A 97,927-nucleotide genomic window follows, 5' to 3' on the forward strand; every position below is an offset into this window, starting at 1 on the left:
CATTCATGGGCTTATAGGCCATTGGCGCCTCATCTAAGGTTTCCTCTGAAACAGACGTCGTCCAGACGCCCTCCATGGTTTTATGAAAATCATCCATATTGAGAGTTTTCATCGCCTTTGTCCGGCTCAAAACGCGGCCTGCTCCATGCGGTGCCGAGCAATTCCAGTCATCATTCCCTTTACCAACTGCCAAAATCGACCCGTCTCTCATATTAATTGGAATGATAAGCCGCTCCCCTTTTTGTGCAGAAACCGCCCCTTTTCGTAAAATTAGGTTCTCGGTGTCAATATAATTGTGCACGGTATCGAAACGGTCCTGTTCCTCAAATCCCATGTTCTCCGTAATCGCTCTCGCAATCTCTTCGCGGTTTGCTTTTGCAAAAGCCTGAGCTAGCTTCATGTCATGTATATAGTTATGAAAATCCTCACCTTCCAAATACGCTAAATCATTTGGAATAACTGGATTCTTTTCTTTATAACCCTGGATCATGGCTTGGATTTCTTTTTGACGTCCTTCCGCCTTTAATTGGTCAATAAGTCCTGAAAGATCCTGTTGACGAAGTTTTGAGATAGCTACCTTTTGATAGTAGGTGGCTATCTTCGATCCTACATAACGGCTTCCAGTATGAATCGTTAAATAGTGGTATCGATCGGCATCAACAGAAACTTCTATAAAATGATTGCCGCCCCCTAGTGTCCCTAAGCTATAACGGCTTCGATTTTCACTTAAGATATGCTCTGCACGGAATTCTTGAATGGCGGGAAAACTCGTGTTAATAAACCCGACAGTTTCATCTGAATGAATCTCCTGTCCACTTGGGACAAAGGTGCGGATTACTTGATCTAGTCTATTAAAATCCATCTTTTTATCCTGAAGCTTGACGGTTAATACGCCGCAGCCGACATCCACACCAACTAGATTAGGAACAACCTTATCCTTTAGTTGAATGGTCGTTCCAATGACACAGCCTTTTCCCGCATGATAATCTGGCATGATACTAATCTTTGTATCCTTTAAAAATGCTTGATTACAAAGTTCTTGGATTTGCTCTAGGGCTGTTTCTTGGGGATAGTTTGAAAATACCTTTGCTTCTGTTTGTGTACCGGTTACCTTAATCACTTATTTTCCCTCCTTTAAAGCAGATTACAAATAGGCTACCATCTAATGGGCGTTCGGGCAACCGATATTCGTACGACATTTTTTTCTATATAAATAAAGGAAGATGCCCTTTGACATCTTCCTTCTTTAAATTATTAATAAACAGTTTGCATGCCTTTTCCGGCAACGGTCATCCACTCAAACTGACGCAATCTAACCTCAAACAGGGTTAATGGATCACGGAACATCTCTGGGTTGGCATTCATATTCGAAAGCATTTCTTGGTTCGCCTGTATTCCAGCTTGCGCCTCTTCTGCTGATTGACTTAACAACTGCATTGGACTCTTGAAAAACAGTGTTACATCGCGCTCAAGTGACTTTTCAAACAGTTCAAATTGCTGGAAAAACTGTTGATTCACTGCAGAGATAGCTTCACCATAATCTTCATTTTCCACAAATGCTTTGTACTTATTAAAAAGCAGCGCTTTATTTTGTGATATCGCCCCAAATAATTTCCCAGCGCTTTTCAGTATAAATTGCGATGGGGTTCTGCGCAGCAGGATGTTAACAGTTTCCAACTGAAAGCGGCTTGTCATCCGGTCGGTGTCTCGGTGCCAATCGTCAATTACCTTAAAATCACAATCAAGCACGAGACGGTCTTCTCCATACATACGATTAAAACTTTCGCCAATTTCATTTAGAAAATCCTGACTCTGCACAAACTCCTCTTTGCACTCATCAATCCATTCTTGCAATAAGCGGTAATATTTAGGCAGCACTGTCTGGTCTAAATACTCTTCTAGTTTTTTGTTCATCACTTCATTAAGCTCGATATGAATCTTGCTAAAATTACTATCTTCTTTGATGAAGGCAGAACACTCTTGAAGCATTTTAGGAACCGCCTCTGAAATGTCTTTTGCAACCGTATTTTTGATGGCACGGTAAGACTGTACCACAGCTTTTGATTTTTGAACTTCTGTATCCTTCAGTTGATTGATTGCACCCGTTAATTTCTGGAGCATTTCTTCATTCCAGCGGACTGATTCGATCAATTGATTTTCGACATCCACCCGTTTTTGCATTAGGCTGGCAATTGTTGTGCGAATATAGAACAATAGCTTTGCCAAACGTTTATCTTCCATATTTCTTGTATTTTTAATAGAATGGATAAACTCCTGTAAGTCCTTTAACTGCTTGTGATTCTCATATTGCGATGAAAAGGCAAACACGGATGCATCCGGAATATACGATTGAATCCTCGCCCTTGTTTCATCAAAGACACTGATTGCATCTTGCTCATTTGCAATCGCGTCCATCTTACTGAGTAGAAAATGCACGGGGATGTCAGGTGCTAACTCTTGAATTTTTGCAAGAACAGACCGTTCTTTATCTGTAAAAGGTGCATTTGCATCAAGTACGAAGAGAACCGTATCAGCCAATTGCAGATTCTTCAACACCTCATAAGAATCATTATAGTTTCCTTTTAATCCTGGAGTATCGATAAGTGTGACCTTATTATCCTTCAGGAAAGCATTTGGACGCTTAAATTCAATGATAGATTCCATCGCGTTACGGCGGCGATCCATTCGTTCTTTGAAATCAGAAAGGCCGGATAAACTAGTAATCTCACGATCCGTAATTTCCGTGATTTCTTCATCTTCGGAGTCTTTAAACAAAACCAATGAAGAAGTCGGGCTATCCTGCAGGTCTTCACCAAGAATTGCATTAACAAACGTCGATTTTCCGCTGCCGCTTAACCCGGTAAAAAGAAGATGCTGTGTGTCAAAATTCACTAATTGCTGAACAATCCATTTTACCCGATTATTCTCACCCATCTCATTGGCTTGGGCCCAATTCGTAATAGCATCAAAGAGTGTCAGGCACTCTTCAAGTTCATCCATATCTGTTTCGGTAATACTAATTAGTTTCTCAGCCTCATTAACGATCGACATACTTAAACTCGCTGGAAACAGTTCATTCCATGAAAGAACAGCTGCCGCTGAAAGGACAACATTCTTAGTGTCAGCGAGACGCAGCCAATTCGTTAGAAAATCTGGAATAAAATCCTGGAGACTTTTTATGAAATACCTGCCATCGATAAAGCTAAAAAACGCTTCTTTATGAAGGCCTGAAAGCTCGGCCAAGTTGTCATCCCGATGAATATCAAGGCTTAATAACAAATGATTCATTTCCCTAATCCAAGTAAAATAGGTTTCTTCATTGTCATAGCTGTCCCAAAGAGTGGAAATAAGCTGCTCGAATTTTCGTTGATCTAGACTAAACAGAAAATGGACAGCTTGGGAAAAATAACTCGGCGCATGATTTCGAGTTACACCCTTCTCCACATACGAAATGATGATATCAAACCACTCTAACGACCCGGTCCTAATGGCCTCGTTTACGGCTAGCTCAATGGCATGATTCCAATCTCGCTGTTCTTCAAAAAATGTACGAGCTAATTCCGTCACGTTTGGATAATCTGGATTTGTATCAATGGTTTTCTTTATCACTGCGAGTGCGAGGTCTAACTTACCTCGCTCGATATACAACGAAAATAACTGTAAGGCAACTTCAGTCGTTAACGTAAGATTATCACTTGTGATCGCACAATAAAGATCTTCTGCAGTTGATAACAGGCCTAACTGATAGTAAGCATCCGCTGTATTTTTCTTTGCCCATGGTTCTAGCTCATTGATAATATTTTCCCATTTAAAAATGGCTGCTTCATAATCTTTGTGATGAAAATACACTTCTCCCTGAGCAAAGCGAATCGATGATAGATTCGGTAAATCCTTAGATGCTTCCTCTTGAAACAGTTCACCCAGGACCTCAATCGGATGAATATTTTCATGTTCATTGATGAACATTTTATAATACGTTTTCAGTTTTAATTGCGTATCTAATGTCATATCTTTCCCTCCAATTACAACACTCTCTGTCATTCATATGGAAAAGAGCCATAATTATTCTCTATACTATTCGACGGATTATCTGATTTTAAGTCTCAATTATTACGATTCTACCAGAGCAATTTATTAAAAGGATTTCAGTTGTGTTTCATTTTGGAGACAAAGTAGAACTTATTACATATTTTTCAGGACATACCGACCTTAACTGGATAATAATTGAAAATCGCGAAAATTTCATGATACTTATTACATATTTTTAGGAAGTTATTACCTATTTCTGGACTCTTATTACATATTTTACGAAATTTACGACATTTACTGGATAATAATAGGAGACAACCAGATAAATGAAGCAAAAAATAAGCCTGCCAAAGATGAATGGCAGGCTTACTAGAAGTCATTCTCATCCAACAGACACAGTCTTCTCACTCTTTGCATTCAAGACAATCTCAGAAAAATAATTCACTGTTTTCATTTCTGCATTGAACAAGTAAGAGGATTTCCATGTTTCCTCTAGAAAAATCTCCATTACCTTGACTGAGCGCGGATCACCGCTTGCTGCCTGCTCAAGCGCCACGATACTTTCAAAAATTTTCACCATAAGTTCGGCCGCCTTTTTCGAATGAAAAGTCTTTTGATCAGCCGATGCCGTCCGTAAAGATTTTGATAAGTTCTGTAACTGAATCAACTTATTTTCTACTAAATACGTCCATTCAGATGGCAAATGGGCGACACCTCGTAGACGCTGGCTCATCTCATCTAAAAACAGTTCATCCGCTTTGAACTTCTCCATTAAACGCAGAACCTCTAACCCGAGAATATTGGCCGTCCCTTCCCAGACAGTTAGGACTTGGGCATCTCGTAACAATCTTGGAGTCACAAAATCTTCGATATAGCCATTGCCTCCGTGCATTTCGATTGCTTCATGCGAAAAGTGAATCGCTTGTTCTGCCGTTTCTTTTTTCAATAAAGCAATATAAAGGCGATGAAGAATGGCTTCTTTCTGACTAGCTTGATTGTTCAAGACACGTTCAAATAATGGAAGATACGTGAAAACGGTGCGTGTTTCAATTTCCAACTTTACAGTGAGCCTTGTCAGTGTATCCTTAACCATTGGATAGGTAGCGAGTTTACTGCCGAACGCATCCCTTCTAAGAGCATATTCCTTAGCTTCATGATAGGCCCTCCTCATAATTCCTAATGAGGCAACGGCATTACACACTCTTGAGAGATTAAGAGCTTCCATCATATAGTAGAAACCCTTCGAAGGATCTCCCACCACAAAAGCATCGGCACCATCGAATTCCACTTCAGCCGAAGGGACAGCTCTGACTCCGAGTTTATCCTTTAAGCGGCGAATCCGGATTCCATTTAGCCTGCCATCTTGATCCCGCCATGGTACGGCAAATAAAGTCAGCCCTTTCGTCCCAGATGGCGCGCCTTCTTTCCGTGCTAAGACCATCGCTACTCCGCACATACCGGCATTGGAGGCAAAGTACTTTTCACCATAAAGCTTGAAATGCTCTCCATGTTCCACGGCTCTCGTCTCATTCGCTCCGACATCTGAGCCCCCCTGACGCTCTGTAAGGAATGTCGCTCCCTCATAGAGTGGAACTTCTCCTGTTGAGAGGACATGCGGCAAAAACCGTTCCTTCATTTCTTCAGATGCATACTGGTTTAGTAAATAAGCGGTGGCCATTGACAATGTGACTGGACAGTAAAACCCTGGTTCTGTTTGTGAGAGCAGATAGCCTTGGGCATAGGAATAAATATAATTCCCCTTCTCACCGAGTGAGGGGATTTCTTTATGAACATAGCCGACAATTCCGGTATTATAGGTATCTTCCACCGTTCTACGATAACCTTCATTCACCCATACTTCAGAAATATCTTCACCATAAGCATCGTATTTATTTAAGCGCGGCTGTCCTTCCCGGTCCGTAAACCTAGCCCGTGAATCAATATCTGTGGCACATTTCTCACCGAAGGCAGTCAACTCCTTGTCTGCATACTCGAAAAAGGATGGATCGAGTAACTCTTTAAGCAAGACTTGAAACGCCAAATCCTCTTTATAAAAATTCAACTTGGATAACACCCTCCTCTTTTTCAGAATAATCAATAAATTTAGTATATCACTTTCTTATCCTGATAAAAATAAATTTTGGTTATTTTTAGACGTCTTTCCTTTTTATCTGAATACAACGTATAATTAGTTCAAATACATTAAGGGGAAATCTTCATTGGAAAAAGAACAAGCAAGACTGTTAGCTGACTTTATGGAGAACTCAGCTTCCTCGGTCTATGAAATACAAAAACTTGAAACTTCGGGCGGCCGTTTGCTGAAATTTCATCAATGGACAAACGGGAAGCCTACACTCGCCGCTTTTGAGATTACAAGGCCGGATAGTGATACTGGCTATTACTTTGTATTCATTGATTGGCATCAAAATGACAACTATTATTTAGTCGTTTATGCACATGATCGTTCAACGACCTGTGCAGAGATACGTCAAATTCAAGAAATAGACGGAGCACCACATCTCATCTGGACATATAAGCCTTTTAAACGGGACGGAAAAAATGATCAAAGAAAAGCTTATTTCAAGCAAATGTTTGGCTCAACAACCATACAAATTAAACTGCCCTACTCGGCCATTGAGGTGGAAAAATTTCTAGGACAAGTATTTAAACTGTGTCAAAACCGGCTAATGGCGGACCGGATTGTTGAAAGATTTAAGCTTGAATAAACGAAGAAAAAGGAGGCCTCAGCCTCCTTTATGTTATAAAACTTTACTTAAAAAAGCCTTTGTCCGTTCTTCTTGCGGATGATCAAATAATTCACTTGGAATATTCTCTTCGATAACTAACCCGCCATCCATAAAAATGACGCGGTCGCCCACTTCTTTCGCGAAGCCCATTTCATGTGTCACGACTACCATCGTCATCCCTTCTTTTGCAAGGTCCTTCATAACCTCTAGTACCTCACCGACCATTTCAGGGTCCAGCGCTGACGTTGGTTCATCAAAAAGCATGATTTTCGGCTCCATTGCCAGCGCCCTTGCAATCGCAACCCGCTGCTTTTGTCCGCCTGATAAGGAATCAGGAAAGGCTTCTGCCTTATCCTCTAAACCGACTTTACGTAAAAGCTCTAACCCCTTAGCTTTGGCCTGATCCTTAGGAATATTTCTTACTTTCATCGGTGCAAGCATAATATTTTCAATCACGGTTTTATGCGGGAATAGATTGAATTGCTGAAAAACCATTCCCACTTCTGTCCGTACTTTATTAATATCGGTATTCTTGTCAGTCAAGTCGACACCTTCAATATAAACATGCCCCCCAGTAATGGTTTCTAGCATGTTAATGCAGCGAAGGAACGTCGATTTCCCGGAACCTGAAGGACCAATGACCACAACTACCTCTTTATTTTTAACTGTAACGTTAATGTCCTTGAGAACCTCATTTTTACCAAAGGATTTTTTTAAATTCTTTACCTGGATCATTCAGTCGCCAACCTCCGTTCAAGACGAGTAAGCAGGAAGCTTAAAGAAAGTGTTAACACGAGATAAATAACTGCTGCCGCAAGATACGGTTCCCATACACGGAAATATTGTCCTTGCATAGCTCGTCCCCAATACATTAATTCAGGGGCTGCAATGAGAGCCGCTAATGATGACTCTTTAATTAGAACGATAAATTCATTGCCAAGCGGCGGAATCATTCGCTTAAACGCTTGCGGCAGAATGACAAAACGCATGGATTGTACATGGTTCATCCCTAATGAACGGGCAGCCTCCATTTGCCCGCGATCAATCGATTGAATCCCCGCACGAAAGATTTCAGCTATATAGGCGGCAGCATTTAATGATAGAGTAAGAATAGCAGCTAAAACGGGACTGGTTTCATCAAGAAAAAGAGGAACAACAGCAAAATGGATTAATAATATCTGAACAAGTAAAGGTGTCCCGCGAAAAAAAGTAATGTAAATCGTAAACGGCCAAGCGAGGAGCCTATTTTTCATCATTTTTCCTAATCCGATAAATAAGCCAAGAACAGTACCAATCAAAATACTTGCGATGGAAAGCCCAATAGTTAGAAGTGTTCCTTTTAGGAAAAATGGAGCGTATTCAACTAATATATCCCAACGAAAATCCATAAAATAAATCCCCCTATTAAACGACAAGCTAATTATTCTAATCTAACTAGCAAAAAATTGCGTAACTGCTTGGTTAAGAGTTACGCAATTCATTCAGCGATGTTTACTTCTGTTGATCTTTTAAGATTTGTGTATCTGGTTCTACTTTAAACCACTTTTTGTATACTTCTGCATAGGTCCCGTTATCAATTACTGCTTTTACTGCCTTATCAAAGTCTGCTTTAATCTTGCTGCCTTTAGGGAACATAAGTCCATAAAATTCTTTTGCAAATGCGGCTGAATCTTCAATAACAACAAAATTATCTTTAGGATTGTTTTTTGCATATTCTTCGATAACTGTGTTATCTGCGACTACAGCATCTGCCCCACCGCTTTTCAATTCCAAGATTGCTAGATTATTATTTTCAAATTTTTTGATTTTATCACTATTTTTTCCTAATAGACCTTCAACAGCTTCTTGTCCAGTTGTAGCATTCTGAACGGCAATCGTTTTATTATTCTTTAGATCAGCTGCGCTCTTAATGTCACTATCTTTTGGAACGAGGATTTTGTTGGTTGATAAAAAGTATGGCACTGAAAAATCATAGGATTGTTTTCTTTCATCATTAATCGTGATGGCAGAAATACCAATGTCAGCAATTTTTTTATCTAATTCAACAAAGATTGGATCCCAGCCGACATGTTCAACCTTCACTTTATAGCCTGCTTCCTTTGCCACTGCATTGATAAAATCGATATCAAAACCGACAACTTCTCCCTTATCCTGATACTCAAACGGTGCATAGGCAGCATCTGTTACCACGCGCAGTGTTTTCTTTTCAGTGTCTCCTCCTTCTTTTGTTCCCGTGCTTGTACTTTTACTAGTACCACAAGCTGACAAAACTAAAAGAAGTGCAACCATTAAAAATGTTGAAAATAATTTAAAATTCTTCATTTTTTCAGACCCCCAATGTTTTTTTTGAAAAGTATTTTTTAAAAATTTTAATAATATTTTGAATATAAATGATTATAACCCGATTTTATTATATATTCAATATTTAAATAATTTACTATTTTAATACTGTAATTAACTAAAGTATTAACATTGTAGAATAATTTCTTTGGTTGATTTCCGACTTAATCGTTGGATGATTTTGAGATGACTCCGGTTATTTTATTTTTATTTCATAGGGCTAATTATCTAAAATGACATTCCCTGTCTATGGGCATTCGCCGTTACTCCCTACCCATACCTACATAATCTATAGGGTATTTACAACATAAGGAGAGATGCCTAAATGAATCCGTATGGTCTTTATCAAACCCCTCAAATGCCGATGGAATATAATACCTATGTTCAACCTGAACCAATGAATTACTATGTACAACCAGAACAAGTGAATTACTATGAACAACCAGAACCATTTAATCCCTATCTACCAGAACAATATGACCCGGCAAGACAACCACAACAAGTTGAGCGCAGACTGAATCAATTGGAGCGGCAAAATGAACGGCAAGAAAGAGAGATCAATCAACTACAACGTCAAGTAGCACAACTCGACCGCAGACTTCAACGAGTAAATCAACGTCTTCGTGCTGTTGAAAGAAGATTCAACTTCCCATTCACTCCATTTGATGGAGAATATTAAGAAGACTTTCACAGAACCGGGCACATGTCCGGTTCTTTTACATACTGAAGGAAAAATTGGAAGGTTTTTTACCAATTTGAAGGACGATGTTAAAATCCTGTTAGGATATCTTACAAATCCACTGACAGGGAGCGAAAATTCAGTTAACTTTTCTATATAAACCTCAAGAGAAAGGAAGATTTCAAATGTATCGAAGAAATGATATTAAGCTCGCTGAAAGAATCCTTCAATTAGATAAATTAAGGGATGAGTTGTATGAAGAACTCATGAAAACAATGGGCTCCCAAGCGAACGAACTTTTAAGGAGATTACAAAATTACTAATTTCTATTTGAAAAGGGGGAAAAAGGTTGACAACACGCTTAAGGAAAGGACTCGAGCGCCTTAGACAGTTTTATCTAAGAAAGTTGCTAGAATCAGGAACCACTGATTTTACACATCAAGAACTACACTCCCTTACCTTCTCAGAATTAGAAAGATTGTACAACAAAACATTCTCCTCAGCTGATTTAAAATAATTTTCATTATTACTTATTTTGACAAACAAGCAAAATAGTATGATAACCTAGTCCTATGTTAGAAAATATAACATAATATAATACTATGAAAAGGATTTATAACTAATTGTATACAATAGGGTGTGGTGAGCGACAAAAATGGGAAAAGAAATCTCTTATAAAGATAAAAAAGTAATAACTATAGGCATCGTCAGAGATCTCACTGGTCTATCCGAACGGCAAATCCGGTACTATGAAGAACGAAAGTTAATTTTCCCCGAAAGGTCTGCGGGTGGAAGCCGTAAGTTTTCTTTTTCAGACGTGGAATTGTTGATGGAGATTGCGAATAAAATCGAAGATGGCATTCAAACACACGATATTAGAAAGGAAATGCTTCGTGAACAAAAGAAACACAACGAAGAACAGATTCGCAGGCAAATGATCCAAGGGCAACTAAATGCCCAATTCGGTTTACGAAAAAAGTCATGAAGAAACCATTATGATCCCATTCCTTCAATAAAGGAATGGGATTTTTCATCCTTTCTCGGTACATCAATCTGTCTATAACTTAAGGCAAATGACCATTTTTCAAAATCCATGTTAGATAATCTCCCAAACTTATAGAAACCATTCTAAAATCATGTAAGAATACTAACATACCAAATGTTAAGAATATTAACATCATTTTAAAGGGGGAGAAAAAATGGATACTACATTCTTAATGAATAGCCTTTGGGTAATGGTGGGAGCAGTACTTGTTATCTTAATGATCGGAGGTTTTATCCTCTTAGAAACAGGGTCAACTCGAATGAAAAATGCAGGACATATTGCAGGGAAAACAATTCTAACCTTTGGAATTGGCTCGATCGTATTTTGGGCAGTAGGATATGGACTAATTTTCGGTAAAGGTAATCCGCTGATTGGTTTCTCCGATTTCTTTTATTCAGGCTATGACGTTGATGGATTGCCACTTTCTGGTGCCGTATTCTTTTTATTCCAATTAGCTTTTTCAGGGATTTCGTTAACGATTGCGTTCGGCGGTTTTGCAGAACGAGCTAAATTAGGTGCATACCTTGTATTTGCTTTACTTTTCTCAGTCATTGTCTATCCGCCAATTGCTCACTGGATTTGGGGCGGCGGCTGGTTAGCAGAGCATGGGAAACAAGATTTCGCCGGTTCTACTGTGGTTCACTTAACAGGGGCCATGGCAGCTTTGGCAGCTACGATTCTATTAAAACCACGTATTGGGAAATTCAATAAAGATGGCTCAGCTAATAATCTAGCTGGTCATAACCAAGTATTCACAGCACTAAGCGTATTGCTATTATGGGTTGGCTGGTTTGGTTTTAACGCAGGCAGTACATTATCTGTTGATAAAGCGTTCTTTGGATTTGTTGCTGTTAATACGAACCTAGCCGCAGCGGCCGGAACGGTAGCAGCGATGATTGTCTCTTGGATAGTACTCGGAAAAGCTGATGTTCCAATGATGTTAAACGGAGCCTTGGCAGGGCTAGTTGCTATTACTGCTTCTTGTGCTTTTGTAGATACATGGGCCGCCGTCTTAATTGGTTTTATCGCAGGAATTCTTGTTTTTTACAGCATTCGCTTTTTTGAAAACAGAGGCATTGATGATCCTATCGCTGCTCTTTCAGTACATGGTACTGCCGGCGTCTGGGGAACGTTATCGACTGGTTTCTTCGCTACAAAAGAATTAGCAACAGTCGGAAAGCCAGGATTATTTTACGGGGGCGGTTTACACCAGCTCGGTATTCAAGCACTCGGAGTATTCACATGTGCCGCATTTGCCTTTATTGTCTCCTACATCCTCCTTGCCCTTATGAAAAAGTTTATGAATGGCTTGCGTGTTACAGAAGAAGAAGAGATTATTGGATTAGATATGAGTGAACACGGAAGCTATGGTTATCCAGAATTAGTGAAGGCAGAACAAACAAAAGCTTTTTAAATATTTATGAAAAGTGCAAGTCCTTTCTGGCTTGCACCTTTCTAGACTTTTTAAGTGGAGGTGAACAAACATGAAGTGCGATACCTATTCTGCGATTGCTGAATACAAGAATACCCAGATGAAAGAAGCTGCCAAGGATCACTTCCAATTGAACCAGCTTCACGACAACATAATCAAAAAGGTCTTAGAAATCTCAATGAAGGAAATTCAAATACGGAATGGACCTCTTCCATGCCCCTTCTCGTTCTTTGTCATGGGGAGCGCCGGCCGCTTTGAACAATCGGTTTGGAGTGACCAAGACCACGGCATTATTTACCTTGATTCATCCTCAGATGCAAAAGCATATTTTTTGTCATTAGGAAAGGAAATATCAAAAGGTTTGTATCAGGCTGGTTATCCTTATTGCGATGGCGGTGTGATGTCAGGCAATCCATTCTGGTGCAAATCACAAGCTGAATGGGAAAAACAAATTCTGAACTGGGCCGCCGACGCGTCATGGGAATCGTTACGGTATCTTTTAATTTTTATCGACGGACGCTCTATTTATGGTCACCATCGCCTAATAGAACAACTAAAATCATATACTTATTTAACCATTCAAAAAGAACAGATTCTTCCAAGGTTTTATCATAATACTCTTCATTTTAAAAAAGGAATTGGTGTCTTAGGACAGCTTTTAGTGGAGACTCACGGAATTCATGCCGGATCCTTAAATATAAAGGAAACTGCCTTCTTCCCTTACATCAATGCAGCCCGTCTATTGGCAATGAAAGAGCATGTCTTAGAAACCACTACCCTCTCAAGACTCGACAAACTCCGAATTCATGACAAGAAGATCTATCAAGACATGTTTTTAAAACTGTTAACCTATCGCCTTCAATTTTCTACCCATTCTGACTATGAATCTGGACACTATGTACCGGTTGATAAACTAAGAAAAGATCAAAAAAATGAACTAAAAGAAATCATCAAGAATGGTGTCGCACTGAACCAACACGCCGGAAAACTTATCGAAAAGGAGGGATAAAATGAAAATCAATGATTTAGCACAATACCTTAGACAAATTTCCGGCAGGGTTAGTTCTAATATCTATGCAGGCATTCAAGGACAAGCCAAACCACAACAGCTTTCCTTTGTCCGACAACTTCAAAAAGAAATGAAAGAAAAAAATAACATGTCCACTCCCCTTAATGAATTAGAAGTGGTCGTATTCGATTTAGAAACGACGGGGTTCTATCCAGAAAAGGGTGATTATGTCCTTTCAATCGGAGCAGTGAAAATGGTCGGTCCTCATATAAGGAATCATGATACTTTTTATTCGCTCATCAAATCAGACCTTCCTTTATCCGATGAAATCTCAACTTTAACAAAGATTCAGGAGGGGCAATTACGCGATGCTCCCATTGCCAGAGATGTCTTACTCCAATTTTTAAACTATTCACAAAGTCATATTCTTGTCGCACACCACTCCAACCATGAAAAGTCCTTTATGCAGAAAATGACTTGGGATCTCTTAAAGACACGATTTGAACATCGAATCATCGATACATCCTTCTTAATACGACTTTCGGACCCATCTATGAAATCTCTACCGCTTGAAGATGTATGTGATCGATGCGGGATTGCCATAAAAGATCGTCACCACGCACTTGGCGATGCCCTAATGACCGCGCAAATTTGGGGGAGCTATTTACACCAAGCTCAAATAAAGGGATATAGTAATTTACAGGAAGTGTATGAACATCTCGCAAAGCTTTGAGCCCAAAAACACTATTTCAAACTAGTGTTTTTTGGTAAATTTCTAAAAGTTTACAACGTGAAATCCTCTCAACTTTGTAACACCTCTATCTTACTTACCTCTGATTATCTCCCCATTTACAATCCTTAGCTCTGTCAAAATAACTTAAAAATAAAAAAATTTTAAAAAACTTTTCTTTGCTGTTTTCCTTATTAGAACAATAATGTAAACGCTAACAATATTTTTGATTTATTTGAATTGTCAGATTTTTATGTTGACCATGTTTTCGATTGGTTGTATGATTATCGAAAATAATCATTCAATTCATTAAGTGCCATCGCTCCCCATCATTTGGAGAAGGGTATGGTAATTCTTTTTTAAAAATTTTTTAGTCATTTAAAGCGGTCTATCACAAAAGAGGAGTGGTTAAGTTGGGGAGTCAATGGATTTTCCTTGACGGTGAGTTCGTCAAGAAAGAGGATGCTGTAGTATCAGTTTTTGATCATGGTTTTTTATATGGTGATGGAGTATTTGAAGGCATTCGAGTTTATAGCGGTAACGTCTTCCGACTCGGTGCACACCTAAAGAGACTATTTGAATCAGCACAATCCATTATGCTGAATATTCCTTACACACAAGAGGAAATGACGCAATTAATCGTCGATACAATCAGAAAAAATCAGCTAGAGAGCGCCTATATTCGTGTCGTTGTTTCTCGTGGAAAAGGGAATCTCGGCCTAGACCCTAAATCCTGCTCAAAGCCAAGTGTCATCATTATTGCTGAAGAATTGAGAATGTACCCTAAAGAGTATTACGAACGCGGGATTAAAATTGCATCGGTTGCGAGTCGAAGAAATCGCCCAGATGTTCTAAGTCCACAAGTTAAATCGTTAAACTACTTAAATAATATTCTTGTTAAATTAGAGGCGAATCAAGCTGGGGTTGAGGAAGCATTAATGCTGAATGATCAAGGTTATGTGACCGAAGGCTCCGCTGACAATATCTTTATTGTGAAAAACGGTGTTATCTATACCCCTCCTGTTTATTTAGGAGCACTAGAGGGAATTACCCGGAACGCCATCCTTGATGTCGCAATGTCTAAAGGTTATGAGGTTAAAGAATCTCCGTTCACTAGACACGATGTCTATGTAGCAGATGAGGTATTCTTAACTGGAACAGCCGTAGAGGTTATTGCTGTTATCGATGTGGATGGCCGTCAGATTAGTGATGGAAAACCCGGTGAGGTTACGAAGGACCTCTTAGAAGAATTTAGAAAAATTGTAACAACAGACGGTGTGGCTTGTTATCCAGAAGGTGCAAACCACGCAATCGTTAGTTAGGAGCTAAAAACATGCGTAGCGATATGATTAAAAAGGGAATTGATCGGGCACCCCACCGCAGCCTATTATATGCAACCGGGGTCAAAACGAGTGACCTTGAAAAACCGTTTATCGGAGTTTGTAACTCGTTCATTGAAATTATCCCAGGACACAAACACCTTAATCATTTCGGTGAGATTGTAAAAGAGGCTATTCGCGAAGCAGGCGGTATTCCTTTCGAGTTTAATACAATCGGTGTAGATGATGGGATTGCAATGGGACATATTGGGATGCGCTATTCCCTCCCAAGTCGCGAATTGATCGCCGATAGTGCCGAAACCGTAATTAATGCACATTGGTTCGATGGAGTCTTCTACATTCCCAACTGTGACAAGATTACACCAGGTATGCTAATGGCAGCAGCAAGAACCAATGTCCCTTCTGTCTTTGTCTCAGGCGGGCCGATGGAAGCAGGTGTTTCACCATCGACTGGAAAGAATCTTTCCCTCACTTCTGTTTTTGAAGGTGTTGGGGCTTACCATAACGGAACGATTAGTCAGCAGCAGCTGCTAGACATTGAAACAAATGCTTGCCCTACTTGCGGTTCATGTTCCGGGATGTTTACAGCCAATTCCATGAACTGCCTAATGGAAGTATTAGGAATGACTGTTCCTGGAAATGGAACCATTGTGGCAACTTCTGAAGAAAGACATGAACTTATTCGTCAAGCCGCCAGGTATTTAGTAGAACTTGTCAAAAAAGATATCCGCCCTCGTGACATTATTACTAGAGAGGCAATTGATAATGCCTTTGCCCTAGATATGGCCATGGGTGGTTCTACAAATACCGTGCTTCATACATTGGCCATTGCCCATGAAGCTGGGATTGATTATGACTTACGTGAGATTAACAAAATTGCTGAGAGAGTTCCTTATCTAGCAAAAATTATGCCAGCATCTGATTATTCAATGGATGACATTCATCGTGCAGGCGGTGTTAGTGCCATTATTAATGAACTTTATAAAGTGGAAGGCGCCTTGCATGATAACTGTATTACCATTACTGGAAAGACTCTTGCAGAAAATGTGAAGGAAGCAACAATCACGAATGAAACGGTCATCCGGACCAAAGACAATCCATATAGCCCAGTTGGCGGACTATCCATCCTTTATGGAAACATTGCTCCTAACGGCAGTGTCATCAAGGTTGGTGCTGTAGATCCTTCCATTAAAACATTCTTAGGTGAAGCAATCGTTTTTGATTCCCAGGATGAGGCACAAGAAAATATTAATAACGGTACGGTTCAAGCAGGACACGTGGTCGTTATCCGTTATGAAGGTCCAAAAGGCGGACCAGGAATGCCTGAAATGCTTGCCCCTACTTCCGCGATCATGGGCCGTGGATTAGGGAAAGAAGTTGCCCTAATTACGGATGGTCGCTTCTCAGGTGCAAGCCGCGGAATTTCCATCGGTCATATTTCACCAGAAGCAGCAGAAGGTGGACCAATTGCTCTTGTTCAAAATGGTGACAAAATCCTAATCGATTTAGAAGCACGCTCTATTGAACTTCTTGTTGATGATGAAGTTTTAGCAGAACGACAGAAGGCATTTGTGAAACCAGAGCCAAAAATTAAAACTGGTTATCTTGCAAGATATGCAGCACTTGTTACATCTGCCAATACCGGCGGGATTATGAAAATTTAAAACTTTAGAACATTGGGAATTCATTAGTACCCCTCCCCTTCCTAAAGGAAGTTAAGGTGCTAAAGCGGTAAAGAAAATCATTTGACAAAAAAATATCCATAAATCGATGACGGGAATAAAGGAATAAGAATTCGTATTTTCAGAGAGCTGGGGTTGCTGGAAGCCCAGTAATACAACTTATTCTGACATCATCCCTGAGTGTTAAGCCGAACAATCATAACTTAAGTAGGCTTAATCGGGTGTCCATCTTGAACACCTGTTACCAAAAGAAGCGTTCCTCAATATTTTAGATGTCGCTTCATAAGGCAGTATTCGTAAGAATACTGTAAAAACGGGTGGTACCGAGAAAATGAAAGGTCTTTTCTCCCCGATTATTCTGCTTTTGATGTTCTTGACTGCAGTCTATTCAGGGAGAATAGGGCCTTTTTTACTATGTTTCTAATAATACCGAAGTTTCAAACAATTTTTTAAAATTCAATCATCCGCAAGGAGGGATTACGACGTGAAAGTAGAAGCAAAAAAGCTTGAGGTCCAAACAACTACAGAGCCGAGAACCGGTGCAGACCTTCTCATCGACTTACTAAAAAAAGAAGGTGTAGAAACACTGTTTGGATATCCGGGAGGTGCCGTGCTTCCAATATACGATGCCATTTATCGCGCCCAGGGTACCATCAAGCATGTTCTTTTCCGACATGAACAAGGAATGATCCATGCAGCTGAAGGATATGCGCGAGTTACCGGAAAACCTGGAGTCGTTATTGCTACCTCAGGACCTGGGGCAACCAACCTTGTGACCGGGATAACAGATGCGATGATGGACTCCCTGCCACTTGTTGTCTTCACAGGGCAGGTAGCAAGAAGTGTCATCGGAACAGACGCCTTCCAAGAAGCGGATGTTATGGCGATCACAACACCCATCACCAAACATAACTATCAGGTACAATCTATCGAGGACTTACCACGTATCGTGAAGGAAGCATTTCATATCGCTTCTACCGGACGGCCAGGGCCAGTCTTAGTCGATGTCCCTAAAGATATTTCCGCCGGATTTCTAACGGAAGAACCTGAAGAAGCAAGCATTAATTTACCTGGATACCAGCCAACAACAAAGCCGAATCCATTTCAAATAAAGAAACTTGCTGATTCGATTTCAAAGGCTTCCAAGCCGGTAATTCTTTCAGGCGCAGGTGTTCTCCATGGAAAAGCATCAGCCGAGCTCACTGCTTTTGCAGAAAAACATCAGATCCCGGTCGTTACTACTTTACTTGGACTTGGTACTTTTCCGGCAGATCATTCCCTCTCACTAGGAATGGGAGGAATGCACGGAACGTATGCAGCGAACATGGCCATTTACGAAAGTGATCTACTTATTAACTTTGGTGCCCGCTTCGATGACAGACTAACAGGCAATCTTAAGCACTTTGCTCCATTTGCGAAAGTCGCCCATATTGACATCGATCCAGCCGAAATTGGAAAAAATGTGCCAACACATCTGCCAATCGTTTCTGATACCAAAGAGGCTTTAAGTGAGCTGCTTGTTCAAGAAATAGAATCACCAGCAACCGCTGAATGGCTGCAAAAATTGAGTCAAAACAAACAGGAATATCCGCTTTGGTATAAACATGATCCAAACGGCATGTGTCCGCAATGGGTTATCGAAGCAGTCCATAAAGTAACAAACGGTGACGCTATTGTCGCAACCGATGTAGGGCAGCACCAAATGTGGGCAGCGCAGTATTACACCTTTAAACAGCCGCACCGCTGGATTACTTCAGGGGGACTTGGAACAATGGGCTTTGGGTTCCCTGCAGCGATTGGTGCACAAATTGCCGAGCCAGATAGTACAGTCGTTGCGATTGTTGGGGATGGCGGTTTTCAAATGACACTTCAGGAATTATCGATTATTTATGAACGAAACCTTCCAGTAAAGATCATTATTGTCAACAACGGCGCATTAGGAATGGTTCGCCAATGGCAGGAACTTTTACACGGAAACCGTATTTCGGAATCGATTCTTCATACACAACCTGATTTTGTCAAACTTGCTGACAGTTATTCAATTAAGGGTTACCGGGTTAACAACCAGGAAGAACTGATTACCGTGTTGCCAGAGGTATTTGCTCATAATGGCCCAGTATTAGTTGATTGCCGTGTACTTCAGCAAGAAAAAGTATTCCCAATGATTGCCCCTGGTAAAGGAATTCATGAAATGATTGGGGTGAAACCATGAAACGGATCATCACAGCAACCGTCCAAGACCGCAGCGGAGTCCTAAACCGTGTCACCGGACTTTTGCAGCGACGCCAGTTCAATATTGAAAGTATTTCAGTTGGTCCATCTGAAACCGAAGGGATTTCAAAAATGACACTAGTCGTCGAGGTTGAAGATGAACAGCGCCTGGAACAGGTGACGAAACAATTAAATAAGCAAATTGATGTTTTAAAAGTTTCAGATATTACGGATAAAGCAATTGTCGCCCGTGAACTGGCCCTAATTAAAGTAGCTTCAAGCAGTCAATTGCGCAGTGAAATTCACGGGATTATCGATCCGTTCCGCGCCCTAATTATTGATGTAAGCAAAGACAGTCTCGCCGTCCAAATTACAGGACGTCCTGATAAAATCGATGCCTTGATCGAAATGCTCAGACCTTATGGCATTAAGGAAATTGCAAGAACTGGTTTGACTGCCCTCCAGCGTGGGCACCAACCGCAAGGAAGCGACCTAGCAACATACTCACTATTAAAATAACAATATATTTGAGAGGATGATTCATAATGGTAAAGGTACTTTATAACGGAGATATTCAAGAAGAGGTTTTACAAGGAAAGAAAATCGCAGTAATCGGATATGGCTCTCAAGGTCATGCACATGCCCTTAACTTAAAAGAAAGCGGCTTTGATGTAGTAGTTGGTTTACGTGGAGGAAAATCATGGGATAAAGCAGTCGAAGATGGGTTAGACGTTCGTACTGTTGCAGAAGCAACTGCAGCTGCAGAGGTAGTAATGGTTCTTCTTCCAGATGAAATGCAGCCAAAAGTATATGAAGAAAGCATCAAAGCAAACCTTGAAGCAGGAAATGCTCTAGTTTTCGCTCATGGCTTCAACATTCATTTTAGCCAAATCGTCCCTCCTGCCGATGTTGACGTATTCTTAGTAGCGCCAAAAGGCCCAGGACATTTAGTACGCCGTACTTATACAGAAGGTGCCGGAGTTCCTGCTCTATATGCAGTTTACCAAGACTACACTGGTCAAGCACGCGATGTTGCTCTTGCTTATGCAAAAGGAATCGGTTCTGCTCGTGCGGGAGTATTAGAAACTTCTTTCCAAGAAGAAACAGAAACAGATTTATTCGGAGAACAAGCGGTTCTTTGCGGCGGTACTACTGCCCTAATCAAAGCTGGCTTCGAAACACTAGTAGAAGCAGGTTATCAGCCTGAAGTTGCATACTTCGAGTGTTTACATGAATTGAAATTAATCGTTGACCTTTTATATGAAGGTGGCTTAGAAAACATGCGTTATTCAATCTCTGACACTGCACAATGGGGAGATTTCGTTTCTGGACCACGTGTAGTGAACGAAGATACAAAAGCTCGCATGAAAGAAGTATTAAAAGATATCCAAACTGGTAAATTTGCTCAGGGCTGGATCTTAGAGAATCAAACAAACCGCCCTCAATTCAATGCGATTAATCGTGCTGAAAACAATCACCAAATTGAACAAGTTGGCCGTGAGCTTCGTGCATTAATGCCGTTTATTAAAAACAAACCAGTAAATGCAAAGAAGGAAGTGGTGGTAAATGGTTCACGTTAACATCTTCGATACGACATTACGCGATGGTGAACAGTCCCCTGGTGTGAATTTAAACCAGCTGGAAAAATTGGAAATCGCAAGACAACTTGAACGGTTTGGGGTTGATATTATGGAGGCCGGCTTTCCGGCTTCCTCCCAAGGCGATTTTGAAGCAGTAAGAGCAATCGCCCGGAATATAAAAAATGTATCAGTCACAGGCTTGGCAAGAGCGACGAAATCGGACATTGACATTGCGTGGGATGCGTTAAAAGATGCAGCAGAACCAAGGTTGCATGTATTCCTTGCCACCTCCCCAATCCATATGCAGTATAAATTGATGAAAACACCTGAGGAAGTTACACAAATTGCTATAGACATGGTGTCTTATGCGAAAAAGAACTTCCCGCATATTGAATGGTCAGCGGAAGATGCATCCCGTTCTGATTTAGATTTCCTTGTTCAAATTATTACCAAGGTCATTGATGCCGGTGCTACAGTTATTAATCTTCCTGATACAGTCGGTTATACCACACCGGAAGAATATGGACGCATGTTCCGTTACATCCGAGAAAACGTTCCAAATATTCATAAAGCAGCATTATCTTGCCATTGTCATGATGATTTAGGAATGGCGGTTGCGAATTCATTAGCTGCAATCGAAAACGGTGTAACCCAAGTTGAAGGTACGATCAATGGAATTGGAGAACGTGCTGGGAATGCTTCTTTAGAGGAAGTTGCTGTTGCTTTAAACATTCGCAAAGATAAGTATCCTTATACGACCAATTTAGTATTAAAAGAAATTAAACGCACGAGTGATCTTGTCAGCCGCTTTACAGGTATGATAGTTCCGCCTAATAAAGCCGTGGTTGGAAAGAATGCTTTCGCCCATGAATCGGGAATCCATCAGGATGGCGTCTTAAAAAATACATTAACTTATGAGATTATTACTCCTGAGTTAGTCGGGGTCAAATCTAATGATTTAGTTCTAGGCAAACACTCCGGCCGCCATGCCTTCAAAGATAAAATTGAACAGATGGGCTTTGAACTACCGGATGAAAAATTGATTGAGGCCTTTACTGCTTTTAAACAGTTAACCGACCGTAAAAAAGAAGTAACGGATGAAGATCTTTTTGCTATTTTAACCGATATTCAAACAACCGCTGTTGATATCAAAAAATATGAACTTGTTGCTTTCCAAGTCCATTACGGCTCAGCCAACTTGCCGACAGCGACGGTAGCATTAACCACTCCAGAAGGTATTCGAGTCGAAACAGCCCGTACAGGTTCTGGTAGTGTTGAAGCTTTAATGAACACATTGGAAGCACTAATTAAAGAAGAAATCCATCTTACAGATTTTAGATTAAGTTCGATTGGTCAAGGACGGGACGCACTTGCTGAGGTCCATGTCAAAATGACCGTGAACGGAACCCCTGTAACTGGACGCGGTTCAGCACAAGACGTACTGGAAGCTTCTGCAAAATCATTCTTAAACGCTGTTAATCGTGTATTTTTCAACCAAAATGCAGCTGTAAAAGAAACGGTAGTCTAATAAATCAAAAACAATAAATGAGGAGGTTGCTTCTAATGAAAAAACGTATTGTCTTACTTCCCGGTGATGGCATTGGCAAGGAAGTTATTAACTCAGCAAAAGATGTATTAAATGCAATCGCTGAAGAATACAATCATACTTTTAGCTTTGAAACCCATGAAATCGGAGGAGCAGCCATAGACCTTTACGGCACTCCCCTTCCGGAATCAACCGTTGATGCTTGCAAACAAGCGGATGCGGTATTGCTCGGTGCTGTTGGCGGGCCAAAATGGGATAACAATCCCTCCCATTTACGTCCTGAACGAGGCCTGCTAGGAATCCGCAAGGCACTTGATTTATATGCAAACTTAAGGCCGATTAAAGGATTTAAAAACCTTCTTCATGCCTCTCCTTTAAAGGAAGAAGTAGTATCTGGAAGCGACCTCCTTATCGTACGTGAGTTAACCGGAGGCCTTTATTTCGGAACACCAAGTGAACGTCGTGATAACGGAAACTCCGTTGTAGACACGCTTGTCTATTCCCGTCAAGAGATTGAGAGAATTGTCGATAAAGGTTTTCAGGCAGCCCAGCAAAGGCGTGGTCATCTTACTTCGGTTGATAAAGCAAATGTACTCGAGTCTAGCAAACTATGGCGCGAAATCGTTGAAGAGAAGAAAGCTCAATATCCAGATGTAGCTGTGGAACATGTATTAGTTGATGCTGCCGCTATGAAACTAATCACGAACCCTAGCCAGTTTGATGTCATCGTTACCGAGAATCTATTCGGCGACATCTTAAGTGATGAGGCCTCAGTTATTACCGGATCACTTGGGATGCTCCCTTCTGCCAGCTTAAATGAAAATGGAGTCGGCCTATATGAACCTGTTCACGGCTCCGCTCCTGACATCGCTGGTAAAGGCGTAGCCAATCCAGTTGCGATGATTTTGTCGGCCGCAATGATGCTTAGATACTCATTCCAATTGAATGACGAAGCTAACATCATTGAAGATGCAGTCCAATCGGTATTAGATGCCGGCTTCCACACTGGCGACCTTCAGGTTCATGATGGACGTCTTGTTGGAACAGCAGAAATGACAAAACGGATTGCAGATTACATCAAATCACAAAATGCTTCGAAGTGCATCGCTAGTTGTTATTTTTAAGAAAAGCGGAAGCGCCCGTTTAGCGGCGTATGGACTGGAGCACTTTGACTGAGATAAAGGAAACACGGAGAGCGATAGCGATCCTATGTTGACTTATCGTAGGGAAAAGGGCGAAGTACACTAGCCGCTTGGTGCTGGAGCTAGACAGTTATCTAGGTTCATAGACAATTTTTGTATTCTAAAAAATTTCATTGGGTAAACCGTCTTGGCGGCGGTTTACCCCTAAATTTATCTAAAGAATTAAAATTCATTTACGTGAGGAAGGACGCTATGCAAACACCAAAAAATATTATCCAAAAGATTTGGGAAAAGCATGTAGTACACCAAGAAGACGGAAAACCCGATTTATTATATATCGACCTACACCTTGTTCACGAAGTAACCTCTCCTCAGGCATTCGAGGGTTTACGAATGAATGGTCGTAAAGTTCGCCGCCCTGATCTTACCTTTGCGACGATGGATCATAATGTGCCAACCCGCCAACGCCTTGTCATCAATGATCCTGTTTCAAAGAAACAAATTGATACCTTACAACAAAATTGTCAGGATTTCGGGGTTTCACTTGCTGATATTCATCACCCAGATAACGGAATTGTCCATGTCATCGGCCCTGAACTTGGACTTACGCAGCCTGGAAAAACCATTGTGTGCGGTGATAGTCATACCTCTACACACGGAGCATTTGGTGCGCTCGCTTTTGGAATTGGTACAAGCGAAGTTGAACATGTACTTGCAACCCAAACCCTTTGGCAAGCACCGCCTAAAACCTTAAATGTCAAGGTCAATGGAAAGCTAGGTACGGGTGTTACAGCTAAAGACTTAATTCTTGCCATCATCGGTAAATTCGGTGTCCAATTTGGAACAGGTTATGTGATGGAATACACAGGCGAAGCCATCCGTTCGCTCTCCATGGAAGAACGAATGACAGTTTGTAACATGTCGATTGAAGCGGGTGCAAGAGCTGGTCTTATCACTCCAGATGAAACGACTTTTGAATATTTACGCGGCCGTCGTCATGTACCGCAAGGAGAAGCGTTTGAACAAGCTGTTGCTGAGTGGAAGGCTCTTGCTTCAGATGAAGGGGCAGCCTATGACTTGGTTGTTGAGATTGAAGCAGCCGAAGTTGAGCCACAAGTAACCTGGGGAACAAATCCAGGAATGTGTATTCCGATTACGGCAAATGTTCCAAATCCAGACGAAACCGAGAAACCTAGTGAAAAGGACGAAATCCAGCGTGCGCTTGAGTACATGGGCCTTGAAGCAGGTCAGCCGATCTCCAATGTGAAAATTGACCATGTTTTCATCGGTTCTTGCACGAATTCCCGTTTAAGCGACTTACGAAGTGCAGCAGAAGTAATCCGGGGCAAGAAGGTTAGCCCTTCTGTAACTGCCATCGTTGTTCCTGGTTCATTTAGTGTCAAACTAGCAGCCGAAAAAGAAGGCTTGGATAAGGTCTTTACAGATGCAGGATTTGAGTGGCGTGAAGCCGGCTGCAGTATGTGCCTGGCCATGAACGATGACATTGTTCCACCGGGTGAACGCTGTGCCTCCACTTCAAACCGAAATTTTGAAGGCCGCCAAGGAAACGGAGCCAGAACACATCTTGTCAGCCCTGAAATGGCAGCCGCCGCCGCTATTGCAGGTCACTTCGTAGATGTTCGACATTTTGCTGCTGCACAGGAGGTTAGATAGAATATGGAACCATTAAAAATTCATCAAGGCCTTGTTTATCCATTAAACCGATCGAATATTGATACAGACCAAATTATCCCGAAGCAGTTTTTAAAGCGGATTGAACGCAGTGGTTTCGGACAATTCCTTTTTTATCATTGGCGTTTTGATGATGAAGGAAATCTTCGACCAGATTTCTCATTAAATGAACCGAAATATAAGGACGCTTCAATTTTAGTTGCCGGTGAAAACTTTGGCTGCGGATCTTCACGTGAGCATGCCCCATGGGCAGTTCAAGACTTTGGCTTTAAAATCGTCATCGCCCCAAGTTTTGCCGACATTTTTAAAAACAATTGCGTGAAAAATGGGATACTTCCAATTCAGGCTAGTAATGAACAAGTTCAGTACATGATTAAAAAGGCAGAATCCGAAGAATATCAATTAACTGTCGACCTTGAAAATCAGGTGGTTTATGATAATGAAGGTTTCAAGGTTTCTTTCGAAATTGCTCCATACCCTAAAGCCATGCTGCTAAATGGCTGGGATGAGATTGGTGTTACTTTAACCTATGCGGATAAAATTGAGCAATATGAACTTGCTCGTAAATAAACATCAAAAATGAGCCTGGAATCCCAGGCTCATTTATTATTGGTTGTCATAGCTCGTTTAAAATATTTCTATTCTCAGATTCTTCGTTAAAGGTCAATACCTCTTCAACCGGCTCGTATGATTCACCGTAAAAATGATGATCTTTATAAGTGTGAATCATATCATATGTTTTTCTCATGGATTCAAAAATCATTTCTTCTGATTCTTCATTAGGCGCCCAGTAGAGGATTTCCATCCTATTAACCTCGTTTGTCGCTAATGATTTTCTCTCATAGCCGATAGAAGCGGCATGCTCAAATTTTTCACGTTTATAAAAGTGAAGCCGTTTTTCGGTATCGCTATCTTCATAGTTGACTGGTTCTACTTCAAGGATGATAGGCTTTCCTTTTCGTTTTAACTTTTCTAAAAGTTTATGGCCAAGTCCCTCGCCACGTGCATTTTTTGAAACAAATAGATAATCAATAAACACAAAATTGTCTAATTCCGCATACATCAAAACATGATTTGGTCCCTCATCTTTATGATAGATGTTTGAACGTTCTTTCAGTAAGGTTTCCATGTGAGCCCTTGATTTCATTTCTTCCACAGGAAAATACTGATTCAACTTTTCATACCAATGCATGGAAATACTCCTTTATGTGCTACTTAGTTTTTTCATTAAAACTCAGGTAATTGATCAAGATTATTTTCTTTGATACCGTCTGGTTCACTGCGGATAATGTCTCGTCCATATTTATGGAATACATCCACATGAGCAATCATTCCAGCTTTTGCTTCATTTAATGCAGTAATATAATCTAACTCCCGGCCCGTGCTTGTTTTAAACGCGATAATGTCTCCATCATCGTTTTTCCTAACCGATACGAACTCCTCTTTTCCATCAGGATTACTCTGCCCTGCTTCCAGCTGAGCTTGCTGCTGGCTGGCCTGCTTGTACTCATCATAAATTCTTTCAAAATCTTTCTGTTCCAAATCTTCCACCTCCGAACATTTGTTAGTATTTTTCTTTTTAAATAAATTATCCTTGCTTAATGGACAAAAAAGGACCAAATACCTTGGCCCTTTAGAAAATGCTTTATAATTGTTAAAATGCTCTTTAATCAGCTGTTCAGAATTTAAACTTTTGAGGAAACTGTTTGATGATTCCCTCCGATAAGACATCCGCAATTTTCATAAGGTGGATTTCCCCTTCATCAAACGCACGGACATCTCCGTTCCAATCCTTTTTAAGTCTTGCTGTGACACTATCTGTAACCATTTTTAAATGCGCATGCAGCAACTGCCTCAACGTATTCTTATCCCAATTTGGATTGGCACCGCTAAGGAACGTGGCCATATCATCTGCATTTTTGAACCAAGCCATATTATATTTTTTCAAATCTGCCTGGTTATTGGCTTTGGCAGCTTCGAGGACCTTTCCGGCAAGCAGAATATGTTCTCGTAACATTTTGGCAAGCTTATTACCTGCCGCTTCCCCATAAAAAGGCTTAATCGCATTCCCAATTTCGTCCTGATTTCTCAAAAGTCTTGTAAGGATCACTTGCTTGTCAGGAAGATTTGCTTCAGTGCTAACAATATAACGACTCGTCCAAATCAAATGCTCCATCCAAAGTCTTCTTAAGTTAAACTTAAACTGGTGGGCAGATTCACTCATGGTCTGTTGCTGATTCGGCGGTGGCGGCGGGGCGGCCTGAACACTAATTGCAGGTAAAATTAAGACCATAGATAAGAGCAATACGGTAAATTTCTTGGTTAATTTTTTCAAATGGGAAATCTCCTTTTTTGTTAAGTTTTTTCAAAAGGATTTTTCCCCAAAAATGAAATTTTATTTATCTCCAATAAATGTCATAATAAGTTTAATAAGATTGTCCTTTGGAGGGAAATAATTGCCTTATTTAGAAAAGAACCATGACCCAAGAAGGAACGCCGCAATCCTTGCCGAATTTACCAGCCAATTTGATTTAACAAAGGTAATTCAAGAAGCCGAGCAATATTTTAATCCAACCCGATTGCGTGAAACCTCTCATCGTGGAAAGAATGTAAAGCATTCTACAGGATCTCTTTCGCAAAAACTAGCTGGAATATTTTTTCGCCTTTTATCCACCAAGTCAACTACTGTTTCTCGAGGAAAGGTTATAGTAGATAAGGCTGAAGGCGTTATACCCGATTGGAAAGATCTGTTGGACAATGAGTTCGTTCATCTAGAAAATAATATAAAGAAAGTAGTTAATGTAGTGGATTATGGGGCTGTTGGCGATGGAAAAACGGATAACACCCTTGCATTTAAAAAAGCGATTGGCAACGGAAACGTGAAGGTCATTGTACCGGCTGGCGTCTTTATCACAAAGGGAATCCAACTCCCTTCCTTTACTCTGCTAGTCGGGGCAGGCAAAGGTGTGACGACCATTAAACTTCATGATACAGCCAAAAAAGGCACAAGGCTGATTACAAACGCTGATCATTGGAAGGGTAATCACCATCTTTTCGTTGGGGCACTTAGTTTGGACTGGAATGTGGAAAGGCTTGGCAATGTGGCTAAAACAAGCGCTTGGGGGAACCACTCAAGCTGTTTAACGTATGCAAATGTTACCTATGGCTGGGTTAGGGACATTGAAGCGATGAATCCAGGCCTGCATTGCTTTGATATTTCATCGACTTTGTACAATTATGCTGGCGACGGTTTTCGAGCCCGCGGCGGAAGCAAGTATGTCTGGCTCGATAACTTAAACGGCTATGGCTTCGGTGATGATGGTATCACCACTCATCATAGTGAGTATATTTTCATCTCACGCTGCCACATGTGTGATCCGAGCGGCCGGGCCCACAAAAAGGGTTTTTCCAACTCCAACGGGATTGAAGTCGATGATGGTTCGAGAAATGTCGTATTAGTTAATAATTCTTCATCTAGATGTTTTGGCGGTGTAGAAATTAAAGCTCACGAAAATTCGTCTGCAGCTTCCAATGTCCATATTGTCGGACATATTTCCGTCAATGATAATCGCTCGTTTAATTTCCGGCATATTGGACATCACAAAAGTTCTGATGCTGAATCAAAAACGGCCTATAATATTTGTGCAGCGAATCTCGTAGCGATCGCGCCAATTTTTACTGAGTTATATAAAGGCTCAACACCGCGTGGGATGGTGATCTCCGCTTATAAAAATGTCGTGATTAACCATTTTACTTTGATTGGTGATCCAACTTATGACTACAAAGGCCACCCAGTTATTGCTGTGCAGTATCGGGCCAGAAATATCCTATTAAAGCATATTAAGGTCAAGAATTTTAAACATGCCGGAAGCGATATTAAAGTATTCGGTGGTGAAAATCGTGCGGATTCTATCCAAATTTGTAATGTGGCGAGCCAAGATTCTGCACCTAAAGTAATTGAGATTGGACCAGGTATCGAAGATGTTACAATTGAAAATCCAAAAAGCGTCCACAACTATTTGTGACGCTTTTCTCCTTTTTCAATCGTCATTTCATCGACCAGTTTTTCGGCTGCCTTGCGATATAAATTACTCATATGAACAAGGGAAGAAATCATTAAAACTTGCTCAAGATCCTGCGATTTTCCTTGATTGGCCTCTATTATTTCTTTTTCAACTTCCTTTCCCCTTTCCTCAATGTCTACTTTGAAATCATCAACATTTTTGCGGGTTAAATTCAGATAACTGATATAAAAAGAATCAAGTTCAATTTCCTCATTGATAATTTTTTGATTGATTCCAGCAAGGGTTGCTTTAATATCATTGATTGATAGTGCCCCTTTTAGTTGGTATATCAAACTCATCAAAATGAGATGTTCTTTTGAATATTTCTTATTATGGATTGGAAAAATGAGTTTTCCTTTCGCGTAGTTGTTGATCATCGTTTTGGTAAGGATCTTGTCGTCTGCATTTCGCTTTGTCCCCGAGAATTTATTTTCAAATAACTGGATTACCTGATCCATATATAAATCGATCTGTGGTATTTCCTCTAAGGTTAAACTTGCTTCTAGGCCGAGCTGTTCAATAATTTGATTGAAATTCTTCAATTTAAAAACCCCGTTCATTTGCTTTATATTTTTTATTATACCTAAACGAATATACATTGACTAGATGAGAGTATATAAGTATTATTATAAGTAGTTATTGAAACTACATGTTGTAACAGGAGGCATTACAAATGAACAATTACATTCGCGAACCTATTAATGGACTGACTCATTTAGCGGGTGCCATATTAGCCTTTGCCGGGCTCCTTGCGATGGTTATTAAAGCGGCTGCAACTACCAGTTCACCGACTGCCATTACTGCGGTCATTATTTTCGGCGTTAGTATGATTCTGCTTTACTCGGCATCAGCCACTTATCACATGGTAATTGCGCGCGATAAAGTCATAGCCTTTTTACGCCGGCTCGATCATTCGATGATTTTCATTTTAATTGCTGGTACGTATACTCCTTTTTGTTTTATTAGCCTGAACGGAAAAATAGGGGCAATTCTATTTTCTATTATTGCAGGTATTGCCATAAGCGGGGTTGTTTTTAAAATGGTCTGGTTTAATTGCCCGCGCTGGATTTCTACCTCTTTGTATTTAGCGATGGGCTGGATGATTGTGTTTGTATTCTCGCCGCTTATGGGAAGCTTAAACCCCAATGGTTTATTTTTGCTCATCCTCGGGGGAATTTTTTATACCATTGGCGGAGTGATCTACGGTGCGAAACCTAAATTCTTGGAGTCAAAATACATGGGCTTCCATGAAATTTTTCATATTTTCATTTTGCTTGGAAGTCTATCACACTTTTTAAGCGTGTTCCTATACGTTATTTAAATATTTGAGACTTCAAAACGCCCTCGACGGATGGCGTTTTTTGTTTTTGAAATAAACTTTTTAAATGTGGCACAAAATAACTTTAATAATGCACCACACACAGATAGAGGTGTTCTTAGTTGGTAAGATTAATTTTTCAAATAGTTGTGATTGGACTTTGTTCAATACTTTTTGGATTTGCCTTTAACACGTTTCTTATTCCCCATAAACTGACCTCAGGCGGCGTGACAGGCATCGCTTTTTTTATTCACCATTTTTTAAATATCAATACTGGCTGGATTATTTTGCTTATCAATATCCCGCTATTTTTCTTAGGATTAAAATACTTAGGAAAAAAGTTTATTTTGCTAACAGGCTTTGCAGTTTTTGTTTTATCATTCAGTATGAAGTTCATACCTATTCATGCTATTAGCAATGATATTCTTCTTTCCTGCATTATTGGGGGAGCACTTTATGGAATAGCCGTTGGTCTGATTATTCGGATTGGGGGTTCAACTGGTGGTACGGATATTGTTAGTCTTACGCTTGCGAAGAAAAAGAACTTGCAGGTGGGCTTTTTAAATATTTGTATGAACCTTTTAGTCGTGGGGATTTCTGGATTGATTTTTGGATGGGGTATCACACTTTATACGATTATTGCTATTTATGTGTCAGGCCGGGCAGTTGATATGGTTTACACCAATCAAAATAAATTAACGGTAACGATTGTGACGGATAAATATGAAGAATTGACGGATGCACTCATCCAATTGCATGCCCGTGGCGTGACGGTAACGGACGCAGAAGGAGCGTACACCCACAAGCCAAAGAAGGTGCTGACCACAGTGATTACAAAATACGAATTAAATGAGACTAAACATGCGATTAGAAAGGTGGATGCGAAGGCGTTCGTAAATATCATGCAAACGATGGAAGTAATGGGGCGTTTTCGGAGGGATTGATGGGGTGGGATGGGATGATGCCCTTTTAGGTAATTTTTTGGTTGCAGGGATAATCTCCTTGTTATGGTTACTGTTGGGATGTTTTTTAACCTTTTTCGGGCATCATTGGGGGCCTTTGGGTACGGCGACTCGTTTTTTTAACCTTCTCGGGCATCATTGGGGGCCTTTGGTTACCGTTAACTCGTTTTTTTTACCTTCTCGGGCATCATTCGAGGCCATTGGTTACCGTTGACTCGTTTTTTTACCTTCTCGGGCATCATTGGGGCCTTTGGGTACCGACGACTCGTTTTTTTTACCTTCTCGGGCATCATTCGAGGCCATTGGTTACCGTTGACTCGTTTTTTTAACCTTCTCGGGCATCATTGGGGGCCTTTGGGTACCGTTAACTCGTTTTTTTTACCTTCTCAGGCATCATACCTGGCCCTTGGCTACTGCTGAGCCAATTTTCTAACCTCGACAGCATCAGAAAATCGAGTCCCTTTCTCTTTCTTCAATCCCCCTCAGCTAATCTTCCAAGTTCCTCCATTAATACTCTAGCGTGATTATAGACCGGGTCCTTCGCTCCATATAGGAGCGTGACTGGGCCTCGGGCTGCCATTTCAAAGATTTGCCGGATATATTCCTGCTTTTGTCCATCTGTGCGAAGTTCCTCAAGGTATCTGTTTCGGAATTCTTCAAAAAGCTCAGGCTTATGACAAAACCATTTCCGTAACTCGTTGCTTGGAGCCAAATCTTTAAACCAATTCGACAGCTTTGCCGTATCTTTAGAAATCCCCCTCGGCCAAAGTCGGTCAATCAAAATCCTAAATCCATCCATTTCCTCAACAGGCTCATAGACCCTTTTCATCAAGATCTTATCCATACTTCACCTCCAATTAGTGTAAGGCACCCATAAACCAAATGTACGCTTCGTATGGACAAACTTCGTAGTTTGTCCACGAATGGTGTCAGGCACCAATATTAATACACCATTATCAAACCACCAATATTAATCTTCGTCCTTTACGTCGATGCTTTCTGGGATGGGTTCGTTTAGGATTTCTTCGATTAGTTGTTTGTATTTTTCCATTTGTTTTAGGTGGGTGTTGAATTGTTCTTTGTAGATCAGGTATCCTTCCCCATCAAAGAGGGCGCGGATTTTCTTTTGCTGAATGAGGCTTTTGACGGTTGCCTCTGGAACTGATAAATATTCTGCCGTCTCTTTTATTGTAAGGTACAATTTGATTACTCCTCTTTTAGAAAATTGATTTGGTTAACTACCCTTCCGGCTCTTCCCTTTGTTGTTTCCGCTTGTGATAAAGAATTAAGAATGGCTTCCTCTGTTGCTTCCGCCGCGGCAGTAAAAAGCTGATTCATGATAGGATGGTCTTCACGAAGTTGGCTGCGAGTTTCAATCCTCTCCTCAGAATAGTGAGCCATTTTGTGCGCCGTCGAAAAAGCAATGAGAATATCACCGCTGCCATGACTAAAATGACTGCCAGTTCGACCAAGGCCAATGCCGCAGCGTTTCGCTAACCGCTGTAATTGCCGGTCACTTAACGGGGCATCGGTGGCCAGAACGATGATAATCGAACCATCGGATGTCTCTGACAAGCCTTCCACCTCTGAATAACGAAACGCTCGTAATTCTTCCTTTTTCCCAAAATTGCTAAGAACTAAACATCCGACCGTATAGTCTTCAACGATTCGGGAGGACGAGCCTATCCCGCCTTTATAACCAAAGCAAACCATGCCTTTTCCTGCTCCAACCGCCCCTTCTACAGCCTGATGGTCTGATGCATTCTTAATTGCTTCAACTGCATGCTCTGGTTTTACAGGAAATAGACGAATTGAATTCAAATAACTATCATTACATTCCCCAACGACTACATTAATCGTGCCAGTCGTTTCGCCAATTTCCTGGTTCTCATCGAGCATGTATTGCAGCACTCCCTGTGTGACAGCTGGAACCGCGAAGGTATTTGTTAACATAATCGGCGATTCAAGCACACCTAATTCATTTAACTGCACAAGACCCGTTGTTTTTCCAAATCCGTTAATCACATACCTCGCCGCAATTACTTTTTCTTTAAACAAATTGCCTTTATGAGGAAGAATCGCTGTTACTCCTGTACAGGCATACTCCTCTCCTGACTCATCAAGCGGATAGTCCAGTGTGACATGGCCAACCAACACATCTGCCACATCGGTTAGACAGTTTTTCCTTCCCGTTGGCAGGTTTCCGACAATGATACCTTTTTCTCTAATCTTCATCGAAGAATCCCTGGCCGATGGTCGAGAAAGTTTTGATAAGCAAAGCCGCGAACAACATCTTCACTGTAGTATTTTAATAATTCATTAATAAGATTCTGGCTTTTCGAGGCATCCTCTAGGCTTGTAATAAAAGTTGAAATCCCATCAAAATCCGAGCCGAATCCGATTTGATTGACACCGCCCAATGAGCAAAAATGATCAATATGTCTCACAAGGTCTGAAATTGTTACTTCACCTGATTCCTTAACAAAAGGGGGATAAAAAACAACATGAATCAAGCCGCCCTTGGCAAACATCGCCTTCGCCTGTTCATCTGTTAAATTGCGCAAATGGTTGCAAAGTGCTCGTGCATTCGAGTGGCTTGCTATCGGATACTTGGCTAATTCAATGACTTCCCAAATGCCCATGTCACTCAAATGAGAAACATCAGTCAGGATTTGATGCTCATTATTAAACTCGACAATCTCTTTTCCGAGCACTGTCAGCCCCGCGCCGCGCGGTTCTCCGGCTCCATCTGCAGCGAGATTTGCTTGGTTCCATGTTAAACCAACCGACCGAACCCCGAGTTGATAAAGAATATGGAGTTTCGCTAAATCGTTGCCAATCGGATCTACACCTTCAAGCGTTAACATCGCGCCAATTTGACCAATTTTCAAGCGATCAAAATCAGACCATTCTTTGATATGGACCATGTCCGGATTTTTCCCGAGTACTTCCTTGTAAAAATAATCAATTTGCTCGAGAGCCACTTGAAATTTCTGATCACCCTTGATTTCAGGTTCAATAAATATCGCGAAGCATTGAACTTTGATTTGTCCTTGCTGTAATCGTGTTTTATTTGTATGTAATTCCGGAGCATCCGCGAACCGTAGTTTCCCTTGCGTTTCTTGAAGTTTCATCAGGGCATCACAATGCAGGTCAATGATATTCATTCAGCATACACTCCTTTTTATTAGGCTGTGTTAAACTGGTCTGTTGATTTCCGTTCCAGGCACTTTGCTTTCCGCGGGCGTGCCGGGGAGCCTCCTCGTCGCTTTGCTCCTGCGGGGTCTCCCCTGCCCCGTACTCCCGCAGGAGTCTTCGTGCCTTCCTCTCCAATCAACAGAGTGTCAATATCAACATAACCTTTAACACAGCCATTTATTAAAAATTTTATCACAACAAAAGGGGCTAGGTTGGTAAAAACCTAGCCCGACAAAAATTTAATATATTAGTTAGTTTGATTCTGCCATCTTTTTAATGCTAGGCAGTTTTTTTCCTCTCCTACAATTATGGACCAAAATGAAAAAAACTCACCGACTGGCGAGCCTGAAACAAATTTTAATATTTTCTTAGAAACACGGCCTCCTTCTCCATCAATTGATTGCGAATGCATTCATGACAAAAAGAGAGGATTTTTTCTATCTCCTGCGTTGTATTTGCCAGGACCCTGAGGGCAAACCCTGGCACAGCCAGCATCGTGAGGCCAATTCGCGCTTCTAAAACCGATTCAAAATAGTTATGGAGTTCTTCTAAAAAAAGCTGGTTTACCCGATCATCAATAACAATCATCGACCCAAAATGGGTATATCCCTCCATCAAACCAATCCCCTTGATATCCCTATCTGGTTGAAGTTTTACATGATCAAATACTATTAATCTCTCATCTCGGTATACTTCCATTTTGGCTTGCAATAAACCATATTGAAATAATGTGCCATCTGGGGCCCAGCCTGGAGTAAATATTTCTGAACAAATAAGAGAGGACCCGCTCTCCATTCGAACTACAGTCCGTTGTTTATAGCATCCATACTGGTAAGCGATAACGGGATCGGGCAGATATTCAAAAACACTGCCTCTTTTTAAATGGATCGTCATCTCTTGAACAGCCGGCTGGACTTGAGTTTTATAGATTTTGGTGGATGACTGCGTCGTGATAATCGCATGGGCTTCTTCTTCCAAACAAATATTAATTTTATAGGAGTCCCCCTCCACATAACCGCCGCCAGGATTCATAATATAAAAACAGGCTTCACCGCTATTTGTTAGGTAAACGGGTCTAGTAATTTTAAAAGCACCCTCAGTATAGGAATCTTTTAAAATTGTTTTCTTCCCCTTTCGCGAAGCGGTTAGTCGCAAGTATCCTGTCCAGTTTTCCACCTACCCTAACCCTACCAGTAATGCATTTGATTTGAGCCAATCAATAACCGCGTTCACTCCGACATCCTCTTTTAAGTTCGTAAAAATATAGGGTTTCTTGCCTCTGGCCGCCTTTGTATCTGCTTCCATGACTTCCAGGCTTGCTCCAACATATGGGGCTAAATCAATCTTGTTGATAATAAACAGGTCCGATTTAATCATCCCTTGACCGCCTTTACGTGGAATTTTTTCCCCTTGGGCGACATCGATAATATAAATAGAAAAGTCCACAAGTTCAGGACTAAAGGTAGCAGCTAAGTTATCGCCGCCGCTCTCGACAAAAATCAGCGCGAGGTCCGGATGTTTCTCTTTTAATTCATCGATCGCAGCAAAATTCATGGATGCATCTTCCCGAATCGCTGTATGGGGGCATCCTCCGGTCTCCACACCAATAATTCGTTCCTCTGGGAGCACACTGTTTTTAATTAAAAACTGTGCATCTTCCTTTGTGTAGATGTCATTGGTTACAACTGCCATTTTATATTCTTGATGGAGGTGCCTCGTTAATCGCTCTACTAGCAGCGTCTTCCCTGCTCCAACTGGTCCACCCACACCTATACGAATTGGTTCCATCGTCTCTCCTTCTTTCATGGTTATTTAGGACATAAACAATCGGGTATGTAGTCTTTCGTGGCGCATTTGTGCAATTTCAAGGCCAGGAGCGACAACTCCAAAATCATCAACATCGATACGGTCAATTTCTTCTGTTGTTTTCAATAAAAAAGGCTGCAGTTCTAATAGAATACGCTGACCAGCCGTCTGCCCAAGCGGTATTCCGCGCACGCCATTCTGAATAAGAGTCACCATACTTGAATAAAGGAAAGTCAAGATCCCCTGGCTTTTCTCAATACCTAAGTAGTGACAGATGATCGAAAAAGCAATTCCAGGGTGGCCAAACGCCTCCTTGGCTCGGATTTTCTTAAGATACACTTCTAATAATGGAATGGAATATAAATCAATCCCCATTCGAATCAATCGTTCCCCTATCCGCCGGTTTGCCTCCCGTGTTTCTTTGGGGATATTCTGTATGAACAGTTTCTGATCAAGCAACCAGAGCTCTTCCATATCATTTTGAAGTAAGGTTTCATACGTTATGCGGCAGGCAAGTCCATCCGTATAGGCCAATTGTTTTTCTAAGTAAATGCGAATCCATGCAAAAAAGGTCTCCTTACTATAGACGGTTTCTTCCTGGATATACGTCTCCAATCCAAATGAATGGGAAAATGCGCCTGAAGGAAAATTCGAATCGCCAATTTGCAGTAAAGCCAAAAGTTGATTATCCATGCGAGTGTCCGATATGGCGGAAAGCCTTTTTAACCTTTCTCTCTTCTCTTGAGTACGGAACACCCAATTGGTCGAGCAGTTCCTGAACGAGATAATCATATTGGACGAGCATAACCTCACCTTCAAATTGCGCTGGTAAATGGCGGTTGCCCAACTGATGAGCAATTTCCCCCATTTGCTTTAAACTTGTCGGCTGAATCACAATCAAGTCGTCGCTGGTGACACTGATGACAATCATATTTCGGTCATCCATGAATAATATATCGCCATCAATCAAGTCTTTTGGTTCCTTTAAACGAATCCCAACCTCTTTTCCATGGTCCGTTGTCACCCGCTGAATTCGCTTCACTAAGTCATCACTCGCCAGATATACTCTTTCGATATGGCGTCCAGTCGTTGAGATTTCCTCCACATTGCCAATTACTTTTTCAATAATCATTCTCTCACTCCTAAAATAAGAAATAGCGCTGGGCCATCGGCAATACGTCTGCTGGCTCACAGGTCACAAGGTTACCATCGACGATGACTTCATAGGTTTGTGGATCGACTTCAATGGTTGGCATTTCCGCATTGTGCTTCATATCCTTTTTTGATAGCTGGCGGATTCCCTGTACCGGTTTGATTTGTTTTTTTAGTCCCAACTTTTCAGGCACCCCAAGTTCAATCGCTGCTTTTGACATGAAAGTAACTGATGTGGTGTACTTGGCTTTACCGAAAGAAGCAAACATGGGCCGATACAGAACAGGCTGCGGAGTAGGAATGGAGGCATTGGGATCTCCCATCAAACTATGCGCAATCATGCCGCCTTTGATAACGATCTCTGGTTTAACGCCAAAAAATGCCGGATCCCAAATGACGAGATCTGCCAATTTCCCCACCTCCACCGACCCCACTTCCTCTGCAATCCCGTGTGTTATCGCTGGATTAATTGTATATTTGGCAATGTATCGCTTAGCACGGAAGTTGTCGCAGGCTCCCTTGTCTTCCGGTAGCTTGCCGCGCTGCTTCCGCATTTTATCAGCTGTTTGCCAGGTACGAGTGATCACTTCGCCTACTCGGCCCATCGCCTGGGAATCGGAACTAATCATGCTGAATACGCCTAAATCGTGGAGAATGTCTTCTGCTGCAATCGTTTCTTTTCTGATGCGCGAATCAGCAAAAGCAATATCTTCAGGCACCTCGGGGTCTAAGTGATGACAAACCATTAGCATATCTAAATGCTCATCTAAGGTATTTTTGGTGTAGGGTCGTGTTGGATTGGTGGATGACGGAAGGATATACGGGAAACTCGCGACCTTAATAATATCAGGAGCATGACCGCCGCCTGCCCCTTCCGTATGGTATGTATGGATGACCCGGCCATTAATTGCTGCCAGAGTATCCTCGACAAACCCGCCTTCATTTAAGGTATCGGTATGAATGGCAACTTGTATATCATACTGGTCCGCGACTCTGAGGCAGTGGTCAATAGCTGAGGCGGTCGTCCCCCAATCTTCATGCAATTTAAGACCAATCACACCCGCATTGATCTGTTCAATTAACGGATCCTCAGCAGACGAATTACCCTTCCCTAAGAATCCCAGGTTCATAGGGAACTCTTCCGCCGCCTCCAGCATCCGGTGAATATTCCATTCACCCGGCGTACAAGTGGTTGCATTTGTTCCTGTTGCAGGACCCGTGCCGCCGCCAATCATGGTGGTTATCCCTGATGACAGAGCTGTTTCGATTTGCTGGGGACTAATAAAATGAATATGGGCATCAATCCCTCCTGCGGTTACAATCATTCCTTCACCTGCAATGACTTCTGTGGAAGCGCCGATGATGAGATCTACGCCTTCCATTAAGAGAGGATTGCCACTTTTTCCAATTCCAGTGATTCTTCCATCACGAATTCCAATATCAGCTTTATAGATCCCGCTATAATCCAAAATAACGGCATTGGTAATGACGGTATCCAGTGCTCCTTGTGTTCGTGTCACAAGCGGGTGCTGCCCCATCCCATCACGGATTACTTTTCCACCTCCAAATTTCACTTCATCCCCATAAACGGTAAAATCCTTTTCTATTTCGATAAATAAATCAGTGTCCGCAAGCCGGATGGCGTCGCCTGCTGTAGGACCAAACATGTCTGCATATTGTTTTCTCGACATTCGAAAGCTCATAACGGGTTCTTCCTTCCTTGGTCCAATGGGCCATCCGTTTTATTATTCAGGCCATAAACTTCACGCTGACCAGCGAAGGGGACGAGATCTATTTCTTTCGCATCGCCAGGTTCAAAGCGGACAGCCGTGCCAGCAGGGATATTTAGATGTTTGCCAAATGCTTGGTCTCGGTCAAACTTGAGCGCACTATTTACTTCATAAAAATGAAAATGGGAGCCGATTTGAATCGGCCGGTCGCCCTGATTGAGGACCATGACCGTAACAGCTGTTCTCCCTTTGTTACAGATAATCGGCTCTTGTCTTAATCGATATTCTCCTGGAATCATTTCTTCTCCTCCCCAACCAAACCACTCTAAATCTAGCGAATCGGTTCATGTACAGTGACAAGCTTGGTTCCATCTGGAAACGTTGCCTCTACCTGAATATCGTGAATCATCTCCGCGATTCCATCCATCACATCCTCACTTGATAATATGTTTGCCCCCTCACTCATCAGTTCTGCCACCGATTTTCCATCTCTAGCCCCTTCGATAATTTCGTAGGTGATCAGGGCAACCGCCTCAGGATAGTTTAATTTTAAGCCTCGGTCTTTGCGGCGCCTTGCCAGGTCTGCAGCAACAACAATCATTAATTTTTCCTGTTCACGCTGAGTTAATTTCATCGCTTTCCTCCCCCAGTAAATCATAAAGTGTGCAGGCAATAATCTTCGCAGCATCAATCAAATCTTCGATGCGGATATGTTCATCGGCCCGGTGCCCGTTGGCCTCTTCTAACACTTTAGGTCCAACACCAAACATGATCGTTGGGATCCCTTTTTCATAAAAATGACGGGCATCTGCATAAATCGGTACTCCGTTAATGGCTAATTCACCCTTGCCCTTCATAATGGACTGCCAATTCGAAGACAGAGCTGAAATCAGTGGGGAATCTTCCGGAACAGGTCCGAAACTTTCCGCATGGAGAATTTTCCGAATCTCAATTTTTATTCCCGGGACCGTCTTTACAGCTTCTTCCACCACACCTCTAAATTCCGCTTCCGCTTGTGCGCCGTCTTCGCCAGGAATCAATCTCCGGTCGACTCTAATCGTACATTCATCAGGGACAACATTCGTGTTAATGCCTCCCGAAATGAGACCAACAACTAAGGTAGGATGGTCAATACCGGGTACAGTAGATTTTTTCGCAGCGAGAGTCTTTCGGTATTCATATAAACGCTTCAAAATCTCAGTCGTCGCCTCAAGCGCATCAATTCCTGTATGAGGCAAAGCAGCATGGGCAGACTTTCCAACTATTTTTACTTCAAAATGCAAACAGCCATTGTGGGCATTCACCGCTGAATAGGTAAAGCCCGCGGCGATCGCTTGGTCTGGTTTAATATCCCCTTGGTCAAGCAGCCTTTTCGGACCTAATTCGCCGCCCGTCTCTTCATCAAAAGTAAAGGCAAGGTTGACTTCCCCGTGCAGCTGCTGACTGATTTTTGCCTGTTTCAAGGCCAAAACAGCATAGGAATAGGCCGCAATATCTGATTTGGAGACAGCCACACCCCGGCCATACATCTTACCGTTAATAATCTCCCCTCCATAGGGGTCAACACTCCAGCCCAACCCTGGCGGCACAACATCACCATGTGCATTTAAGGCTATATTTGTTCCCTCTCCATTTCCAAACTTCGTGCGGCTGAGAACATTGGCCAGACTGATCATTCCAGCCGCCTTCACTGCCTCTTCCTCCACATCTATAAGGGAAACATCCTCAAATCCGAGTTCTTGAAGCTGATGATATAAAAAGGCCGCAATTGGATAACAGTCGCCTGCAGGATTATCCGAAGGAACTTGCACGATCTTTTGTAGAAAATCAATCATTTCTACTTGGTGTTCCTCCACCCATTGGACTAACCGTTCCTTATCCTGATTCATCAAATTCCTCCCCTCTACTAAAGACAAACACCAAACTTCCCTTTACTCACCCCTAATTGGTCATCATAAATGACTTTCCCTCGTAAAATTGTTTTCTTCACTTTGAGTAAAAACTCCTTATCCTCATAGGGTGAATAAGCATTTCTAAAGGCCAATGACTGTTTATCAACAATCGTTGATTCATCCAAACGGATCAACACTAAGTCCGCATCGGAGCCGGGCCGAATCCTCCCTTTTCGTTCAGCAATTCCAAACCTCTCTGCCACATTCGACGTCCCTAATGGCAAAATTTGTTTGAGGCTGATTTTCCGTTTAAGGGCTTCATCAAGCAGTGAAAGCCATGTAAATTGAACGCCCTGAATTCCTCCCCACGCATCCCAAATGGAATCCGTTGCTTTCATCGAATAAAGACATGGCGAATGATCGGACCCTATTGTGTCAATCCACCCTCTTTCAAGGCATTCCCAAAGTCCCTCTACTTCTTCACGCGGTCTTAATGGCGGCGCACATTTAAGGATGGCACCACTTTTTAGAAAATCCTCCTCATCAAAAATTAAATAATGCGGGCAGGTTTCAACGGTGACGTCTATTCCGCTTCTTTTGGCCTGCTCGATCAGTCCGATTACTTTCGCCGAACTAATATGCACAAAATGAAGGGCGGTTCCATATTTGGCAGCAAGTTCTAGCGCATAATTAACGGCTTTTTCTTCCGCTGATACCGGTCTGCTCGCGAGAAAGGCCCTTCGTTCATTCATTCCCACTCTTTGTTTATAAAAATCTGTCAACTTATGAATCTCCTCATTCCATTCTGCATGGAGGGCGAGGATTTTGTTATGTTCTTTTGCTGCTTGCATGGCTTGTTTCAACCCATCCGGAGATATGAATGGGAAATCTTCAATCCCGCTCTCACTCATAAATGCCTTCCAAGCAATAATCCCCGCACTCATTTGAGAGAGCTCTTTTCGGTCAGTGATGTTCGTTTCTGTTAATCCCCCCCACAGTGCATAATCAACATATGACTTAGAAGTTAAGTAGTCCTTTTTATCTTGTAAATTCTTACTATTAATGATGGAGGGGGCACAATTTAACGGCATATCAAAAATCGTCGTAGTACCACCGATTGCTGCAGCATGGCTGCCTGTCTCGATCCCTTCCCAATCCGTTCTTCCCGGATCATTGAAATGGACATGGGCATCAATAAAGCCAGGAACAACTAGACAGCCGCCTGCATCGATCACGGTATCCGCTTCCTCTTTCAATGGTTCTGCTTCACTTTTTACAAAAGAATCAATCTGCCCATTAACCACTCGAATGTTTACCTCTCGAAAGCCCTCCTCGATAAAAACAAGCCCATTCTTCACCCAAAGTTCTCTCATCTTAGGCCCCCTTAACTCCCTCGATACGTACTGTAGCCGCCAGGTGATATCAGCAATGGAACATGATAGTGGGATTCGGGGTCAGAAATGCCAAAGCGAACGGGAACGCAATCTAGGAATGAAGGGTCTCCGAGTAAGGTACCGCGACTACGGAAATAATCTTCCACATGAAAACGAAGTTCATAGATTCCTTTTTTCATATTTTTCCCTTCGAGGAGAGGTTGGTTAACCCGCCCATCCTCATTTGTGCTGCATGTCAAAATGAATTGAAATCGGTTATCTGAATCAACTTGCCATAACTCCACTACCACTCCATTTGCTGGCTTACCAATACTTAAATCCAGAACGTGAGTAGTTAACTTTCCTGTCATTTCGGTAGATCTCCTGGATTTTCTAAATCATCACGTGTCATTGAGAAACATTGAAACCCGTATGGAGGACGAGGTTCGGTAAATACCTTTCCATCTTGTGAGGCTGGAATTTCATCTAAAACGGTTTCCCACGTCCGATTGTTGGATTCAAAGCGAACCTCAACTAACTGTGGAAAACGCTCTAATACACGAAGCCCAATGCGGTAGATAAGATTTTGGATGGAGGGAGAATTTTCTTCATGAAAAACCGTATAAGCAATATCCCTTACTTGCTCAGCGGCGACATATCCATTTGCTTTAGTGCCCTTCGCTTCTTCAAAATCGTTATACCGCCACCCAATATTCAAAAAGATAAACAGCGGTCGATCAAAGGATTCTGGAAGTGTTGTATATTCATCCTGCACAAATCCATAAAAGGAACTGCCGCGTACCTTTAAAAGCTTAAGACCCTTTAAACTGCTGAGATGGTCAGTTGTGATAATTTCCTCTCCAGAGCGTTTCACTTCCACTTGCGCCAAAGACTGCTCATTTAATGAATAGCGGAATACTAATGGACTCGGCTCAAAACTATCCTTCGTCGGCACTGGAAGTTCGTCAAATGGGATTTGTTCACTTGAAATATCGACTGCACTCATATGTGAATACGTTTCAAGGAAACGACGGCCGACAAATTCAAGGAACCCTTCTTGGGTGGAACCTTTATAATCGCCAGCATGTTTTAGAATAAAATTTTTCATCGAATCGGTTGCGACCACTAATGAATTATCGCCATCTTTAAATGATGATAAGAAGGCATTTCCCTCGACTGCCACCTTCACGTTCATTCCAAACAGAATATTGGTTCGGCCCGTAAAGGCTGATTCAGGAATCGGACGGACGGCTGTAAGCGGGGCTGCGTAAGTGCGATAAACCCAAACATCTGCTTTTCCATAACGCATCGTTCTTTGCATAGCATCATCCCCTTTATTCAATAAGATCAGTTAAGCGGAACCCAACAATTTTATAGACCTCGTTTAAGGCTGTCAGGAATTCTTGCTCATAGGCATTAGCAACACGTACTTTCATTGCTGCAAGGATGGTATCCTTGTTTTGGCCCTTCACCGCCATGATAAACGGAAAGCCAAATTGTTCAACATACCTTTGATTTAGTGACATAAACTCCCTATGTTCATCCTTAGTTAACCGGTCTAGCCTGACGCCTGCTTGCTCCTTTTGTGAAACCTCTGAAATGATCAATTTAGTCCCGAGATCCGGATGTGCCCGTAGCAGTGCCAATTGCACAGCTTCTTCTGCATTTTTTACAACCGTCACCATTCTTTGTAAAAGTTCCTCACGAGAATTGCAGGGCAGACTTTCCCATGCCACCCTTGCCACCCATGGAGAGTGCTCAAACACCCATCCTACTCCACTCACAAACTCTTCTTTGTTCATTTGATTTACGGCGTCGATTGAAAGCCGCGGCTTGTTATTCACTACTCGTGCTCACCCCCTTCAGAATTTCATAGTCCTGACAGACTACGATGACCCCGTTATCGTTCAAAGGTAATCGCCTTTTGCTTCCTCTTACACCGTTGCTTTTGTATTAGTTCAGCAACGATACTGATAGCAATCTCCTCCGCCCCCTCTGCTCCAATAGAAAGACCGGCAGGACTGTTAATTTCCTGAGGGATTGTCAGTCCCTCAAGAAGACGTTGTGTTCTTATCCTTGGTCCAAGAACGCCTAAATACATTAAGTCCTTCCCTTTTAAATGATCCAATATCTCCTGATCCTTTTGAAATTGATGCGTAAGGACCAAGACTGAATCAGAACGAGTCAAATGAAGCAGTGGAATCGTCTCATGAGGATTTCCAACTAGCCATCCATCCGCATCTGGAAAGTAATCTACATTACACAAAGCAGAACGCCAATCGGAAACAATTACTGAAAATCCTGTCTGCGAGGCCACTTTTACCAATGGCACGGCATCAGCGCCAGCACCAAAAACAACTAGTCGAGGTTTCGGTTCAAACGAATGAATATAAACATTTGATGATAGTTCCGCAAAATATCTGATCCCGCTTTTCGGAAAGTTTTGATGAATTTCGTTTAATAGACTTTTAGCCTCATTTAGTACCCTTCCATGCCATTTTCCAAAATAATGTTGATCATCTGACAAAAATAAATAGTCAGAAACCGAATTTTCCTCGGTCATTTTTTTAATCATCGTGACTCGATGGCCATTGTCCAAATGGAACTTTAGCTTATAAAGGTGGTCACGTAGAAAGGCATCGACAGGTTCAAGAAGCACATGGATGACCCCGTTACAGCCTGCACCCTGGCCCCACGATAAATCGTCCTCCTCCCGCATATCATAAATGACAGATTTTACTTTCCCTTCATCCCTTGCTTCTTGAGCGCGATAGGATAAGTCTGTTTCTAAACAACCAGCACTTAACATACCAACCTTTGTCCCGTCACTTCGTAACAACATGGATGTACCTTCTTTACGATAGGCGGATCCTTTTACATGAATGATGGTTGCTAAACAATCGCCTTCATGATAAGAATCAGAAAATAAGGCGTTTAAGATTTCATGAATCCCTTCCATCTTGGCCCCCTATTCTTTCCTAGTTTCTAACACTATATATATTGATAGACCTCCCAAAATACACCCATGTTCTTTTTCAATTTTCTACTGACCAGGTAGTTTTAAGTAGATTGCCGAACATAAATAACAAAGTCCATGTCATCTTTTTTCACCATAATATCCAAAAGGGGATCTAGTATCTACACTGATGTTATAAAATCTCACATGGAAATTTTATGGTTTGTGCATCACATTATTTAAAAATCATGTCAGAAATCCTTTCAACAATGGAGCATTTGTGAGCACCATAGTGAATAATGTATGTTAAGTAAATTCACTCATTTCACAGTTAACATTTTAGTACTCGCAACTTCCTCCTAATCTCCCGGTAATGCATCACATGTGGAAGTAATTTAATAGACCAATTGAAAAATAGAATGGAGTGTTAGTATGACGGATACTCTCTTTATGGAAAAGGCGATTGAGCTCGCCTTAAATAATGTATTGACGAAACAAGGGGGTCCATTCGGGGCGGTCGTCGTCAAGGATGGAAAGATTGTTGGTGTGGGCCGAAATCAAGTGACTGGGACAAATGACCCTACTGCCCATGCAGAAGTACAAGCGATTCGAGATGCCTGCCGTAATTTAAATGACTTTCAGTTGAACGACTGTGAGATTTATACCAGCTGTGAGCCTTGTCCGATGTGTATCGGTGCCATATACTGGGCTAGGCCTAAGGCTGTTTATTATGCCTGCACGAAACAAGAGGCAGCAAAGATTGGATTTGATGATCAATTTATTTATGAACAGCTATCCCTGCCCGTCGAAAATCGAAAAATACCGATGATAAAAATCTTTCCAACAGATGGAGACTTACCTTTTAGAACATGGGAGAATGCACAAGATAAAGTGGAATATTAATTTGACAAAAAGGATGTTGTCCTATGGAGAGAAAACAATTAATTAAACGAATCTCTGTATCCTCCAAAAGAGAGCCAGCTGATACTGTTATTAAAAACGGAAAAATTATTGACGTTTTTACAGGGGAGATTATTGAAGGGGACCTTGCGATCGTGGATGGATATTTTGCTGGAATCGGTGAATATGAGGGAAAAAAGATGATTGATGCGAAGGGGCTATATATTTCCCCTGCTTTTATCGATGGTCATGTACACATTGAATCCTCAATGATCACGCCAAAGGAGTTTGCAAAGGTTCTCCTTCCGCACGGGGTGACTACAGTTGTTGCCGACCCCCATGAAATTGCCAACGTATTAGGAACGGACGGAATACAGTACATGCTTGATTCCTCGGAACATCTACCGTTTGACTTTTTCTTTATGCTTCCTTCCTGTGTTCCAGCAACCGAATTTGAAACTTCCGGTGCTACTCTCAATGCCGCGGACCTTAAACCGTTTTATCTCGAGCCGCGCGTACTAGGACTAGCTGAAGTCATGAATTTCCCGGCAGTCTTAAAGGCAGTACAGGAAATGCTTGAAAAAATCTTACAAGCTAAACAATTCGGTAAAAAAATTGACGGCCATGCGGCAGGCTTATCAGCCAATGATATTAATGTTTATATGGCTGCTGGGATTCGAACCGATCATGAAAGTACAACAGCCGCGGAAGCAAAAGAACGTCTCCAAAGAGGAATGTATTTAATGATTCGCGAAGGGACAGTGGCTAAGGACTTGCAACAATTGATAACAATCGTCAATGAGCGTAATGCCAGAAGATGCTTATTTGTCACCGATGATAAACATTTAGACGATCTTGTTCATGATGGAAGCATCGATTACAACGTGAGACTTGCTATCGCCACAGGCCTCTCACCTATTACCGCCTTTCAAATGGCCACCATCAATGCAGCCGAATGCTTTGGATTCGAAAATAAAGGAGCGATTGCCCCCGGATACAAAGCTGATTTCTTCCTGTTTGATGACATGAATAAAATTAATATTAGAACTGTTTTTAAAGATGGGAAGGCTGTTGTCAATAATGGTCAACTGACTATGGATTTAAACACCCAAACTTTCGTTGAAACAGAGCGATTGAGAAATTCAGTTCGTTACCATGAGCTAACAGAAAAGCATTTCCATATTCCTTTAAGAACGAACAAAGCAAATATCATTGAAATTATTCCAAATAGTCTAGTAACTCGTCATCTGATTGAAAAGGTTGAAAAGAATGATGGCGGGTTCTTTCAAACTTCTATAACCAATGACCAATTAAAGCTAGCCGTAATTGAACGCCATCACCTAAAAAATCAAATCGGTTTAGGTATTGTTAAAGGATTGGGGCTAAAATCCGGTGCCATTGCCACAACCATCGCCCATGATTCTCATAATCTTATTATTGCAGGAACGACAGATGATGATATGGTAATGGCCACAAAGGCGATCAAAGAAATGCAAGGCGGTCTGGTCGTTGTCAACCAAGGAGAGGTCATTGCTTCATTGGAACTATCCATTGCGGGTTTAATGTCCGATCGGCCATATCAAGAGGTGTATTCTGGTCTTAAAGAAATCAATCTTGCTCTTCAAAAACTGGGAGCAAATCATCACTTTAACCCGTTTCTAACCTTATCTTTTTTAGCACTCCCGGTCATACCAGAATTAAAACTTACAGATAAGGGGTTGTTTCTAGTCAGTAAATTTAAACATATCGATCTTGATGCAAATGAAGTGTAATAAAAACATCCTCTTGCCATTTGGGCTGAGAGGATGTTTTGGTGTATTTGCCCTTATAAAGCAACAGAATCCTGATTTTCAATTTTTCTATTATAATACCTATTGAGAAAGTGACCATTTAAGGAAGCAAGGATCTGCTGAAATAGCATGCCGACAACCACTGGCACCGCTACTGCGGCTGGAAAGTAGGAAACAGCGATCACTGCACCTGCACTTATATTTCTCATTCCGCCAGTGAAAGTTAGCGAAATAATGTTGGCGCGTCCACCTTTAAAAAATTTCCCTATTAAAAACGAAAACAAGTATCCAGTTAATGCAATCAAAAAGACGGTCAACGTAATGCTAACTAATTTAAGATTAATATTTTTTAAGTATGGTGCTACAACTGCTCCATTAAGCATGACCACAAAACCCAGGCATATTTTTGAAAAGGGAGCAAGGCGTGTTCCCAATTGGTCTTTAATTTTCCCCTTGGTCACTTGGTTTAAATACATTCCTATCAGCGAGGGGATAACGACCATTCCCAATAGTCCCTTCATAATACTGATATAGTCCATCTCAATGGTTTCACCCATAAATAACGATAGCGAATAAGGAACAATAATGGGTGAAAGCAAGGTATCGATTAAAATAATCGATAAGACCAGCGGAATATTCCCTTTGTAAATGGCCACCCAAATGAAGCTTGTGACCCCTGTCGGGATTACCATTCCTAGAATTAGTCCTGTAATCGTATATATATCACCAGAAAAAACGACATGACCTACACTCCAAGCCCATATCGGCATAAGAATATGGAGGATTAACATCGCAATAAAAATGGGGAATGGATGAATAATTACCTCTTTTAACGAATGGAAATTGGAACTTAAACTTCCTGCGAAGGTCATAAATGCAAAAATCCATGGAATTAAGTAAGAAAAGTCCTTTAGATAGATACTGAATATTACTCCAGTCAATACACTAACCGGAGTGATTAATGGCATAATTCTTTCTAGTTGTTTATTTATCTTTTGCAACATGTTGAGAGTCTCCCTATTTATTTGTGAAGCAACTTACATTTGCCTTCCAAGCAGTAAGTCCCTCTAGAACAGTTACTATATAATTATAAAGAATACCACAATTTCTCTTCATCCTAAATCAAGTAATCTTAAATTCTTTCGAAATACGAAAAAATATACATGTCAAACATCTACTAAAGATGTATAATAATTGCAATCTATTTACATTGTAATTGAAATGAGAAAGAAGTGAAACAGTTGGCAAAAGCGCAAAAATATCAGATATACATGCTATTAGTATTTGTAATGGCCACATGGGGGCTGAATGTCATTGCGACGAAAATCATTGTTACGGCCTTTATGCCAGAGACCATTACTGCACTAAGGGTATTCACAGCGGGCATCTGTGTATTTATCATCCTTGGTTTTTTTAAGAAAGTCAGGCTGCCCTCAAGAAAAGAGTTTCGGTATATTTTTTTCGCATGTCTTTTTAACGTGGTATGCCACCATTTCTTTTTGTCACTTGGGTTATTAAAGACTTCTGCAACAAACGGGGGTCTTATTTTAGGACTTGGTCCCTTGCTCACGACAATTGTTGCCTTTTTCTTATTAGGAACTAGGATCACGTTGATTCGATTGTTGGGAATCATAATGGGTTTTATGGGTGTTACGTTTATTGTGTTATTTGGAAATGCTGGAGTAAGTACAGTTTCCAGTGGAGATATTTATGTGTTCCTGGCAATATTCGCTCAAGCATTTAGTTTTAGTTTAATTAAAAAATGTTCCGAAACTCTGGATCCACGTTTGATGACAGGTTATATGCTAGTGATTGGTTCTGTCATCTTATTTATCATTAGCCGTTTTACAGAACCAAATGGGCTGAAAGAAATTTCTCATGGTTCTGTCAGCGTTTGGATGATATTTTTTGCTTCCGCTATTATTGCCACGGCTCTTGGTCATATGATTTACAATAATGCCATCGGTAAAGTGGGTGTAGCTGAATCGGCTATTTTTATCAATTTCAACCCGTTTTTCGCCTTGATTGGTGCCGTTATTTTTCTCGACGAGCAGATTACGGCATCGCAAATATTTGGTTTTATTTTCATACTTGCAGGTGTTTTATTTGGATCTGGTGCGTTTGAGGAGTTCCTATCTCAATCCAAGCACAAAAAGAATCAATTATATTTGAATAAAGTAAAGGACTTGCATTAATGTGGCTCAAGCTTGAGTCACTTTTTTTATCCACAAAAAACTCAAACCCAATACACCTCAAGTCCTAGAATAAAATAAATCTCTGGTTCATTGAGGATAGCGAGAGGATTTCTTATCCTTAACTAGAAGATGTAAGGAAAAGGGGATGGGAAAAGTGAAAAGAATTATCTTTCTGTTATTGGTGATCACCGGATTATATATTCTCTATAATCAAGTTTCTGCGTTTGATTGGTTTAGTAAAACAGATAATAAAACCACAGAGGCAGCAATGACCAAGGATATTGATGTTATTGAAGTAGATATTTCCAGTGTAAGTACAACAATTATTCCAGAGGATCGGAAAGATGTGAAAGCCATCTACAACGGCAATGATAAGCTAACCGTTAGAGAGCACGGCGACACCATCGAGGTTTCAGTCAAACATAAGGGATTTGGTTGGTTCGACTGGTCTCCTTTCTCAAAAAAGAAGAAATTAGTAATTTATATCCCAGAAGATTATCACCGTGACATGCGCATCAGTTTAGGTTCGGGGAATGTTAATTTTTCAGGACAATCCAAAAGTAATCCGTTAAAACTAGACGAATTATCTGTTGATATTGGTTCAGGCAACATGGACCTAAAAAACATGATTATCAACAATTTCGAACAAAATGTAGCGTCAGGAGATGTAGATATTAAATCACTACAAACAGAAACTGGATCGTTTGATGTAAGTTCTGGCAGCCTGGATGTGAAGGAATATACCGGTGCCATTCAAGCGAATGTTTCCTCTGGGGAACTTGATTTTCAAGTAGATCAACTGACAGATTCAATTGATATTGAAGTCAGTTCCGGAGATGTAAAGTTAGACCTTCCTAACAATGCGGATTTCACCTTAGACGGAGACGTTGCCAGTGGGGATATCATTTGTGAACTGCCATTGACATCAAAAAACATTAAGAAAAGAAGCATCGAAGGAATTCATGGCTCTGGTAAATACAAAATAGACCTGGATGTGTCAAGCGGCGATATTACAATCCGTTAAGTTTCAAAAGCGCGTGGATGTGTGAATTCATGCGTTTTTTTATTTTATTGCTTAAAGGAACCATAATCCGAAAAATATCATATCTTATTCTGGCTTGCGTTTTAAATATGGAAGGAGAGTTACCATGTATTACTATCCCTGCCAATATCCAATCTACCCTCCATTGTCTGCATACCCGCCTCACATCGTATTTCACCCGTATCCAAGGAGTTATCCGCCAGTAGATGTAAAAATATTTGAGGGCTCCGTCAAGTCATTTCGACTATTAATGGACCAAGGGAGTATTTTGTTAGATCGCTTAGGGGACGTTGGCTTCGCTCGGAAAATGATGAGTGCAGCCCAGCAAGGGAAAAAAGCGGAAGTTGATCATTTAATTAGTTCCGTTGGATTAAAAGTACCTGTTGAAACTAGCTTTACACCATCTGGCGTCCAATTCGAACTCTACGCTTCACCGCATCCAAACAATCCTGAAAGTTGCTGCACGTTAAAAGTGTCGATGAAATGGGGGAAGTAAATAAATATTTATCAAAAAAAGTGGTATCCCCATCACACGCGGATACCACAACTTTTTTTACTTTGCAATTGCACTATATTTAATTTTTAACACTAATATCGTTACAGCTAAAATTAACGTAATAGAGTTAGCAACAATGATTGGAATATCTTTCACAAATAGCCCATACACCAGCCACAGAAAAACTCCACTTGTGAACAAACTGTACATGACTAAGGATATTCCTTCGGTATTTTTCTCTTTAATAGTTTTAATTGCCTGTGGCAGGAATGAAAGGGTGGTTAAAATAGCTGCAGCATAGCCGAAAATTGGTATGAGTTGTTGCATTCTTTTGTCTCCTTAAAGCCATATATCCTTTAATGTCCATGATTCTAATTTAATTAATTTGGCTGCTCCTCCCTCACTAAATAATTCTACAGAAGTACTTAACGGGTCAGGATAAATGCGTGATGTCATTACTGTTTCTCCATTATTTACAAACAACTCCAATGATGACCTGTCAATAAATAGGTGGAGTTTAATAGATTCATGGTTTCCAGGTACAACGCTTGTTCTTATTCCGCCTTCTCCTTTACCCGAGTAATTGCGGTCAACACAAATTTTATCTTCTTTTACATCATATATTACAGAAGTTTTTTCTCGCCCATCCTGGGAACATCGAACACGGATACCAAACTTTTCAGCAGAACATTCCTTCAGAGAAAACTCAGCAATAATTTCTAGGCATTCACCCTGAATTTGTTTCAAAATTATTTTCTCTGAAATGGTGGTTTCTGGTACATAAATGTATTCATTCCGTATCTTCAGCAACTCTTCAATAGGGACCATAGATAAGTTGCCATTTTCATTGAATTTCAATTCACGAGGGATGGTCAATGCTCCTGCCCAACCGTGCTCTTGCTCGGGCATATGTGATTCCCACATATCCATCCAACCAATCACAATTCTTCTTCCTTTGTCATCTAGAAAAGATTGACCTGCATAAAAATCGAACCCTTTATCCAATTCCAAAAATTCACCGTGAGAGAATTTCTTAGAATTATAATCAAACTCCCCAATTAAACAACCATTTTGGTATAAGTTCTGGTAGTGATCTCCCTCAGGTTCAACTCCCTGTGGTGAAAAGAGAAGAATATGTTTTCCGTCCAATTCAATGAAATCAGGACATTCAAACATATAACCAAGTTTGCCTGTACTCTCTGCTAAGACACCTTGATATTCCCAAGAAATTAAATCGTTAGATTCATATAAAACGACTCTTCCGAGGTTATCCTTTTGACTTCCGATTACCATATACCATTTATCCTCTTGCTTCCAGACCTTTGGATCACGAAAATGGGGCGAGCCTTCGCTAGGAGGTTCCGCAATCACAGGATTGCTTGAATGTTTTTCAAAATGGACACCATCGATACTTTCCGCAATGCACTGATATTCGATAAATTCATCTGTTTCCTCGTTCAAGGTAACGTGGCCAGTGTAAATCAATGTTAATTTTCCATTATTGTCAACTGCACTGCCGGAAAAACATCCACTTTTGTCATACTCTTCACCTGGGGCCAATGCTATCGGGAGATGCTCCCAATACACCAAGTCCTTACTTTTCACATGTCCCCAGTGAATCGGACCGCCTTTTGCGCTGTATGGATGATGCTGGAAGAACACGTGGTACTCCCCGTTCCACTGAATTACTCCATTAGGGTCATTAATCCAGTTTGCTGGAGCCATAATATGATAGCCAAGGCGAAATGGAGTATTTTTTACGTTTTTACTTGCCTCCTGAATAGTAGCCTGTGCTTTTGCCAAACGTTGTTGATGTTCCTGTACCATGAATATCCCTCACTTTTTTATCAGCAAAAAGAAAAACGATGAAGCGATTAAATTCAATTGCTTTTCATCGTTATCTTTTACTAGTCATCTATTATTCTATAACTCCTTCAAATGCCAAACAAAGCTTTGGAAGTCTCCCTTTATTTCTACCGGTATAGAGAGTCCAACATAAGAAAGTTCATCCCCGCCAAATACCTTTTCACTACCGACAACTTGATATTGTTTCGTAATATCGATTCCCTTCAGTCTTAATACTGTTGTTGGTGCAGCTGGCTCAGCCAAAACCCGGAAATAGTATACGATTGCTTCTGTCTTGTCCTTAGTCGTGAAAAGCCATGCCGTTTCATTTCCATCAAAAGGACTTTGCAATCGATAAAAATCACCAAACTGAATTAATTGGCGAATTTCCTTATAGTGGGAAATTTGCTTTTTGACGATTTCCTTTTCATCTTCAGTTAGTTTGGTTAAATCAAGCTCATAGCCTAAATTTCCAGACATTGCAACATCTCCGCGCATTTCTAAAGAAGGACTTCGATGAACCTGATGGTTTGGTACCGCCGATACATGTGCACCTATGGTAACGATCGGGTAAACAAGACTCGTGCCGTATTGAATCTTTAGCCGTGAGACTGCATCTGTATTGTCACTTGTCCATGTTTGCGGCATGTAATAGAGCATTCCCGGATCAAATCTGCCTCCTCCACCCGAGCAGCTTTCAAATAAAACATGCGGGAAGGAAGAAGTGATAGATTCCATCACTTTATATAATCCCAGCATATAACGGTGCGCTGTCTCTCTTTGTCTTTCAGGAGGAAGAGCAGCCGAACCGATTTCGGTCATATGGCGGTTCATATCCCATTTCACATAGGAAATTGGTACACTTGCTAAAATATTACTAATTCTTTTAATCATTTCATAGCAAACATCTTCCCTTGAAAAATCCAATATTAGCTGATTACGGCTCTCCGAACGATTTCGTCCAGGTACATGCAAGCACCAATCTGGATGTTCTCGGTATAGATCGCTATCAACAGAAATCATCTCCGGTTCAAACCAAAGCCCAAAATCCATTCCCATTTCTTTGACCCGAAGAGCGAGATTATCCAAGCCTTCGGGCAGCTTTTGGCGATCCACGAACCAATCACCTAACGAAGTAGTATCATTGTTTCTCTTGCCAAACCATCCGTCATCTAAGACAAATAATTCAATCCCTAATTCACGGCCAACTTCGGCAATATCCATAATCTTTTCAGCAGTAAAATCAAAATAAGTTGCTTCCCAGTTGTTTACTAAAACAGGTCGCTCTTTATCCCGGAAAACGCCTCTTACAAGGCGGGAACCGTACAACTCATGAAAGGTTCTTGACATACTTCCGAGACCTTCTGATGAATACACCATAACAGCTTCCGGTGTTTGAAAATCTTCACCTGGTGCAAGCTTCCAGCTAAAATCAAAAGGATTTATTCCCATTGTGACTCTTGTATTATTAAATTGGTCCACTTCCACCTGTGCAAGGAAATTACCGCTGTACACAAAGTTAAAAGCATATACTTCGCCAGTATCTTCCGTTGTCCCTTTCCTTAATAGAGCTATAAACGGATTATGCTGATGGCTGCTTGCCCCTCTTGTGCTTTCAACGGACTGGATGCCATGACGCAACTGCTGCCTTTCAATATGCCTTTCCTTTACATGCGCTCCATGCAGATGTAAAAACTCAAAATCGGCATCCCTAAAATCAACGCTAAGACTTTGAGCACTTAACAGCTTTAATGACTCTGCTCCATCATTAATAAATCGTACCGAACGCGTAATGGCATTAAGTTGCTCGAAAACGGTATAGCTTAAGATCACTTTTAAGCCGATGAAGCTATCCTCCATAGTAATTTCAAGCGTTTCTGCCTCATCCTCGTCTTCAACATATGTCGCAGGAAGCCCATCTAACGGAGCCTTTCCTTTAAAAATCGTATGGGACGCATACCTTAAATCCGATACAGTTGAACCATTGTCTAACTGCACTTGATATGCTGGTTTCCGATAATCGGTATTCCCATACTGCGGATATTCCTGAGGAAGAGTATCTAATGAAAAGGTTCTGTCTTCTTTATACGGATTTCCAGAGAAACCACGGTCTAAAAGCTGTAATGGATTTGAATGACGATATTTGTTTATTTTTTTACCCCAGTATAGATGAAGCAAGTATCCGTCACGAACAATTTCCATTACATAACTAGTATCTTTTGCCTGCAAATGAAAGGTTTTATTTTTAGAATCAAATTGAATTCCCATAAAAAAATACAACTCCTAAGGTGTTCTATTTAATAGCACCCTTTACAACCCCGCCAATTATCCATTTTTGTGCAAAGATATACACAATCACCATTGGTGAAAGGGCTAATAAGTAAGATGCGAACGCTAAGTTAAAGTCAGTGCCAAACTCAGACTGAAATATATATTGAACTAATGGAAGTGTTGCATCAGCCGGATCATTCAAGATAATCAACGGCAGCATAAAGTCGTTCCAAGCCCATAAACATGTTAAAATTCCAACCGTTGCATTAATTGGAGTTAATAGCGGGAAAATCACTTTCCAAAATACTCCCCATGTACCGCAACCGTCTACGATAGCTGCTTCCTCTAGTTCCTTGGGAATCGAGCGGATGTAACCTGCGTAAATAAAGATATTTAATGCAGCTCCATAGACTATATATAAAAAGATTAGTCCACCTTGGTTATCCATGCCAAAAGCTGCGGTCTGTTTTACTAGCGGAAGCATAATAATCGGAAATGGGATAAACATAGCACTGACAAAATAGTAGTACAGTCCTTTAAAAAATTTCTTATCCATATTTCTCGCAATCGCATAAGCGACCATTGAATTTGTTAAGATTGTAAAAACCACCGTAACAACCGTAATCAAGGCACTATTTTTGAAGGCGGCAAAAAAGTTGGTCGCTTCGATAGCCTTGCTAAAATTCTCAAAATGAAGGCCTGTTGGAAGAGAAAGTACCGATTGCGCCATCTCGTCCGGTGTTTTTAATGCAATGGAAACGGCAATATACAACGGGAAAAGTATGAATAACGACCCTAAAGCGATTAAAATGGTAACGGGCCAGTTCGTTTTTTGTCTCAACATTACATATCCATCTCCCTTTTTTGAAGTACCTTAATTTGAATTACAGAGATGACAACAATCACAATAAAGTAGATAACGGAGTTGGCTGATTGGTAGGCGAACTCTCCCCCCTGAAATCCACCTTTATAAATTAATAGCGAAATCGATTCCGTCGCACGGCCTGGTCCGCCACCTGTTAAAGCAACAATCTGGTCAAAGACCATAAGGAAGTTTTTCATCGACAGTACCATATTGATAGTAAAGAATGGCGCAATCATCGGGAAAGTAATTTTCCAGAATTCCTGCCATTTATTGGCTCCATCAAGGCTCGATGCTTCATATAGTTCAGATGGAACGGTTTGCAAACCTGATAAATATAAAATCACATTGAATGCACATGCCTGCCATACCGCTACAATGACGATTCCTAACCAGGCAAACTTCTCACTGCCTAAAATATTGATAGAAAGGAACCCAATATCTAACTTATCTCCTAAATTTGGGATGACATTTGAAAAAATAAAATTGAAAATAAACCCTACAATTAATACTCCGAGCACATTAGGTAAGAAGTATGTTGCTCGAAAAAAGTTCTTTCCTTTAATTTTTGCGTTTAATCCTATCGCGATCAAGAGACTTAAAACATTTACGAGAATGGTCGAAATAATTGCAAATTTAAACGTAAATAAATAAGAGTTTAGAATATTTAGGTCTTTAAAAAGGTTTAAGTAATTTTTTATTCCAACAAAGTCGTAAGTGAAACTTAAGCCGTCCCAGTTTGTAAATGAATAATAAATGCCTTGAAGCGCTGGATAGGTATGAAAAATAGCGAAAAGAAGAAGCGCAGGCACGGTCATTAAATAAAAAGGTACGTTTTTGAGTTTCATAGTTTTCTTCTTTACTTTTTTACTAGTAGTAGGAATACTCCCATTTTTTAAGGTGAGTTCTTCTTTACTCACTTCTTTCACTCCTTTATTTATAAAGATGGAGAAATTAGGATTCTCCCAATTTCTCCATGATTAAATTATTATTTACGGTTGGCTACTTTTTCCCATTCAGTATCTAGGGTTTTCAAGTATTGCTTAGCATCTTTTTTCTGAGTTAATACTTGCAATTGTTTATTAAGGGCTACAGCAGTTGGTACATAGTGGTCAGGGAAGTCAACGACTGCACCTTTTTCAAAGCTTGCTTTTAATCCTTCTAACTCAGGTGCTTCCTGTACGATACCTTTTTTTGCTGAAAAGGCGTTTTGCTGTGTAAGGTATTCTTTCATATTTTCATCGCTTAAAAGAAATTCAATGAACTTTTTAGCTTCTTTCGGATGCTCTGTAGTCGAAGATTGAGCAAGTAATAAATCTACACCTGATACAACTTTTGAGTCACCAATTGGGTAAGGGAATACACCTACTTCAATGTTTGGATTTGCTTTTTTAATTTCTGGAATCGCCCAAATACCTTGGAGATACATAGCAGACTCACCTTTTGCAAAGGCTACGTTTCCATCATTATACGCTTTACCATTCTGATCTTTATGGCCATATTTGAGCAAGGTTAATAGCTTTTCAGCTGCTTCCTTGTGCCCTTCAGCAAATTTTGTATCTCCTTTATCTAACTTTTTAAAGAAGTCATCTCCCTGTGTGTTTGCTGCCAGCACATTGTAAGCAGGTAAGGCTGTCCAAGCATCTTTAAAGGTAAAATAAAATGGAATTTTCCCTGCAGCTTTTACTTTTTCTGCGGCCGCGATAAACTCTTCCCATGTTGTTGGTACTTCAATGCCTAATTCTTTGAAAATAGTTTTATTATAAATTACTGCATTTGCATTTGCCGCATAGGGAATTCCATATACTTTGTCCTGTTTTGAAATATCCTTTAACATGTCAATATACGCTGGCTGAATGTCATTTAGTGCACTGTCTTTCGAAACATCTTTCAAAGCCCCTGCCTTTGAAATCTCTGCATAGGATACATCCCCGCCCATTCCAATAACATCAGGAAGATCACGTTTGGCTACCCGCGTTTTTAATACTGTTACAGAATCTGGTGGATTAGTAACAACAATATCAATATTGGGGTTTTCTTTTTCAAATTTTTTGGCTAATTCACTAAATGTACCTTTTGCTTCAGATTTGTACTCTAAAAACTCAATCTTCACCTTTCCATTTGAACCACCTGAAGCTTCTTCCTTATTGCCACATCCCGCAAGAACAGAAAGCGCTATCATACCAGTTGCAACTAACGAGATTGATTTTTTCATAGAAAACCCCTCCAAATTTTAAAAATTTTTTATTTATAAATGAACTCGGGTGTGAATACAAATAGCTATTTATAACCTCACCAAATCCATTTGTATAACACTTTTATCGTTTGTTTGCACTGACACTATCTCGAAAAATAAGCTCTGTTGGAAGGACCACCTTGAGAGGTACTGTTCTTCCCTGTAAGCGGTCATATAGCAATTTAACTGCTGTTCTACCCATTTCATCCCCATGCATTTTTACAGTAGAAAGGCGTGGATTCATATAAGCAGATGCCTCAATATCATCAAAGCTAAACACCGATACTTCATTAGGAACCTGGATATTCGCTTCATGTAAAGCACGAAGTACTCCTAAAGCCATTGGATCACTTCCTACGACAATTGCGCTTGGAAGTTGTCCACTTTCCAATAGTTCCTTTGTTAATGAATAGCCGCTTGTCGGTCCCCAATCACCCTCTAAGACATTGGCAGGATTATAAAAACCTTTTTCTTTCATTATTTTTTCAAAAGCACATTTTCGCGTATCTACTTTATCAAAGGTTTTATTACTGCTAACTCCAAATACCGTTCCTTTTCCGCCTAAATAAGCGATATCAATATGACCAAGATCTATTAAATACTCCAATACTTGGTTTGTTGCTCCTTCAAGATCAGAAATCACAACATCTACTGTATTCACTCGAGGCAGATAATCGACAGCAACAATATTATCATTTTCATAGTAAATTTCTTTTAAATCCTCAATATCTACATCACCAATGACAATGAGTCCGTCTAGACCACTCAAACTCTCTGATGTAATGGTACTTTTTCCAACCGTCATGGTAGCGACGATATTAAGCGAATATTGATTACAAATACTTTCTACTCCAAGTCGGATTGACTGAAAGTATGGATCAACAGTTTCATCGTTTAACATGATCAGTCCAATATTATTGGATTCTGTTTTTTTATCTGCTTTTCCATTCTTTCTTCTCAAAGGTTTATAGTTTAACTCATTAACTATTTCAATAACCTTTTTTCTAGTATCCTCAGATACAGAGAGCGTTGGATCATTATTTAATATCCTTGACACCGTTGCAGTTGAAACATTAGCATGTTCGGCTACATCTTTTATAGTTGCCATTTTTTCACCATCATCCTTAATTTAGTTAAATTAACTAAACTTTATATTAATAATATAACAGATAATACGCTTTCATACAATATATTTTTAAATTATTTCAATAATACAGTAATATTTACTATATGTTTTAGTTACGTTTACTAAATAAATTACAAAAAAGAGTAAAGATAACTGTGATTTGTAGTTATCTTTACTTCCTACTGTTTACTATTAGAAAAAATATATCATTCAAAAGACTTTCTTTTATTCAGTTTAGGTCTGGTGGTTTGCATGGTGCACATAAAACAATCCTGGGCAGCTTTTTCACCTCAATCACTACAAAAACTCGGATGTAATATCCCCATTGAGGGATCTGTTGTTTTTATAAGCCCAAAAAAGAGAGTCAAAAAGTTCCCACTTTTCGACTCTCTTTTTACATTGGTTTTCTAGTTCCTAGGATCCACAAAATCAGGATAATCTGTTATAATTCCATCTACATTCATTTTTAAGAGAAATTCTGCAGCTTCATGACTGCGCACAGTCCAGGATTGTATTTTCATACCGTTTGCGTGTACTTGCTTGACTAATTCTTCCGTTACAATTCCGTAGCTTGGGTTAAAGTAATCAGCGTATGCAGCAAATTCCTTTAATGATTGTTCAGATGTGTCCGCTCTATTCGACGTAAGGACACCAATCGGTACTTTAGGCAACAGGCTATTTATTTTTTTCATGGATTCAAAATTAAAGGATTGAATAATGATTTTTTCATTTTGCGGTTTATTCAAGTTACGGTCTTTTAATTCTTGGGCTACCATTTCTTCAATTCCAGGATAGAGTTCAGGTGCCTTCAATTCTATTAAAATACCAATCTTCCCATGATAGCGGTCAAGAATTTCATCAAATGCAGGAATCTTTTCCCCTTTAAATTGTTCCCCTTTCCAGCTGCCTGCATCAAGACTTCTGATCTGGTCAAATGTTAAGTCTTTAACATACCCTGTACCATCTGTTGTTCTATCAACCTTTGTATCATGAATGATGACCAATTTCCCATCCTTGCTTCTTTGAACATCAATTTCAATATAATCTGCTTTCATGTCTACCCCTTTATCAAAAGCAGCAATGGTGTTTTCAGGCGCATAACCTGATGCTCCGCGATGGGCAACGGTATCCATTTTTCGTAACTCCCCAGTTGTTTCGGCAGCAAAAGCCTGCTGAAACGGACTAAATAATAAAGTAAAAGCAAGGCCCGTCCCCAATAACATTGTTTTTTTCATTTTTCCTCATCTCCCTTTTGTATGTTTATTACATAGAAAATTGTATGAGAAAAATGTTAAGTCACTATGGTAATCTCATATAGTCATTATTAATATTATGTAAAAAAGTATAGGTACTTGTTCATTCCTTATTTTACAAAAAAGACATTCTATTTCCTTTTGCCAAAATTAAAAAAGCAGAAACCGGATATCGGCCCTGCTCCATTCTAGTATAAATACGCTGTTCAATATACATTCAAGGGTGGCAAGCAGCCTTTTCCCCTCTAATCCATCACTTCAATAAATATATTCTTGTTTCATAGGGTTTAAGAGTGAATTTTTTCCGTAACTTCTTATCCGCACCGTCATAATTATGAAGAACAAGTTCAGAAGTAGAAAAAGATAAACTTCCCGGGATACGAAATCTGGTCGCCTTTTCACTAAAATTGTTAATTACAATCGCTTTTTGATTTCCTAATCTGCGCGTGTACACAAACAACTTCGGATGATTCGCTGCTAACAAATCGTAGGTGCCATAAACAAACACTGGATTCTCTTTTCTCAAGCGAATTAATTTTTTATAAAAAGATAGGATTGAGTCAGAATCATTTACTTGTGCCTCGACGTTAATCTCTGTGTAATTCGGATTGACCCCAAGCCATGATTGCTCCGCAGTTGTAAATCCACCTTTGTTGGTTGCATCCCATTGCATCGGTGTCCGCGCATTATCCCGTCCCTTTTCCCAAATAACTTTCATAATTTCGTCATGGGAACGTCCTTTTGCCGTTTCAACATGATAGTAATTAATCATACCAACATCATTGTATTCTTCAATGGAAGGGAACTGGACATTCGTCATCCCAATTTCCTGGCCTTGGTAAATAAACGGGGTACCCTTCATTAGAAAATAAAGGGCTCCAAGCATTTTGGCACTCTCTTTCCAATACTCCTTGTCATTTCCCCAGCTAGAAACCCGGCGCGGCTGATCATGGTTTTCAATAAATAGGGCATTCCAGCCTCTGCCTTCCAAACCTGTCTGCCATTTGGTTAAAACCTTTTTCAACTTACGAACGTCAATAGACCCTTCTGCATCCTTATCCCACAGATCTAAAAATTCGAATTGAAATATCATATTAAAATAGCCTTTTTCTTCGCCTACCCATTGATCTGCCTCATTTAATCCCACACCGTTTGCTTCCCCAACGGTCATGATGTCATAGTTTTTTATGGTTTTTTGCGAAAACTCTGTGAGGAACTCATCAATTCCATCCACATTCATCATTTTAGGAAAACAAGGTACGTAATCTAAGTGATCAGGGTTTGGCATATCAGGGAATCCTGGTTCTTTTTTTATATGTGAGATGGCATCGACACGGAAGCCGTCAATCCCTTTTTCCAGCCACCAGTTTACCATTTCGTATAAAGCATCCCTTACCTCAGGGTTTTCCCAATTCAAATCAGGCTGACGTGCGGAGAAGATGTGCATGAAGTATTGTTCTGTTTCTTTATCATATCTCCAAGCGGGCCCACTGAAAATCGACTCCCAATTGTTCGGCGCCTTTCCATCTTTACCATCACTCCAAATGTACCAATCACGTTTAGGGTTGTCTTTTGAGGAGCGTGACTCGATAAACCATGGATGTTCGTCGCTCGTATGATTGATGACCAAATCTAGGATTAATTTCATCCCACGCTGATGAACGCCCTCCAGCAGTTCGTCAAAATCAGCCATCGTCCCGAATTCATCCATAATATCCTGGTAATCGGAAATATCATAACCATTGTCGTCATTTGGTGATTTGTACATCGGAGAGAGCCAAATGACATCAACGCCCAACTCTTGTAGGTAATCTAGTTTGGTAGTCACCCCTTTTAGATCACCAATCCCATCGCCATTGCTATCCATAAAACTACGGGGATACACTTGATAAGCAACACTTTCTTTCCACCATTTTTTGTTCACTTGGGCACCTCAGTTCTAGACCGAATTCATTTATTAGCTTAAAAATTCTTGTATGCCTCTCAATCTAAACCCACCACATTTGCGAAACCGATTCCTCAATTAAGACCGATTTCAAATTGGTTACTGCCCGATTGAAACCTTCATTAATCGACATAATTGGATCTTCATGTTCGATACTGACCACATAATCATATCCGTAGGTTCGGAGTGCACTCATCATATCAGACCATTCTTTTAGGCTATGTCCACAGCCAACCGAACGGAACGACCATGCCCTCGTTTTCACTTCTCCATACGGCTGCATATCCGTTAATCCATACATATTCACATTTTCCTGATCAATGTACGTGTCTTTGGCATGGAAATGATGAATCGCATTTTCCTTTGCCAAAATTTTAATCGCTGCCACCGGGTCAATGCCTTGCCACCATAAGTGACTTGGGTCTAAATTAGCGCCAATGGCATCACAGGTCTCCTCACGAAGCTTTAAAAGTGTATATGGAGTGTGAACTAAAAATCCTCCGTGAAGTTCAAGCCCTATTTTTACATTGTGGTCTTTAGCAAATTGACCAACTTCCTTCCAATAAGGAATCAGTTTTTCTTCCCATTGCCACTTTAATACATCACCATACTCATTCGGCCAAGGCGTAACTGGCCAGTTTGGGTATTTAGCTCCTTCATGGTCGCCTGCTGTACCAGAAAAACAGTTAACAACCGGAACTTTCAGCAATGAAGCAAGTTGAATTGTTTTTACGAGTGTTTCGTGCGAGTTTTTAGCAAATTCTTTTTCAGGAGAAATTGGATTTCCATGGCAGCTGAAGGCACTAATCGTTAGTCCACGCTCTTCTACTTTTTGAATATACTCTTGGCGCGCCGCTTCACTTTCCAATAACGTGTCTAAATCACAATGGCTATTACCAGGATAGCATCCAGTTCCGATTTCAACCGCATGTAGTCCTGCACCTTTAACTGTATCAAGCATTTCCTCGAATGATTTTTCAGCAAATAAAACGGTAAAAACGCCTAGTTTCATAATGAATTTCCCTCACTCTCATAAATACGATCAATGATTTGTGAAACTTGAAGTGCCTCTTCAGGCTTTACCACTAGTTCTGCAATTCCAAGACAGGCATCGATAAAATTTTTCGCTTGCGGCACACCCGGATCTTCCTTGCCAGGAAGCCAGGCGGCCTCACTATTTAAAAGCATTCCGTGTTTCGTTGTAAAAAGTTCAAATGGAAAGACGCTTAAACCGCCGTCCGCTCCGGAAATGCTGACATTCGCCTGGTCGTCCTTGATATTCGCCGCCCAAGAAGTTTCAAATAGCATCGATGCGCCATTTTCAAATTTCATATAGGCGGTGACATGATCATCGACATTAAAGGTTTCATGATCAAACCTACCCCATTGGTTCACCTGATTCGGCTGTTTACTTAATGTGTTATATGTGGTGCCTGACACCGCGGTATGTTTTGGATTTCCCATCAGCCAAAGCGCTAAGTCGAGAAGGTGACAGCCAAAATCAATCAGGCTGCCGCCTCCTTGAAGGTCTTTATTGGTAAAACCCCCCCAGCCTGGTACCTTGCGGCGCCTTAATGCTTGGACTCTCACGACTAGCGGCAACCCTACTTCATCCATTGCCTTCTTAGCCGCCTGTGCTTCTTTCATAAAACGGTAATGGTAGGCGATCGCCAGAACTTTGTCCGCTTGTTTGGAAGCAGCGACCATTGCCTCGCATTCTTCGAAGCTAAGTGCCATCGGCTTCTCACATAGAACATGAACCCCAGCATTAAATGCGGCGATGGTAATCTCAGCGTGAAATTTATTTGGCGTACAAATACAAACCGCATCCACTTCTGGAAAAAGATCTAGATAATCCTCAAACGCATTAGGGATGTTATACTTCTCAGCTGTCTCTCTCGCTCGGTGGATATTCACATCGCTTAAGGCCGTTATTTCACAAATATCACTTAACTGTAAAAAAGCCGGGATATGGCGGCCCTGTGCAATACCGCCAACCCCGATAATTCCTATGCGAAGTTTTATCATTGTTCTCTCACTCTTACAATTTGTTTTGTTTCATTTGACTCAAGCGCTGCTAAAATAACCTCTAGTGATTTCATCCCTTCTTCACCGGGTACAAGCGGCTCCTGATCGTGAAGCACGGAATCTACAAAATGATTGATAACATGAGAGGTTCTTTGTCCACCCGCGTCATTGGACTGGATTTTCCCTAGCTGATAATTAACCACTTCTCCGTTCGAATATTGAACAACAAGTGAATTGGTTGGATCATCCTCTAATCGTAAAATCGCTTTTTCACCATATATAATAGTAGAATTATCTTCTTTACTTACATAAGCCCAGCTTGCAGCAAGTGTTCCGATAATCCCGCTTTCTGTTTTTAACACACAAACGGCATTGTCATCAACATCGGCAAATTCCTTAGCGCTCGTTTCAACAAAAGCACCTACTTCAACAATTTCTTCTCCTAGCACATAGCGAAGCAAATCGGTCTTATGAACACCTAAATCACCCATCGCCCCAACGAATGCTTTTTCCTTTTGGAAAAACCATCCTTCTTTGCCTTCGACACTCCAGCCTTCTGGACCGCCATGTCCGAATGCCGTACGGAAGCTATAAATTTTGCCAATTTCCCCGCTTGCTATTAACTGACGTGCTTTTTGATGAGACGGAACGAAACGTTGATTATGGGCAATCATTAACTTTTTGCCGCTCTCTTTCGCTGCGGCAATCATCGCTTTTGCTTCTTGCTTCGAAGTCGCCATTGGTTTTTCACAAAGAACATGTACACCTGCATTTAATGCCGCAATCGAGATTGGCGCATGAAGATAGTTCGGTGTACAAACGCTGACGACGTCCACTTCAGCATTTTTCAATAATTCTTCATAGCTTGTATATGCTGCTGCTCCGAATTTTTCAGCTACTTGATTTGCCCGCTCTTCGTTAATATCACAAACAGCTACAAGCTCTACCTGATTATTTGCTTTATATTCTAGTAAATGACGGTGCTGAGCAATACTGCCGCATCCGATTACTCCGACTCTTAATTTTCCCATTGTTATTTGCCTCCTTTAATTGCTTCTAGCGGTTTTGCATTTCCATAAACTGGACGCTCGCGTTTTACTGGCTGCGCCCATTTCACCGCATTAATAATGACGCGTTGAATGTGTTCGTTATGATAGGTTGGATAGGTTTCATGTCCAGGTCTGAAGTAAAACACTTTTCCATTCCCGCGTTTGTATGTACAGCCACTCCGGAAAACTTCGCCGCCTTCAAACCAGCTTGTAAAAATCAACTCATCAGGCTGAGGGATATCAAAATGCTCGCCATACATTTCTTCTTTTTCTAACTCAATATATTCAGAGATTCCTTCTGTAATCGGGTGGCTTGGACTTACAACCCAAAGACGCTCTTTTTCATCCGCTTCACGCCACTTCAAATCACAGCTTGTTCCCATTAATGTTTTAAAGATTTTCGAAAAATGGCCGGAGTGAAGAACAATTAGTCCCATTCCATCAAGGACACGCTGCTGAACTTTCTGCACAATTTCATCTTTTACTTCACCATGTGCCAGATGTCCCCACCATACTAATACATCAGTATTCGCTAGTACTTCATCCGTTAAGCCATGCTCCGGCTCATCAAGAGTAGCTGTTCCTGCTTGGATACCTTCAATCTGAAGGAAATCAGCGATTGTCCCGTGGATGCCGTTCGGATATATATCCCTTACAACCGGATTTTTTTGCTCGTGACGGTTTTCATTCCATACAGTTACTTTCAACATGATCAACCTACTCCTTTTTATCTTTTATTTACCTTTTATTTTAGAGAATAAAGAAATTAATGAAACGGCTTACATTGACAGATAGGGTGGAAAATATTGAACTCCATCGTTATCTATTTGAAAGGAAATTTCTGTCATCTTAATCCTCCAATTCTATAACATTACTTATTTGATTCCATCTTAAACTTTGTCTCTACAAATAAACATAGATGATATAATTGAAACATCGACTATTTTGCTATTTTATTTTTTCTAAAGGTGGGCATATGATGACAAATATATTATTCTGCGGCTATTCCTTTCACACAAATGGATATCATGCCCAACATAAATCCGGATACCCTGCGTATCTTTTTCGCCTGCAATCAGAAGGTGTCTGTGAAGTAGTGGTAAAGGGCAGTAAGATGGAACTCGAGAAAGGAGACCTTCTCCTCATTAAACCAGGGGATCACTATGAACTGCTGGTTAAAGCGGGACAAAACAGCGGGGATTATCACATAGTCTGTGAAGGAGCTTGGGTGGACGAGTGGTGGAGCCGTTCCGCTAAGCCGCCTGTCTCCCGAATCGATCTTGATGAAAAACTGCTCTCCTTATGGCGTCAAATCATAAACGAAAAACGCCGTCCATCCTCGAGCCAAAACGAAGAACTCACCGTTTATTTGCTGCGAGCACTCTGTTTATACCTGGAACGAGGTGTCAACGAAACGGTTCCTACCTTCAATCACCCGTATACCGTCACACGGATAATGAGGTACATTGAAGAGCATGCCCTAACACCATTTAGAGTGGAGGATGTGGCACGCCATGCTGGCCTTAGCGTTTCGCGTTCCGTTCATCTTTTTAAAAGCAGTGTCGGGAAAACGATGATTGAATATGCCTTAGAAATCCGTTTATCCGCTGCAGTCGAGCGAATGAAATACACATCCATGACACTTGAACAAATTGCCGAAGATTGCGGCTTCGGCAGCTATCCATATTTTCACAGGGTATTTCATAAGAAATATGGCATGGCCCCTGGGGCCTATAGGCGTCTGGAATACTAGAATTCAAGAACAGTAAATAGTAATTGAATGAGTTATTAAAAGCAGACGGTATAGCGGGAATCTTTTATAGATTCTCGTTACCATCTGCATTTTGTTCATCTATTGTTATAGGAATTTGGTGACTGCACGATTGACGTTCAACCAATTTATGTGGAATGATAATGCGCTTGGTCGGTTCTGTTCTATTTTCGATTTTTTGAATTAAACTCCTGGATGCTTGATATCCTAGTTCAAAAATATTAATATCAATGGAAGTTAAGGGTGGTTTTGACATTTCTGATAAAAGGACATTATTAAAGCTAACGACAGAGATTTCTTCTGGAACCCTGATTCCCAGCTCATCTAATGTGCTCAGTACACCTAGTGCCATTAAGTCGTCAACTACTGCGAGCGAAGTGGGGCGTTGTTCAAGCGCCATTAATTCACTCACCGCTTCTTGACCGCCTTCCCGAAGAAATTCTTCATGAAGGATGTATTCATTTTTTATGGGAATGTTTTCCTTTTTTAAAGCCTGCTTATACCCATTCAAACGGTCAACTGTAACCATTAGCTCTAGACTTCCGCCAATAAAAGCGATTTTCCGATGTCCATGGTCAATTAAGTATTCAGTAGCCTCTCTCATTGCACGAACATTATCATTATCAACATGTGTAATTTCTTCTGCATCTTTAGAAGGTTTTCCAATTACAACAAAAGGAAAATCCCTTTCTCTTAAATACGAAATGGCTTTATCCTCCACCTTGGAATTAAGAAGAATCATTCCATCTACTCGTTTTCCCTGAACCATGTGGATGACTGCTTCAAATATTTCCTCGTCTGATTTTCCAGTCGTCATATGCATGGCATATTTTTTATTATGGGCACTTTCACTGATTCCCTGTAACACCATTGAAAAAAAAGGATTCTGAAACACCACATCACCAGAGCTCGGCATGACAAGCCCGATTGTTTGGGTAGATTGAATGGCAAGGCTTCTGGCATTTTGGTTAGGATGATACCCTAGCTGCTCCATTGCCTTTTTAACTTTTCGTTTCGTTGCTTCGCTGATTCGCGAATTATTGGCAATTACTCTTGAAACAGTTGATGGGGCGACATCTGCAAGCTTTGCCACATCCTTAATGGTAACAGCCATTTTCTTCTCCCCTCTCATTCAAAGTTCATTGATTCTTACTACTAATTTTAGAATAATAGAGACGCTTATTTTTGCATATTCCAACATTTGCGAAAACGATTGCACATTCCACTCTTTATTATAAAGGCTTTATAATCAGTTATACAGCTAAAAAATAAGAGACCTCTCGATTTCAATAACCATATATCAGAAAATTAAGATTTTATTTCCAATTTTCTATTGAATTGCGCTGAGAAATAGATATAATAAGTTTTGAAAACGATTGCGCAAACGTTTGCACAATACAACAGCCTCCTATGCATTTTACATACGATTTTTGTGCAATTTCATGCAAACGGTTTCCTAGATTACTAGGTAAGGGAAAGGAGATTTTTCATGAAGAGAAAGCAGAAATCACTTCTGTCACTTGTTACAGTAGTTGGACTAATTCTTCAATTATTTTCTGGACTTGTGACAAGTCAAACAGCCAAAGCGGCAGAAACAGAACCAAAGCAGGTTGTACTTGTTGGCAGTCTGCAGGCAGTTTTAGGGAATTCAGGAGATTGGGATCCATCCTCTTCCAAAACGCAAATGGCTTACCAAGGAAATGGTTTGTATAGCTTTACCGGCACACTGCCGGCAGGAGCATACGAGTACAAAATCGCCATTGGAGGAAGCTGGAATGAAAATTACGGAGACGGCGGCGCGCCTGGCGGAAACAACATTAAACTAACTCTGACCGAACAAAAAGAAGTCACCTTCTACTACAATGACACTACCCATGCCATTGCTGACAGTACCCATTATACACTTTTGGCAGAAGACAAGATGCCTCGTTTAGTTGGAAGCATTCAACCTGCCATTAAGGCAGGGTCTGCCTGGAGTCCGGCAGACTCAACAGCGTTAATGGAGGACACCCATTTTGACAACATCTATTCCTTTACTGCAAAGGTACCTAGAGGCAGCTACGAATACAAGATTGTATTGGGAAAGGACTGGACGGAATCCTACCCTGCTTCAAATGAGAAGCTGAATGTACTCTCTGATACGACAATCACATTTTTCTATAACAACCAAACAAAAGAAGTTTATTCAGATTATAAACCTGTTGGATCTGATGGCATGATAGATAAGAATGCTCTTTATCATGATTCATGGGACCAAGTATACCGGACGCCGTTTGGGGCAATTCCTGCAGGGAAACCCGTCACATTACGGGTATCGGCAAAAAAGGGTGACCTAACAAGTGCCAGCCTGTATGTGAAAAACTATAATACAGGCACAATAAAGGTGCTTTCAATGAAAAATGCAGGCTGGACAGACACAAAGGACAAAGGTGCCATTGAGTTCTGGGAAGCCACCTTTACACCGTCTGACAAAGGAGTTCACGGCTATAAATTCATTGCCGGGGATCAGGATACAACAGTGGAATACGGAGAAGACACACAGGATGGGCATACCGGTAAAGCGGAGGATAAAAATGCAGGTCTCTTCCAATTGACCGTTTTCGACCCGGGCTATCAAACACCGGATTGGATGAAGGAAGCTGTTGTTTATCAAATCTATCCTGATCGTTTTTATAACGGCAACAAAGCAAATGACCATGTAAAGGATCAGATTGGAGCCCGAGGCAGCCAGCCAATAGAACATCCCGACTCCTGGTCATCCTTGCCTGATAATCCATATGAACAAGGCACTGGCTCCTACACAGGGGACGGTGAATTTACAAACGACTTCTTTGGCGGCGACATTGCTGGTATTAAGGCGAAGCTTGATTACCTTCAATCACTTGGCGTCAATACCCTATATTTAAACCCCATTGCACTTGCACCGTCCAACCATAAATATGATGCAACAGACTATAAACAGGTGGATCCGATGTTTGGCTCGGAAAAAGAATTCGATGATTTCTCCAAGGAATTGTCTAAACGGAACATGCACCTGATTTTAGACGGGGTATTTAATCATGTGGCTGATGATTCCATCTATTTTGACCGCTACCACAAATATAAAACAGTGGGTGCCTATGAATACTGGTCTCGTATTTACGATTTAATGAATGACGAAAAATTGTCTGAAACTGCAGCTAAGGATAAGGCCAAACAACAACTCATGGCTGAAGGACAAACCTTTAGCCCATACGGCTTTGAAAACTGGTTCCATATTGAAAATGTTAAAGTTCCAAATGAAAAAGTCAACGGTGTTTCGACGGGGGAGCATTATAAGTATGAAGGCTGGTGGGGATACGACAGTCTTCCTGTATTCGAATCCGTTAATGGCACAAAGGTTGAACATCCAAGTGAACTTAACAACACAGCATTGGCTAATTATATTTTTTATGACAAGGACTCAGTAGGAAAAACTTGGATTAATCGAGGTTCATCTGGCTGGCGCCTGGATGTAGCTAATGAAGTGGACAGTTCCTTCTGGCAGGAATTCCGCAAACAAATGAAGTCCAAGACTATGATAGGAGCTGGAAAAACACTTCAAAAAGAAGAAGAGCCACTTATTCTAGGTGAAATTTGGGATGATGCATCCAAGTACTTCTTAGGGGATCAATATGACTCAGTCATGAACTATCGTTTCCGCGGAGCCATTTTGGATTACTTAAAGAACGGTAATGCCGCTAATGCACAAAACACACTTCTCGCTATACAGGAGGACTATCCAAAGGAAGCTTTTTATGCCCTCATGAACCTGATGGGATCCCATGATACAGCTCGGGCAATCTTCCTGTTAGGCAATGGAACCGATACGTATTTCAGAGCGGAACAAGATCCGAACTACAAATACGATGAAGGTGTGAAGCGATTGAAGCTGGCTTCTATCCTGCAAATGGGTTACCCTGGAGCACCAACCATTTATTACGGAGATGAAGCGGGTCAAACAGGATCCAAAGACCCAGATGACAGACGCACATATCCGTGGGGGAACGAAAACAAAGACCTCATTGCACACTATCAAAAGATTGGTCAAATCCGCAAGGAAAATGCTGACCTATTCGCTCATGGCGATCTGCACCATATATACGCAAAGGGTGATGTGTTAGCCTATGTCCGGACAAAAGAAACAAAATCTGGACTTGTCATTATTAACAGAGGGAAAACCACACAAACGGTTGATATCGATACAAAAGTGCTGCTCGCGAATGGTCTTCGTTTTGTGGACCAATTGGACCCTAAATATGTGACTACAACGAAGGATGGCAAGCTGTCATTAACAGTTCCAGCTGAGTCCGGAAGAATGTTAATAACGGTTAATGATGTTAAACAACCACAGCCTGTTAAAGAAGTTACCGGCACAGCAGGTTCTAAGGAGGTTACTTTAAGCTGGACAGGAACAGGTACAAAATACAATGTCTATCAATCTACAGTTTCAGGTGGATTATGGACAAAAGTGAAGGAAACTACAGGTACATCTGTGAACATTTCCGATTTAAATAATGGTCGTACCTACTATTTTACTGTAACGGCCGTAAATGAAAGTGGTAATGAATCTGTACCTGCAGCCCCATCCGGCCTTGTGCCTCATTACGATGCTGCAAAGGCTAGTATTAAGGACCTGACTACATTAGATAACGGGGAACTGAATCTGGCACAGACCTCCAATGTTAAAGCAGCTTTTTACCTGCCAGGCGCGACAGAAACTGGTGCAGCAGAAGGAATCACGGCCGTTCTCCAAGTAAGAATGAAAGGCCAAACCGCTTGGACATCTTACCAAGCTTTGTATAATGGCCAGGCTCAGGGAGACCAGGCAAATGAGTTTCAGGGAGGCTTTACAGCGTATGAGGCGGGCAAATATGAGTACCGAATGGCCTTTACGCCGGATTTAGGGAATACATGGGTTTACTCAATTACTGGTGAAGTGACCTTTTCACACAGCACGTCTGATACTACCCCGCCTGCTAATGATGTAACTTTGGACACTCCGATCAAGGAATCCGGTCAGGTCAACTTGAATTGGAAACTCACGCAGCCGGATCAGCCATTTAAAACGGTCATTTACCGTGACGGCCAAATTCTTTCAACATTGGACGGCAGCGCCGCCACCTTCCGTGATTATCAGGTGGCAAATGGAACTGCCTACCAATATCAAGTGCGTGTCTATGACCAGGCTGGAAACCATGTAGAATCTAACAAGGTACGTGTAACCCCTGAAATTGTTATGGTACAAGTAACCTTTAAGGTTCATGCACCGGATTATACTGCTTTAGCAGCGCAGGTCAATATACCAGGCAGCTTGAATGGTTGGAATACTAGTGCCTGGACTATGAGCCGTAATGGCGCTGTGACGCCTGATTGGGAATACACAGTGGAACTTGAAGAAGGAACTGAGCTTACGTATAAATATACGAGGGATAATACTTGGGATCATGAAGGGTTAACAGATCATACACCATCCGATCATTCGGATGACGATATCAGTAACTATGGCTATGGTGCCCCAGGAACCGATATGAAAATTGTGGTCACGAACCAAGGCAACAACAAAATGGTGGTACAGGATACGATTTTGCGCTGGATTGATATGCCGCTGGCAGTCAGTCAAATTGATGTGAATGGTACGACTATGACCGTCAAGGGGAATGCGATCAAGGGTTCTGACTTCACCATCAATGGGGAAAAAGTGACAGTCGGAAATGATATGAATTTCACTCAATCCTTTACCCTTAAGGCAGGACAGACACAAGTACCTGTTCATATCGAACCAACTGACTCCACAAAGTCCTCCATCTTTAAAGAGGACGGCGGTTCTATTAGCAAGAATACAAAGAACTATGTCATTGATATCCTAACAAAAACGATAAGCGAGACCAAGTAAGCGGTCATCGAAAAGGTCTGCCGGGATCATGGCAGACCTTTTTTCCAATTAACTTTTTCTAAATACATGACGAATTTAATAACTTTTTATCAACTTATCCTTAAAACCGATTACTTCCTCATGGGTCGGTATGGAAGAAATGGCGCCTACTTTCGTACAAACCATTGCTCCCACTTTATTACTAAAGAAAATGATTTGTTTCAGTTGTTCGAAGTCTTTTAAAACTCTCTTTGGTTCTGTTGTTCTAGCCAACTGGTAAAGTGTTGCGCCTACGAATGCATCACCCGCACCGGTAGAATCGATAGAATCTACTTTTATACTTGGAACCAGCTCCATATTTTGCCCATTAGAAATCATCGTTCCTTCTTTTCCTAAAGTAACCGCAACGACTAATGCTCCCAGTTGATGTAGAACTTCGATTCCATCACTCAACTCTTTCATGCCAGAGATAATTTCTAATTCCTCATCGCTTACTTTTACAAAATCAGCGATAGCGATTCCCTTTTGCGCTAACTCTACAAATTGGTCTCTTCCCCCTTTCCAAAGGTCAATTCGATAGTTAGGGTCAAATGAGATAAATTTACCTTCTTCCTTTGCCGCTTCCATGACACTTAGATAAGTAGATTGAAAGGGATCCGTTAATAAAGCAGTCGCTGATCCAAAGTGAAGAATACCCGCATCCATGATTCTATTTTTATCAAGATCATTTTCCGTTAAGAAGGCATCGGCCCCACGATTAAAGACAAAATCTCTTTCGCCATTTGCTTTTAATGACACAAATGCTAGCGTGGTTGGATGCTCATCATCGAGAACCAGCATCGAGGTATCAACATTCACTTCGTCTAAAGTATTTTTTAAAAAATACCCGAACGGATCTTTGCCAACTTTCCCACTGAAGAGGGCACTGCCCCCTAGTTTCACAATCGTTGCACACACATTGGCGGGAGCTCCCCCTGCCTGTTTTTCAAAATGTTGCCCTGTAACTAAATCGATGTCTACATCTGTGCAGAAAAAATCAATTAATAATTCGCCGATACAAATGACGGATGTATTGGTCTTCATTTCCTCTCACTCTTCCTTTCTTCTAAAATCATTCTTCTTGCAAAAACAAAACTCTAACTCGATATATTCGATTAGAGCTTTGTTGAATAATGAAATTACTTCCCCCATATAGATTCTAGTTCTGTTAATTTTAATAAAGACACCTGGGTGTCTCCTTCATTTGAAAACAAAACAATTTTTTCATATGGCTGATTTGGAAAGATTAAACTAGTAATTACTACCTTCCCATCATTTGCAAATAATTCAATGGAAGAGGTATCGACAAAAATTTGAAGATTGATTTTTTCATTTTCCATTTTCAAAGGAGCTTCTTGTACCGCTGCGAAAGATTCTGAAAAACTATTTTCTCCTGCATTAGTTCTGTCAACTGCTATTAGTTCCCTTTCCACATCATAACAAATCACTGTTTTTTCATCTTTTGAACTTTGTAAGACGATACCAAACGAATTGGAAGTTTGTTTTTCAAACTCTAAATTAACTTCGACCAGTGGACTGAACATATTAAAAGATGCAGGCTGACCTGATTCAATCGTTAGGTCCTGATAAACTTCTGAGCTTTTTCGAATCGAATTGATTTCTGAAACCACCTTTTGAACCAAGCGAACTCCAGCCTCACTAGAAGTTAACAATAATTCTCGAGGTAAAGTCATCGCACTGCGCCATTCTTCCGTTGGTACTTGGTTTGCATAGCGCCAGTTACTCATCCAGCCAATATAAATTCTTCTGCCATCATGTGAAGGGATATCTGACCAGCTGACACCAGCATAATTATCCCGCCCATAATCTACCCAAAGGACCGTTTCATCGTGATGATCATTTACAAATGTGGAACCATCAAAATCACCAATAAAATACTGGGTTCTTGACCCTTCTTTAAACTCCGGGTTATCACCAATGCTGACAAACATGACCCACTTTTGCTTGTTTTCATCTCCATCAACTGACAAACGAAACAGGTCGGGACATTCCCACACGCCGTCATGTGAACCAGCCTGATGGCCAAATTCACTAGCAAACTCCCATTCTTTTAGATTAGCAGATGTATAGATGGTTACGGTTTGCCCAGTTGCTAAAACCATCACCCATTTATTCGTTTCTTCATGCCAGAATACTTTTGGATCACGGTAATCGGTAATGTTGACATCAGACAGGACTGGATTTCCTTCGTACTTCGTCCATGTTCTACCATTGTCGTCACTATAGGCGAGACTTTGACGCTGACGCGGACGTTCGGAGTCCGGATAAGTATCGGCACTTGTATAAATGGCGACTAACCCTGGTTCATCCTGGAAAAAACCTGATGTGTTATTCCAATCAACGACTGCACTACCTGAGAAAATGGCTCCATGCTCATCAGGATAAAGTGCGATGGGCAGCTGTTCCCAATGAATTAAATCCTTACTAACGGCATGACCCCAGTGCATGGGTCCCCAAGTTGTACCAAAGGGATGGTACTGGTAAAAAAGGTGATATTCATCATTAAAAAAGACCATTCCGTTCGGGTCATTCATCCATTTTTCCTCAGGGGAAAAATGAAATTGCGGCCGATGCTTTTCTTTATATCTTTGTGTCATTTGGTCTCACTCCCTTGTTATTTTACATTGGAATAAGACTGTACAAATACTTGCACTGTACAGCCTCAGCCAAAACTTTAATCTATTATTTTGTCGCTCTATCGTATCCTGCTTGTTTGATTTTTATCCAATCTTGTAACCCCAAGCGGTCTAATTCTTTCACATATCCATCCCACTCTTTTTCCACTTTGCCATTTTGAATCCATTCCGCACGTTTTCTCATCACAAAAGCAAACATATCTGTTTCAATGGTAGTAAGTTTGTCACTATCCTCTAATGAGAAGAATACTCTTGGATAAATATTTTCTGCAGTCATATGCGGTACCATAACATCCTTCATTAGCCCTAATCTCCATGCTGCATCATCTGGCTTCGTGGTAACTTTTCCATAATACTCATCTAAAATCGCTAATGGCCCGCCGACATTTGTTTTTTGTCTTAATTCTACTGGCGCAGAACCTTCTAATGGTAAATGTTTTAGCATTTCTGCCGCTTCATCCAATTCAAAGATGTTTTGCTGCGTTTTATCGCCATATGTTCCCCAGTTGTTTTGTACAGATTGTTTTGGTTCATATAATTGATCGATCCATTTTGCTGTCAATTCAATATTTTTATCTGCACTTGTAATAACCATTCGACCTCGATCAAAGCCCATTCCATTGGTTCTAGCTACATTCACATGACCATCAGGACCAGCCAGTGGCTTCATTAAGTCATACTTGTCATTCATTCCGGTAATATTAGCTTTATCCCAAGTAAAATATAAACCATAACGATTATCTTTACCTTTTGCTAGATACGTATTCCAATCTTGTTCAAACGCTTCCACATCGAGTAGGCCTTCTTTATATAACTCATTGAGGAATTTTATCCCCTCTTTATAGCCTTTGTCTGAGGCAGTAAAGGTGACTTTCCCATCATTGCTTACAACCGTATGGTCCCAGTTTTCCCCAAGGCCAAATGAACCAAATAAGAACGCTAAATCTTCCCCGCCTGCTTGCTTACCAATAAACGACATTGGGATTTCATCAGCTTTTCCATTACCATTTGGATCTTTTGTTTTAAAAGCGATCAATACTTGCTTTAATTCTTCAGTTGTTGTCGGCATTTTCAAACCTAATTTGTTTAACCATTCGACATTGATCCATGGGAAATCATCGACGGAGTGAATACTTTCTTTCCCTGAACCTAACTCCTCAATCCATGGAAAGGAATAAATATGTCCATCCGGAGCTGTCATCATCGCCTTATATTCAGGTGCAGCCTCGAGGACCTTTTGTAAGTTAGGCATGTATTTCTCAATTAAATCTTCTACCGGAATAATCGCCCCATCTTTTGCTAGCTTTAATAGATCATGGTCATTAAAACCTGCATCTAAGATCGCATCCGGTAAATCACCGCTCGCCATTACGAGGTTCCTTTTTTCAATAAAAGCATCTGAGGTGTAGTTTTTCCACTTAATATGAACTCCAGATTGATCTTCTAAACGCTTATAAATCAATTTTTTATTAGGGTCAGCCGGCGCTAATGGCGAGCTTTGGGTCATAAAATTCAATGTCACTTTTTCCTTTAAAGGAAAAGAAATATCCTTTAGTTTGTATTCTTTGGATGATGCTGTTTCACTTTTGCTGTTGTTACTGCAACCCGAAACTAGTAAGATCGTAGCAAGTGAGGCAGCCATAACTTTTTTTACATTTTTCATATACTTATCCTCCTAAATGTTATGTGTAAGCATTTACAAGTAAATCTATTAAATTGGCTCATTATTTCAATGAGCCCGCCATTACACCTTTTTCAAAATATTTTTGGAAGAATGGATACATGACCATTAGCGGCAGACTGGAAATGACAATGGATGAGTATTTAATCATTTCTGAGAGCTTTTTAAGTTCAGCCATTGCCTGCTGATCACTAATCATTCCCGGCCCCGCTTGATTTTGGATTAATATCGATCTCAAAACTAATTGTAATGGGTGTAAATTTGGATCTTCGAGATATATCATTGCATCAAAGTAAGAGTTCCATTGACCAACAAACGCATACATCGCCAAGACGAAGATGATTGGTTTTGAAAGCGGCAAAACAATTTTAAAGAAAATTAATAGATCTGAGGCTCCATCCACTTTTGCTGCTTCATGCAATTCGTATGGAATTCCTTTGAAATACGTCCTTGCCAGGATAATATTCCAAACATTAACAGCCCCAGGTAGTAAAATCGCCCAGGGGGTGTTTAACATCCCGAGGTCTTTTACAACTAGGTAAGTAGGGATAAGCCCGCCACCGAAAAACATAGTGATCATAAATAGTGTCATGAAGAAGTTTTTTCCGACAAAACCATTTACCGATAACGGGTAGGCCGCGAAAATGCAGACCACAACAGTGACAATCGCAAATCCTACCGAATATAGAATCGAATTGATAAAGCCTCGTACCATTGCATCATTGGATAAAATCAGCTGATACCCTTTAAAACTCCATTCTGAAAAATTGAATGAAATCCCTTTATTTAATAGAACCGTTGGATCCATGAATGAGGCAAGGACGACATAAACCAAGGGCACTAACACGACTAATACAGCGATGCATAGAAAGATATTATTAAAGCCTAATATGATTCGGTCTATGCGGGTGTGCTTAATATTCATATCAAGACTCCTTTTTCGTTAATATAAACCTTCTCCTTCGTTTAATTTCTTCACGATTTTATTTACAACAAATAATAGAATGACGTTTATGACTGAATTAAATAGGCCAACTGCTGTCGAATAAGCATAATCACCTGACTGCAACCCTACCTTATAGACATACGTAGGCAGGATTTCTGATGAAGGTAAATTCATTGAGGTTTGCATCAAATATGCCTTTTCAAAGCCAATCGACATAATCCCTCCCGCTGCCAAAATAAAGGTCACGGCCATTAATGGCTTCAGTGTCGGCAAATCGATATGGATCATTCTTTGAAGAATATTTGCTCCATCAATTGTTGCTGCATTGTGCAATTCAGGGTCCACATTGGCTAAAGCGGCAACGTAGATAATCGATGACCAGCCTGCAGCCTGCCAAATGCCAGAGATGATATAGATTGACCGGAAGTAATCTGGATTTGACATGAACATTAGCGGTTTTCCTGTTATGAAACTAACAAGGTGATTGATGGGACCTGTTGGTGATAGGAAAATGAACACCATACCCACGATTACAACTACCGAAATAAAGTTTGGTGCATAGAGCACAAGTTGAATATTCTTTTTAACAGCTGCCCTTCGTAGTTGATTTAGCATTAACGCAAGGATGATTGGGACTGGAAATCCTATAATTAGTCCAAAAAAACTAAGTTTAAGCGTATTCATAAAAATGTCAGCAAAATTTGGTGAAGATAAGAATTTGGTGAAATTTTCTACTCCCACCCAATCGCTTCCTACTATCCCTTTGATCGTACTAAAATCTTTAAAGGCAATAACGGCTCCATACATGGGGATGTATTTAAAGATGATAGTTAGAATAACAGCTGGTGCGATAAGCAAATAAAGATGGTAGTTTTTGATGATATAATCGATTTTGCTTTTCAATTTCGATACTGCTTTCTTTTCAGATGGGATTTTTAAAGCGGTTTCTTTTTGGGTATTTACTAATTCTTGCAATCTTTTAACCTCCTATCTATATTGGTTTATCTGGTTCTAACTTTAACAAATTTGAAAAAGGGAAGAGTTTAATATCTTTGGAAACGGAGGTTTAAAATTTTCGGCAGTTGAAAACGATTGCATTAAGGCTGAGGAAAATTTAACAAAGTATTCACGCATATCGTCTGTTAATTTTTGTATGATGAATATGGAGTTTTGAAAATGAGAGAGGATGTGGGAAATGCCTTTTAAAGCCCGAACAGTCCCAGTTGATTTAATCAAACTACGAATTTTACACAACCGAATGAATCTTTCACACGAGGAGAAGCGGTATTATTTATACCAAGAAAAAGGTTTTGCGGGTGAAGTTCAGTTTGATTTGTTAACAGAGAAGATTAGGAGTGAGTGTTATATTTTAAATGATTTGGTGCTGAAGATTAATGACACAACGTTCCAACTAGATACCACGATCATTTTTCAAAAGACAATTAGCGTTTTTGATGTAAAAAATTCCGAAGGCGATTATTGTTTTCGCAACGGCGTCTTTGAAACGCTCGCTGAAAAGGAAATTAAGAATCCGCTCGATCAGTTGAAGCGCAGCAAATCCTTATTCCGCCAATTCCTCCAAAAGCACGGATATAATCTATTAATTGAGGGAAAGGTTGTTTTTATTAACCCCCGGTTTACCTTATACCAAGCTCCTCTTAACGAACCTATCATTTATCCAACGCAGTTAGACACATTAATGGAAGAATTAAATACAGCTCCTTCGAAATTATCCGACCAGAATAAGAAGCTAGCTGAAATGCTAGTTTCGTTACATGATAGAGACTCCTCATTTATTAAGGTACCTCCATATGACTATGAGCAACTGAAGAAGGGGATTACTTGCAGAGATTGTGGTTCATTTATGATCACTGTCTTGGGAAAGAATGTTGTGTGTAATGATTGTGGATGCAAAGAGATAGTTGAAGCTGCTGTTTTACGTAATGTGAATGAAATTAAGCTCCTTTTTCCTAATCTGAAAATAACGACCAAGGTTGTGCATGAATGGTGTATGGTGGTTAAGTCTAAGAAAAGAATAAGCAGAATTCTAGAGAGAAATTTTAAGACGGTAGGGTTACGTAATTGGACTTATTATGAGTAATCCTTGGGAACTTTGTGAAAGACTTTTTTCAGGGTTCTCTATGTGGTTTTGTCCATCGGAACCTTTGCGATAGACTTTTGCCTGATCCCTTGGGCTGTTTTGTCCATCGGGTCCCTTCCGATGGACATTTTGCGTGGTCCCTTGTGTGGTTTTGTCCATCGGAACCTTTGCGATAGACATTTTGCCTGTTCCGTTGTGTGGTTTTGTCCATCGTACACCTCCGATAGACATTTTGCCTGTTCTCTTGTGTGGTTTTGTCCATCGGATCCCTTCCGATAGACATTTTTCCTGTTCTCTTGGGCCGTTTTGTCTATCGGAACCCTCCCGATAGACATTTTGCCTGGTCTCTTGGCCCGTTTTGTCTATCGGCATCCTTCCGATAGACATTTTGCCTGTTCCCTTGGCCGTTTTGTCCATCGGATCCCTCCCGATAGACATTTTTCCGGATCCCTTGTGTGGTTTTGTCCATCGGAACCCTCCCGATAGACATTTTTCCTGTTCCTTTGTTTGGTTTTGTCCGTGGGAACCCTCCCGATAGACATTTTTCCGGTTCCCTTGGCCCGTTTTGTCTATCGGAATCCTTCCGATAGACATTTTGCCGGTTCTCTTGGGCCGTTTTGTCCATGGGAACCCTCCCGATAGACATTTTGCCGGTCCTTTGTGTGGTTTTGTCCATCGGATCCCTCCCGATAGACGTTTTTCCTGTTCCCTTGTCCCGTTTTGTCCATCGGATCCCTCCCGATAGACATAGTCCCTGTTCTCTTGGCCCGTTTTGTCCATCGCACCCCTTCCGATAGACATTTTGCCGGTTCTCTTGGGCCGTTTTGTCCATCGGAACCCTCCCGATAGACATTTTGCCTATTCCCTTGGCCCGTTTTGTCCATCGTACCCCTTCCGATAGACATTTTGCCGGTTCCCTTGTATGGTTTTGTCCATCGGATCCCTCCCGATAGACATTTTGCCGGTTCCCTTGGCCCGTTTTGTCCATCGCACCCCTTCCGATAGACATTTTGCCCGTTCTCTTGGCCCGTTTTGTCCATCGCACCCCTTCCGATAGACATTTTGCCGGTTCCCTTGGCCCGTTTTGTCTATCGGAATCCTTCCGATAGACATTTTTCCGGTTCTCTTGGGCCGTTTTGTCCATGGGAACCCTCCCGATAGACATTTTTCCGGTTCTCTTGGCCCGTTTTGTCCATCGGACCCCTTCCGATAGACATTTTGCCGGTTCCCTTCGGCCGTTTTGTCCATCGGAACCCTTCCGATAGACAATTTGCCTGTTCTCTTGGCCCGTTTTGTCCATCGGAACCCTCCCGATAGACATTTTGCCGGTTCCCTTGGCCCCTTTTGTCCATCGCACCCCTTCCGATAGACATTTTGCCGGTTCTCTTGGCCCGTTTTGTCCATCGGAACCCTCCCGATAGACATTTTGCCGGTTCCCTTGTGTGGTTTTGTCCATCGGAACCCTCCCGATAGACATTTTTCCTGTTCTCTTGGCCCGTTTTGTCCATCGGACCCCCTTCCGATAGACATTTTGCCTGTTCTCTTGGCCGTTTTGTCCATCGCACCCCTCCCGATAGACATTTTGCCTGTTCTCTTTGGCCGTTTTGTCCATCGGAACCCTCCCAATAGACATTTTTCCTGTTCTCTTGTGTGGTTTTGTCCATCGGATCCTAAAAACCACCTGAGCCAATAGGGATATCTTATAATAAAAAAATCTCCTCTAGTACCTTAACTAGAGGAGATTCTTACTACTAATTGCCATTATCCTGGATTTATTTGATTTCTTTAAGACCTGTATTGATTTTTTCAACGGCCTCTTTCGCCGCAACCTTTACATCTTTTCCGCCGATTCCAACATCCTCAAATAATCTTCTGATGGCATCACTGACAACCGGATAAGCAGGAGTAACCGGGCGGTTCTTTGAATATTTTTGGCTTTGCTGTACAAATATGTTTTTAGGATATTCGTTCAACTCTGGGAAATCTTTTGCGACAGAGTATCGGGCAGGGATATCACCGGTAATGGTTACATACTTTTTCACACCTTGATATCCAGTGACATATTTGATAAACTTCCATGCCTCCTGTGGGTGTTTTGACTTTGATGTGATGCCAAGCGCCCATCCGCCATTGGGAACAAACTGATACTTACCCTTTGGCAGGGGAGTTACTCCAAAATCTTCTCCCAGTTTGAACTCAGGATGATTTTTTTCCAAATCTGTCAGTGTCCAAGAGCCAAGCACAGTCATTGCCAGCTTCCCTTCTTCAAAGGCACCACCAGGTATTTCTATCGAAGCAACACCATATTTATGATACAAGTTCTGGTAAAATCGCAGAGCATCTATTGCTTCTTTTGAATCTAAAAAGCTGCTTGCAGTAGTTCCATCAGGACTTAAAACATTAGCCCCAAACTGCCAAAGGAGTGGTGTTTTAAAATAAGCAGGAGATTCTCCATCATTAAATCCCTGAGCTGGGTCTATTCCAATTACTCCTTTAGCAGGATTATTTACTTTCTTAGCAATCTCCAATACCTCATCCCATGTTAAAGGGTTATTGGGATTTGTTGGTGGATCTGGGATTCCAGCCGCCTTTAGTAAATGTCGATTGTAATATAATGCAATACTTGACTCGACAATCGGGGCGAGATAAATTTGTCCCTTATAACTTAATCCTTTTAAAGTAGAGTCAGGGATATCATCGATCTTCCCCTCTTTTCTCATGAAAGGGTCGATTGATAATAACGAACCCGTATTTGCATACAGACCGAGCGTAGGACTGTCAATGGTCAAAATATCCGGAGGGTTCCCCGCGGCAAGTTCCGTTCGCAACCTGATTTCATAATCACTATAGGGAATCGACTTCATATTCACCAAAATATTAGGGTTAGCTGCTTCAAAAGAAGCAACTAATTCTTCATATGCTTTATTTTCTGCCACATTCCCGCCATTTCGCCAGAACGTCAACTGGATTCGTTCGGAATCCTTTACCGTGTCCCCTTTCTCTTTTTGGCCGCTGCCTGAGAATGTATCAAAAAAGGACAATGCATACACTAAAATACCCATAAGAATCACTGCAAAAATAGTGAACCATTTCTTCATCTACATTCCCTTTCTTTCCTGAAAACTTAGGAATCTATAGCATTACGAAATTCAACCGGTGTTTGTCCCACATGTTTTTTAAAAACTGTACTAAAATAGCCGGAGTTAGAAAAGCCAACTAAATTTGCTACATCAATGATTTTAAGCTGCTTGTCTCTCAGAAATTGCTGGGCTTTATCCATTCGTATTTTCACCAGATAATCACTAAAATTCTGACCAACATAATTCTTAAAGGTTTCCGATAAATGAGCACTATTGATATGAAATAGTTCCGATAATAAGGTCAGTGAAATCTCACTGGCATAATGCTGATCCAGATAATTTCGAACACTATCGACGATTAACTTCCCATTTGAAAATCGTGCCAAACGCACCTTTTCAATTATTAATTGGGCTAAGTGAAGGAGGTTTTCAAGCACTTTACTCTGCGAATTAAGCTCCCAAATACTTTGTTGGCAATTCCAAATATTTTTTTGAATATCATTTGTTTCAATATCATATTTTTTGGCAAGTGACCCTAAAAGAAATAACACTCGATTGGCAGCAAACGAAAACGATAATATCGATTGGTTCCCATCTCCTTGTAATAAGGAGTGAATATTTTCTCTAAACGCTTCGAAACTAGCATTTTCAATCGCATTAGTTAACTTTCTCTCAAAATCAGGTGAAAATTCAAACGCTTCCTCTTTCGTTATCGCCGCATCAATCACCTGCGATTGGGAGCCTAGCTGACTTTGGCTCCAAGCAAGCAAACTGGAAATATAACCTGTCTTAAAGTTTGCTAGACCCGTGACAACATTGCCAATTCCAATAACTGTTTCTAAATTCAACAACCTTTTCACATTCCGTTGTAAACTTTCAACTAAATTAGAAGGATTATTTAAATCAATTCGTATTAAAAAATGAACCATATTAGCATAGCTTGGGTCGTAAAAGGAATAAGTTCCTATATGCTCTTTTGAGATTTCCTTACATAGCATTTGAAAAGGAAGCCAGAGTTCTTTTAATCGATTGGGATTACCAAAACTCTCTCGAATTTCCACAGTAACAAATTGGACAACAGCGTTCTTATTGACGAGTTGCTCTAATTGAAGCTGACGTAGTCTCTCGATGACTAAATTAAGCTCCAGCCATTCCTCTTTCACCAAATAAAGCAAGTATTGTTCCTGCACTTCTTGCAGTTGAGATAGAACAAGCTGACGCATCTGCGCCGTTTCAACCTGTTTTTGCCTCTCCGTCTCTATTTCTTTACGGATTTTTTGTAAGGATTCCACTAGTTCATCCGGGGCAACGGGCTTTAATAGATAGTCCTTAACCCCTTCCTTCATGGAACCACGGACCAATTCAAAATCGGAATAACCCGATAATACGATTACTTTAACGTTTGGAAATTCCTGCTGACAGCGTTTAGCCAATTCAAGGCCATCCATAATGGGCATTCTCATATCTGTCAGGACTAGATCAATATCCATTTCCCCAAGCAATTCGAGTGCTTCTTTCCCATTGGAAGCCTCGCCAGCGATTTGAAACCCTTCCTCTTCCCAATCCACTTTCATCCGGAAGCCTTTACGTATTTGAATCTCATCATCCGCTATGATGACCTTCATCATGTATATCACCTCGGTCAAAATTAATACACAATGTAATCCTCGTGCCTACATTTTTTTCAGATTCAATCTTATACGAGAAATCTTGACCGTAGTAAAGCTTTAATCGGCCAAGCACATTTTTTAGCCCAATACTGTTTCCTTTGCTCTCTAAGACACTAATTGCTCCATTCTTTATTTCTTCATTCATTAAATCAGATATCACTTCTTCAGACATGCCAATCCCTTTGTCTTCTAAAATTATCAATACTTGATTGTTAATTTTTTCGGTTTTTATAAAAATATCAGCCGTAGTTTTTTCTATAAAACTATATTTAACGGCATTTTCAACAAGCGGTTGGAGAATGAATTTAATAATAGGAAGATTTTTTGTCTCCGGATCCTCTACAAGATCAATCGTAATTGCATCCTCATATCTCACCTTTAAAATATCTGTATAGCTGCGGATATAGCTGATCTCTTCACCCAATCTCACCACATCATTTTGTGTATTCAAGGAGTACCTCATCATCCGGCCTAAGTAGATACTTACGTTCATAACTTCTTTACTTTTTCCTTGTACGGCTAATCCGCCAATAATTTCAAGTGTATTATTTAAAAAGTGAGGATTGATTTGCAGTAATAAAGCTTTGTATTCCGCATCTTTCCTACGAATGTTCGCTTCATATTCAGTTTCAATTAAATTCTTCAATTGGTCGACAGTATGGTCGAACACTTTTACTACGTAACCAACTTCATCGTTTGACGATTTAATCGTTGGCATAAAGTGTTTGGCTCCTGAAAAATCGCCACGTTCGATAAATTTCATTGCTTTTGCTAGTTTTCCTAACGGGCTGACGATATTAGAAGAAAGCACGAAAGAAGCCACAATCGTTAATAAAAAAACGAGGGCGCTAATTAAAAATAGGTTACGTTGCAGAATATTTACTTTAGAGAATAAGTCAGACTTAGTCACTTCACTGACTAGAATCCAATCACCTACTGCTAACTTTTGAAAAAACACAAAGTATTTTTCGCCTTGATAATCCGTTTCTAATAAACCCTTTTCCTTCTGACTAGTTTTTATTTTATTTAAACTACTTTTCAATACCGATTTAGGGGTATCAATCTTCCCCTCTAACACATTTGCTCCCTGTTGATCTAATAAATATGCATGTCCATTTTTACCAATCGAGATTTTACCTAAGGCTGTTTCTAGCAATGTTGAAGGGAAATTAACCTTTATAAATCCGTAGGAAACAACTGTATTTAAATCAACGAGGGGCAACATATAACTATTACTAGTTCCTTGTGCCGGCATATATGGATCAATATGTGATTTAACAAATCGCTGTTCATTAATAGTAAAGTCTTGAAACCAATCTAGGTTGCGTAAATTGGAATTATTTCCCCATGCTCCTTCACCGTTATTTAAAACGACGGAGATAGACATCCCATTTGAATTGTTCACCATCATCGAAGAAAGCAGCATTTTCAGTTGATTCTTCTGTAACAAGCTCTGTTCTCGTGGTATCTCTTCATCTTTTTTTTCTAACCTTAGCCACTGCTGTGTGGTTTGATTGACTAGGACCTGTTTACCTAAATCCTCCGCCTGGGTTGTAATCGAGTCCGTATACAGCGAGTACTGATCCATCGCTTCTATGGTTAGATCCTGCGTCTGGTCTTCAATAATAGATGTAAACCATCGTGGGATAATAATCGATAAAATGATTAAGGGAATCGTTAACAAACACGTAAATATTATGAATAAGCGATTCCGTAAGGAAAAAAACATGCTATCCCCCCAAACAAAAAAGAAAACCCTTACAATCTATTTCTCAATTAATAAGATTTGGCTATTATTATTTATTCAATTTAACATATCCCCCATCAACTTACCACGGGTGATTTCATTCCAACAAAAAAGCAGAAACCGGAATTCGGATCTGCTTATTTCTGTTTTATATAGGCTTCACGGTATTCATTCGGGGTAATCCCCTCAACCTTTTTAAATACTTTTCGAAAATATTTGTCGTCTTGATAGCCGATCATATTCGCTATTTCATAGATTTTTAGCTGGCTGTTTTTTAATAAAGATTTCGCCTTTTTCATTCGAAATTTAACAATATAATCGGAGATATTCACATTAAATTCTTGTTTAAATTTTCTCGAGATATACTCTCGGCTAATATAAAAATGATCGGAAATCTCTTGCAGTTTTACCTCGCGATCGAAGTTTGCCTGCAGGTATTTTTCAATTTCATAAATGATGTTGCTATTTTTCTGAAGGGTGCCTTTATTAACCTTTTTCAAAAAGATAGCAATCTCTCGTTTCTTTCTCTTAATGTATTCTTCTAACATGAAGGAACCGTTTTCATCGAAAAATAAATCCAGCCTTTTTTGTATATCCTCTATTGCTACATTAGGAAGATGATAATATTTAAACCATCTATTGCTGATGACTAAATATTCATTTTCAACATGGAGCAGCTGTTTTATGGATAGATAGTTTTTTGCCGTAATATCCGTGGTTATTTGATGAATTACTTCATCAAATGCCTCCATTTTACCGACTTGTACAGCCAAATCGATATTGGCAGAATAGTCCATAAGATTCCTTAATGCATGGTTAGCCGGGGTTTCGTTCACATAGATTCGATTTGCCATTTTATCTAAAATATTTGAATAAGAAAATATCTGTTTGGCATGAAGATAGGAATCCATTAATCTGGCGTTCTTACTCACTAGTTTCCCTAAAGTAATCGGACAAGAGATATTCATCGTACTTTTAAGAGTCTTATAGATTCGATTTAATATTTTTCCAATTTCCGCAAACTTTTTCCAGAAGATAATTAACACTTCGCCTTTACTGGATAAATATCGAAATCCAATTCCTGATTCATTTTCCAGCATGATTTCATTTATGACATTGAGAATCGTATAGTACGCTAAATCACGATCTCCTTGAAATACCTCCATGGTCTTGCCATTAATCCGGACAAGAGCCACTTGATAGTTTTCAGACGGTTGAATTCCGAAACCCTCATATAAATCGCCATTCAGATTATCACTATTCATCAGTTTGGTAAGCTTTCGGTCTCGATAAACAGGCTTCATTTCATTGATTAATTGTGTGCTGCTTTCTTTTCGGGCACGCTCTAGGGCTTCTTTTTTCCATTCATGCACGGCGGTTTCCAAGGTATGATTTAAGATTTCGGGATCAATCGGCTTTAGGAGGTAGTCAGAACTGCCGAAATGAATCGCTTTACGCATGTAATGATAATCATCATAACCTGTCACAACGATGGTTTTGCTGGTAGACTGATTTTCTTTGATCCATTCTAGCAGCAAGACACCATCCATTTTTGGCATTTTCATATCTGAAAAAATAATCTCTGGCTTATATTTTTGGATGAGATGAATGGCTTCCTCACCATTTCCTGCTTCATAAATTTCACTAATCCCATTTTGTTCCCACTCACCCAGTATCTTAATTCCTTCACGAACGTGCTTTTCATCATCAACGATTAATGCTTTCATGAATGCTCCACCTCTTTTTGGATAGCCTTTGGAAATTGAACGGTAACCGTAAATCCGCATCCTTCAATACTATGAATCGACATATGTGCTTGATTATTGTAATAAATTTGTAAGCGGTCATAAATATTTTTTAACCCAATCGTTTCTCTTTGTTCACTTTCTCTTAATTCACCATTTAATAATTCCTGCCTGATTCGTTCCAACTGTTGACCGCTTACGCCTATTCCATTATCTCTGACCGTAATGCAAACCATCCCGTCCTCTTGCAGCTGACCGTCAATTTGAATGGATGCGTTATCGATTTGCTGGTCAAATCCATGCTTAAAGGAATTTTCTACAATAGGCTGCAAGATCATTTTCGGAATGTGTATTTCTTGGACTTCCTTTGAAATAGTTAAATCAAATTCAAACTGCTCATCAAAACGTTGTTTTTGTAATAATAAATATGCTTTTACATGCATTACCTCCGAATGAACCGGGACAATATCTTCCTTCATATCCATGCTGTATCGCATGATTTTCGATAATGAAGTGAGTAATGAATCAACAGGAGCAGCCTTAGATTTTAACGCTAAGGTCCCAATCGATTGAAGGGCATTATATAAGAAATGCGGGTTAATCTGCGAACGTAATACTCTCAGTTGTGATTCTTTGTTTTCAATCGCGAGTTTATATTCTCTCTCAATTAAATCATTGATTTTGGCGATCATTAATTTGAAATGTCTTCCCAACATCCCCATTTCATCGTTACCTAACGAATCAAAGTCCGCCTCAAATACACCTTGTTCAACCTTTTTCATGTTATCTATTAATACTTTAATCGGTGCCGTAATCTTAAAGGAAACAAACATCGTAGCGATAAATACAAATACGAGCGTCACAATCCCAATGACAATATTAATTAGTGCTGTTTCCCTAGCACTTTGATAGAGAACACGGTAAGGAATCCGTTTAACAATATACCAATTCTTATAAGGAGCGGAGAACTTATCATAGACAATCACACCATTGAATTGCTGATCCTTCCATTCCGTACTTTTACTAGGGACAGGCTCCTTCTTTACAAACTCAAACCACTTTTCCTTATTTTCCTTGCCAATCATCGTTTCATTGGAGGAATAGATAATCGCCCCATTCTCATCCATAATATATAAATCTTCCATATTCTTTGTAAATAATCGACCGGCAATCGCACTTATTTTTGAAAGATTAATATCAATCGACAAAAATCCTAACATCTTATCAGAAGGAACGTCACGAAGGATGTTATGAAAGCTAAGGACATTTTTCTTTTCCGAGTTTGGTATGACGGAAATATTGTTATAGCTGTACATTTCATGTGGTGGTTCGATGAGTGAAAAGCCGTCATAGCGAGTTAGCTTGGAATAATAGGGATGCGACAAAATACTTTCATATTTACCTCTTCCGCTTATTCTTGAATGATAATTCGTATACGAATCTTTTCCTATATCAATATAGAGATGCATTTGTTCAATCTCTGGCCGGGTATTAAATAAATAGGCAAGAGCACGGCGAACTTCTTCCTGTTTGTTATTTAAATTCTCTGAAAGACCATCCCTCATCACATTCATAAAGGGTGTATATCGATAAAGTACGGACGACATCTGAGCGACATCTTCTAGATAAACCGTAAGTTCTTCCTCACCTTTGACAATTAGGTCATGATTGGTCGAAACAAAACGTTCATTGAGAGAGGTTGTTGTTTGATAATATGTAATCGCGATTGAGCTTCCAAAAGGCAGGACTGTTACAAGCATTAAAAATATAATCAGCTTTTTACGTATACCCCATTGCATAGACATCTTGGTTAGTTACCAAAGAACTAACTTTCCTCCACTTAATGAATTTTCTCTATTGTAACAACATTCCCTATCCATTCCTATGGCATTTATTGACTTGTCATCTATTTGGACTGTTCAATATATTCCACCCTACTGGTCAATGTAAGCCGTTTCATAATTTTCTAGATTCTCTAAAATGTAATTATGGAGGTGCAGGTTATGAATAGCCAAAGTAAGTTGGAAAAAGTAGAAACCCCCGTCTTAGAAGTTCACAGAAGCGCAGCGGTTTCGAAGTCAGTTTCCTTAAATAAACACAAGAAACTGAAAGATGCAGGATTATTTGCACTATTTGTGGGACCAGTTTTGCTAGCTTTTACCCTGATTGTTCTGATTCCTTTTTTTACAGGTATTTATTATGCCTTTACAGACTGGAACGGGATCACGGGAGCGGTCAAATGGGTGGGCTTGGACAACTTTAAGTACATCTTTACCGAGGACAAGCAATTCCAAGATTCCTTCAAACTCACCACGAAATATACGGTTGTTGCGATCCTTTTAACAAATGTAATTGGGTTTGGATTAGCATTACTTGTCACACAAATGCTAAAGACAAGAAATATCTTACGAACCGTTTTCTTCATGCCAAACTTGATCGGCGGCCTTTTATTAGGTTTTATCTGGCAATTCATTTTTGTAAAGGGTTTTGCATCGATTGGACAGTTAACAAAGATTCCCCTTTTTGAAATGGCTTGGTTAGGAGATGCGAATACCGCCTTCTGGGGAATTGTGATTGTCAGTGTTTGGCAAGGTGCAGGCTATATTATGATTATCTATATCGCTGCACTGCAAAACGTTCCTCAAGAATTAATTGAAGCAGCGAAAATAGACGGAGCTAATAGATGGCAGATTCTTCGCCACATAACCATGCCACTCGTTGCACCGGCGGTTACTATCTGTTTATTTTTAACTACTGCCTCATCCTTTAAAGTCTTTGATGCAAACCTGTCATTGACAAATGGCGGTCCTTTTAAGTCTACTGAAATGTTAGCACTAAACATTTATACAGAAGCCTTTGTGAATAACCGTTACGGAATTGGCGAGGCAAAAGCACTGATATTCTTCCTTGTCGTCGCAGCCATTTCCATCATTCAAGTGACGTATTCGAAGAAAAAGGAGGTCGAGTCCTAATGGGAAACAGGTATACAGGAAAAACTTTTATAATGGAGATTCTTGCCATCCTGCTTGGTCTAGCCTTTTTAGTCCCTTTCTATTATGTGATTTCAAACTCCTTGAAACCTTTCGCAGATATTTTATCTAACACCTCAGCCTTGCCGAAGGTTCTGGAGCTTCAGAACTATGTGAGTGCTTTCGAAAAATTGAACTATCTTAAAGTATTTTCAAACTCTTTAATTGTTACTGTTGTCAGTAATGTAGTTCTTGTCATCTTTTGTTCGATGGCAGCCTATATGCTGGTTCGAACAAGGAAGAAAATTAGCCATGTGATTTTCATGATATTTGTGGCAGCAATGATCATTCCGTTTCAATCGATCATGATTCCGCTTATCAAAACAGCCAGTACTTTTGGACTTTTAAATAGCGTATGGGGCCTTGTCATCATGTATCTGGGCTTTGGCTCAGGGATGACCATTTTCTTGTATCACGGATTTATTAAAGGGATTCCAGTTGAACTGGAAGAGGCTGCTATCATCGATGGCTGTTCAAGGTTTGGCGTGTTTTGGAGAATTGTCTTTCCATTATTAAAACCAATTACAGTGACCATTGTGATTTTAAATAGCTTATGGATTTGGAATGACTTCCTATTGCCATCACTTGTGCTTCAGGATCCGGAATTAAAAACGATTCCTTTAGCAACGTTCTCCTTCTTTGGACAGTATACAAAGCAATGGGATTTGGCATTAGCTGCCTTAGTCATGGGCATTATTCCATTATTAATCTTCTTTTTTGCGATGCAAAAACACATTATTAAAGGAATTACTAGTGGCTCTATCAAGTAGAAAATATACCATAGGAACAACCTCTGCTGTCTGCATGACAGATAGCAGAGACAAATATAAAATAGATTTATATACCAGGAGGGAATTTTAATGGGGATCAAAAAGTATTCTTTACTAGCAGGTGTTCTATCCGCTTCACTACTATTAGCAACAGCTTGTTCTAGCGACAGTGCATCTACTGATAAAAAAAGCGGCGGGAAAGACGGCAAAGTAGTGGTCGATCTTTTTAATGGAAAGGTTGAAATTGCCGACCAATTGAAAGCGTTAACAGATCAATATACAAAAGAACATCCCGACGTTACTTTTAATATTGAAACCGTCGGTGGCGGTGCAGATGGATCTGCAGCATTAAAAGCTAAGTTTGCTTCCAACAAGGCTCCTGATATCTTTGGCAATGGCGGTTATCAAGAGGCTCAAACATGGAAAGATAAATTCGAGGATTTATCCGATCAGCCGTGGGTAAAAGATGCCTATGAAAATGCCTTAAAGCCAATGACAATCGATGGAAAAATCTACGGACAGCCAGTTAATATGGAAGGCTATGGCTTTGCTTACAATAAGAAACTATTTGCAAAAGCCGGTATTACAGAACTGCCAAAAACATTTACGGAATTAGAAGCAGCATCGAAAAAATTAAAAGCTGCCGGTATTACTCCTTTCTCTGTCGGCTATGCGGAATGGTGGGTTTTAGCAAACCATGGTCTAAACGTACCATTTGCTTACCAACAAGCAGATGACGAGAACTACATCCAAGGTTTAAACGAAGGGTCAGCGAAAATCGAAGGCAATAAATACTTCAATGACTACTTCAAGCTTGTTGACTTAACGATCAAATATGGCAACAAAAATCCTTTAACAACGGACTACAACACGGAAGTAACCCAATTTGCCAACGGCGAAACGGCAATGATTCAGCAAGGTAACTGGATTCAACCAATGCTTGATAAACTAAATCCAGGCATGGAAGTTGGCTTTATTCCATTGGCACTTACGGATGATGCTGCACAGGCAGATAAATTAATGGTTGACGTTCCAACGAACTGGGTAGTTCATAACAAAGCTCCTGAAGCGGATAAAAAAGCAGCAAAAGATTTCTTAAACTGGATGGTTACCTCTGAGGAAGGGAAAACAGCTCTAGTTAAGGAGTTCAAGTACATCCCTGCTTTTAAAACAATTGAAGCAAAAGCGGAAGATATTGGACCTCTAGGTGCAGAACTTCAAAAATATTCACAAGAAGGCAAAACCTACTCTTGGCAGTTCATGAAATATCCGGATGGTGCAGGCCAAGAATTTGGAGCTACTCTTCAAGCGTATGTTGGCGGCCAAAAATCGAAAGCCGAAACAGAAAAAGCTTTAGATGCAACTTGGGCTAAGTTAAAGAAATAGTCAGAAAAGCGGAAGCGTCCGTTTAGCGACGTATGGACTGGAGCGCTCTGACTGAGATAAAGGAAACACGGAGAGCGGAGCGATTCGATGTTGACTTATCGTAGGGAAGAGAGCGAAGTACACTAGTCGCTGGACGCTGGAGCTGGACAGTAATAATAGTTCAAACACTAAATTTTTCATCTTATAGGCAAAGGCTCCTCTCTATCTGAGAAGAGCCTTTTGATTATTCACGATCCGGGCTATTGACCATAATTCCAGCCACTTGCGTTAACCGGTCATAAAACGCAAGCCCGGCAGGTTGTTGATCAAGTCCAATTTCTTCAAATGCTTCTTTCATGCAGCGAAGCCAGCATTTTGCCCTTCTAGGCGTTACTTCAAATGGCAGATGTCGATGTCTCATGGCAGGCGGTCCAAATTCCTGACTATAAAGGGCAGGCCCCCCCAAGAATTGCGGCAAAAACATCCGCTGTTTACGCTTTATTTCTTCCATATCCCCTTCAAACAATGGTCTTAGTTCTGGGTCGGCATATACACGCGGATAAAAAGCATTGACCAATTTATCTATTGTTTCTTGCCCGCCTATTTCATCATAGATCGACTTAAAATTGTAATCCACTTTTCGTCACCATCCACTATTAATTTTCCCTCTGTTTTTGATTATTATAATGTTAAAAAGGATGGTGTTTTGTGATGTAAATCACTATAAATAGCGAAATACAAAAGTTTCCAATCTTAATGCATCAGGGTCAGACCGAAACTGCTAGAATGGAGCGACCAATTCCACTTTAATACGATCTGGATCTTCGAAAAAAACAGCATAATGAGTATCTCCACCGGCAAATGGATGTTTATCCTGATAAAGAATATGGACCCCTTTTTCTTTGAATTGCATTGTTATTTGATCGACTTGTTTTCTTGATTCCGCATGAAAAGCTAAATGATTAAGCCCAACTCGTGAACGATGGTACGAGACATCCAAAAATCGTTCTTCAGTTTGTACAAAAACAAGATAGGTGTCTCCATCTTTCCAGCTGATACCCGACTCCCATTTTTGATATGGTTGATATCCTAACTCCATTAAAAACCACTGCCAAAATTCGATCGTTTTGCTTAGATTGGAAACATAGATTTCTACATGGTGCAGCATCGTTTCAATCTCCTTATCGGCTTATCTAATTTTCCCGAGCTCCTCTATGAACGCAGGCCGGCGCATATACTTTTCTCTTAATTCCCCAATTAGCTTATGTGACTGAATCGTTCCACAGGCATTTTTGTAGGTTTTTATGATGGAACAAACCTTACGATATTTTTTTCGATCCGTAGCCTGTTTAGCTTCATTCTCAATGTACTTAATAAACAAGGCAATTACTTCTTCTAAATAATCCTTAATTATATATGGATACAGTTCTGTAATAGTTCGAATATTTTTTTGGCAATAAATTAAAAGTTCATCAGTCAATTTCTCCTCTTGTAAGATAGAAAGGTATGCTGAGGGCTGATAATCCATTTTTTTAAATTCAGCGACAGTTTTTTTCAAAACGCCCTCCCATTCACTTGTTGTATATAGTTCTTTTAGTTTTATGTAATATGTAAATTCACCTTTGAATAACAGTTTGCTCGCCAATTGTTTTTGTTGTTCAATATCTCCAAGCAATTCATAGGCTTGGTATCGGTATTCCCGCCACTTATGGACAAGTCCTCGATATTCTTTATCCGCTTCTTCTCCATCCAAACAAAGTTGAATTACTTTTTTGAAATCACCTTTTCCTAGTTCATTAACAATTGCCTTTTCACGGAATTCGCTAGATTTTATATTTTTATAGATAAATTCTCCCGCAGCGGCTGCCCCATCACATCGTTCAATGATTTCAAGCTGAAGTAATTTTATTTGTGTTTTTTCATATCTGTCACTCCAAGAAGCTTCAGTTTTCTCAAGGAGGGATTCCAACTGTTTTTCTAACTTTTTTCTCAAATCTTTCATAGGAGAATAGTAGGTGCAAATTTTTAATAAAGCATATCGCCAATCACTCCAGCCATCATAATGTACTTTTCCGGCTTCTTTCATGATCGCCTCAAAAAGACCTTTCTTCTCTTTTTCATTCAACACGGGCAGACTGGCAATCACCACATCGTCAATTGTTCGAATCGCCCAATTCATAACATCACCGATCGAACCATTTGAGTCATCAGCAAAATTGAGCATTTTTACAACTGGCTGCATGACAACAAGTGATAATAAAATCGCACTCTCGTATTCACCTTTTTCTACTTTATGTCGTGCTTTTTGGAGGGTAAACTCTGCACCTTGTAATGCAGGACCAACATGACGCCAATCGATAAACCCTTTTCTTTTTGCCCCATTAATTGAGGCAGAAATAAGTTTTTTCGCGGATGAAATTTCGTCTTTATGAGGAGTGTATTTAAATAGTAACTGTTTTTCAATTTCGGGATAATCTTCTGACAGGTCAAGAATAATCTTAATTAGTTCTTCTTTGTTTTGATTTGATAGGACGGTAATTAAATCGATTTCGCTCGACTGTGAGGTAGTGTTCGGATTAGATGGACTCATGATTTCCCCCCCCATGATAATAACGTATTGTCAAAACTTTTATATTAAAAAAGTTAATAATCCTTGATTTAAAGGGATTTAAATGCAAAAAACTTGCCACCCCCGTGAAATTAGGTTAAAAGTGAGGTTACCACACCGAACACCTAATCC

The 97,927-nt window shown here is 40.5% G+C and carries 89 protein-coding genes (1 of these 89 cut by a window edge); 31 read left to right on the top strand and 58 right to left on the bottom strand.

Annotated features, from left to right (window positions below):
- The 3 genes from M3610_RS11660 to M3610_RS11670 all read right to left on the bottom strand — a co-directional run.
- Positions 1 to 1,120, bottom strand: partial view of an RtcB family protein gene (locus M3610_RS11660; RefSeq protein WP_251459324.1) — the 5' portion only. Its footprint begins 107 nt before the window's first position; only the first 1,120 of its 1,227 coding nucleotides appear in the window; the start codon lies at positions 1,118 to 1,120; its stop codon lies beyond the left edge, outside the window.
- Positions 1,121 to 1,254: 134 nt separating this feature from the next.
- Complete coding sequence (locus M3610_RS11665; RefSeq protein WP_251459326.1) at positions 1,255 to 4,008, bottom strand: dynamin family protein; 2,754 nt, start codon at positions 4,006 to 4,008, stop codon at positions 1,255 to 1,257.
- A gap of 403 nt (positions 4,009 to 4,411) precedes the next feature.
- Positions 4,412 to 6,091 carry an acyl-CoA dehydrogenase family protein gene (locus M3610_RS11670; RefSeq protein WP_251459327.1) on the bottom strand — a complete coding sequence of 560 codons (1,680 nt, stop codon included), beginning with the start codon at positions 6,089 to 6,091 and terminating at the stop codon, positions 4,412 to 4,414.
- A gap of 157 nt (positions 6,092 to 6,248) precedes the next feature.
- Here M3610_RS11670 and M3610_RS11675 point away from each other — a divergent pair, with 157 nt between their 5' ends.
- The gene (locus tag M3610_RS11675; protein WP_251459329.1) at positions 6,249 to 6,755 is read left to right on the top strand and encodes a hypothetical protein; all 507 of its coding nucleotides are present in this window, start codon (positions 6,249 to 6,251) and stop codon (positions 6,753 to 6,755) included.
- Between the two features lie 33 nt (positions 6,756 to 6,788).
- Here M3610_RS11675 and M3610_RS11680 read toward each other — a convergent pair whose 3' ends face one another.
- The 3 genes from M3610_RS11680 to M3610_RS11690 form a co-directional block, all read right to left on the bottom strand.
- On the bottom strand, positions 6,789 to 7,511 hold the full coding sequence (locus M3610_RS11680; RefSeq protein ID WP_251459331.1) for an amino acid ABC transporter ATP-binding protein: 723 nt from the start codon (positions 7,509 to 7,511) through the stop codon (positions 6,789 to 6,791).
- Positions 7,508 to 8,164: an amino acid ABC transporter permease gene (locus tag M3610_RS11685; RefSeq protein ID WP_098575775.1), complete on the bottom strand. Its 657-nt coding sequence runs from the start codon at positions 8,162 to 8,164 to the stop codon at positions 7,508 to 7,510. Before M3610_RS11685 ends, M3610_RS11680 begins: the two co-directional genes overlap by 4 nt.
- 103 nt (positions 8,165 to 8,267) lie before the next feature.
- Positions 8,268 to 9,098 carry a basic amino acid ABC transporter substrate-binding protein gene (locus M3610_RS11690; protein WP_251459332.1) on the bottom strand — a complete coding sequence of 277 codons (831 nt, stop codon included), beginning with the start codon at positions 9,096 to 9,098 and terminating at the stop codon, positions 8,268 to 8,270.
- A gap of 343 nt (positions 9,099 to 9,441) precedes the next feature.
- Here M3610_RS11690 and M3610_RS11695 point away from each other — a divergent pair, with 343 nt between their 5' ends.
- The 16 genes from M3610_RS11695 to leuD all read left to right on the top strand — a co-directional run bounded on the left by M3610_RS11695 (position 9,442) and on the right by leuD (position 25,774).
- The gene (locus M3610_RS11695) at positions 9,442 to 9,795 is read left to right on the top strand and encodes a hypothetical protein (RefSeq protein ID WP_180230207.1); all 354 of its coding nucleotides are present in this window, start codon (positions 9,442 to 9,444) and stop codon (positions 9,793 to 9,795) included.
- Between the two features lie 185 nt (positions 9,796 to 9,980).
- Positions 9,981 to 10,118 (top strand): hypothetical protein, encoded by a 138-nt coding sequence (locus M3610_RS11700; RefSeq protein ID WP_166256179.1) that lies wholly within the window; start codon positions 9,981 to 9,983, stop codon positions 10,116 to 10,118.
- A gap of 26 nt (positions 10,119 to 10,144) precedes the next feature.
- Entirely contained in the window at positions 10,145 to 10,312 is a 168-nt protein-coding gene (locus M3610_RS11705; RefSeq protein ID WP_180230208.1) for a hypothetical protein, read from the top strand.
- 138 nt (positions 10,313 to 10,450) lie between these two features.
- On the top strand, positions 10,451 to 10,780 hold the full coding sequence (locus M3610_RS11710) for a MerR family transcriptional regulator (protein WP_098575777.1): 330 nt from the start codon (positions 10,451 to 10,453) through the stop codon (positions 10,778 to 10,780).
- A gap of 214 nt (positions 10,781 to 10,994) precedes the next feature.
- A complete protein-coding gene (locus M3610_RS11715) occupies positions 10,995 to 12,254 on the top strand; it encodes an ammonium transporter (protein WP_251459334.1) in 1,260 nt (419 codons plus the stop codon).
- Between the two features lie 70 nt (positions 12,255 to 12,324).
- Complete coding sequence (locus M3610_RS11720) at positions 12,325 to 13,281, top strand: DUF294 nucleotidyltransferase-like domain-containing protein (RefSeq protein ID WP_251459336.1); 957 nt, start codon at positions 12,325 to 12,327, stop codon at positions 13,279 to 13,281.
- A 1-nt stretch (position 13,282) separates the two neighbouring features.
- Entirely contained in the window at positions 13,283 to 14,014 is a 732-nt protein-coding gene (locus M3610_RS11725) for an exonuclease domain-containing protein (protein ID WP_251459338.1), read from the top strand.
- 410 nt (positions 14,015 to 14,424) lie between these two features.
- On the top strand, positions 14,425 to 15,333 hold the full coding sequence (ilvE, locus tag M3610_RS11730; RefSeq protein ID WP_098575781.1) for a branched-chain-amino-acid transaminase: 909 nt from the start codon (positions 14,425 to 14,427) through the stop codon (positions 15,331 to 15,333).
- An 11-nt stretch (positions 15,334 to 15,344) separates the two neighbouring features.
- On the top strand, positions 15,345 to 17,015 hold the full coding sequence (ilvD, locus tag M3610_RS11735; protein ID WP_098575782.1) for a dihydroxy-acid dehydratase: 1,671 nt from the start codon (positions 15,345 to 15,347) through the stop codon (positions 17,013 to 17,015).
- A 502-nt stretch (positions 17,016 to 17,517) separates the two neighbouring features.
- Entirely contained in the window at positions 17,518 to 19,245 is a 1,728-nt protein-coding gene (gene ilvB, locus M3610_RS11740; RefSeq protein ID WP_098575783.1) for an acetolactate synthase large subunit, read from the top strand.
- On the top strand, positions 19,242 to 19,763 hold the full coding sequence (gene ilvN / locus M3610_RS11745) for an acetolactate synthase small subunit (RefSeq protein ID WP_098575784.1): 522 nt from the start codon (positions 19,242 to 19,244) through the stop codon (positions 19,761 to 19,763). The genes ilvB and ilvN overlap by 4 nt, the downstream gene beginning before the upstream one ends.
- 26 nt (positions 19,764 to 19,789) lie before the next feature.
- Positions 19,790 to 20,824 (top strand): ketol-acid reductoisomerase, encoded by a 1,035-nt coding sequence (ilvC, locus tag M3610_RS11750; RefSeq protein ID WP_098575785.1) that lies wholly within the window; start codon positions 19,790 to 19,792, stop codon positions 20,822 to 20,824.
- Positions 20,811 to 22,352, top strand: coding sequence for a 2-isopropylmalate synthase (locus M3610_RS11755; protein WP_098575786.1), 1,542 nt, complete (start codon positions 20,811 to 20,813; stop codon positions 22,350 to 22,352). The genes ilvC and M3610_RS11755 overlap by 14 nt, the downstream gene beginning before the upstream one ends.
- A 35-nt stretch (positions 22,353 to 22,387) precedes the next feature.
- Entirely contained in the window at positions 22,388 to 23,494 is a 1,107-nt protein-coding gene (gene leuB, locus M3610_RS11760; RefSeq protein ID WP_098575787.1) for a 3-isopropylmalate dehydrogenase, read from the top strand.
- Positions 23,495 to 23,764: 270 nt separating this feature from the next.
- A complete protein-coding gene (leuC, locus tag M3610_RS11765) occupies positions 23,765 to 25,186 on the top strand; it encodes a 3-isopropylmalate dehydratase large subunit (RefSeq protein ID WP_251459340.1) in 1,422 nt (473 codons plus the stop codon).
- 3 nt (positions 25,187 to 25,189) lie between these two features.
- Positions 25,190 to 25,774 (top strand): 3-isopropylmalate dehydratase small subunit, encoded by a 585-nt coding sequence (gene leuD, locus M3610_RS11770; protein WP_098575789.1) that lies wholly within the window; start codon positions 25,190 to 25,192, stop codon positions 25,772 to 25,774.
- 46 nt (positions 25,775 to 25,820) lie between these two features.
- Here leuD and M3610_RS11775 read toward each other — a convergent pair whose 3' ends face one another.
- The 3 genes from M3610_RS11775 to M3610_RS11785 all read right to left on the bottom strand — a co-directional run bounded on the left by M3610_RS11775 (position 25,821) and on the right by M3610_RS11785 (position 27,539).
- Entirely contained in the window at positions 25,821 to 26,396 is a 576-nt protein-coding gene (locus M3610_RS11775; RefSeq protein ID WP_098575790.1) for a GNAT family N-acetyltransferase, read from the bottom strand.
- Between the two features lie 35 nt (positions 26,397 to 26,431).
- The gene (locus M3610_RS11780; protein WP_098575791.1) at positions 26,432 to 26,746 is read right to left on the bottom strand and encodes a DUF3892 domain-containing protein; all 315 of its coding nucleotides are present in this window, start codon (positions 26,744 to 26,746) and stop codon (positions 26,432 to 26,434) included.
- Positions 26,747 to 26,882: 136 nt separating this feature from the next.
- Positions 26,883 to 27,539 carry a glycosyltransferase gene (locus M3610_RS11785; protein WP_251459342.1) on the bottom strand — a complete coding sequence of 219 codons (657 nt, stop codon included), beginning with the start codon at positions 27,537 to 27,539 and terminating at the stop codon, positions 26,883 to 26,885.
- 121 nt (positions 27,540 to 27,660) lie between these two features.
- Between M3610_RS11785 and M3610_RS11790 the strand changes: the two genes are divergently transcribed.
- On the top strand, positions 27,661 to 29,229 hold the full coding sequence (locus tag M3610_RS11790) for a glycosyl hydrolase family 28-related protein (RefSeq protein WP_098575793.1): 1,569 nt from the start codon (positions 27,661 to 27,663) through the stop codon (positions 29,227 to 29,229).
- Here M3610_RS11790 and M3610_RS11795 read toward each other — a convergent pair.
- Complete coding sequence (locus M3610_RS11795) at positions 29,220 to 29,810, bottom strand: DUF1836 domain-containing protein (RefSeq protein ID WP_251459344.1); 591 nt, start codon at positions 29,808 to 29,810, stop codon at positions 29,220 to 29,222. The two genes, M3610_RS11790 and M3610_RS11795, sit on opposite strands and share 10 nt — an antisense overlap.
- 131 nt (positions 29,811 to 29,941) lie before the next feature.
- On the opposite strand from M3610_RS11795, the gene trhA reads away from it, so the two are divergent.
- Together trhA and M3610_RS11805 are read left to right on the top strand one after the other, a co-directional pair.
- Positions 29,942 to 30,589, top strand: coding sequence for a PAQR family membrane homeostasis protein TrhA (gene trhA, locus M3610_RS11800; RefSeq protein ID WP_098575795.1), 648 nt, complete (start codon positions 29,942 to 29,944; stop codon positions 30,587 to 30,589).
- A gap of 119 nt (positions 30,590 to 30,708) precedes the next feature.
- Positions 30,709 to 31,530, top strand: a complete 822-nt coding sequence (locus M3610_RS11805) for a YitT family protein (protein WP_251459346.1) — start codon at positions 30,709 to 30,711, stop codon at positions 31,528 to 31,530.
- 490 nt (positions 31,531 to 32,020) lie between these two features.
- Here M3610_RS11805 and M3610_RS11810 read toward each other — a convergent pair whose 3' ends face one another.
- The 18 genes from M3610_RS11810 to M3610_RS11895 form a co-directional block, all read right to left on the bottom strand.
- Entirely contained in the window at positions 32,021 to 32,392 is a 372-nt protein-coding gene (locus M3610_RS11810) for a DUF488 domain-containing protein (RefSeq protein ID WP_098575797.1), read from the bottom strand.
- A 126-nt stretch (positions 32,393 to 32,518) separates the two neighbouring features.
- The gene (locus tag M3610_RS11815; protein WP_098575798.1) at positions 32,519 to 32,749 is read right to left on the bottom strand and encodes an excisionase family DNA-binding protein; all 231 of its coding nucleotides are present in this window, start codon (positions 32,747 to 32,749) and stop codon (positions 32,519 to 32,521) included.
- Positions 32,750 to 32,754: 5 nt separating this feature from the next.
- Positions 32,755 to 33,783 (bottom strand): DmpA family aminopeptidase, encoded by a 1,029-nt coding sequence (locus M3610_RS11820; RefSeq protein ID WP_098575799.1) that lies wholly within the window; start codon positions 33,781 to 33,783, stop codon positions 32,755 to 32,757.
- Positions 33,780 to 34,715, bottom strand: a complete 936-nt coding sequence (locus tag M3610_RS11825; protein WP_098575800.1) for a dipeptidase — start codon at positions 34,713 to 34,715, stop codon at positions 33,780 to 33,782. Before M3610_RS11825 ends, M3610_RS11820 begins: the two co-directional genes overlap by 4 nt.
- A gap of 20 nt (positions 34,716 to 34,735) precedes the next feature.
- On the bottom strand, positions 34,736 to 34,942 hold the full coding sequence (locus M3610_RS11830) for a hypothetical protein (protein WP_251459348.1): 207 nt from the start codon (positions 34,940 to 34,942) through the stop codon (positions 34,736 to 34,738).
- Between the two features lie 161 nt (positions 34,943 to 35,103).
- Positions 35,104 to 35,922, bottom strand: a complete 819-nt coding sequence (locus tag M3610_RS11835) for an urease accessory protein UreD (RefSeq protein ID WP_098575801.1) — start codon at positions 35,920 to 35,922, stop codon at positions 35,104 to 35,106.
- Entirely contained in the window at positions 35,923 to 36,534 is a 612-nt protein-coding gene (ureG, locus tag M3610_RS11840) for an urease accessory protein UreG (RefSeq protein WP_251459350.1), read from the bottom strand.
- 24 nt (positions 36,535 to 36,558) lie between these two features.
- Positions 36,559 to 37,245, bottom strand: a complete 687-nt coding sequence (locus M3610_RS11845) for an urease accessory protein UreF (RefSeq protein WP_098575803.1) — start codon at positions 37,243 to 37,245, stop codon at positions 36,559 to 36,561.
- Positions 37,238 to 37,684, bottom strand: a complete 447-nt coding sequence (gene ureE, locus M3610_RS11850) for an urease accessory protein UreE (protein WP_098575804.1) — start codon at positions 37,682 to 37,684, stop codon at positions 37,238 to 37,240. Before ureE ends, M3610_RS11845 begins: the two co-directional genes overlap by 8 nt.
- Before the next feature lie 10 nt (positions 37,685 to 37,694).
- Entirely contained in the window at positions 37,695 to 39,407 is a 1,713-nt protein-coding gene (gene ureC, locus M3610_RS11855; protein ID WP_251459352.1) for an urease subunit alpha, read from the bottom strand.
- Positions 39,404 to 39,733, bottom strand: coding sequence for an urease subunit beta (locus M3610_RS11860; RefSeq protein ID WP_251459356.1), 330 nt, complete (start codon positions 39,731 to 39,733; stop codon positions 39,404 to 39,406). Before M3610_RS11860 ends, ureC begins: the two co-directional genes overlap by 4 nt.
- 32 nt (positions 39,734 to 39,765) lie before the next feature.
- A complete protein-coding gene (locus tag M3610_RS11865) occupies positions 39,766 to 40,068 on the bottom strand; it encodes an urease subunit gamma (RefSeq protein WP_251459358.1) in 303 nt (100 codons plus the stop codon).
- The gene (locus M3610_RS11870) at positions 40,049 to 41,323 is read right to left on the bottom strand and encodes an ArgE/DapE family deacylase (protein ID WP_251459360.1); all 1,275 of its coding nucleotides are present in this window, start codon (positions 41,321 to 41,323) and stop codon (positions 40,049 to 40,051) included. The genes M3610_RS11865 and M3610_RS11870 overlap by 20 nt, the downstream gene beginning before the upstream one ends.
- Before the next feature lie 17 nt (positions 41,324 to 41,340).
- Positions 41,341 to 42,699, bottom strand: coding sequence for an allantoinase AllB (gene allB, locus M3610_RS11875; RefSeq protein WP_251459362.1), 1,359 nt, complete (start codon positions 42,697 to 42,699; stop codon positions 41,341 to 41,343).
- 11 nt (positions 42,700 to 42,710) lie between these two features.
- Positions 42,711 to 43,070, bottom strand: coding sequence for a hydroxyisourate hydrolase (gene uraH / locus M3610_RS11880; RefSeq protein ID WP_251459364.1), 360 nt, complete (start codon positions 43,068 to 43,070; stop codon positions 42,711 to 42,713).
- Positions 43,067 to 44,020 (bottom strand): factor-independent urate hydroxylase, encoded by a 954-nt coding sequence (gene pucL / locus M3610_RS11885; RefSeq protein ID WP_251459366.1) that lies wholly within the window; start codon positions 44,018 to 44,020, stop codon positions 43,067 to 43,069. The genes uraH and pucL overlap by 4 nt, the downstream gene beginning before the upstream one ends.
- A 13-nt stretch (positions 44,021 to 44,033) precedes the next feature.
- On the bottom strand, positions 44,034 to 44,543 hold the full coding sequence (gene uraD, locus M3610_RS11890; RefSeq protein ID WP_251459368.1) for a 2-oxo-4-hydroxy-4-carboxy-5-ureidoimidazoline decarboxylase: 510 nt from the start codon (positions 44,541 to 44,543) through the stop codon (positions 44,034 to 44,036).
- Between the two features lie 56 nt (positions 44,544 to 44,599).
- Positions 44,600 to 45,658 carry an XdhC family protein gene (locus M3610_RS11895; RefSeq protein ID WP_251459369.1) on the bottom strand — a complete coding sequence of 353 codons (1,059 nt, stop codon included), beginning with the start codon at positions 45,656 to 45,658 and terminating at the stop codon, positions 44,600 to 44,602.
- A 429-nt stretch (positions 45,659 to 46,087) separates the two neighbouring features.
- On the opposite strand from M3610_RS11895, the gene M3610_RS11900 reads away from it, so the two are divergent.
- A complete protein-coding gene (locus M3610_RS11900; RefSeq protein WP_098575813.1) occupies positions 46,088 to 46,558 on the top strand; it encodes a nucleoside deaminase in 471 nt (156 codons plus the stop codon).
- A gap of 23 nt (positions 46,559 to 46,581) precedes the next feature.
- Positions 46,582 to 48,327, top strand: coding sequence for an adenine deaminase (ade, locus tag M3610_RS11905; RefSeq protein WP_251459371.1), 1,746 nt, complete (start codon positions 46,582 to 46,584; stop codon positions 48,325 to 48,327).
- A gap of 53 nt (positions 48,328 to 48,380) precedes the next feature.
- Here the strand turns inward: ade and M3610_RS11910 are convergent, their stop codons facing one another.
- Entirely contained in the window at positions 48,381 to 49,349 is a 969-nt protein-coding gene (locus M3610_RS11910; RefSeq protein ID WP_251459381.1) for a bile acid:sodium symporter family protein, read from the bottom strand.
- Between the two features lie 228 nt (positions 49,350 to 49,577).
- On the opposite strand from M3610_RS11910, the gene M3610_RS11915 reads away from it, so the two are divergent.
- The 3 genes from M3610_RS11915 (at position 49,578) to M3610_RS11925 (ending at position 52,078) form a co-directional block, all read left to right on the top strand.
- The gene (locus M3610_RS11915) at positions 49,578 to 50,540 is read left to right on the top strand and encodes a DMT family transporter (protein ID WP_251459389.1); all 963 of its coding nucleotides are present in this window, start codon (positions 49,578 to 49,580) and stop codon (positions 50,538 to 50,540) included.
- A 145-nt stretch (positions 50,541 to 50,685) separates the two neighbouring features.
- Positions 50,686 to 51,564 (top strand): LiaG family protein, encoded by an 879-nt coding sequence (gene liaG / locus M3610_RS11920; protein WP_396953644.1) that lies wholly within the window; start codon positions 50,686 to 50,688, stop codon positions 51,562 to 51,564.
- A gap of 124 nt (positions 51,565 to 51,688) precedes the next feature.
- Positions 51,689 to 52,078, top strand: a complete 390-nt coding sequence (locus M3610_RS11925) for a YuzC family spore coat inner layer protein (protein ID WP_098575816.1) — start codon at positions 51,689 to 51,691, stop codon at positions 52,076 to 52,078.
- A gap of 57 nt (positions 52,079 to 52,135) precedes the next feature.
- Here the strand turns inward: M3610_RS11925 and M3610_RS11930 are convergent, their stop codons facing one another.
- The 13 genes from M3610_RS11930 to M3610_RS11990 form a co-directional block, all read right to left on the bottom strand.
- Positions 52,136 to 52,405: a SemiSWEET transporter gene (locus M3610_RS11930; RefSeq protein WP_098575817.1), complete on the bottom strand. Its 270-nt coding sequence runs from the start codon at positions 52,403 to 52,405 to the stop codon at positions 52,136 to 52,138.
- A 12-nt stretch (positions 52,406 to 52,417) separates the two neighbouring features.
- Positions 52,418 to 53,905, bottom strand: coding sequence for a glycoside hydrolase family 32 protein (locus tag M3610_RS11935; RefSeq protein ID WP_251459393.1), 1,488 nt, complete (start codon positions 53,903 to 53,905; stop codon positions 52,418 to 52,420).
- Positions 53,906 to 54,001: 96 nt separating this feature from the next.
- A complete protein-coding gene (locus M3610_RS11940; RefSeq protein WP_098575819.1) occupies positions 54,002 to 56,191 on the bottom strand; it encodes an alpha-galactosidase in 2,190 nt (729 codons plus the stop codon).
- Between the two features lie 25 nt (positions 56,192 to 56,216).
- Entirely contained in the window at positions 56,217 to 57,038 is an 822-nt protein-coding gene (locus M3610_RS11945) for a carbohydrate ABC transporter permease (protein WP_180230209.1), read from the bottom strand.
- Positions 57,038 to 57,904 (bottom strand): carbohydrate ABC transporter permease, encoded by an 867-nt coding sequence (locus M3610_RS11950; protein WP_098576149.1) that lies wholly within the window; start codon positions 57,902 to 57,904, stop codon positions 57,038 to 57,040. The genes M3610_RS11945 and M3610_RS11950 overlap by 1 nt, the downstream gene beginning before the upstream one ends.
- Before the next feature lie 140 nt (positions 57,905 to 58,044).
- Positions 58,045 to 59,271, bottom strand: a complete 1,227-nt coding sequence (locus M3610_RS11955) for an ABC transporter substrate-binding protein (RefSeq protein ID WP_251459396.1) — start codon at positions 59,269 to 59,271, stop codon at positions 58,045 to 58,047.
- Between the two features lie 103 nt (positions 59,272 to 59,374).
- Positions 59,375 to 60,400, bottom strand: coding sequence for a LacI family DNA-binding transcriptional regulator (locus M3610_RS11960; protein WP_098575821.1), 1,026 nt, complete (start codon positions 60,398 to 60,400; stop codon positions 59,375 to 59,377).
- Positions 60,401 to 60,825: 425 nt separating this feature from the next.
- Positions 60,826 to 61,653 (bottom strand): glycerophosphodiester phosphodiesterase, encoded by an 828-nt coding sequence (locus tag M3610_RS11965; RefSeq protein WP_098575822.1) that lies wholly within the window; start codon positions 61,651 to 61,653, stop codon positions 60,826 to 60,828.
- 271 nt (positions 61,654 to 61,924) lie between these two features.
- Complete coding sequence (locus tag M3610_RS11970; protein ID WP_098575823.1) at positions 61,925 to 63,595, bottom strand: glycoside hydrolase family 13 protein; 1,671 nt, start codon at positions 63,593 to 63,595, stop codon at positions 61,925 to 61,927.
- A gap of 64 nt (positions 63,596 to 63,659) precedes the next feature.
- Complete coding sequence (locus tag M3610_RS11975; RefSeq protein ID WP_098575824.1) at positions 63,660 to 64,628, bottom strand: sugar phosphate isomerase/epimerase family protein; 969 nt, start codon at positions 64,626 to 64,628, stop codon at positions 63,660 to 63,662.
- Positions 64,625 to 65,644, bottom strand: a complete 1,020-nt coding sequence (locus tag M3610_RS11980; RefSeq protein WP_098575825.1) for a Gfo/Idh/MocA family protein — start codon at positions 65,642 to 65,644, stop codon at positions 64,625 to 64,627. Before M3610_RS11980 ends, M3610_RS11975 begins: the two co-directional genes overlap by 4 nt.
- Positions 65,641 to 66,675: a Gfo/Idh/MocA family protein gene (locus tag M3610_RS11985; protein WP_098575826.1), complete on the bottom strand. Its 1,035-nt coding sequence runs from the start codon at positions 66,673 to 66,675 to the stop codon at positions 65,641 to 65,643. Before M3610_RS11985 ends, M3610_RS11980 begins: the two co-directional genes overlap by 4 nt.
- Positions 66,676 to 66,677: 2 nt before the next feature.
- Positions 66,678 to 67,403 carry a ThuA domain-containing protein gene (locus tag M3610_RS11990; RefSeq protein ID WP_098575827.1) on the bottom strand — a complete coding sequence of 242 codons (726 nt, stop codon included), beginning with the start codon at positions 67,401 to 67,403 and terminating at the stop codon, positions 66,678 to 66,680.
- A 266-nt stretch (positions 67,404 to 67,669) separates the two neighbouring features.
- Here M3610_RS11990 and M3610_RS11995 point away from each other — a divergent pair, with 266 nt between their 5' ends.
- On the top strand, positions 67,670 to 68,446 hold the full coding sequence (locus M3610_RS11995; RefSeq protein ID WP_098575828.1) for an AraC family transcriptional regulator: 777 nt from the start codon (positions 67,670 to 67,672) through the stop codon (positions 68,444 to 68,446).
- A 64-nt stretch (positions 68,447 to 68,510) separates the two neighbouring features.
- Here the strand turns inward: M3610_RS11995 and M3610_RS12000 are convergent, their stop codons facing one another.
- Positions 68,511 to 69,578, bottom strand: coding sequence for a LacI family DNA-binding transcriptional regulator (locus tag M3610_RS12000; RefSeq protein ID WP_098575829.1), 1,068 nt, complete (start codon positions 69,576 to 69,578; stop codon positions 68,511 to 68,513).
- A gap of 375 nt (positions 69,579 to 69,953) precedes the next feature.
- Between M3610_RS12000 and M3610_RS12005 the strand changes: the two genes are divergently transcribed.
- The gene (locus M3610_RS12005) at positions 69,954 to 74,378 is read left to right on the top strand and encodes a pullulanase X25 domain-containing protein (protein WP_098575830.1); all 4,425 of its coding nucleotides are present in this window, start codon (positions 69,954 to 69,956) and stop codon (positions 74,376 to 74,378) included.
- A gap of 75 nt (positions 74,379 to 74,453) precedes the next feature.
- Here the strand turns inward: M3610_RS12005 and M3610_RS12010 are convergent, their stop codons facing one another.
- The 5 genes from M3610_RS12010 to M3610_RS12030 all read right to left on the bottom strand — a co-directional run bounded on the left by M3610_RS12010 (position 74,454) and on the right by M3610_RS12030 (position 80,613).
- The gene (locus M3610_RS12010) at positions 74,454 to 75,440 is read right to left on the bottom strand and encodes a carbohydrate kinase family protein (RefSeq protein ID WP_098575831.1); all 987 of its coding nucleotides are present in this window, start codon (positions 75,438 to 75,440) and stop codon (positions 74,454 to 74,456) included.
- A gap of 95 nt (positions 75,441 to 75,535) precedes the next feature.
- Positions 75,536 to 77,014 carry a glycoside hydrolase family 32 protein gene (locus M3610_RS12015; protein WP_098575832.1) on the bottom strand — a complete coding sequence of 493 codons (1,479 nt, stop codon included), beginning with the start codon at positions 77,012 to 77,014 and terminating at the stop codon, positions 75,536 to 75,538.
- 85 nt (positions 77,015 to 77,099) lie between these two features.
- The gene (locus tag M3610_RS12020) at positions 77,100 to 78,716 is read right to left on the bottom strand and encodes an ABC transporter substrate-binding protein (RefSeq protein ID WP_098575833.1); all 1,617 of its coding nucleotides are present in this window, start codon (positions 78,714 to 78,716) and stop codon (positions 77,100 to 77,102) included.
- Between the two features lie 61 nt (positions 78,717 to 78,777).
- Positions 78,778 to 79,659, bottom strand: coding sequence for a carbohydrate ABC transporter permease (locus tag M3610_RS12025; RefSeq protein WP_098575834.1), 882 nt, complete (start codon positions 79,657 to 79,659; stop codon positions 78,778 to 78,780).
- Positions 79,660 to 79,677: 18 nt separating this feature from the next.
- On the bottom strand, positions 79,678 to 80,613 hold the full coding sequence (locus tag M3610_RS12030; protein WP_098576150.1) for an ABC transporter permease: 936 nt from the start codon (positions 80,611 to 80,613) through the stop codon (positions 79,678 to 79,680).
- A gap of 262 nt (positions 80,614 to 80,875) precedes the next feature.
- Here M3610_RS12030 and M3610_RS12035 point away from each other — a divergent pair, with 262 nt between their 5' ends.
- Positions 80,876 to 81,781, top strand: coding sequence for a nuclease-related domain-containing protein (locus tag M3610_RS12035; RefSeq protein ID WP_098575835.1), 906 nt, complete (start codon positions 80,876 to 80,878; stop codon positions 81,779 to 81,781).
- Positions 81,782 to 81,819: 38 nt separating this feature from the next.
- On the opposite strand, the gene M3610_RS12040 is transcribed toward M3610_RS12035, so the two are convergent.
- The 7 genes from M3610_RS12040 to M3610_RS12070 all read right to left on the bottom strand — a co-directional run bounded on the left by M3610_RS12040 (position 81,820) and on the right by M3610_RS12070 (position 91,828).
- Complete coding sequence (locus M3610_RS12040) at positions 81,820 to 82,116, bottom strand: hypothetical protein (protein ID WP_251459397.1); 297 nt, start codon at positions 82,114 to 82,116, stop codon at positions 81,820 to 81,822.
- Positions 82,092 to 83,393, bottom strand: a complete 1,302-nt coding sequence (locus M3610_RS12045; RefSeq protein ID WP_098575837.1) for a hypothetical protein — start codon at positions 83,391 to 83,393, stop codon at positions 82,092 to 82,094. The genes M3610_RS12040 and M3610_RS12045 overlap by 25 nt, the downstream gene beginning before the upstream one ends.
- A 160-nt stretch (positions 83,394 to 83,553) precedes the next feature.
- A complete protein-coding gene (locus tag M3610_RS12050; RefSeq protein WP_098575838.1) occupies positions 83,554 to 84,879 on the bottom strand; it encodes an ABC transporter substrate-binding protein in 1,326 nt (441 codons plus the stop codon).
- Positions 84,880 to 84,905: 26 nt separating this feature from the next.
- Entirely contained in the window at positions 84,906 to 86,489 is a 1,584-nt protein-coding gene (locus M3610_RS12055; RefSeq protein WP_251459398.1) for a response regulator transcription factor, read from the bottom strand.
- A complete protein-coding gene (locus M3610_RS12060; protein ID WP_098575840.1) occupies positions 86,464 to 88,260 on the bottom strand; it encodes a sensor histidine kinase in 1,797 nt (598 codons plus the stop codon). The genes M3610_RS12055 and M3610_RS12060 overlap by 26 nt, the downstream gene beginning before the upstream one ends.
- Positions 88,261 to 88,415: 155 nt before the next feature.
- Positions 88,416 to 90,005, bottom strand: a complete 1,590-nt coding sequence (locus tag M3610_RS12065) for a response regulator transcription factor (protein ID WP_251459399.1) — start codon at positions 90,003 to 90,005, stop codon at positions 88,416 to 88,418.
- Positions 90,002 to 91,828 (bottom strand): sensor histidine kinase, encoded by a 1,827-nt coding sequence (locus M3610_RS12070; protein ID WP_251459400.1) that lies wholly within the window; start codon positions 91,826 to 91,828, stop codon positions 90,002 to 90,004. Before M3610_RS12070 ends, M3610_RS12065 begins: the two co-directional genes overlap by 4 nt.
- 198 nt (positions 91,829 to 92,026) lie before the next feature.
- On the opposite strand from M3610_RS12070, the gene M3610_RS12075 reads away from it, so the two are divergent.
- The 3 genes from M3610_RS12075 to M3610_RS12085 all read left to right on the top strand — a co-directional run bounded on the left by M3610_RS12075 (position 92,027) and on the right by M3610_RS12085 (position 95,208).
- On the top strand, positions 92,027 to 92,995 hold the full coding sequence (locus tag M3610_RS12075; protein WP_098575843.1) for a carbohydrate ABC transporter permease: 969 nt from the start codon (positions 92,027 to 92,029) through the stop codon (positions 92,993 to 92,995).
- Positions 92,995 to 93,822 carry a carbohydrate ABC transporter permease gene (locus tag M3610_RS12080; RefSeq protein WP_098575844.1) on the top strand — a complete coding sequence of 276 codons (828 nt, stop codon included), beginning with the start codon at positions 92,995 to 92,997 and terminating at the stop codon, positions 93,820 to 93,822. Before M3610_RS12075 ends, M3610_RS12080 begins: the two co-directional genes overlap by 1 nt.
- Positions 93,823 to 93,912: 90 nt before the next feature.
- Positions 93,913 to 95,208 (top strand): ABC transporter substrate-binding protein, encoded by a 1,296-nt coding sequence (locus M3610_RS12085; protein WP_098575845.1) that lies wholly within the window; start codon positions 93,913 to 93,915, stop codon positions 95,206 to 95,208.
- A 223-nt stretch (positions 95,209 to 95,431) separates the two neighbouring features.
- Here M3610_RS12085 and M3610_RS12090 read toward each other — a convergent pair whose 3' ends face one another.
- The 3 genes from M3610_RS12090 to M3610_RS12100 form a co-directional block, all read right to left on the bottom strand.
- Complete coding sequence (locus M3610_RS12090; protein ID WP_251459401.1) at positions 95,432 to 95,824, bottom strand: globin domain-containing protein; 393 nt, start codon at positions 95,822 to 95,824, stop codon at positions 95,432 to 95,434.
- Positions 95,825 to 95,968: 144 nt separating this feature from the next.
- A complete protein-coding gene (locus tag M3610_RS12095; protein WP_251459402.1) occupies positions 95,969 to 96,355 on the bottom strand; it encodes a VOC family protein in 387 nt (128 codons plus the stop codon).
- A 21-nt stretch (positions 96,356 to 96,376) separates the two neighbouring features.
- On the bottom strand, positions 96,377 to 97,777 hold the full coding sequence (locus M3610_RS12100) for a hypothetical protein (protein WP_251459403.1): 1,401 nt from the start codon (positions 97,775 to 97,777) through the stop codon (positions 96,377 to 96,379).
- Positions 97,778 to 97,927: the final 150 nt, after the last annotated feature.

The sequence above is a fragment of the Neobacillus sp. MER 74 genome (genome assembly GCF_023714155.1).

Bases quoted from the DNA above. Each gene is read 5' to 3' on its own strand.
- M3610_RS11665 (WP_251459326.1), bottom strand. From the start codon at position 4,008: ATGACATTAGATACGCAATTAAAACTGAAAACGTATTATAAAATGTTC.
- M3610_RS11680 (WP_251459331.1), bottom strand. From the start codon at position 7,511: ATGATCCAGGTAAAGAATTTAAAAAAATCCTTTGGTAAAAATGAGGTT.
- M3610_RS11685 (WP_098575775.1), bottom strand. From the start codon at position 8,164: ATGGATTTTCGTTGGGATATATTAGTTGAATACGCTCCATTTTTCCTA.
- M3610_RS11690 (WP_251459332.1), bottom strand. From the start codon at position 9,098: ATGAAGAATTTTAAATTATTTTCAACATTTTTAATGGTTGCACTTCTT.
- M3610_RS11695 (WP_180230207.1), top strand. From the start codon at position 9,442: ATGAATCCGTATGGTCTTTATCAAACCCCTCAAATGCCGATGGAATAT.
- M3610_RS11700 (WP_166256179.1), top strand. From the start codon at position 9,981: ATGTATCGAAGAAATGATATTAAGCTCGCTGAAAGAATCCTTCAATTA.
- M3610_RS11710 (WP_098575777.1), top strand. From the start codon at position 10,451: ATGGGAAAAGAAATCTCTTATAAAGATAAAAAAGTAATAACTATAGGC.
- M3610_RS11715 (WP_251459334.1), top strand. From the start codon at position 10,995: ATGGATACTACATTCTTAATGAATAGCCTTTGGGTAATGGTGGGAGCA.
- M3610_RS11720 (WP_251459336.1), top strand. From the start codon at position 12,325: ATGAAGTGCGATACCTATTCTGCGATTGCTGAATACAAGAATACCCAG.
- M3610_RS11725 (WP_251459338.1), top strand. From the start codon at position 13,283: ATGAAAATCAATGATTTAGCACAATACCTTAGACAAATTTCCGGCAGG.
- ilvD (WP_098575782.1), top strand. From the start codon at position 15,345: ATGCGTAGCGATATGATTAAAAAGGGAATTGATCGGGCACCCCACCGC.
- ilvN (WP_098575784.1), top strand. From the start codon at position 19,242: ATGAAACGGATCATCACAGCAACCGTCCAAGACCGCAGCGGAGTCCTA.
- ilvC (WP_098575785.1), top strand. From the start codon at position 19,790: ATGGTAAAGGTACTTTATAACGGAGATATTCAAGAAGAGGTTTTACAA.
- M3610_RS11755 (WP_098575786.1), top strand. From the start codon at position 20,811: ATGGTTCACGTTAACATCTTCGATACGACATTACGCGATGGTGAACAG.
- leuB (WP_098575787.1), top strand. From the start codon at position 22,388: ATGAAAAAACGTATTGTCTTACTTCCCGGTGATGGCATTGGCAAGGAA.
- leuC (WP_251459340.1), top strand. From the start codon at position 23,765: ATGCAAACACCAAAAAATATTATCCAAAAGATTTGGGAAAAGCATGTA.
- leuD (WP_098575789.1), top strand. From the start codon at position 25,190: ATGGAACCATTAAAAATTCATCAAGGCCTTGTTTATCCATTAAACCGA.
- M3610_RS11775 (WP_098575790.1), bottom strand. From the start codon at position 26,396: ATGCATTGGTATGAAAAGTTGAATCAGTATTTTCCTGTGGAAGAAATG.
- trhA (WP_098575795.1), top strand. From the start codon at position 29,942: ATGAACAATTACATTCGCGAACCTATTAATGGACTGACTCATTTAGCG.
- M3610_RS11810 (WP_098575797.1), bottom strand. From the start codon at position 32,392: ATGGATAAGATCTTGATGAAAAGGGTCTATGAGCCTGTTGAGGAAATG.
- M3610_RS11820 (WP_098575799.1), bottom strand. From the start codon at position 33,783: ATGAAGATTAGAGAAAAAGGTATCATTGTCGGAAACCTGCCAACGGGA.
- M3610_RS11825 (WP_098575800.1), bottom strand. From the start codon at position 34,715: ATGAATATCATTGACCTGCATTGTGATGCCCTGATGAAACTTCAAGAA.
- ureG (WP_251459350.1), bottom strand. From the start codon at position 36,534: ATGGAACCAATTCGTATAGGTGTGGGTGGACCAGTTGGAGCAGGGAAG.
- M3610_RS11845 (WP_098575803.1), bottom strand. From the start codon at position 37,245: ATGGATAATCAACTTTTGGCTTTACTGCAAATTGGCGATTCGAATTTT.
- ureE (WP_098575804.1), bottom strand. From the start codon at position 37,684: ATGATTATTGAAAAAGTAATTGGCAATGTGGAGGAAATCTCAACGACT.
- ureC (WP_251459352.1), bottom strand. From the start codon at position 39,407: ATGAGCTTTCGAATGTCGAGAAAACAATATGCAGACATGTTTGGTCCT.
- M3610_RS11860 (WP_251459356.1), bottom strand. From the start codon at position 39,733: ATGATTCCAGGAGAATATCGATTAAGACAAGAGCCGATTATCTGTAAC.
- M3610_RS11865 (WP_251459358.1), bottom strand. From the start codon at position 40,068: ATGAAATTAACTCAGCGTGAACAGGAAAAATTAATGATTGTTGTTGCT.
- M3610_RS11870 (WP_251459360.1), bottom strand. From the start codon at position 41,323: ATGAATCAGGATAAGGAACGGTTAGTCCAATGGGTGGAGGAACACCAA.
- allB (WP_251459362.1), bottom strand. From the start codon at position 42,699: ATGAGAGAACTTTGGGTGAAGAATGGGCTTGTTTTTATCGAGGAGGGC.
- uraH (WP_251459364.1), bottom strand. From the start codon at position 43,070: ATGACAGGAAAGTTAACTACTCACGTTCTGGATTTAAGTATTGGTAAG.
- pucL (WP_251459366.1), bottom strand. From the start codon at position 44,020: ATGCAAAGAACGATGCGTTATGGAAAAGCAGATGTTTGGGTTTATCGC.
- M3610_RS11895 (WP_251459369.1), bottom strand. From the start codon at position 45,658: ATGGAAGGGATTCATGAAATCTTAAACGCCTTATTTTCTGATTCTTAT.
- M3610_RS11900 (WP_098575813.1), top strand. From the start codon at position 46,088: ATGACGGATACTCTCTTTATGGAAAAGGCGATTGAGCTCGCCTTAAAT.
- ade (WP_251459371.1), top strand. From the start codon at position 46,582: ATGGAGAGAAAACAATTAATTAAACGAATCTCTGTATCCTCCAAAAGA.
- M3610_RS11910 (WP_251459381.1), bottom strand. From the start codon at position 49,349: ATGTTGCAAAAGATAAATAAACAACTAGAAAGAATTATGCCATTAATC.
- liaG (WP_396953644.1), top strand. From the start codon at position 50,686: ATGGGAAAAGTGAAAAGAATTATCTTTCTGTTATTGGTGATCACCGGA.
- M3610_RS11925 (WP_098575816.1), top strand. From the start codon at position 51,689: ATGTATTACTATCCCTGCCAATATCCAATCTACCCTCCATTGTCTGCA.
- M3610_RS11930 (WP_098575817.1), bottom strand. From the start codon at position 52,405: ATGCAACAACTCATACCAATTTTCGGCTATGCTGCAGCTATTTTAACC.
- M3610_RS11935 (WP_251459393.1), bottom strand. From the start codon at position 53,905: ATGGTACAGGAACATCAACAACGTTTGGCAAAAGCACAGGCTACTATT.
- M3610_RS11940 (WP_098575819.1), bottom strand. From the start codon at position 56,191: ATGGGAATTCAATTTGATTCTAAAAATAAAACCTTTCATTTGCAGGCA.
- M3610_RS11945 (WP_180230209.1), bottom strand. From the start codon at position 57,038: ATGTTGAGACAAAAAACGAACTGGCCCGTTACCATTTTAATCGCTTTA.
- M3610_RS11950 (WP_098576149.1), bottom strand. From the start codon at position 57,904: ATGAAACTCAAAAACGTACCTTTTTATTTAATGACCGTGCCTGCGCTT.
- M3610_RS11955 (WP_251459396.1), bottom strand. From the start codon at position 59,271: ATGAAAAAATCAATCTCGTTAGTTGCAACTGGTATGATAGCGCTTTCT.
- M3610_RS11960 (WP_098575821.1), bottom strand. From the start codon at position 60,400: ATGGCAACTATAAAAGATGTAGCCGAACATGCTAATGTTTCAACTGCA.
- M3610_RS11965 (WP_098575822.1), bottom strand. From the start codon at position 61,653: ATGAAAAAAACAATGTTATTGGGGACGGGCCTTGCTTTTACTTTATTA.
- M3610_RS11975 (WP_098575824.1), bottom strand. From the start codon at position 64,628: ATGAAACTAGGCGTTTTTACCGTTTTATTTGCTGAAAAATCATTCGAG.
- M3610_RS11980 (WP_098575825.1), bottom strand. From the start codon at position 65,644: ATGATAAAACTTCGCATAGGAATTATCGGGGTTGGCGGTATTGCACAG.
- M3610_RS11985 (WP_098575826.1), bottom strand. From the start codon at position 66,675: ATGGGAAAATTAAGAGTCGGAGTAATCGGATGCGGCAGTATTGCTCAG.
- M3610_RS11990 (WP_098575827.1), bottom strand. From the start codon at position 67,403: ATGTTGAAAGTAACTGTATGGAATGAAAACCGTCACGAGCAAAAAAAT.
- M3610_RS11995 (WP_098575828.1), top strand. From the start codon at position 67,670: ATGATGACAAATATATTATTCTGCGGCTATTCCTTTCACACAAATGGA.
- M3610_RS12000 (WP_098575829.1), bottom strand. From the start codon at position 69,578: ATGGCTGTTACCATTAAGGATGTGGCAAAGCTTGCAGATGTCGCCCCA.
- M3610_RS12005 (WP_098575830.1), top strand. From the start codon at position 69,954: ATGAAGAGAAAGCAGAAATCACTTCTGTCACTTGTTACAGTAGTTGGA.
- M3610_RS12010 (WP_098575831.1), bottom strand. From the start codon at position 75,440: ATGAAGACCAATACATCCGTCATTTGTATCGGCGAATTATTAATTGAT.
- M3610_RS12015 (WP_098575832.1), bottom strand. From the start codon at position 77,014: ATGACACAAAGATATAAAGAAAAGCATCGGCCGCAATTTCATTTTTCC.
- M3610_RS12020 (WP_098575833.1), bottom strand. From the start codon at position 78,716: ATGAAAAATGTAAAAAAAGTTATGGCTGCCTCACTTGCTACGATCTTA.
- M3610_RS12025 (WP_098575834.1), bottom strand. From the start codon at position 79,659: ATGAATATTAAGCACACCCGCATAGACCGAATCATATTAGGCTTTAAT.
- M3610_RS12035 (WP_098575835.1), top strand. From the start codon at position 80,876: ATGCCTTTTAAAGCCCGAACAGTCCCAGTTGATTTAATCAAACTACGA.
- M3610_RS12040 (WP_251459397.1), bottom strand. From the start codon at position 82,116: ATGTCTATCGGGAGGGTTCCGATAGACAAAACGGCCCAAGAGAACAGG.
- M3610_RS12045 (WP_098575837.1), bottom strand. From the start codon at position 83,393: ATGGACAAAACGGCCAAAGAGAACAGGCAAAATGTCTATCGGGAGGGG.
- M3610_RS12050 (WP_098575838.1), bottom strand. From the start codon at position 84,879: ATGAAGAAATGGTTCACTATTTTTGCAGTGATTCTTATGGGTATTTTA.
- M3610_RS12055 (WP_251459398.1), bottom strand. From the start codon at position 86,489: ATGATGAAGGTCATCATAGCGGATGATGAGATTCAAATACGTAAAGGC.
- M3610_RS12060 (WP_098575840.1), bottom strand. From the start codon at position 88,260: ATGTTTTTTTCCTTACGGAATCGCTTATTCATAATATTTACGTGTTTG.
- M3610_RS12065 (WP_251459399.1), bottom strand. From the start codon at position 90,005: ATGAAAGCATTAATCGTTGATGATGAAAAGCACGTTCGTGAAGGAATT.
- M3610_RS12070 (WP_251459400.1), bottom strand. From the start codon at position 91,828: ATGTCTATGCAATGGGGTATACGTAAAAAGCTGATTATATTTTTAATG.
- M3610_RS12075 (WP_098575843.1), top strand. From the start codon at position 92,027: ATGAATAGCCAAAGTAAGTTGGAAAAAGTAGAAACCCCCGTCTTAGAA.
- M3610_RS12080 (WP_098575844.1), top strand. From the start codon at position 92,995: ATGGGAAACAGGTATACAGGAAAAACTTTTATAATGGAGATTCTTGCC.
- M3610_RS12085 (WP_098575845.1), top strand. From the start codon at position 93,913: ATGGGGATCAAAAAGTATTCTTTACTAGCAGGTGTTCTATCCGCTTCA.
- M3610_RS12095 (WP_251459402.1), bottom strand. From the start codon at position 96,355: ATGCTGCACCATGTAGAAATCTATGTTTCCAATCTAAGCAAAACGATC.
- M3610_RS12100 (WP_251459403.1), bottom strand. From the start codon at position 97,777: ATGAGTCCATCTAATCCGAACACTACCTCACAGTCGAGCGAAATCGAT.